110 protein-coding genes and 1 other RNA gene (2 of these 111 only partly in view) are annotated in these 111,043 nt (G+C 70.1%); 60 read left to right on the top strand and 51 right to left on the bottom strand.

The genetic code is table 11. From position 1 onward, the window contains the following. Window positions 1-1,490: the 3' portion of a M14 family metallopeptidase gene (locus tag RTL41_RS06495; protein WP_312162530.1), read on the top strand. 1,270 nt of this gene lie to the left of the window's left edge; the window shows 1,490 of its 2,760 coding nt (coding positions 1,271-2,760); its start codon lies beyond the left edge, outside the window; its stop codon occupies window positions 1,488-1,490. A gap of 186 nt (window positions 1,491-1,676) precedes the next feature. On the opposite strand, the gene RTL41_RS06490 is transcribed toward RTL41_RS06495, so the two are convergent. Further along, a complete protein-coding gene (locus RTL41_RS06490) occupies window positions 1,677-4,640 on the bottom strand; it encodes a TonB-dependent receptor domain-containing protein (protein ID WP_312162527.1) in 2,964 nt (987 codons plus the stop codon). 271 nt (window positions 4,641-4,911) lie between these two features. Between RTL41_RS06490 and RTL41_RS06485 the strand changes: the two genes are divergently transcribed. Continuing rightward, complete coding sequence (locus tag RTL41_RS06485; RefSeq protein ID WP_312162524.1) at window positions 4,912-6,552, top strand: putative 2OG-Fe(II) oxygenase; 1,641 nt, start codon at window positions 4,912-4,914, stop codon at window positions 6,550-6,552. Between the two features lie 131 nt (window positions 6,553-6,683). Beyond that, window positions 6,684-7,961: a dicarboxylate/amino acid:cation symporter gene (locus RTL41_RS06480; protein WP_312162522.1), complete on the top strand. Its 1,278-nt coding sequence runs from the start codon at window positions 6,684-6,686 to the stop codon at window positions 7,959-7,961. A gap of 231 nt (window positions 7,962-8,192) precedes the next feature. Here RTL41_RS06480 and RTL41_RS06475 read toward each other — a convergent pair whose 3' ends face one another. The 3 genes from RTL41_RS06475 to RTL41_RS06465 form a co-directional block, all read right to left on the bottom strand. After that, entirely contained in the window at window positions 8,193-9,233 is a 1,041-nt protein-coding gene (locus RTL41_RS06475) for an alpha/beta hydrolase (protein ID WP_312162521.1), read from the bottom strand. A 68-nt stretch (window positions 9,234-9,301) separates the two neighbouring features. Beyond that, complete coding sequence (locus tag RTL41_RS06470; protein ID WP_312162519.1) at window positions 9,302-10,279, bottom strand: CorA family divalent cation transporter; 978 nt, start codon at window positions 10,277-10,279, stop codon at window positions 9,302-9,304. A gap of 68 nt (window positions 10,280-10,347) precedes the next feature. Further along, window positions 10,348-10,497, bottom strand: a complete 150-nt coding sequence (locus RTL41_RS06465; RefSeq protein ID WP_312162517.1) for a hypothetical protein — start codon at window positions 10,495-10,497, stop codon at window positions 10,348-10,350. Window positions 10,498-10,815: 318 nt separating this feature from the next. Between RTL41_RS06465 and RTL41_RS06460 the strand changes: the two genes are divergently transcribed. Continuing rightward, a complete protein-coding gene (locus tag RTL41_RS06460; RefSeq protein ID WP_312162515.1) occupies window positions 10,816-11,217 on the top strand; it encodes a GFA family protein in 402 nt (133 codons plus the stop codon). On the opposite strand, the gene RTL41_RS06455 is transcribed toward RTL41_RS06460, so the two are convergent. Both RTL41_RS06455 and RTL41_RS06450 read right to left on the bottom strand, forming a co-directional pair. Continuing rightward, window positions 11,214-12,299, bottom strand: coding sequence for a Ca2+-dependent phosphoinositide-specific phospholipase C (locus tag RTL41_RS06455; protein ID WP_312162513.1), 1,086 nt, complete (start codon window positions 12,297-12,299; stop codon window positions 11,214-11,216). The genes RTL41_RS06460 and RTL41_RS06455 overlap by 4 nt on opposite strands. A 44-nt stretch (window positions 12,300-12,343) precedes the next feature. After that, window positions 12,344-12,841 carry an NUDIX domain-containing protein gene (locus RTL41_RS06450; protein ID WP_312162511.1) on the bottom strand — a complete coding sequence of 166 codons (498 nt, stop codon included), beginning with the start codon at window positions 12,839-12,841 and terminating at the stop codon, window positions 12,344-12,346. A gap of 128 nt (window positions 12,842-12,969) precedes the next feature. Here RTL41_RS06450 and RTL41_RS06445 point away from each other — a divergent pair, with 128 nt between their 5' ends. Next, complete coding sequence (locus tag RTL41_RS06445) at window positions 12,970-14,595, top strand: EAL domain-containing protein (RefSeq protein WP_312162510.1); 1,626 nt, start codon at window positions 12,970-12,972, stop codon at window positions 14,593-14,595. A 97-nt stretch (window positions 14,596-14,692) separates the two neighbouring features. Continuing rightward, on the top strand, window positions 14,693-14,896 hold the full coding sequence (locus tag RTL41_RS06440; protein WP_312162902.1) for a GNAT family protein: 204 nt from the start codon (window positions 14,693-14,695) through the stop codon (window positions 14,894-14,896). A 3-nt stretch (window positions 14,897-14,899) separates the two neighbouring features. On the opposite strand, the gene RTL41_RS06435 is transcribed toward RTL41_RS06440, so the two are convergent. After that, window positions 14,900-16,744 carry a DUF885 family protein gene (locus RTL41_RS06435; RefSeq protein ID WP_312162508.1) on the bottom strand — a complete coding sequence of 615 codons (1,845 nt, stop codon included), beginning with the start codon at window positions 16,742-16,744 and terminating at the stop codon, window positions 14,900-14,902. 184 nt (window positions 16,745-16,928) lie between these two features. Between RTL41_RS06435 and RTL41_RS06430 the strand changes: the two genes are divergently transcribed. Both RTL41_RS06430 and RTL41_RS06425 read left to right on the top strand, forming a co-directional pair. Further along, complete coding sequence (locus RTL41_RS06430) at window positions 16,929-17,942, top strand: fatty acid desaturase (protein ID WP_312162507.1); 1,014 nt, start codon at window positions 16,929-16,931, stop codon at window positions 17,940-17,942. A gap of 86 nt (window positions 17,943-18,028) precedes the next feature. Beyond that, complete coding sequence (locus tag RTL41_RS06425) at window positions 18,029-19,660, top strand: acyl-CoA synthetase (RefSeq protein WP_312162506.1); 1,632 nt, start codon at window positions 18,029-18,031, stop codon at window positions 19,658-19,660. Between the two features lie 18 nt (window positions 19,661-19,678). Here RTL41_RS06425 and RTL41_RS06420 read toward each other — a convergent pair whose 3' ends face one another. From RTL41_RS06420 to RTL41_RS06410, 3 genes are all read right to left on the bottom strand, one after another. Next, a complete protein-coding gene (locus RTL41_RS06420) occupies window positions 19,679-20,704 on the bottom strand; it encodes an NADP-dependent oxidoreductase (RefSeq protein WP_312162503.1) in 1,026 nt (341 codons plus the stop codon). A 58-nt stretch (window positions 20,705-20,762) separates the two neighbouring features. Then, window positions 20,763-21,452 carry a VTT domain-containing protein gene (locus RTL41_RS06415; RefSeq protein ID WP_312162502.1) on the bottom strand — a complete coding sequence of 230 codons (690 nt, stop codon included), beginning with the start codon at window positions 21,450-21,452 and terminating at the stop codon, window positions 20,763-20,765. 150 nt (window positions 21,453-21,602) lie between these two features. After that, entirely contained in the window at window positions 21,603-23,516 is a 1,914-nt protein-coding gene (locus tag RTL41_RS06410; RefSeq protein ID WP_312162501.1) for a DEAD/DEAH box helicase, read from the bottom strand. A gap of 161 nt (window positions 23,517-23,677) precedes the next feature. On the opposite strand from RTL41_RS06410, the gene RTL41_RS06405 reads away from it, so the two are divergent. After that, window positions 23,678-24,061 carry a hypothetical protein gene (locus tag RTL41_RS06405; RefSeq protein ID WP_312162499.1) on the top strand — a complete coding sequence of 128 codons (384 nt, stop codon included), beginning with the start codon at window positions 23,678-23,680 and terminating at the stop codon, window positions 24,059-24,061. A gap of 39 nt (window positions 24,062-24,100) precedes the next feature. Next, the gene (locus tag RTL41_RS06400; RefSeq protein ID WP_312162498.1) at window positions 24,101-25,312 is read left to right on the top strand and encodes a TIGR03862 family flavoprotein; all 1,212 of its coding nucleotides are present in this window, start codon (window positions 24,101-24,103) and stop codon (window positions 25,310-25,312) included. Here the strand turns inward: RTL41_RS06400 and RTL41_RS06395 are convergent. The 10 genes from RTL41_RS06395 to flgB all read right to left on the bottom strand — a co-directional run bounded on the left by RTL41_RS06395 (window position 25,302) and on the right by flgB (window position 34,168). Then, a complete protein-coding gene (locus RTL41_RS06395; RefSeq protein WP_312162496.1) occupies window positions 25,302-26,225 on the bottom strand; it encodes a mechanosensitive ion channel in 924 nt (307 codons plus the stop codon). The genes RTL41_RS06400 and RTL41_RS06395 overlap by 11 nt on opposite strands. Before the next feature lie 50 nt (window positions 26,226-26,275). Then, window positions 26,276-28,345 (bottom strand): cell cycle histidine kinase CckA, encoded by a 2,070-nt coding sequence (gene cckA, locus RTL41_RS06390; protein ID WP_312162900.1) that lies wholly within the window; start codon window positions 28,343-28,345, stop codon window positions 26,276-26,278. 75 nt (window positions 28,346-28,420) lie between these two features. Next, on the bottom strand, window positions 28,421-29,509 hold the full coding sequence (flhB, locus tag RTL41_RS06385; RefSeq protein ID WP_312162494.1) for a flagellar biosynthesis protein FlhB: 1,089 nt from the start codon (window positions 29,507-29,509) through the stop codon (window positions 28,421-28,423). 3 nt (window positions 29,510-29,512) lie between these two features. Beyond that, window positions 29,513-30,268 carry a flagellar biosynthetic protein FliR gene (fliR, locus tag RTL41_RS06380; protein ID WP_312162492.1) on the bottom strand — a complete coding sequence of 252 codons (756 nt, stop codon included), beginning with the start codon at window positions 30,266-30,268 and terminating at the stop codon, window positions 29,513-29,515. Window positions 30,269-30,287: 19 nt separating this feature from the next. Next, window positions 30,288-30,551 carry a flagellar biosynthesis protein FliQ gene (fliQ, locus tag RTL41_RS06375; protein ID WP_312162490.1) on the bottom strand — a complete coding sequence of 88 codons (264 nt, stop codon included), beginning with the start codon at window positions 30,549-30,551 and terminating at the stop codon, window positions 30,288-30,290. 76 nt (window positions 30,552-30,627) lie between these two features. Continuing rightward, window positions 30,628-32,172 (bottom strand): glycine betaine ABC transporter substrate-binding protein, encoded by a 1,545-nt coding sequence (locus tag RTL41_RS06370; RefSeq protein WP_312162488.1) that lies wholly within the window; start codon window positions 32,170-32,172, stop codon window positions 30,628-30,630. Beyond that, on the bottom strand, window positions 32,169-32,936 hold the full coding sequence (locus RTL41_RS06365; protein ID WP_312162485.1) for an ABC transporter ATP-binding protein: 768 nt from the start codon (window positions 32,934-32,936) through the stop codon (window positions 32,169-32,171). Before RTL41_RS06365 ends, RTL41_RS06370 begins: the two co-directional genes overlap by 4 nt. A gap of 49 nt (window positions 32,937-32,985) precedes the next feature. Beyond that, window positions 32,986-33,294: a flagellar hook-basal body complex protein FliE gene (fliE, locus tag RTL41_RS06360; protein WP_312162483.1), complete on the bottom strand. Its 309-nt coding sequence runs from the start codon at window positions 33,292-33,294 to the stop codon at window positions 32,986-32,988. 14 nt (window positions 33,295-33,308) lie between these two features. Then, window positions 33,309-33,728: a flagellar basal body rod protein FlgC gene (gene flgC / locus RTL41_RS06355; protein ID WP_312162480.1), complete on the bottom strand. Its 420-nt coding sequence runs from the start codon at window positions 33,726-33,728 to the stop codon at window positions 33,309-33,311. Between the two features lie 11 nt (window positions 33,729-33,739). Beyond that, complete coding sequence (gene flgB, locus RTL41_RS06350) at window positions 33,740-34,168, bottom strand: flagellar basal body rod protein FlgB (protein WP_312162477.1); 429 nt, start codon at window positions 34,166-34,168, stop codon at window positions 33,740-33,742. A gap of 105 nt (window positions 34,169-34,273) precedes the next feature. On the opposite strand from flgB, the gene RTL41_RS06345 reads away from it, so the two are divergent. Then, window positions 34,274-34,567 carry a flagellar biosynthetic protein FliO gene (locus tag RTL41_RS06345; protein WP_312162474.1) on the top strand — a complete coding sequence of 98 codons (294 nt, stop codon included), beginning with the start codon at window positions 34,274-34,276 and terminating at the stop codon, window positions 34,565-34,567. Continuing rightward, window positions 34,560-35,357, top strand: coding sequence for a flagellar type III secretion system pore protein FliP (gene fliP, locus RTL41_RS06340; RefSeq protein WP_312162472.1), 798 nt, complete (start codon window positions 34,560-34,562; stop codon window positions 35,355-35,357). Before RTL41_RS06345 ends, fliP begins: the two co-directional genes overlap by 8 nt. Window positions 35,358-35,372: 15 nt before the next feature. On the opposite strand, the gene RTL41_RS06335 is transcribed toward fliP, so the two are convergent. The 5 genes from RTL41_RS06335 to RTL41_RS06315 are packed head-to-tail and all read right to left on the bottom strand — an operon-like array spanning window position 35,373 to window position 41,300. Next, window positions 35,373-38,282 carry an endoglucanase gene (locus RTL41_RS06335; RefSeq protein WP_312162471.1) on the bottom strand — a complete coding sequence of 970 codons (2,910 nt, stop codon included), beginning with the start codon at window positions 38,280-38,282 and terminating at the stop codon, window positions 35,373-35,375. A gap of 3 nt (window positions 38,283-38,285) precedes the next feature. Further along, a complete protein-coding gene (locus tag RTL41_RS06330) occupies window positions 38,286-39,071 on the bottom strand; it encodes a MotE family protein (protein ID WP_312162470.1) in 786 nt (261 codons plus the stop codon). Next, window positions 39,068-39,604: a DUF6468 domain-containing protein gene (locus RTL41_RS06325; RefSeq protein ID WP_312162468.1), complete on the bottom strand. Its 537-nt coding sequence runs from the start codon at window positions 39,602-39,604 to the stop codon at window positions 39,068-39,070. The genes RTL41_RS06330 and RTL41_RS06325 overlap by 4 nt, the downstream gene beginning before the upstream one ends. After that, entirely contained in the window at window positions 39,601-40,692 is a 1,092-nt protein-coding gene (gene fliM, locus RTL41_RS06320; protein WP_409418312.1) for a flagellar motor switch protein FliM, read from the bottom strand. Before fliM ends, RTL41_RS06325 begins: the two co-directional genes overlap by 4 nt. Window positions 40,693-40,718: 26 nt before the next feature. Next, entirely contained in the window at window positions 40,719-41,300 is a 582-nt protein-coding gene (locus RTL41_RS06315; RefSeq protein ID WP_312162465.1) for a flagellar basal body-associated FliL family protein, read from the bottom strand. Window positions 41,301-41,517: 217 nt separating this feature from the next. Between RTL41_RS06315 and flgF the strand changes: the two genes are divergently transcribed. Genes flgF through RTL41_RS06290 form a run of 5 tightly spaced genes read left to right on the top strand, consistent with a single transcriptional unit; the run spans window position 41,518 to window position 45,095 of the window. After that, the gene (gene flgF / locus RTL41_RS06310) at window positions 41,518-42,255 is read left to right on the top strand and encodes a flagellar basal-body rod protein FlgF (RefSeq protein ID WP_312162464.1); all 738 of its coding nucleotides are present in this window, start codon (window positions 41,518-41,520) and stop codon (window positions 42,253-42,255) included. A gap of 14 nt (window positions 42,256-42,269) precedes the next feature. After that, entirely contained in the window at window positions 42,270-43,058 is a 789-nt protein-coding gene (flgG, locus tag RTL41_RS06305; protein ID WP_312162461.1) for a flagellar basal-body rod protein FlgG, read from the top strand. A gap of 2 nt (window positions 43,059-43,060) precedes the next feature. Beyond that, entirely contained in the window at window positions 43,061-43,810 is a 750-nt protein-coding gene (gene flgA, locus RTL41_RS06300; protein ID WP_312162459.1) for a flagellar basal body P-ring formation chaperone FlgA, read from the top strand. A gap of 11 nt (window positions 43,811-43,821) precedes the next feature. Continuing rightward, window positions 43,822-44,553: a flagellar basal body L-ring protein FlgH gene (gene flgH / locus RTL41_RS06295; RefSeq protein WP_312162456.1), complete on the top strand. Its 732-nt coding sequence runs from the start codon at window positions 43,822-43,824 to the stop codon at window positions 44,551-44,553. 38 nt (window positions 44,554-44,591) lie between these two features. Beyond that, entirely contained in the window at window positions 44,592-45,095 is a 504-nt protein-coding gene (locus RTL41_RS06290) for a hypothetical protein (RefSeq protein ID WP_312162454.1), read from the top strand. 4 nt (window positions 45,096-45,099) lie between these two features. On the opposite strand, the gene dxs is transcribed toward RTL41_RS06290, so the two are convergent. The 5 genes from dxs to RTL41_RS06265 all read right to left on the bottom strand — a co-directional run bounded on the left by dxs (window position 45,100) and on the right by RTL41_RS06265 (window position 49,808). Continuing rightward, window positions 45,100-47,019, bottom strand: coding sequence for a 1-deoxy-D-xylulose-5-phosphate synthase (dxs, locus tag RTL41_RS06285; RefSeq protein ID WP_312162453.1), 1,920 nt, complete (start codon window positions 47,017-47,019; stop codon window positions 45,100-45,102). 18 nt (window positions 47,020-47,037) lie between these two features. Continuing rightward, window positions 47,038-47,916, bottom strand: a complete 879-nt coding sequence (locus tag RTL41_RS06280) for a farnesyl diphosphate synthase (RefSeq protein ID WP_312162451.1) — start codon at window positions 47,914-47,916, stop codon at window positions 47,038-47,040. Between the two features lies 1 nt (window position 47,917). Continuing rightward, entirely contained in the window at window positions 47,918-48,160 is a 243-nt protein-coding gene (locus RTL41_RS06275) for an exodeoxyribonuclease VII small subunit (protein ID WP_312162449.1), read from the bottom strand. Between the two features lie 65 nt (window positions 48,161-48,225). Beyond that, the gene (locus RTL41_RS06270) at window positions 48,226-48,843 is read right to left on the bottom strand and encodes a histidine phosphatase family protein (protein ID WP_312162448.1); all 618 of its coding nucleotides are present in this window, start codon (window positions 48,841-48,843) and stop codon (window positions 48,226-48,228) included. A gap of 41 nt (window positions 48,844-48,884) precedes the next feature. After that, window positions 48,885-49,808, bottom strand: a complete 924-nt coding sequence (locus RTL41_RS06265; RefSeq protein ID WP_312162446.1) for a histone deacetylase family protein — start codon at window positions 49,806-49,808, stop codon at window positions 48,885-48,887. Between the two features lie 37 nt (window positions 49,809-49,845). Between RTL41_RS06265 and RTL41_RS06260 the strand changes: the two genes are divergently transcribed. The 12 genes from RTL41_RS06260 to RTL41_RS06205 all read left to right on the top strand — a co-directional run bounded on the left by RTL41_RS06260 (window position 49,846) and on the right by RTL41_RS06205 (window position 61,716). Beyond that, window positions 49,846-50,379 (top strand): GNAT family N-acetyltransferase, encoded by a 534-nt coding sequence (locus tag RTL41_RS06260; protein WP_312162444.1) that lies wholly within the window; start codon window positions 49,846-49,848, stop codon window positions 50,377-50,379. A 154-nt stretch (window positions 50,380-50,533) separates the two neighbouring features. After that, complete coding sequence (locus RTL41_RS06255; protein WP_409418311.1) at window positions 50,534-51,025, top strand: recombinase family protein; 492 nt, start codon at window positions 50,534-50,536, stop codon at window positions 51,023-51,025. Window positions 51,026-51,122: 97 nt separating this feature from the next. After that, window positions 51,123-51,491, top strand: a complete 369-nt coding sequence (locus RTL41_RS06250) for a MerC domain-containing protein (protein ID WP_312162440.1) — start codon at window positions 51,123-51,125, stop codon at window positions 51,489-51,491. Between the two features lie 146 nt (window positions 51,492-51,637). After that, window positions 51,638-52,813 (top strand): VWA domain-containing protein, encoded by a 1,176-nt coding sequence (locus RTL41_RS06245; protein ID WP_312162438.1) that lies wholly within the window; start codon window positions 51,638-51,640, stop codon window positions 52,811-52,813. Window positions 52,814-52,858: 45 nt separating this feature from the next. After that, the gene (locus RTL41_RS06240) at window positions 52,859-53,527 is read left to right on the top strand and encodes a TetR/AcrR family transcriptional regulator (protein ID WP_312162435.1); all 669 of its coding nucleotides are present in this window, start codon (window positions 52,859-52,861) and stop codon (window positions 53,525-53,527) included. 49 nt (window positions 53,528-53,576) lie between these two features. Next, complete coding sequence (locus tag RTL41_RS06235; RefSeq protein ID WP_312162433.1) at window positions 53,577-54,311, top strand: hypothetical protein; 735 nt, start codon at window positions 53,577-53,579, stop codon at window positions 54,309-54,311. A gap of 84 nt (window positions 54,312-54,395) precedes the next feature. Then, window positions 54,396-54,866 (top strand): 2Fe-2S iron-sulfur cluster-binding protein, encoded by a 471-nt coding sequence (locus RTL41_RS06230; RefSeq protein WP_312162431.1) that lies wholly within the window; start codon window positions 54,396-54,398, stop codon window positions 54,864-54,866. Beyond that, window positions 54,863-57,118 (top strand): molybdopterin cofactor-binding domain-containing protein, encoded by a 2,256-nt coding sequence (locus RTL41_RS06225; protein WP_312162429.1) that lies wholly within the window; start codon window positions 54,863-54,865, stop codon window positions 57,116-57,118. Before RTL41_RS06230 ends, RTL41_RS06225 begins: the two co-directional genes overlap by 4 nt. Window positions 57,119-57,189: 71 nt before the next feature. Then, entirely contained in the window at window positions 57,190-59,457 is a 2,268-nt protein-coding gene (locus RTL41_RS06220; protein ID WP_312162427.1) for a TonB-dependent receptor domain-containing protein, read from the top strand. Window positions 59,458-59,588: 131 nt separating this feature from the next. Continuing rightward, a complete protein-coding gene (locus tag RTL41_RS06215) occupies window positions 59,589-60,929 on the top strand; it encodes an MFS transporter (protein ID WP_312162426.1) in 1,341 nt (446 codons plus the stop codon). A gap of 21 nt (window positions 60,930-60,950) precedes the next feature. Continuing rightward, on the top strand, window positions 60,951-61,166 hold the full coding sequence (locus tag RTL41_RS06210; RefSeq protein ID WP_312162425.1) for a hypothetical protein: 216 nt from the start codon (window positions 60,951-60,953) through the stop codon (window positions 61,164-61,166). A gap of 85 nt (window positions 61,167-61,251) precedes the next feature. Further along, the gene (locus RTL41_RS06205; RefSeq protein WP_312162422.1) at window positions 61,252-61,716 is read left to right on the top strand and encodes a carboxymuconolactone decarboxylase family protein; all 465 of its coding nucleotides are present in this window, start codon (window positions 61,252-61,254) and stop codon (window positions 61,714-61,716) included. Window positions 61,717-61,727: 11 nt separating this feature from the next. Here RTL41_RS06205 and RTL41_RS06200 read toward each other — a convergent pair whose 3' ends face one another. The 7 genes from RTL41_RS06200 to pcaF form a co-directional block, all read right to left on the bottom strand. After that, window positions 61,728-62,804 carry a Glu/Leu/Phe/Val dehydrogenase dimerization domain-containing protein gene (locus RTL41_RS06200; RefSeq protein ID WP_312162420.1) on the bottom strand — a complete coding sequence of 359 codons (1,077 nt, stop codon included), beginning with the start codon at window positions 62,802-62,804 and terminating at the stop codon, window positions 61,728-61,730. A gap of 63 nt (window positions 62,805-62,867) precedes the next feature. Further along, window positions 62,868-63,905 carry an alpha/beta hydrolase gene (locus RTL41_RS06195; protein ID WP_312162419.1) on the bottom strand — a complete coding sequence of 346 codons (1,038 nt, stop codon included), beginning with the start codon at window positions 63,903-63,905 and terminating at the stop codon, window positions 62,868-62,870. Further along, a complete protein-coding gene (locus RTL41_RS06190) occupies window positions 63,902-64,486 on the bottom strand; it encodes a uracil-DNA glycosylase family protein (protein ID WP_312162418.1) in 585 nt (194 codons plus the stop codon). Before RTL41_RS06190 ends, RTL41_RS06195 begins: the two co-directional genes overlap by 4 nt. A gap of 24 nt (window positions 64,487-64,510) precedes the next feature. Further along, window positions 64,511-64,792 carry a DUF3253 domain-containing protein gene (locus RTL41_RS06185; RefSeq protein WP_312162416.1) on the bottom strand — a complete coding sequence of 94 codons (282 nt, stop codon included), beginning with the start codon at window positions 64,790-64,792 and terminating at the stop codon, window positions 64,511-64,513. A gap of 2 nt (window positions 64,793-64,794) precedes the next feature. Continuing rightward, window positions 64,795-65,943: an acyl-CoA dehydrogenase family protein gene (locus RTL41_RS06180; protein WP_312162414.1), complete on the bottom strand. Its 1,149-nt coding sequence runs from the start codon at window positions 65,941-65,943 to the stop codon at window positions 64,795-64,797. Window positions 65,944-65,956: 13 nt separating this feature from the next. Next, a complete protein-coding gene (locus RTL41_RS06175; RefSeq protein WP_312162412.1) occupies window positions 65,957-66,484 on the bottom strand; it encodes a hypothetical protein in 528 nt (175 codons plus the stop codon). A 1-nt stretch (window position 66,485) separates the two neighbouring features. Further along, complete coding sequence (pcaF, locus tag RTL41_RS06170) at window positions 66,486-67,694, bottom strand: 3-oxoadipyl-CoA thiolase (protein ID WP_312162410.1); 1,209 nt, start codon at window positions 67,692-67,694, stop codon at window positions 66,486-66,488. A gap of 96 nt (window positions 67,695-67,790) precedes the next feature. Between pcaF and RTL41_RS06165 the strand changes: the two genes are divergently transcribed. Together RTL41_RS06165 and RTL41_RS06160 are read left to right on the top strand one after the other, a co-directional pair. Beyond that, the gene (locus RTL41_RS06165; protein ID WP_312162408.1) at window positions 67,791-68,252 is read left to right on the top strand and encodes a PaaI family thioesterase; all 462 of its coding nucleotides are present in this window, start codon (window positions 67,791-67,793) and stop codon (window positions 68,250-68,252) included. Between the two features lie 2 nt (window positions 68,253-68,254). Further along, entirely contained in the window at window positions 68,255-68,500 is a 246-nt protein-coding gene (locus tag RTL41_RS06160) for a hypothetical protein (protein WP_312162406.1), read from the top strand. A 13-nt stretch (window positions 68,501-68,513) separates the two neighbouring features. Here the strand turns inward: RTL41_RS06160 and RTL41_RS06155 are convergent, their stop codons facing one another. From RTL41_RS06155 to RTL41_RS06145, 3 genes are read right to left on the bottom strand one after another with little or no spacing between them, the layout of a single operon-like run. Next, window positions 68,514-68,975 carry a hypothetical protein gene (locus RTL41_RS06155; RefSeq protein WP_312162404.1) on the bottom strand — a complete coding sequence of 154 codons (462 nt, stop codon included), beginning with the start codon at window positions 68,973-68,975 and terminating at the stop codon, window positions 68,514-68,516. Continuing rightward, complete coding sequence (locus tag RTL41_RS06150) at window positions 68,972-69,589, bottom strand: glutathione S-transferase (protein WP_312162403.1); 618 nt, start codon at window positions 69,587-69,589, stop codon at window positions 68,972-68,974. Before RTL41_RS06150 ends, RTL41_RS06155 begins: the two co-directional genes overlap by 4 nt. Window positions 69,590-69,622: 33 nt before the next feature. Beyond that, entirely contained in the window at window positions 69,623-70,900 is a 1,278-nt protein-coding gene (locus tag RTL41_RS06145) for a nucleoside transporter C-terminal domain-containing protein (RefSeq protein ID WP_312162401.1), read from the bottom strand. A gap of 180 nt (window positions 70,901-71,080) precedes the next feature. Between RTL41_RS06145 and RTL41_RS06140 the strand changes: the two genes are divergently transcribed. Beyond that, window positions 71,081-71,500: an organic hydroperoxide resistance protein gene (locus RTL41_RS06140; RefSeq protein WP_183773369.1), complete on the top strand. Its 420-nt coding sequence runs from the start codon at window positions 71,081-71,083 to the stop codon at window positions 71,498-71,500. Next, window positions 71,497-71,979 carry a MarR family transcriptional regulator gene (locus RTL41_RS06135; protein ID WP_312162398.1) on the top strand — a complete coding sequence of 161 codons (483 nt, stop codon included), beginning with the start codon at window positions 71,497-71,499 and terminating at the stop codon, window positions 71,977-71,979. Before RTL41_RS06140 ends, RTL41_RS06135 begins: the two co-directional genes overlap by 4 nt. A gap of 84 nt (window positions 71,980-72,063) precedes the next feature. Here RTL41_RS06135 and RTL41_RS06130 read toward each other — a convergent pair whose 3' ends face one another. Continuing rightward, entirely contained in the window at window positions 72,064-72,378 is a 315-nt protein-coding gene (locus RTL41_RS06130) for a DUF6665 family protein (protein ID WP_312162396.1), read from the bottom strand. Between the two features lie 90 nt (window positions 72,379-72,468). Next, the gene (locus RTL41_RS06125) at window positions 72,469-74,541 is read right to left on the bottom strand and encodes a S46 family peptidase (RefSeq protein WP_312162395.1); all 2,073 of its coding nucleotides are present in this window, start codon (window positions 74,539-74,541) and stop codon (window positions 72,469-72,471) included. 158 nt (window positions 74,542-74,699) lie between these two features. On the opposite strand from RTL41_RS06125, the gene RTL41_RS06120 reads away from it, so the two are divergent. The 4 genes from RTL41_RS06120 (at window position 74,700) to RTL41_RS06105 (ending at window position 78,769) form a co-directional block, all read left to right on the top strand. Further along, window positions 74,700-75,842 (top strand): ABC transporter permease, encoded by a 1,143-nt coding sequence (locus RTL41_RS06120; protein WP_312162394.1) that lies wholly within the window; start codon window positions 74,700-74,702, stop codon window positions 75,840-75,842. After that, window positions 75,839-76,594 carry an ABC transporter ATP-binding protein gene (locus tag RTL41_RS06115; RefSeq protein WP_312162393.1) on the top strand — a complete coding sequence of 252 codons (756 nt, stop codon included), beginning with the start codon at window positions 75,839-75,841 and terminating at the stop codon, window positions 76,592-76,594. Before RTL41_RS06120 ends, RTL41_RS06115 begins: the two co-directional genes overlap by 4 nt. 7 nt (window positions 76,595-76,601) lie before the next feature. Continuing rightward, window positions 76,602-77,567, top strand: a complete 966-nt coding sequence (locus RTL41_RS06110) for an HlyD family efflux transporter periplasmic adaptor subunit (RefSeq protein WP_312162392.1) — start codon at window positions 76,602-76,604, stop codon at window positions 77,565-77,567. Between the two features lie 296 nt (window positions 77,568-77,863). After that, window positions 77,864-78,769 (top strand): SDR family NAD(P)-dependent oxidoreductase, encoded by a 906-nt coding sequence (locus RTL41_RS06105; protein ID WP_312162391.1) that lies wholly within the window; start codon window positions 77,864-77,866, stop codon window positions 78,767-78,769. Between the two features lie 68 nt (window positions 78,770-78,837). Here RTL41_RS06105 and RTL41_RS06100 read toward each other — a convergent pair whose 3' ends face one another. Further along, complete coding sequence (locus RTL41_RS06100; RefSeq protein ID WP_312162389.1) at window positions 78,838-79,725, bottom strand: SDR family oxidoreductase; 888 nt, start codon at window positions 79,723-79,725, stop codon at window positions 78,838-78,840. 100 nt (window positions 79,726-79,825) lie between these two features. On the opposite strand from RTL41_RS06100, the gene RTL41_RS06095 reads away from it, so the two are divergent. From RTL41_RS06095 to RTL41_RS06085, 3 genes are all read left to right on the top strand, one after another. Beyond that, the gene (locus RTL41_RS06095; RefSeq protein WP_312162388.1) at window positions 79,826-80,662 is read left to right on the top strand and encodes a helix-turn-helix transcriptional regulator; all 837 of its coding nucleotides are present in this window, start codon (window positions 79,826-79,828) and stop codon (window positions 80,660-80,662) included. A gap of 165 nt (window positions 80,663-80,827) precedes the next feature. Beyond that, complete coding sequence (locus RTL41_RS06090; RefSeq protein ID WP_312162387.1) at window positions 80,828-82,288, top strand: MFS transporter; 1,461 nt, start codon at window positions 80,828-80,830, stop codon at window positions 82,286-82,288. 90 nt (window positions 82,289-82,378) lie between these two features. Next, window positions 82,379-83,791, top strand: a complete 1,413-nt coding sequence (locus RTL41_RS06085; protein ID WP_312162385.1) for an MFS transporter — start codon at window positions 82,379-82,381, stop codon at window positions 83,789-83,791. 42 nt (window positions 83,792-83,833) lie between these two features. Here the strand turns inward: RTL41_RS06085 and RTL41_RS06080 are convergent, their stop codons facing one another. Further along, the gene (locus RTL41_RS06080; RefSeq protein WP_312162383.1) at window positions 83,834-84,943 is read right to left on the bottom strand and encodes an Mrp/NBP35 family ATP-binding protein; all 1,110 of its coding nucleotides are present in this window, start codon (window positions 84,941-84,943) and stop codon (window positions 83,834-83,836) included. Window positions 84,944-85,065: 122 nt separating this feature from the next. On the opposite strand from RTL41_RS06080, the gene hflK reads away from it, so the two are divergent. From hflK to RTL41_RS06065, 3 genes are all read left to right on the top strand, one after another. Continuing rightward, window positions 85,066-86,244 carry an FtsH protease activity modulator HflK gene (gene hflK / locus RTL41_RS06075; RefSeq protein ID WP_312162381.1) on the top strand — a complete coding sequence of 393 codons (1,179 nt, stop codon included), beginning with the start codon at window positions 85,066-85,068 and terminating at the stop codon, window positions 86,242-86,244. Continuing rightward, the gene (locus RTL41_RS06070; RefSeq protein ID WP_312162379.1) at window positions 86,241-87,131 is read left to right on the top strand and encodes a protease modulator HflC; all 891 of its coding nucleotides are present in this window, start codon (window positions 86,241-86,243) and stop codon (window positions 87,129-87,131) included. The genes hflK and RTL41_RS06070 overlap by 4 nt, the downstream gene beginning before the upstream one ends. 318 nt (window positions 87,132-87,449) lie before the next feature. Then, entirely contained in the window at window positions 87,450-88,232 is a 783-nt protein-coding gene (locus RTL41_RS06065; protein ID WP_312162378.1) for a trypsin-like peptidase domain-containing protein, read from the top strand. Between the two features lie 215 nt (window positions 88,233-88,447). Here RTL41_RS06065 and RTL41_RS06060 read toward each other — a convergent pair whose 3' ends face one another. Both RTL41_RS06060 and serB read right to left on the bottom strand, forming a co-directional pair. Then, entirely contained in the window at window positions 88,448-89,122 is a 675-nt protein-coding gene (locus RTL41_RS06060) for an HAD family phosphatase (protein ID WP_312162376.1), read from the bottom strand. A gap of 49 nt (window positions 89,123-89,171) precedes the next feature. Continuing rightward, window positions 89,172-90,065: a phosphoserine phosphatase SerB gene (gene serB, locus RTL41_RS06055; RefSeq protein WP_312162374.1), complete on the bottom strand. Its 894-nt coding sequence runs from the start codon at window positions 90,063-90,065 to the stop codon at window positions 89,172-89,174. Between serB and miaA the strand changes: the two genes are divergently transcribed. Together miaA and RTL41_RS06045 are read left to right on the top strand one after the other, a co-directional pair. Further along, complete coding sequence (gene miaA, locus RTL41_RS06050; protein ID WP_312162372.1) at window positions 90,064-90,993, top strand: tRNA (adenosine(37)-N6)-dimethylallyltransferase MiaA; 930 nt, start codon at window positions 90,064-90,066, stop codon at window positions 90,991-90,993. The genes serB and miaA overlap by 2 nt on opposite strands. Window positions 90,994-91,163: 170 nt before the next feature. Further along, a complete protein-coding gene (locus RTL41_RS06045) occupies window positions 91,164-92,960 on the top strand; it encodes an acetolactate synthase 3 large subunit (RefSeq protein ID WP_312162370.1) in 1,797 nt (598 codons plus the stop codon). 47 nt (window positions 92,961-93,007) lie between these two features. Here RTL41_RS06045 and RTL41_RS06040 read toward each other — a convergent pair whose 3' ends face one another. Further along, window positions 93,008-93,364 (bottom strand): nuclear transport factor 2 family protein, encoded by a 357-nt coding sequence (locus RTL41_RS06040; RefSeq protein ID WP_312162367.1) that lies wholly within the window; start codon window positions 93,362-93,364, stop codon window positions 93,008-93,010. A 185-nt stretch (window positions 93,365-93,549) separates the two neighbouring features. On the opposite strand from RTL41_RS06040, the gene ilvN reads away from it, so the two are divergent. Further along, entirely contained in the window at window positions 93,550-94,098 is a 549-nt protein-coding gene (gene ilvN / locus RTL41_RS06035; protein ID WP_312162364.1) for an acetolactate synthase small subunit, read from the top strand. An 11-nt stretch (window positions 94,099-94,109) separates the two neighbouring features. Then, complete coding sequence (locus RTL41_RS06030; protein WP_312162362.1) at window positions 94,110-95,000, top strand: hypothetical protein; 891 nt, start codon at window positions 94,110-94,112, stop codon at window positions 94,998-95,000. On the opposite strand, the gene RTL41_RS06025 is transcribed toward RTL41_RS06030, so the two are convergent. Further along, on the bottom strand, window positions 94,984-95,637 hold the full coding sequence (locus RTL41_RS06025; protein WP_312162360.1) for an aquaporin: 654 nt from the start codon (window positions 95,635-95,637) through the stop codon (window positions 94,984-94,986). The two genes, RTL41_RS06030 and RTL41_RS06025, sit on opposite strands and share 17 nt — an antisense overlap. Before the next feature lie 269 nt (window positions 95,638-95,906). Between RTL41_RS06025 and RTL41_RS06020 the strand changes: the two genes are divergently transcribed. Beyond that, complete coding sequence (locus RTL41_RS06020; protein WP_312162357.1) at window positions 95,907-96,347, top strand: universal stress protein; 441 nt, start codon at window positions 95,907-95,909, stop codon at window positions 96,345-96,347. Here RTL41_RS06020 and RTL41_RS06015 read toward each other — a convergent pair. Continuing rightward, window positions 96,344-96,907, bottom strand: coding sequence for a septation protein IspZ (locus tag RTL41_RS06015; protein ID WP_312162356.1), 564 nt, complete (start codon window positions 96,905-96,907; stop codon window positions 96,344-96,346). The genes RTL41_RS06020 and RTL41_RS06015 overlap by 4 nt on opposite strands. Before the next feature lie 152 nt (window positions 96,908-97,059). Between RTL41_RS06015 and ssrA the strand changes: the two genes are divergently transcribed. From ssrA to flhA, 11 genes are all read left to right on the top strand, one after another. After that, window positions 97,060-97,423, top strand: a transfer-messenger RNA (tmRNA) gene (gene ssrA / locus RTL41_RS06010). 107 nt (window positions 97,424-97,530) lie between these two features. Continuing rightward, a complete protein-coding gene (locus RTL41_RS06005; protein ID WP_312162353.1) occupies window positions 97,531-98,013 on the top strand; it encodes a ClpXP protease specificity-enhancing factor SspB in 483 nt (160 codons plus the stop codon). 10 nt (window positions 98,014-98,023) lie between these two features. Further along, entirely contained in the window at window positions 98,024-98,491 is a 468-nt protein-coding gene (locus RTL41_RS06000) for a PaaI family thioesterase (RefSeq protein ID WP_312162352.1), read from the top strand. 1 nt (window position 98,492) lies between these two features. After that, window positions 98,493-99,275, top strand: a complete 783-nt coding sequence (locus RTL41_RS05995) for a C13 family peptidase (RefSeq protein ID WP_312162351.1) — start codon at window positions 98,493-98,495, stop codon at window positions 99,273-99,275. 109 nt (window positions 99,276-99,384) lie between these two features. Continuing rightward, window positions 99,385-101,574 (top strand): serine hydrolase, encoded by a 2,190-nt coding sequence (locus tag RTL41_RS05990; RefSeq protein ID WP_312162350.1) that lies wholly within the window; start codon window positions 99,385-99,387, stop codon window positions 101,572-101,574. Window positions 101,575-101,725: 151 nt separating this feature from the next. Then, window positions 101,726-103,378 carry a flagellar basal-body MS-ring/collar protein FliF gene (fliF, locus tag RTL41_RS05985; protein WP_312162349.1) on the top strand — a complete coding sequence of 551 codons (1,653 nt, stop codon included), beginning with the start codon at window positions 101,726-101,728 and terminating at the stop codon, window positions 103,376-103,378. Then, a complete protein-coding gene (gene fliG, locus RTL41_RS05980; protein ID WP_312162348.1) occupies window positions 103,375-104,400 on the top strand; it encodes a flagellar motor switch protein FliG in 1,026 nt (341 codons plus the stop codon). The genes fliF and fliG overlap by 4 nt, the downstream gene beginning before the upstream one ends. Beyond that, window positions 104,400-105,050 carry a flagellar assembly protein FliH gene (locus RTL41_RS05975; protein WP_312162347.1) on the top strand — a complete coding sequence of 217 codons (651 nt, stop codon included), beginning with the start codon at window positions 104,400-104,402 and terminating at the stop codon, window positions 105,048-105,050. Before fliG ends, RTL41_RS05975 begins: the two co-directional genes overlap by 1 nt. Window positions 105,051-105,055: 5 nt before the next feature. Further along, complete coding sequence (fliN, locus tag RTL41_RS05970) at window positions 105,056-105,394, top strand: flagellar motor switch protein FliN (protein WP_312162346.1); 339 nt, start codon at window positions 105,056-105,058, stop codon at window positions 105,392-105,394. 30 nt (window positions 105,395-105,424) lie between these two features. Further along, the gene (locus tag RTL41_RS05965) at window positions 105,425-106,792 is read left to right on the top strand and encodes a sigma-54 dependent transcriptional regulator (RefSeq protein ID WP_312162345.1); all 1,368 of its coding nucleotides are present in this window, start codon (window positions 105,425-105,427) and stop codon (window positions 106,790-106,792) included. Between the two features lie 20 nt (window positions 106,793-106,812). Beyond that, window positions 106,813-108,912 (top strand): flagellar biosynthesis protein FlhA, encoded by a 2,100-nt coding sequence (gene flhA, locus RTL41_RS05960; protein ID WP_312162344.1) that lies wholly within the window; start codon window positions 106,813-106,815, stop codon window positions 108,910-108,912. Between the two features lie 5 nt (window positions 108,913-108,917). Here flhA and RTL41_RS05955 read toward each other — a convergent pair whose 3' ends face one another. Then, entirely contained in the window at window positions 108,918-109,424 is a 507-nt protein-coding gene (locus tag RTL41_RS05955) for a GNAT family N-acetyltransferase (RefSeq protein WP_312162341.1), read from the bottom strand. A 194-nt stretch (window positions 109,425-109,618) separates the two neighbouring features. On the opposite strand from RTL41_RS05955, the gene RTL41_RS05950 reads away from it, so the two are divergent. Then, entirely contained in the window at window positions 109,619-110,020 is a 402-nt protein-coding gene (locus tag RTL41_RS05950) for a DUF4282 domain-containing protein (RefSeq protein ID WP_312162338.1), read from the top strand. On the opposite strand, the gene RTL41_RS05945 is transcribed toward RTL41_RS05950, so the two are convergent. Beyond that, window positions 110,017-111,043, bottom strand: partial view of an endo-1,4-beta-xylanase gene (locus tag RTL41_RS05945; RefSeq protein WP_312162336.1) — the 3' portion only. It continues 29 nt past the right edge of the window; only the last 1,027 of its 1,056 coding nucleotides appear in the window; its start codon lies off the right edge, out of view; the stop codon is at window positions 110,017-110,019. The two genes, RTL41_RS05950 and RTL41_RS05945, sit on opposite strands and share 4 nt — an antisense overlap.

Genomic DNA, 111,043 nt, shown 5'->3' with positions numbered 1-111,043 from the left:
GCCGGGCCGGCGCCGTCGATCCGAGCCTCTACAGCGTCCTGCGGACCCCGGAATCGCGCGATCCGCGCGGCTTCATCATCCCGTCGGACCAGGCGGACATGCCGACCGTGACGGCGTTCGTGAACGCGCTGATCAAGACCGGCGTCGACGTCGAGCGCGCCACCAAGCCGTTCAAGGTCGGGGCCAAGACCTACCCGGCCGGCTCGTATGTGGTGAAGGCCGCCCAGGCCTATCGCCCGCATGTCCTCGACATGTTCGAGCCGCAGGACCACCCGCACGACACCGAGTATCCGGGCGGCCCGCCCAAGGCGCCCTACGACGTCACCGGCTACACCCTGGCCTACCAGATGGGGATCAAGTTCGACCGCATCCTGGACGGCTTCGAAGCCCCGACCGAGCGCGTGCCCGACCTGGTCTCGGTGCAGCCGGGTTCGGTGAAGGGTTCGGGCAAGGCCGGCTGGCTGATCAGCCACGAGACCAACAAGAGCTTCACCCTGACCAACCGCCTGCTGAAGGCCGGCCAGCCGGTGTTCTGGCTCAAGGACGGCGCCAAGGCCGGCAAGGAGAGCTTCGGCCCCGGAGCGATCTGGGTGCCGGCCTCGGCCGAGGCCCAGTCGGTCATCGCCCAGGGCGTGAAGGATCTGGGCATCGACGCCTACGCCGTCGGCGCCAAGCCGGCCGGCGAGGCCACCGCCCTGAAGCCGATCCGGGTCGGCCTGGTCGACGTCTATGGCGGCTCGATGCCCTCGGGCTGGAACCGCTGGCTGTTCGAGCAGTTCGAGGCCCCCTTCGAGGTGGTCTACCCGCAGCGTCTCGACGCCGGCGACCTGGGCAAGGACTACGACGTCCTGGTCTTCGCCGACGGCGTGATCCCGGCCCCGCAGGGCGGTCCCTTCCGGGCCGGCCGCAGCTTCCCGCAGCCGAAGGTCGACGACATCCCGGCCGAGTTCCGGCCGTGGCTGGGCGCCATCACCGACGACAAGACGCTGCCGCAGGTGGCCGACTTCGCCAAGAACGGCGGCACGGTGATCACCATCGGCTCCTCCTCGCGCCTGGCGACGGTCATCGGGGCTCCGGTGGACGTGGCGGTCGCCAAAAAGGACGGCGACAAGCTGGTGGGGCTCTCGACCAAGGAATTCTACATTCCGGGGTCCGTGCTGCGCGCCAAGGTCGATAACCGCCAGCCGCTGGCCTATGGCCTGCCGCAGGACATCGACGTGTTCTTCGACCGCAGCCCGACCTTCAACCTGAAGGCCTCGGCCACCGGCGTGGCCAAGGTGTCCTGGTTCGACACCGACGCTCCGCTGCGCAGCGGCTGGGCGGTCGGCCAGGAGAAGCTGAAGGGCTCGACGGGCGTCCTCGACATCGATGTCGGCAAGGGCAAGCTGTTCGTGATGGGCCCGGAAGTGACCCAGCGCGCCCAGTCCTACGGGACCTTCAAGTTCCTGTTCAACGGCATGCTCTACGGCCCGGCGGTCGCCAAGCCGTAGATCCGCGGCATAGACGCCAGGGAGCGCCGGGCCTTCGGGTCCGGCGCTCTTTTTTTGCCCGGGCGCCTGGCCGACCGCGCAAACAAGAAGGGCGCCGGTCTTTCGACCGACGCCCTCCACCGCCAAGGACGCAGCGGCTTGTGGCGACAGGGGCGGTGGGGCCGCCCCTGCCTCCGGTATCCAGTCCTAGAAGCGCTTGCGGACGCCCACGTAGTAGGCGCGGCCCATGACGTCGTAGTTCTGTTGGTCGTAGTTGTACTCGGTGTCGCCAGCCTGCGGCGGGTTCTGGTTGAGCAGGTTGTTGACGCCAAAGCGCAGGTCGGTTTCCCACGGCAGCTTCACGCGGCCGTTCAGGTCGAAGATGTTGTAGGCCTTCACACCGCGCGCGGTGCTGGTGGGGGTGACCACCGTGGCCGAGTTCTTCATCTCGCTGATATAGCGCCAACGCAGGCCGACGCTGGCCGGGCCGCGGGTGTAGGTCGCCGAGGTGACCGACTTCCACTCCGGGTGAGCCAGACCGGCGCTGGTCTCGACAGCCTGGTTCCAGGTGCCGGCGTAGTCGTAGGTCGCCGCGTTCGGCAGGTTCTGGATCTTGAACTGGTCCAGCCAGCCGATCGAAACGTTGATCGCCAGCGAGCCGGCGTCGTCGCCCAGGCCGACATCCATCAGGTCGATGTTCCAGTCGAACTGGAAGTCGATGCCGGTGGTTTCGAACTGACCGAGGTTCTGCAGCGGCTGAACGGGGTTCAGCGGCACGCCGGACGCCGTGTTACGGGCGATCAGTTGGCAGTAGTAGTTGTTCGGATCGTAGGTCGGGTTCGAACCGCCGGCATTGTAGCAGAACTGGAACGAGTTCTTGATCGGCAGGCTGCCGACGGCGTCCTTCACCTTGATCGAGTACCAGTCGATCGACGCCGACATGCGGCTCAGCAGCGGGTGTTCGAACGGCGACTGGATGACCGCGCCGAACGAGAAGGTGTCGGCCGTCTCTTCCTGCAGGTCCGGGTTGCCGCCGGTGAGGGCGAACACCTGGGCCGTGCCGAGCTGGTAGCTGTCGATGATCGCGGTCGGAACGCCCTGGGTCAGGCAGAGCGCGCGGACCTGAGCGCCGTTCGCGCCCTGGCGGAACGACGAGCGGACGTCGCAGGGGTCGCCGTCGGTGTTGGTCGGGCCGGCGGTGCCGATCGCGACCGAGCCCGTCGAGACCGGCGCGTAGAGTTCGCCGACGCTCGGGGCGCGGATGGCGCGGTTGTAGCCGCCGCGGAAGCGCAGGCTGTCGATCACCGACCAGTCGAAGTCGACCTTGTAGGTGCTGATCGCGCCGACCGACGAGTAGTCCGAGAACCGGTAGCCGAGGTTGGTGTTCAGCTCCTTGACGAACGGCAGGTCCTTCAGGATCGGGACCAGCAGTTCGCCGAAGGCTTCGTAGGTGTCGACCGAGCCGGAAGCGTCACGCAGCACGCTGTAGCCCAGCACGTCCGAGGTGCCGTCGGGCTGGTTCAGTTGGGTGTCCGGGGTGAAGGTGTACTCGTTCGAGCGGTAGTCGACGCCGGCCGCGAAGCGGATTTCACCGGCCGGCAGTTCGAACAGGCCGCCCTGGACGCTGGCTTCCACGATGCGCTGTTCCAGCTCGTTCTGGTTCAGCGTGCGGCGGCTGATGTAGCGGATGCAGTCGGCCGACGGGGTCAGGTTGCCGAAGGGGTTCCAGCCGCCGGCGCAGTATTCAGTGCCGCCGGTGGGGCTGTTCAGCAGGCGAGCCACCGCGCCGGCGCTGGCGCCGCCGGTCTGCTCGTTGTCGAACTTGGCCTTCGAGAACGACGCGTAGGCGTCCCAGGTCCAGTCCTTGATGCCGACGTCGCCCGAGAGGCCGCTGGTGAGCTGGTAGACGGTGTACTCGTAGCGCTGGATCCGCGGCCCCAGGATGTTCAGCGCCTTGTAGAAGGTGAAGTCGGCGCCGGGGGTCGGCCGGGAGGCCAGGATCGTCCGGAATTCGGCCGGGATGAACGGGTTCGAGACCGGAACGGTCAGGCCGTAGACGTTCGAGGCCAGGGTCGGGTTCGAGATGCCGACCGACTCGTAGTCGGTGAAGGTGAACTGCGTGAAGAAGCGGAGGTTGTCGGTCAGGTCGTAGTCGATCTTGCCGAACACCGAGTAGCGGTCGAGGTCCGACTGCATCGAGGCGCCGTCATAGCCGAAGTTGACCTGCTGCTGGGTGCCGGACGCGTTCGAATTGACGATGTAGGCGTCGTTGGTTTCCGGGTCGCGGAAGTTCTGCACCCTCACGCCGGCGGTCGAGAAGATCGTCTGGTCGGTGTTGAAGCCGATCTGGCCGGTGTAGCGGCCCGCGGCGTTGCCCGGCAGGGCGGCCGTGCCGTACTGGCCGACGAACACGCCGTTGACCGCCGCCAGGGTCGGCAGGTTGGCGCCGAACAGCACCGTACCTTGCGGAATGGTCGACAGGCCCGGGGTCGAGAGGCGGAAGATGAACCAGTCGCGGGCGCTCTGCAGGGCGATGTCGCGGTTGGTGTAGTCGACCGACAGCACGGCGCGGCCGCGGCCCTCGTCGAACGCCCGGCCGGCGGTCAGCGAGACCTTGAAGGACTCGCCGTCCCCATGTTCCGAGATGCCGTACTGGCTGTCGACCGTGATGCCTTCGAAGTTGCGCTTCAGGCGGAAGTTCACCACGCCGGCGGTGGCGTCCGAGCCGTAGGCCGTCGAGGCGCCGCCGGTGATGACTTCGACGTTCTCGATCAGGGCTTCAGGAATGGTGTTGAGGTCGACCGAGCCGTCCGGGTTCGACGGCTGCAGGCGGCGGCCGTCCATCAGGATCAGCGTGCGCTTGGCGCCGAGGCCGCGCAGCGAGGCGTAGGACTGGCCGCCGTTCAGGCCGGTCGAGGTCGAGCCGGTGTTGCCCTGGCCGAACGAGCCGCTGAACTGGGGCATCTGCGACAGCGACTTTTCAACCGTCACCTGGCCGGTGTTTTCGATGGCCGCCTGGCCGACCGACACGATCGGGCTGTTGGCGACATAGTCGGGACGGGCGATACGCGAACCGGTGACGACGACTTCCTCGACCGCGACGGTCCCCCCCTCCTGCGCCTGGGCCGCGCCGCCGGCGAGCAGAGCGCCATACGCAACGCCGCCCGCCATCAACCACTTCAAAGTACTCGAATTCATCCGTCCGCCCTTGTTATGAGACGACGCACCCCTCGCGCGTCCGCACCCCAAGACGCAGGCCTGCCGAGGACCCACATGTCGGTTTTGTAATTTTCCGGATCGGGGTTCCGACGATCTGGGGAGTGCGGCTTTTGCGTCGCTTTCGGACAATCGGCGCCCACTGGACAGGCTTGGGCGGCGGTTCGCACAATGCGCGCGCATGCCCGTGCGCAGAGCGCCGCGGGCCCAGTGAACGGAACGACGCTTGCCGCCCCAGCCCGCCCAGCCGCCGCACCTCTCGCCTGCCAACGCCCAGGCGCTGCAGCAGGCCCAGGCGTTGGGCCGGGCCGGCCGCCTGGCCGAGGCCGAGCGGCTCTATCGCGCCGTACTCCAGGCCGAGCCCGGCTGCGTCCAGGCGGCCGCCGCCCTGGCCAGGCTGCTGACCGCCGCCGGGCGCGCGGCCGAGGCCGAGGCGCTCGTGCGCCCGTTCGTGCAGGGAAAGGCGATCTGGCCCGAGGCGCTGTCGGCCCGCGCAGCGGCCCTGAAGGCCCTGGACCGCAAGCCGGAGTCCCTGGCCGACTACATGCTGGCCGCGCAGCTCAACCCGGCCAGCGGCGTGGCCGCCCACAACGTCGCCTCCGGCCTCGGCGACGCCGGCCGTGATCGCGAGGCGGTGGCCGAAGCCGAGCGCGCCTTCGCGCTCGGCCTGCAGGCGCCGGAGACCTGGCTGGTCTATGGCCGCGCCCTGCAGGGGCTGCGGCGGTTCGCCGAGGCCGAAGACGCCCTGCGCCAGGCGATCGCCCGGCGACCGGCCTATGTCGAGGCGCTGCGCGACCTCTGCCAGTTGATCTGGATGCAGTCGGGCGACGCCCAGGCGGCGCTGGCGCCGATCGATGCGGCGCTGGCCGCCGTGCAGCCGGCGTCGGCCGCGGCGCTGGCGGGGGTGAAGATCCGCCTGCTTCACCATCTGTCGGGCGAGGCGCCGGCCCTGGCCTTCGCCCAGGAGGCGCTGGCGAAGTCGCCGGGCGATCCGCGCCTGGCCCTGGAAACCGCGGCCCTGTCCCTACGCGGCGCGCCCGAGCGTAGCCGCGAGCTCTGCGCCGCGGTGCTGGCCCGCAATCCGCGCGATCCGACCGCCCGCCGCGCGATGGCCCACGCCCACCTGGCGCTGGGCGAGGCCGCCGCCGCCGCGGAGGTCGCCGAGGGCTTGCTGGCCGACAACCCGATCGACCAGGAGGCCGCCGCCGCCCTGGCCACTGCCCGGCGCCTGGCCGGGGACGAGCGCTATCGCGACCTCTGGGACTACGACGCCCTGGTCCGCGCCCAGACCATCGACACGCCCGCCGGCTGGGCCAGCCTCGAGGCCTATCTGGGCGACCTGCGCGGGGCGCTGGCCGAGTTGCACGCCCTGCAGGCGCATCCGATCGAGCAGTCGGTCCGCGGCGGCGCCCAGACCTCGCAGAACCTGCTGGCGGCCGAGCATCCGGCGATCCGCGCCTTCTTCGAAGCGGTCCAGGGGCCGATCCGCGCCTATCGCGCCGCGGTCGGCCCGGGCGCGGACCTGTTCCGGGCCCGCAACCGCGGCGGCCACCGGGTCCTGGGCGCCTGGTCGGTGCGCCTGAAGCCCGGCGGCTTCCACGTCGACCACATCCACCCGCAGGGCTGGATCTCCTCGGCCTGCTACATCGACGTCCCGCAGGCCCTGGGCGCGGGCGAGGATCGCGCCGGCTGGCTGCGGTTCGGCGCGCCGCCGATTCCCACGCGCCCGACCTTGGAGGCCGAGCATTTCGTGCGGCCTCAGCCGGGCCTGCTGGCGCTGTTCCCGTCCTACATTTGGCACGGCACCGTGCCGTTCGGCGGCGACCAGGTGCGCACGACGATCGCCTTCGACGTGGTTCCGGACTGAGCCCGGCGCCCCAAAGCCTGCAGCCGGGCGACGATTTGGCATGAGGCGCCGCAGCCCGCGTGCGTCTTGTTGAAAAGTCGGAGTTTCGCGGCCCGCCGCGCCGACCGCCTTCCACGAGCCGTGAGCCGCCCATGAACCGTCGTTTCGCCCTGCTGATCGTGCTTTCCATGGTGCTGGGGGTCGGCGTCGGGTGGGCCTGCAACCAGTTCATGAGCGTGGACCAGGCCAAGCAGGCCGCCGACGGGCTGTCGCTGGTCACCGACGTCTTCCTGCGGCTGATCAAGATGATCATCGCGCCGTTGGTATTCACCACCCTGGTGGCGGGCATCGCCCACATGGAGGACGCCGCGGCCGTGGGCCGGATCGGCGCCAAGACCATGGGCTGGTTCATCTGCGCGTCGATCGTCTCGCTGCTGGTCGGGCTGATGATGGTGCACCTGCTGCAGCCGGGCGCGGGCCTGCACATGCAGACGGCGGCCGCGGCCGCCGCGCCGACCTCGGCCAGCACCGACGCCTTTACGCTCAAGGGCTTCGTCACCCACCTGGTGCCGACCTCGATCGTCGACGCCATGGCCAAGAACGAGATCCTGCAGATCGTCGTCTTCTCGCTGTTCGTCGGCACGGCGGTCGCCGCCCTGGACGACCGCGCCCCGGCCGTCGCGGTCCTGGTCGAACAGGGCGCCCAGATCATGCTGAAGGTCACCGAGTTCGTGATGAAGCTGGCCCCGCTGGCCATCTTCGCGGCCCTGGCCTCGACCATCGCCACCCAGGGCCTGTCGATGCTGGCGGTCTACGGCAAGTTCGTCCTCGGCTTCTATGCGACCATGGGCGTGCTGTGGGTGCTGCTGTTCATCGCCGGCTTCATGGTGATCGGAAAGCGCGTGGTCCCGCTGTTCGGGGTGATCCGCACCCCGGCCCTGCTGGCCTTCTCCACCGCCAGCTCCGAGGCCGCCTATCCGCGCATCCTCGACGCCCTGCCCAAGGTCGGGGTGCGCCGCCGCATCGTCTCGTTCGTGCTGCCGCTGGGGTACTCGTTCAACCTCGACGGCTCGATGCTCTACTGCACCTTCGCGACCATCTTCATCACCCAGGCGCATGGGGTGCAGCTTACGGTCCAGCAGCAGATCTTCATGCTGCTGCTGCTGATGGTGACGTCCAAGGGGATCGCCGGCGTGCCGCGCGCCTCGCTGGTGGTGATCATGGCGACCCTCACCTATTTCGGCCTGCCGGAGGCCTGGATCGCGCTGGTGCTCGGCGTCGACCACCTGCTCGACATGGGCCGCTCGGCGACCAACGTGGTCGGCAACTCGGTCGCCGCGGCGGTGGTGGCCAAGTGGGAAGGCGAACTGGAAGACATCGAAGACCAGGATCCCGACGCGCCGGGCGAGCCGGCGAAGGTCGGGGCCTAGGCGCGGACGGCCCCCTCGCGGAGCGGGCGGCCGCGAAGTCCATAGGCTTACCCAAGGGGGTATCGCCTATGAATTTCCCCCTCTGGTTCGTCATGGCCGGGCCGCCCCGGCCATCCATAGACGCCGATCCCAGGCGCGTATGGATCCCCGGCACGCCTACGCGGCCGGGGATGACGATCGGAGAAAGCGGGGGTAAGGCGACCGCGCCGGCCCCAGAGGGAGGAACCGCTCCTACTTCCAGGCGCAGACGCCGAGGCTCGCGCCGGCCTTCAGGAGCTTGTCGGCCTCGGCCTTGGGGAGCGCCCGCGAGCGGCCGGCGGCGCAGACGGCGGTGAGGTTCGAGTGTCCCGCGACGTCGAGCAGCAGTTGGTCCCAATGCCGGTACTGCACGTCATGCCCCTCGCCCGGATAGATCCGCATCTCCGCCACGTTCGGCAGTTGCGCCTTCCAGCGCTCGGCGGTGTCGGCGGTGACCAGGGTGTCGGCGGTTCCCTGATAGACGAAGGCCGGGGCCTTCACCGCCGAGAGGTCGGGAGCCGGCCCGCAATAGCGCATGATCTCGGCGACCTCGGGCGCCGGGTCGCCCATCTGGCCGCGGATGTAGAAGGCGCGGGCTCCTTCGTCATAGGCGCGGTCGGCGAAGCCGGGAATCTGGTGCGTCGGGCTGTCCTTGGGGAATCCCCACCAGGTCTTGGGGTTCTGCACCTGGGACTTCATCACGCCGGTCAGTTGCTCGGCGGTGAGCTTGCAGACGCTGTCGCCGGGCGGGCGCTGGGTGGCGGCGGCCAGCAGGTGCAGCGAGATCAGCCGCTGCGGCATGGCGGCGGCGACCTGGGCCATGTAGGGCCCGCCGCCCGAGATTGCGACGCCCGAGAAGCGCTGGACCTGCAGGTGGTCGAGCACGGCGCCGACCTCGGCCACGTAGTCGCCATAGCCCCAGCCGGCGACGATCGGGCTGTCGCCGAATCCGTTCCGCTCGACCGTGATGAACCGCAGCTTCAACTGCTTGCGCATCGACTTCAGGAATTCGGTCATCTCGAAGGCGCGGGCGCTGGTGCCTGTGCCGCCGATGAACAGCACGGGCCGGAAGCCCGCCTCGCCGGTGTCGGTGAAATGGACGGTGCGGCCGTCGGCGGTCTTCAGGCTCTGGACCGCCGCGCCGAGATCGTCGAAGGCGGTCGGAAGGTCGCCGACCCTGGCCACGCTGGGCGCCTCGGCATGGGCCGCGGTCGCCAGCAGGCAGGCCGCGAGGGTCAGGCTCAGAATCTTCAACGGCGTCTCTCCCCGATCGTTGAGGCCAGTAGGCGCCGTTCGGGACGGTTTTCCAGGGCGCCGTGGCGTCAGGACATGATCCGCAGGCGGCGCAGCAGCCAGTAGGCGCCGCCCACCACCGCCAGACAGAGCCCGCAGGCGACCGCGAAGCCGGCGGGGGAGGTCGCGAAGGGCATGCCCTCCAGGTTCATGCCAAAGGCGCCGACGATCACCGTGGGCGGGATCATCAGGCTCGACATCACGGTCAGCGCCTTCATGCTGCGGTTGGTGGCGCTGGTGATCTGGGTGTCGATCTCCTCGTGCAGCAGGCGCGCGCGCTCCTGCAGGCTGGCCGCCTCCCGGTCCAGGTCCTCGGCCTCCTGGGCCAGGCGCGGCAACTGGCCCGAGAGCTGCTCCACGCCGTGGGCCGCGCGCGGCGCGCAGGCCCGGTGCAGGGCGCTGCGCAGGCCAAGATATTCGCGATGGTCCCGCGAGAGGCCGCGCCGGGTCGGACCGAGCCTCAGCCCCTCCTCGCCGCCGTCGCCGCGCAGCATGTGATCCTCGACGCGGTCGAGCGCCTCGGCCGCGGCGTGCAGGCGCATCTCGGAAACGTCGACATAGCGTTCGATCAGCCGGATGACGGCGTCGGCCGGCGTCGCGATCGGATCGCCGCGCTCGGCCTCGCGGCGCATTTCGTCGACCACGCGCAACGCCTGGCGGCGGGCGGTGATCAGCCGACCCTCGCAGAGCGCGAACAGCAGCCGCCCTGGGGCGTTGGCGCGGCCGTCGAGGTCGCGTTCGAAGTCGGGAAGGACGCCGTAGGCCCAGGCGCCGTTGAACTGGATCTGCACCCGCTGCTCGGTGCGCAGGATCATGTCGCGCGCCGCGGCGGGCATCTCGTCCATGCCCTCCAGATGCAGCCGCGCCCGCTGGTCGCTCAAGGGGAAATGGGTCCAGACCCAGCCTTCCGGCCTGGTCAGTTCGGCCTCCAGCGTCACGTCGCTGAGCGCATGCGCGAGGCCGCCTTCGAAGGCGTAGGCCCAGAGAAAGGCGCTGGCTTGCCCCATGGATCGACGATCTCCCGAGCCTGGCTCAGGTGGTCATGCGACGCCGACGTGACAGGCCGATGACAGTCCTAGCCGGCGAGGCCGCGCAGGAAGGAAATGGTCTCGGCGGCCGCCAGCACGATCGCCCCGATGACCACCATGTCGAACGCGCGGCGCGCCCAGATCTTCACGGGATTGCGGCGCGGCGCGGGCGCCTCTTCGGCGAATGTGAACCGCATTGTGTCCTCCATCGGGACGTTCAGCCCAGTTGGAGGAGGTCGCCCGCAAATCGCAGGCCAGTATGGCGGAGAGCTATTGGGCCAGCATCGCCCAGCTCCAGAGGCCGAAGCAGGCGAACAGCAGGGTCCAGATGAAGACCCGAACGATCACCCACCCGTTCGGAGGCGGCTTCCGCGGGGACGGTTCCTCATATTGGATCGAGAAACGGGTCATGCGCTCGCAGATAACGCCGTTCCGTCAAGGTCCTGTAAACGGTTTTGGTTAGTTTCGGCGGCCTTAACCTTACCGCTCGCGTCAAGGTTTCAGCGGAGTCACCAATGCACGTCGGATCCTGCCTTTGCCGCGCCGTCCGCTTCGAGGTCGAGGGCGATCTGCCGCCGATCCAGATCTGCCACTGCGGCGACTGCCGCAAGGCGCAGGGCGGTCCGTTCGGCGCCAACATCCCGCTGGAAACGAAGAACTTCCGGCTGCTGAGCGGCGAGGCCGAGTTGCAGGCCTACGAGTCCTCGCCGGGCAAGGAGCGGGTGTTCTGCCGCCGCTGCGGCGGGCCGCTGTTCAGCCGGCTGGCCAGCACGCCGGGCGCGATGCGGCTGCGGGCCGGGACGCTGGACGCGCCGACTGGGGCGCGCCTGGACTTCCACTTCTACGTCGACTCCAAGGCCGACTGGTGGCCGATCACCGACGACCTGCCGCAGTATCCCGACGCGCGGCCGCTCTAGCGCACGGGATTGCGCCGCGCCGTCCCGCCGCCCGGCAGCTCGGCCCGGTAGGCGCCCAGGCGCGGGTCGGGGGTCATGTAGTCGGTGGAGACGTACTGGGCGCCGGCGGCGAAGGCGGCCTGCTGGCGGCTGAGGTCGCCGGTCCGGGCCTCGACCGTGTCGGCGTCGGCGCGGCTGCGGACGATGAGGCCCGCCTGGACCGCGGCGCGGATGCGCGCGGCCTGCTCCTGGGGCTCGTTGAGGGTGATGTAGCCGGCGGCGGGCGAGGCCTCGTCGATGTTCACGAACATCACCCGCCCCTCCAGCGCGCGCCGCTGGCCGCGATAGATCGCGACCTGCTCGGGCGGGGCGTCGAGGGCGAACATCACCTTGCCGCGGGCCGCCTTCAGCGTCGGCCAGGCCCCGGCCAAGGCGGCCGCACGCAGGCTGGCGCGGCGGCCCTGGACGCTGTCGGGGGTGATCAGGTCGCCGGCGGCGAAGACCGAGCGGATCTCGGCGTCGACCGCGTCCATGGCCTTGGCGTCGAAGGCCAGCGCCTCGACCGCGCCCGGAACCTCCAGGCCGCCCTCCTTCAGATTGAGCAGGATCAGGATCGGCACATGGTCGCGATGGGCCTGCGACCAGGCCGCGATCTCCTTCAGGCAGTCGGTGAAGCGCGGGCAGTTGGAGCGATAGTCGATGTCCTGGACGTGCATGACCTTCATCCCCGGCCCCTTGAGCGGCTCGAGGTCATAGGGAAGGTCGGGCGCCATCTTCATGGCCAGCGGCGCGGCGTAGCGGCCGCCGTCGGGATCGTTCAGCAGGTCCAGCTCCAGTTGCCGCGCGCCGGCGTCGAGTTGGGCCGTGAGCGGCGGATGGGCGTAGTCCAGCCCGTCGGCCTGCTTGGGATCGACCGCCCGCAGCAGGGCCATCTGCTTGGGGGCGATCGCCTGCTTGTAGGAATTGTGCGTGCCGACGGCCTGGAGGTCGTTGATCTTCAAGGCGTCCACGGCGGCGCGCGTGCAGCCGGGCTCACCCGAAGGCGCCTCCAGGTCGCAGCCGGACGCGATGGCCGCCGCAGCGGCGAGAATGGTGATGATCATGCCCCTCCCCTAGTGCGCCGACGCGGCGCCCTGATGACAGCCGCTCAGCCCGTGACCTGGGCGACGCTGATCTCCAGCGGCTCGCCGCGATGGTCGCCCCGCGCCGCCGCGCCGATCAGCTCGCAGAAGCGCTCGGGCCAGATCCGCTCGGTGGTGGCGGCGATCTCCTCCAGGCTCCACCAGCGGATGTCGTCGATGAAGTCGTGCTCGTAGACTTCCCAGCCCTCGCGCGAAGGCTCGCCGCCGTGGCAGCGCGCGACGATGTAGCTTTCCTTCAGGAGCACGGTCTCGCCGCCGACCAGCACGCTCACCGCCTCCCGGGTCCAGACCACGGGCCCCAGTTCGACGCCGTCGGTGAAGCCGGTCTCCTCGGCGATCTCGCGCAGCGCCGCCTCGAACAGGCCCTCGCCCGGCTCGACGCCGCCGCCGACGGTGAACCAGGACGAGGTGTGCGCGGGCCGATTGGGCAACCGCCCCTTGAGCAGCAGAATCCGGCCGCCGCCATCGAACAGCAGCACCCTGGCGGTAAGGCGTTCGCGCATAGGTCCTCCGAGCATCGAGCCGTGAAAGCCTAGCGGTTTGGCGCGCATATGGCGAACACCGCTCTCAACCCGAAATTAATCGGGCCGACGGAGGCTGTTGCTCCCCATGCGGGATGGAGACCTTCTCTTTGTCGTTAGCTCCCCAGCGCCTGCTCGGCTTCGCCTTCGCGAGCGCGGACCTCCTGCTGGAGCTTGCTCCGGATGGCCAGATCAGCCTCGCCATCGGGGCCAGCGAGGCCCTGTCCGGGGCGCCGGAGACGGATCTGGTCGGCCGGGCCTGGCGCGACTTCATCGACCCGCGCGACCGCATGATGGTCGAGGCGCTGCTCAGCGGCCTCAAGGACGGACGCCGCGGCGGGCCGGTCGTGGTCGGCCTGACCGGCGGTGGCTCCGCCGACGAGCGCGCGGCCACGATGAGCGCCTTCAAGATGCCCGCCAATGGCGGCGCGGTGTCCTGCGCCTTCAGCCGCGCGGCCGCCAAGAGCGCCCATGACCTGCACGACAAGGCCGCCTTCGAGACCGCGACCAGCGCCCTGATCGAGGCGGCCCGCGCCACCGGCCAGGAACTGGAGATGGCCTTCCTGGAGTTCGGCGGCCTGGCCGCGCTGCGCGAGCGCCTGGGCGCCGAGGCGTTCCTGGCGCTGGAACAACGGCTGATCGGCGGCCTGCGCTCGCAGTCGCACGGCGGCTCGGCCGCGGCCAGCCTGGGCGCCGATCGTTTCGCCCTGGTACGCCAGAAGGGCGAGGGCGTCGACGCCCTGGTCCAGCGGCTGATCGCCCTGGTGAACGCCGATCGCGATCCGGCGCTGCAGGCCCATGCGCGGCTGATGTCGCTGCAATCGACGGCCTCGCCCGCCCAACTGGCGCGGGCGATCCGCTACGCGCTGGACAACTTCATCAGCGAGGGCGTCGAGGACGGCGGCCCCCTCGACCTCAACGACATGGTCGACCGCTCGATCAAGAAGACCCTGGCCGACGTCGGGGTCCTGGGGGCGGCGGTCAACGACAAGCGCTTCCGCCTGGTCTACCAGCCGGTGGTGGACCTGAAGGCCGGCTCGGCGCTGCATCACTACGAGGTCCTGGTCCGCTTCGGCGACAGCGCCAGCCCCTATCCGATGATCCGCATGGCCGAGGAGCTCGACATGATCGAGCCGCTCGACATCGCCGTGGTCGAGGAGACGGTCGCGCGGCTGGCGGCGGAGCCCGACCTGAAGCTGGCGGCCAACGTCTCGGGCCGCACGATCGTCAGCCCCGCCTTCATCACCGCGATCCGGCAGATGCTGGCCAAGGCCCCCAGCGTCGCCGGGCGGCTGCTGCTGGAGATCACCGAGAGCGCCGCGATCGACGACCTCGCCCTCGCCGACCGCCACCTCTCCACCCTGCGCCAGGAAGGCTGCATGATCTGCCTGGACGACTTCGGCGCCGGCGCCGCGTCCCTGGCCTATCTGCAGCAACTGACCCTGGACATCGTCAAGATCGACGGCCGCTACATCCGCGAACTGCAGCATGGCGGGCGCGAGAGCACGTTCATCCGCCACCTGGTGCGCATGTGCGCCGAGCTGAAGGTCCGCACCATCGCCGAAATGGTCGAGAACGCTCAGGCCGAGGACGCGGTGCGCCGCGCCGGCGTCGACTTCGCCCAGGGCTGGCTCTACGGCGCGCCCAGCGACAAGCCGGACTTCCGCCCGCCGCCCGCCGCCGTGATCGCCAAACCCGCCGCCCGCCGCATGGGGGCGGTGGACGGCTGGGGCTGATGACGCGCTTCGAGACCGCCCGCCTGCACCTGCGGCCAAGGCGGATGAGCGACCTGGACGCCAGCATCGCCATCAACAGCGATCCGCAGGTGATACGATAGCTGGGGGCGATCTGGCCGGCCGATCGCCAGCGCGCCTCGTCGACCACGCCTTCAAGACCCTGCGCCTGCCGGCGCTGGCCGCCTGCGTGCATCCCGCGAACGCCGGCTCGCAGCGGGTGCTGGAGAAGCTTGGCCTCGTAGACGTCGGAACCTACGACGCCGGCGGCAAGGCCGAACGCCTCTACCGCCGGCTCGCCTGAGCATCAGCCGCGGGCCGACGCCACGTACTGGTCCACTACCGCCTCCAGCACGGTCAGCGGCATCGCCCCCGACAGCAGCCCGGCGTCATGGAACTGGCGGATGTCGAAGCGCTCGCCCAGGGCCGCCTTGGCCTTGGCCCGCAGGCGCAGCCATTCCAGCTTGCCGACCATGTAGCTGCACGCCTGGCCCGGCCACACGACATAGCGTTCGATCTCGGTGGTCGAGGCGGTGGTCGGCGTGCCGCTGATCTCGTTCATCGTCTCGATCGCCTTCTCGCGGCTCCAGCGCTTGGCGTGCATGCCGGTGTCGACCACCAGCCGCGCGGCGCGGAACAGCGAGGACTGGATGTAGCCGATCTCCCCGCGCGGATCGCCGTCATAGACCCCCATCTCCCGGGCCAGTTCTTCGGAATAGAGCGCCCAGCCCTCGCCATAGGCCGACAGGAAGGTGGCGCGGCGGATCATCGGCAGGTCGGCTTCCTGCTGCAGCGACAGTTGCAGGTGATGGCCGGGCACGCCCTCATGATAGGTGATCGTCGGCAGCGCCCACTTGGGATACTCGGCCGTGTCGCGCAGGTTGATCCAGTAGATTCCCGGGCGCGAGCCATCCAGGCTCGGCTGGTTGTAGTAGCCGCCCGGCGCCGCGGCCTCGATCTCCTTGGGCACGCGCTTGATCTGCAACGGCGCCTTGGGCAGCGTCCCGAAATAGTCCGGCAGGCGCTTGGTGGTCGCGGCCACCATCTCCATCAGGTCGGCGATCAGCTTTTCCTTGCCCGGATCGGTGTTCGGGTAGTGGTAGCGCCTGTCCTTGTAGAGCGCCTGGATCCGCTCGCCGACGCCACCCTTGGTCAGGCCCTGGCCGCGCAGCAGCACGTCGGCCCGCGATTGCAGGGCCTTGGCCTGATCGAGCCCGATGTCGTGGATCTCGTCGGCGGTGAGCCGGGTCGTGGTCGAGCCGTGCAGCGCGTGCTCGTAATAGGCTTCGCCGTCGGGCTGGCGCCAGACGCCGGCGTCGTGCCAGGCCCTGCCCTGGGTCTCCTTGAACAAGGCGATCTGCCGTTCCAGGGCCGGCGCGACCTTCTCGGCATAGATCCTGGCGGCCTGGCCGGCATAGTCGCCGGGGATGCCCTTCTCCTTGGCGCGCCGGGCGACCGAGGTCACCAGGCCCGAGGCTTGCGGCTGGACCAGCATGTTCTGCATCTGCGGCAGGGCGCGGGCGATGATGAAGTCCGGCGGGACGACGCCGGCGGCGATGTCCTTGCGGGCGCGCTCGACCTCCTGGTCGATGACCGCGCCGAAGTCGGCCAGGCGCGACAGATAGGCGTCGGCGTCTTCCTTGGTCTCGATGCGGTGCTGGTTGTCCAGCCAGTCCGGCGTCGACTGGTAGGCGCCGGTGAGCTGGGAGATCATGTAGGGCTGGCCGGCGCCCAGATAGCCGTAGTCGAACCGCTGGTCGGCGGCCTCTGCGGTCTCCAGGTTGAACAGCACGCTGTCGTAGTTCACGCCCGCCATGCCCGAGAGCTGCGAGCGATCGATGGCCTTCAGTTCGGCGAGCTGCGCGGTGTTCAGCGCCTTGGCCCTGGCCTTCTCGGCCAGGGAGGCGTCATCCAGCTTGAACTTGGCCTGGGCGCGGTCGCCCTTGTCGAGGCCAAGGCCGGTGACCAGTTGCGGCGAATCGTCCAGCGCCTGCTCGAAGATCTTCTCGAGGAAGGCGTTCAGTTGCGCGCTGGCGTCCGGGGCCGGCGGCGGCGCGGGCGGAGCCGGTGCAGGCGCAGCAGCCCTGGTGGCGCAACCGCCGAGGGCGAGCATCGCGCCCGCGGAAAGAAGTAGCTGTCGGCGACTGTGCATGTCCGCCCCCCAAAATGTCACAAAGTGACGCGACCCTACGGGCGCCGCCGAGCCTCCGACAAGTTATGGGCATGGCGCGCCCTGTTAATTCGCCGTAATGCGAAACCGGACTTTCAAAGCGCTGTCGCAGAACCACCGCATTCTGACGTCAGGAACACACCGCCCGTGACGGAACCTGGACCACGTGACCGACCCCAAGCCCGCCGACTGGAGCCGCAAGCTCACCGAATACAAGCGCCCGAGCTTGTCGCGCAGCCTCTTTGAGCTGGTGCTGACCGCCTCGGCCCTGGCCGCGCTTTGGGGGCTGGGCTGGGCGGCGTTCCACTTCGGCCTCTGGTGGCTGGCCCTGCTGCTCAGCGTCCCGGCCGCGATGTTCCTGGTGCGGCTGTTCATGATCCAGCACGACTGCGGTCACGGCTCGTTCTTCGAGGACAAGGCCGCCAACGACTGGGTCGGCCGCGCCATCGGCCTGCTCACCCTGACGCCCTATGACTACTGGCGGCGAACCCACGCCATGCACCACGCCACCTCCGGCAACCTCGATCGCCGGGGCCTGGGGGTGATCGAGATGCTGACCGTGGAGGAATACCTGGCCCTCTCGCCGCTGAAGCGGCTCGGCTACCGGCTCTATCGCAACCCGGCGGTGATGTTCGGCCTGGGCCCCACCTTCGTCTTCTTCCTGCAGCAGCGCGTGCCGATCGGCCTGATGAAGGAGGGCTGGCGGCCCTGGGTCTCGACGCTCGGCAACACCGCCCTGGTCGCCGCCGGCGTCGCCCTGATGATGTGGCTGCTGGGCGTGACGCCGGTGATCCTGGTCAACTTCACCACCATGGTCATCGCCGCCACCATCGGGGTCTGGCTGTTCTTCGTGCAGCACCAGTACGAGGGCGTCGCCTGGGCCCGGAACAAGGACTGGAAGCGCGACGAAGCCGCCCTGCACGGCAGTTCGCACTATGACCTGCCCCAGCCGCTGCGCTGGCTGACCGCCAACATCGGCATCCACCACGTGCACCACCTGTCCAGCCGCATCCCCTTCTACCGCCTGCCGCAGGTGCTGAAGGACCATCCGGAACTGAAGGACGTCAGCCGCATCGACCTGTGGGGCAGCTTCAAGAACGCGCGCCTGGCGCTGTGGGACGAAGCGGCCCAGCGCCTGGTCTCGTTCCGCGAAGTCCGGGGCCTGGCGCGGGCCGCCTAGCCCCTGCCCTGGGGTCAATGTTGACACCCGGCGGCGCGTGACCCCCAACTTCCTCCCAAAATACAAAGAGCGTGGGAGGAGACGTGGTGAGCGCGTGGACATTCGCTGCCGTCTGGGAGGCGATCGCCGCCAAACAGCCTGACCATCCGGCCCTGGTGCAGGGCGAGCGCGTGGTCACCTGGGGCCAGTTCGACGCCCGCGCCGACGCCCTCGCCGCGCACCTGGTCGCCAGCGGGCTTTCGGCCGACGCGAAGGTCGCCGCCTATCTCTACAACGGCCCTGAGTACCTCGAGACCTACTACGCCGCCTTCAAGGCCGGCATGGCGCCGCTCAACACCAACTATCGCTACGGCGGCGACGAACTGACCTACCTGTTCGACAACGCCGACGCCGAGGCCGTGGTCTTCCACGCCGGGTTCGCCGACACCCTGGAGCCGCTGCGCGCCAGGCTGCCGAGCGTGAAGCGCTGGATCGCCGTCGCCGAGCCCGGCCGCCCGGTCCCCGCCTGGGCCGACGACTACGAGACGGTCGTCGCCGCGCCGCCGCCCCAGCGCCCGTTCCAGGCCCCCTGGGGCCGTTCGCCCGACAATCTGGTGCTGCTCTACACCGGCGGCACCACCGGCATGCCCAAGGGCGTCATGTGGCGCCAGGACGACCTGTTCAACGTGATCGGCGCGGGGGGCCACGCCCTGATGGGCCTGCCGCCGCTGGAACGGCCCGAGGACGTCAACGGCCGGATCGGCGCCTATCCGCCGCCCATGACCCTGGTCTGCTGCCCGCTGATGCACGGCACCGGCCAGTTCTCGGCCTTCATCACCCTCAACATCGGCGGCACGGTCGCCAGCCTGCCCTCGCGCAACTTCAACGCCATGGAGCTGTGGGACGAGGCCGTTCGGCTGAAGGCCGACAACATCGTCATCGTCGGCCTCGCCTTCTCGACCCCGATGCTGGAGGCGCTGGAGGCCAATCCCGGCCGCTGGGACCTGTCGAACGTCAAGGCCATGAGCTCGTCCGGCTCGATGTGGAGCCAGGAGAACAAGCGCGGCCTGCTGAGCCACGCGCGCAACGCGATGATCATGGACTCGTTCGGGTCGTCCGAGGCCGTGGGCCTGGGCGCCTCGGCCTCGGCGCCGGGCGCGGAGGCGGCGACCGCGGCCTTCATGCTGGGCCCCAACTGCGCGGTGTTCACCGAGGACGGCCGCCGGGCCGAGCCAGGGTCGGGCGAGCGCGGCCTGGTCGCCGTCTCGGGCTTCCTGCCGGTCGGCTACTACAAGGACCCGGAAAAGAGCGCCAAGACCTTCAGGATCATGGAGGGCCAGCGCTGGAGCGTTCCGGGCGACTGGGCCGAGGTCAACGCCGACGGCACGCTGAAGCTGCTGGGACGCGGCAGCCAGTGCATCAACACCGGCGGCGAGAAGGTCTTCCCCGAAGAGGTCGAGGAGGCCCTGAAGACCCATCCCGCGGTGCGCGACGCCGTGGTCGTGGGCGTGCCCGACGCACGGTTCGGCGAGCGCATCTGCGCGGTGGTCGAGCCCGAGCCGGACGCCGGCCCGCCGACCCTCGACGACCTGGCCGCGCACGTTCGCTCCCGGCTGGCGGCCTACAAGGCCCCGCGGGAGCTGGTGGTGGTCGCCAGCATCGGCCGCGCGCCCAACGGCAAGGTCGACTACAAGGCCAGCCGCGAGCGGGCGCTGGCGGCGCTGGGGGTCGTGGCCTAGCGTCCGCCCCCGCCGCAGTCAGGCGTTCCGGGGCTCAGACGAGACCTGGACCAGCAGCTTGCCGTCGTGATCGCCGGTGAACAGCCGGCCCAGCGCCGCGCGGGCGTTCTCCAGCCCCTCGACCACGTGGACCTTCCACTTGAGCTGGTGGCTGGCGACCAGGGGCTCCAGCTCGGACAAGGCCTCGGACGCGCGGGGCAGATAGTCGATGACGATGAAGCCCTTGATCAGGATCCGGCGCATCAGCACCCGCCCGAAGTCCGTCGGCCCCGGGATCGGCCCCTCGCCGTTGTAGGTCGAGATCATCCCGCACAGCGGCATGCGGCTGTAGTTGTTCATGTGGCCGATGACGGCGTTCATCACCTCGCCGCCGACGTTCTCGAAATTGATGTCGACGCCGTTGGGGGCCAGGCGCGAGAGCGCCGCGCTCACGTCCTCGGCCTTGTAGTCGATCGCCCCGTCGAACCCGAGTTCCTGCGTCAGCCAGCGGCACTTCTCCGGGCCGCCGGCGATGCCGATCACCCGGCAGCCCTGGAGCTTGGCGAGCTGGCCGACGATCGAGCCGACCGCGCCGGCCGCCGCCGACACCACCACGGTCTCGCCCGGCTGGGGCTTGCCGATGTCGTTGAGCCCGAAATAGGCGGTCAGGCCGGTGGCCCCCAGCACGCTCATGTGGGCGGTCAGGGGCATCCCGCTGAGGTGCGGCACCCGCCGGGCCACGCCCTCGTGGACCACCGAGTAGTCCTGCCAGCCGCTGAGGCCGGCGTTGACGATGGTCCCTTCCGGCAGCCCCGCGTCGCGCGACTGCTCCACCACGCCGATCGTCCCGCCGCGCATGACGTCGCCGATCCGCACCGGCGGCAGGTACTGCTCCTGGTCGCTCATCCAGATGCGATGGGTCGGATCGAGGGAGAGGTAGATGTTGCGGACCAGAGCCTCGCCGTCCTTCAGCTCCGGCGTCACGGTTTCGACCAGCTCCAGGTCGTCAGGGCCGATCTCTCCGGCCGGGCGGTTGCGCAGGATCCACTGACGATTGGTCGGCATGAGGCTTCCTTCCCTGAGGCGAGGGATCATGAGCCCGCGCGCGGCGAGGAGTCGAGCGCTAGACCGCTGCGCGGCGGCGTTTCAGCCGGCTGGTCAGCCAGCTCAAGGCCCCCAGCGCCAGCAGCGGCAGGGCGACCTGCGGCCGCAGCAGCACGGAGGCGTCGGGGGTCGGGTCGCCGAGAAAGGCCTGGCCGAGCCCCGCACCCAGATAGCTGTAGATCAGCGAATAGGGGACCGCCCCGACCGCGGTGGCCGCGACATAGGCCCGGAACGGCGTGCGCGCGCAGCCGGCCGCCAGGTTGACCAGACCGAAGGGGCTGAGCGGCACCAGGCGCAGGGTCAGCAGGTATGTGAAGGGCGCGCGCTCAAACCCGACGATCAGCTTGCGAAACCGCCCCTTAGTCAGGAACCGGCGCACGCGGTCGCCGGCCGCGTACCGGGCCGCCAGATAGGTCATGATCGCGCCGAGCGTCGAGCCGACGATCGTCGCCGCCGTGCCGACCAGCGGCCCGAACAGGAACCCGCCCGCCAGCATCAGCACCAGGCCCACGGGCACGAAGGCCCCGGTGGCCACGGCGTAGAGCCCGATGAAGACCAGGAGCGCCGCGACCGGCGCGGCGGCCACCTCGCCGCGCAGCCGGATCTCGTTGGCCTGGATGTTGTCGAAGGAGATGTTGGCGGCCAGGCCGCTGGCGTAGAGCGCGACGGCGGCGCCGATCAGCAGCGCGGCCGGAATCCAGCGCGCCACGATCCGCAGCGTCCGTCGGCGTCCCTCATGCTCAGGCTCGCTCGTCCGCATCGCCTTCACCCTGGACCCGTCCCCTGCCCCGCCGCGGGCGGGGACGAGGGAACTACGCCATCAGAGCCTAGGACTGATTTTGTGACCAGACCAAGACGCCTAGTTGCGCTGGTCGTTGCCCTTCTTCTTCCACGGCGGCTTGCCGGCCTTGGGACCGGGCGAGCCGGGCGGCCCCTTGAAGGCGGGCTTGCCGCCTTCGCGCGGGGGGCCTTTGCGGAACGGCGGACGGTCCTCGCCGGCCGCGCCCTTGCGGAACGGCGGCTTGCCCTCGCCGGGCGGTCCCTTGCGGAAGGGCCGGTCTGCGCTCGGCGGTCCCTTGCGATGCGGCCCGCCGCGCGGCGGAGAGGTCGGGCCGCCGGGCGGGCCCGACGCCTCGATCTTGATCTCGTCGTCGACCGTCGCCTTCACGGCGGCGGCGAACTTGGCCTCGGCCTCCTTGGCGATCTCGAACTTCGTCTCGCGGTCGAAGATGCGGATCGAGCCGATGTCCTTCTTGGTGATGTGGCCCAGGCGGCAGATCATCGGGATCAGCCACTTGGGATCGGCGTTCTTGGCGCGGCCCACGGTGATGCGGAACCAGGTGACGTCCTCGGGCGCCAGCCGCGGCGGGCGGCCGACCGGGCCGTCGTCGCGATCGGACGGCTCCCAGCGATCGCCGCGCTGGGGGCGCTCGCGGTCGCGGGCCTGGGCGTCGCGCATCCGCGCGTCGTCATAGAGCTCTTCCGGCGCGGGCAGGCGCTGGCGGTAGAGCCGCATCAGCGCCGCGGCGACCTGCTCGGCGCTGCGGGTTTCCAGCACCAGGCGGGCCAGGGCCAGGTCCTCTTCGGCCGGCGCCTCGGTGAGGATCGGGTCCTCCAGCATCCGGGCCTGGTCCTTGGCGCGGATCTCGTCGGCGGTCGGCGGCCCCTGCCAGTGGACGTCGACCCCGGCCGAGGCCAGCAGTTGCTCGGCCTTGCGACGGCGGGTGTAGGGCACCAGCAGGACCGAGGTCCCCTTGCGGCCGGCGCGGCCGGTGCGGCCCGAGCGGTGCAGCAGGGCCGGCTTGTTGATCGGCAGGTCGGCGTGGATCACCAGGCCAAGGTCGGGCAGGTCCAGGCCGCGGGCGGCGACGTCGGTGGCCACGCAGACGCGGGCATGGCCGTCGCGCAGGGCCTGGAGGGCCTCGGAGCGCTCGCGCTGGCCCAGCTCGCCCGACAGGCCGACCACGGCGAAGCCGCGCTCGCGCAGGGCCGCGTGCATGTGGCGCACGCCTTCGCGGGTGTTGCAGAACACCAGCGCCCCCTGCGCCTCGAAGAAGCGCAGGACGTTGACCACCGCCAGCTCGACCTCGTTGGGGGCGACGCGGATGGCGCGATACTCGATGTCGCCGTGCGGCTCGTCGCGGCGCACGGTGTCGATGCGCAGGGCGTTGCGCTGATAGCGCTTGGCCAGGGCGGCGATGTCCTTGGCGATGGTGGCCGAGAACAGCAGGGTGCGCCGGTCGACCGGCGAGGAGTCGAGGATCTCCTCGAGGTCTTCGCGGAAGCCCATGTCGAGCATCTCGTCGGCTTCGTCGAGCACCAGGACGCGCAGGGCGCCGAGGTCGAGATTGCCGCGCTCCAGGTGATCCTTCAGGCGGCCGGGCGTGCCGACCAGAATGTGGCAGCCGGCGGCCAGCGCCCGCTGCTCGCGGCGCGGGTCCATGCCGCCGACGCAGGTTTCGACCTTCGCGCCGGACTGGCCGTAGAGCCAGCCCAGCTCCCGGCTGACCTGGATGGCCAGTTCGCGGGTGGGCGCGATGACCAGGGCCAGCGGCGGCCCCGCCTGGCCGAACCATTGCTCGGCGCCCAGCAGGGTCGGGCCGGCCGCGAGGCCGAACGCCACCGTCTTGCCGGACCCGGTCTGGGCCGAGACCAGCAGGTCGCGACCCTCGGCCTCCTCGGTCAGCACGGCGGCCTGTACGGGGGTGGGGTCTTCGTATCCCTGGCTCGCGAGCGCGCGCGCCAAGGCGGGATGAATGTCGGGGAAGGCCATGGTCGTCCTTGAAGGTTCGCGCCACACACAAAAAAGAGCGCGGGCGCGCCTTAGAGGCCAAGCAAGCGTCTACGGCAAGCCTTACAACGCGGAAATCGTGCTCCAGGGCGCAAGCGCCGCAGAAATAAACGTGCCAAGCTGCCTCTGCAAAGGGAGATGTGATGCCTGACTACGAAACCGAGATCGCCGCCGCCCTGGCGGTCACCGACGCCTTCATGACCGCGTTCAACGCCCGCGACCTGGCCGCCTTCGAGAAGACCTTCAACTTCCCCAGCGTGCGGCTCGCCTCCAACACCCTGACCGTGATCGAGCCCGGCTATCACCAGCCGCAGATGTTCGAGAAAGGCCCGCTGTCGGATTGGGACCATTCGGCCTGGGAGCGGCGCGAGGTGATCCATGCGGGGCCCGACAAGGTGCATCTGGACACCCGCTTCACCCGCTACCGCAAGGACGGCAGCGTGATCGGCGGGTTTGACTCGATCTATGTGATCACCTGCGAGAACGGCCACTGGGGCGTCAAGGCCCGGTCCAGCTTCGCGCCCTGAGGCTGGACATTTGCGGCGGAAGGGCCTCTGACCTCGCCGATGTCCACCTCGTCCAAGACCATCGCCGTGATCGGCGGCGGCCCGGCCGGCCTGATCGCCGCCGAGACCCTGAGCGCCGCCGGCGCGCGCGTGACCGTCTACGACCGCATGCCGACCCTGGGGCGCAAGTTCCTGATGGCCGGCCGCGGCGGGCTCAACCTCACCCATTCCGAAGACCTGCCGGCCTTCGTCGGCCGCTACGGCGAGGCCGCCGGGTGGCTGGCCCCGATGATCGAGGCGTTCGGCCCGTCAGACCTGATCGCGTGGGCCGAGGGCCTGGGCCAGGAGACCTTCGTCGGCTCCAGCGGCCGGGTGTTTCCCAAGGCGCTCAAGGCCTCGCCCCTGCTGCGGGCCTGGCTCGCGCGGCTGGCCGACCAGGGGGTGGACCTGCGGCTGCGGCGTGAATGGCAGGGCTGGAACGAGGCCGGCGAGCTGGTGTTCGCGGCCCAGGACGGCGCCATCGAAACCGCCGCGCCCGACGCGACGATCCTTGGCCTGGGCGGGGCGAGCTGGCCACGGCTCGGCTCGACCGGCGCCTGGGCCGCGATGCTGGCCGGCAAGGGCGTGGCCATGGCCCCGTTCCGCAGCGCCAACAGCGGGTTCGACGTCGCCTGGAGCCAGATGTTCGCCGAGCGCTTCGCCGGCGCGCCGCTGAAGAACATCGCGCTCAGCTTCAAAGGCCGCACCGTCCGCGGCGAGGCGATGGTGGCCGCGTACGGGATCGAGGGCGGGGCGGTCTACGCCCTGTCGGCCGACCTGCGCGAGGCCCTGGCCGACCAGGGCGCCGCGACGCTGGAGATCGACCTGACCCCGGACCTCAGCCGCGCCAAGCTGACCGACCGGCTGCACCGCGCGCCTGGCGGCCAGTCGACGACGAACCTGCTGCGCAAGGCCGCCGGCCTCTCGCCGCTGGAGATCAACCTGCTGCGCGAGGCCCACGGGGTCGAGCTGCCGCGCGAGCCGGGCGCGCTGGCCCGCGCGATCAAGGCCGCGCCCCTGCGGCTCGGCGCCATGCGGCCGCTGGACCGGGCGATCTCCTCCGCCGGCGGCGTCGAGCAGGCCGCGGTGGACGAGAACCTGATGCTGCGCGCGGTTCCGGGCGTCCATGTCGCCGGCGAGATGCTGGACTGGGAGGCCCCGACCGGCGGCTACCTGCTGCAGGCGTGCTTCGCCACCGGCGTCCACGCCGCGCGGGCGATCCTCAGGGCTTGACGCGCAGGCGCTCGCTGAGCCGCGGCGCGCGCTTCTTCTTCGGCGCGGCCGCCGGTTTGGCGCGCGGCGCCGGCAAGGCCGGCAACTGCTCGGCGCCGTCGGCCAGCAGGCGGCCGGCCAGCATCATGTCGGCCCGCACCGCCGCGAAATCCTGCGCCTCGACCCAACTGCGCACCGTCAGCTCCACGAAGGCTTCCGACATCGCCGTCAGCTCGACCTGGGGGGCCGGGTCCTTCAGCACCAGCGGATTGGCGTCGGCCCGTTCCTTCAGCGCGGCCATCAGCCCGGCGACGTCGCGCTTGAGGTCGATCTTGATCACGGAGTCGACGCGGCGGCGACTGTGATAGCTGGTGTTGACGATCACATCGCCGAACACCTTGCCGTTGGGCAGGACGACCTTGAGGTTGTCGGGCGTGGTCAGTTCGGTGACGAACAGGTCGAGGGCCCGGACCGTGCCGGTGCGTCCCGCCACCTCGATCACGTCGCCGACGCGGTAGGGCCGGAACAGCAGCAGCATGACGCCGGCCGCGACGTTGCTGAGCGTGCCCTGCAGCGCCAGGCCCACGGCCAGCGACGCGGCGCCCAGCACCGCCAGGATCGAGGTGGTCTGCACGCCCAACTGCTGCAGCACCGCGATGACGCCGACGACCATCACCAGGTAGCGCGCCGCCGATCCGGCGAAGCCCTGCAAGGTCACGTCCGGCGGCCCGCCGCCGTGCACGCGCGCGATCAGCCGGCGGACGAGGCGCGAAGCCCATCCCGCCGCCCACCAGGTGACGGTGAGGATCAGGACCGCGACGACGAGGTTCACGGCCAGGTCCCCCGCCGCGTCGATGAACTTGTGAAAGACGTTCTCGTCGGCCCGGAGCGTCTGGTTCAGACGGTCGGTGATCTCGCGCTCAATTCCCTGCATGGCCACCGCTTAGCACTGACGCCCCCTTCAAGGCCAATCCGCGCAGAACGTCACGCCGCCTTCTGGAGTTCCTGCTTCACGCGCTCTGCCAGGGTCTTGATGTCGATCGGCTTGGGCAGGAACGAGATGTTCTCCTCGCCCTCCAGCAGGTTGGAGAACTCGGCCTCGGCATAGCCGGAGATGAACATCACCGGCGCGCCGGCCAGGTAGACGCGGGCGTGCTTGAGCAGGTCGGGGCCCTGCATGCCCGGCATGACCACGTCGGAGATCATCAGGTCGATCTCGCCCGCATGCAACTCGGCGAGCTCCAGCGCTTCCTCGCCCGAGCCGGCCTCGATCACCTCGTAGCCGCGGGCGCGCAGCAGCTTGGCCGCCACGGTGCGCACGGCGTCCTCGTCCTCGACGAAGAGGATGCGGCCGGCGCCGGACAGGTCGCGCGCCTTGGGCGGCGCCCGGTTGGCGGCCGGCGTCGGGGCCGGGGCGGCGGCGGTCGGGATGTGGACCGGCAGGAAGATCCGGAAGGCCGCGCCCTCGCCCGGCCTGGAGGCGACGCTGATCCAGCCGTCGGACTGCTTGACGATGCCGTAGACGGTGGCCAGGCCCAGGCCCGTGCCCTCGCCCACCGGCTTGGTGGTGAAGAACGGGTCGAAGATCTTGTCCATGACCTCGGGCGGGATGCCGGGACCGTCGTCGGACACCTCGATCAGCGCCTGGTCGCCCTTGGCGGCCGGATAGCCCTGGGCCTGGGCCTCGTCCTGGCTCAGGCGGGCCAGGCGGATGCGGACCACGCCCCCGCCATGGGCGCGCACGGCGTCGCGGGCGTTGACGGCCAGGTTCATCACCGCCGTCTCGATCTGGCTGCGGTCGGCGCGCACGTGCGGCAGGTTGCGCCCGTACTCGGTCTCCAGCTTCACGTCCTCGTAGAGCACGCGGCGCAGCAGCACCTCGGACTCGCTGATCAGTTCGCCCAGGTCGAGGGTCTCGCGCTGGACGGTCTGCTTGCGCGAGAAGGCCAGCAGCTTGCGGACCAGGTCGGCGGCGCGGGTCGAGGTCGAGCGGATCTCGTTCAGCCCCTCGTAGGAGGGATCGCCGACCGGGTGGCGCTGGGCCAGCACGTCGAGCTGGAAGAAGATCGCGGTCAGCAGGTTGTTGAAGTCGTGCGCCACCCCGCCGGCCAGTTGGCCGATGGCCTGCATCTTCTGGCTCTGCGAGAGCTGCAGCTCGATCTGCTTCTGCTCGGAGACGTCGACCAGATAGGCGACCCAGCGCCCTTCCCCGCGCGAGAGATAGAGGTGGGCGATCTTGGCCGGATCGTGGGCCAGGCGCACTTCCAGCGCCCCGACATGCCCCTCGGCCAGCTTCTGCGCCGCATCGGCCCGCGAGGCGGCGTCGACCAGATCGCCGAAGCGCGCGCCGCTGGCCCCGCCGCCGGCCAGGCCGGCCAGGGCGGGATTGGCCTCGATGATCGTCGCCTCGAACGGGTCCTCGCCGTCCAGCAGGGCCGCGCCGAAGGGCGAGGCGGCGGCGAACGCGTCCAGCACCTTGGGCGGCGGCGGCTTGGCGCTGTTGAACGCCTGCAGGACTTCGGCGGCGGCGGGCGGCAGGGCCAGGGGCGGGGTCTCGGCCAGGCGCACCAGGAAGCGGCGCTCGCCCAGCGGGGCGACCGTGGCCGAGTGCTCGGAGCCGTTGTTGCGGATCGAGGCCTGGGCCGTCTCGCCGCGCCGCGCCGCGGTCAGGGCCGAGAACAGGCTGGCGGCCGAGGAGCCGCCTTTGGGCAGGCGCGCGGCCGCGCCCAGCAGCGAGCGCCAGGCGGCGTTGGCGGCGTGGATGCGCCCGTCGGCGGCCGCGATCGCCGCCGGCTCGGTCAGGGCGTCGACCACGGTGTCGGCCCCCGGCTCGCCCGCCACGGCCGGCTCGGCCGAGTTGCGCAGCGCGAAGAGGCCCAGGCAGGCCACGCCGAACAGGCCGATCAGCAGCATCACCCCGGCCCGCGTCGCCGGCCCGGCGTCGAACGCCGGCACCGCCGCAAAGCCCACGGCGGCGAGAAAGCACAGCACGGCCATCGCCGTTATCGGGTCGAAGCGGCGCGCCGCGCGGTCCTGCGTCTTGGGCTTGGCCATGGGACGGTCCCGGTTGATTTCGAACGGGGAGGCCTGCGCCTCCGGCGAATCAGTCACGCGATGTTCTCATATTTATCAGGGCCGCCGGGCCTTTGCGGTCACGCGGGCGCTGCTCTGCATGATGAAGCCGATCAGCTTGGCCACGGCCTCGTAGTGGGCGGGCGGAATGAAGTCGTCCAGTTCGACCGCGGCGTAGAGCGCGCGGGCCAGGGGCGGGTCCTCGATCACCGGCACGCCATGCTCCTCGGCCAGGGCGCGGATCTTCAGGGCGACGGCGTCCATGCCCTTGGCCACGCACTGAGGCGCGGCGGCCTCGCCGGCCTCGTAGTGCAGCGCCACGGCGTAGTGGGTCGGGTTCATGACCACCATGGTGGCGTTCGGCACCGCGGCCATCATCCGGCGGCGCGACCGCTGGATGGCGATCTGGCGGCGCTTGGCCTTGAAGTGCGGATCGCCTTCGGTGTTCTTGAACTCTTCCTTCTGCTCTTCCTTGGTCATCCGCATGCGCTTGAGGAAGCGCTGGCGCTGCCAGAACCAGTCGAAGCCGGCGATCACCAGCATCAGGGCGGCGGTGGCGAACACCAGCTTGCGCAGGATCTCGACCATCAGCGGCAACATGGCGGCCGGGTCGAGGGCGGCGAGCTCCTTCAGCGGGTGGATGTAGGGCTTCATCACCACCCAGCCGACCCAGCCGACCATGGCGATCTTCACCAGCGACTTGAAGAAGTGCATCAGGCCGTCCGGCCCGAGGATCCGCTTGAGGCCGCCCATGGGCGAGACCTTCTTCCAGTCCGGCTTGATCTTCGCCGGCGTGAACATCAGCCCGGTCTGGACGAGGTTGCCGGCCGCGCCCATCAGCGCCGCCACGATCATGACGCTCAGCAGGAACGGCGCGGCGGCCCGGACCGCCAGGCGGGCCACCTCGATCGCGCCGTGCCCCTCCAGGTTCATGTTGTCGGGGTGGGCGATGAACGGCAGCAGCTCGGACGCCAGGTTGCGCGACATCCAGCCGCCGGCGATGGCGATCACCGCAGCGGCGCCGGCGAACGAGGCCAGGGTGGCCAGGTCCGGGGTCTTGGCGACATCCCCCTTCTCCCGCGCCTTCTGGAGCTTCTGGGGTGTCGCCTCTTCTGTCTTGGAGGCTGCGTCCTGTTCGTCGGCCATGACCTAGCCCAGGAACAGCGAGACCAGCTCGCGATAGCGGTTGAGCCAGACCATGCCGATGACGCCCAGGCTGAGCGCGAAGATCGACAGGCCCAGCAGCACGATCAGCGGGGTGACGACGAAGAAGACCTGGAACTGCGGCATCACCCGCCCGACCAGGCCGGCGGCGACGTTGAAGATCACCGAGAACACCACCACCGGCGCGGCCAGTTGCAGGCCCAGGCGGAACGAGCCGGCCACCGTCTGCACGGCCAGTTGCCCGCTGTCGGCGATGGCCAGGTCGCGGCTGAACGGGAACAGCGCATACGAGCGCACGATGGCGGCCAGGAACATGTGATGCAGGTCGGTGGCCATGATCAGGGTCACCCCGATCAGCCCGAGGAAGGTGCCCAGCGTCGTCGAGGGCTGCGCCTGGCCCGGCGCGGCGGTCTGGGCGAAGGCCAGGGTGGTCTGGATCGAGATGATCTCGCCCGCCGTCGACAGCGAGGAGAGGAACAGCTTGAGGATCGTGCCGATCATCAGGCCGATCAGCACTTCCTTGATGACGCCGCTGGCCACGCCCGACACCGCGCCCGGCACCGGCATGCCCTTGGCGATCACCGGCATCAGCATCAGCGACATCAGGAAGGCGAAGGAGAGGCGGATGCGCGGCGGCACGCTGTTGTCGCCGAGCCCGGGCAGCAGCATGACGATCGCCGCCACCCGGGCGAAGATCAGCCCAGCGGCGTAGACTTGATTGGCGGCGGCGAAGCTTTCCATGGGAGCGGCCGGGCGGCCGCTACATCGCCGCGATGCGGGCGGCGATCTGGCGCATGAAGCCGCTCATCAGCGCCCCCATGAGCGGCAGGAACAGCAGCAGCGACAGGAAGATCGCCACGATCTTCGGCGCATAGACCAGGGTGGCTTCCTGGATCTGGGTCAGGGCCTGCATCAGGCCGATGCCCACCCCCACGACCAGGCCGACGATCAGGATCGGCGCGCAGAGCTGGATGGTGAGCCAAATGGCGTCGCGACCGACGTCCAGAACTTCGGCGCCGCTCATCGGTAGGCCTCATGGGTACGCGTGAAACGCTGGAAACCAGCTAGGTCGAAATTGCCTACTTATGGTTAACGAAGGGCTACCTCTTCGGTTCAAGCCCCCTCGCCGCCTCCGCCGGCGTCAGCTTGCCGCGGTCGCGATCGACGCTGTAATTGGCCGCGCGCATGGCCTCGACCGAGATCGAACCGACCAGCGGGCGCAGCGCCGACAGCAGCCGCTCGTCCCCGGCCCGCTTGGGCGAAACGAGAATCACCGCGTCATAGGGCGGCAGCGCGCCCTTCGGATCGCTCAGCACCACCAGCCCGTCGGCGGCGATGCGCCCGTCCGAGGAGAAGGCCGAGATCACGTCCGCCTCGCCCCCCGACAGGGCCCGGTACATGAAGGTCGGCTGGAACGAGCGCGCGGTCTTGAAACGGAAGCCATAGGCGGCGTCGACCGCCTTCCATTCCGGGCGCGACAGGAACTCCAGGTCCGACCCCAGGGTCAGGCGCGGCGCCTGGCGGGCCAGGTCGGCCAGGCTGGCGATCCCCAGCGCCTTGGCCCGGTCGGCCCGCATCGCAAAGGCGTAAGCGTTCTCGAAACCCAGCGATCCCAGCACCACGACGCCGTCGCGCGCCTTGAGCGCGGCGGTCAGTTCGGCGAGCACCGCCTCCCGGCCGGGATTGTCCTCGCGCTTGAGGACATTGGTCCAGAGCGTGCCCGAATAGTCGACATAGACGTCCAGCTCCCCCGCCGCGAGGGCGCGGTAGGCGACGGCCGAGCCCAGGTCCTCCTTGCGCGAGACGCGGGCGCCGGTCGCCTCCAGCCGCTCGGCCATCAGCTCGGCCAGGATGTACTGTTCGGAGAAGTTCTTGGCGCCGACCACGTAGCTGGCCGGCTTGCCGATCGCCGCCAGCGGGCTCATCGCCGCCAGCGCCCCGAGCGCCAGCAGCGCCGCGCCGGCGACCACCAGGCCGCGCCTGCGCCTGGCCGCGCCGGTCTCGATCAGGCCCAGCAACTGGTCGACGGTCATGGCCAGCGCCGCGGAGGCCGCGCAGCCGAACAGCACGAACACCCAGTTCTCGGTCTGCAGCCCGGCGAAGATGTAGTTGCCCAGGCTGGTCTGGCCGACCGGGGTCGAGAGCGTCGCCGCGCCGATGGTCCAGACCGCGGCGGTGCGCACCCCGGCCATGATCACCGGCATGGCCAGCGGCAGCTCCACCTGGAACAGGCGCTGGCGCGGGGTCATGCCGACGCCGTCGGCGGCCTCGCGCACCGCCGGGTCGACGCCCAGGATGCCGGTGGTGGCGGTGCGCAGGATCGGCAGCATCGAATAGAGCGTCAGGGCCAGCAGCGAGGGCAGGAAGCCCAGCGCCGAGAATCCCTTGCCAAGCACCGCCTGGCTGGCGGCCGAGAGGCCCAGCAGCAGCGGATAGAACAGCGCCAGCAGCGCCAGGCTGGGAATGGTCTGGATCAGGCCGGCGAAGGCCAGGACCGGCCAGCGCAGCCGCGGGCTGCGGCTGGCGGCGACCGCCAGCGGCAGGCTGATGACCACGCCCAGCACCAGGGCGCTGGCGCTCAGCAGCACGTGCCAGGCCAGATAGTCCGGCAGCAGGGAGAAGGCCTGGGCGATCCGCGCGTTCACGAGCCGGCCCCCAGCCGCTCGCGCAGCCGCTCGGCCTGGCGGCGAGGCGCGTCGAGCAGGGCGCGGACCTCAGGGTCGACGTCCGACCGCAACAGGGCGGCGGGCGCGCCGTCGGCGACGATCCGGCCGCCGCTCAGCACCACGATGCGGTCGGCCAGCAGCACCGCCTCGGTCATGTCGTGGGTGACCATCACCGTGGTCAGGTCCAGCTTGTCGTGCAGGGCGCGGTAGTCGCCGCCCAGCGCGTCGCGGGTCAGCGGATCGAGGGCGCCGAAGGGCTCGTCCATCAGCATGATCTTCGGCTCGGCGGCCAGGGCGCGTGCCACGCCGACGCGCTGGCGCTGGCCGCCCGAGAGCGCCGAGGGCATGCGGACGGCGACCTCCTGCGGCAGGGCCACGAGGTCGAGCAACTGCGCCGTCCGCGCGGCGATCCGCGGGCGCTCCCAGCCCAGCAGGCGCGGCGTGACGGCGATGTTCTCGGCCACCGTCAGGTGCGGGAACAGCCCGACCTCCTGGAACACGTAGCCGATGCGGCGGCGCAGGACATGGGCCGGCACGGCGCCGGCGTCCTCGCCCGCGATCCGCACCGCCCCGGCGTCCGGCCTCGCCAGGCCGTTGATGGTCTTCAGCAGCGTGGTCTTGCCAGAGCCCGACGGGCCGACCAGGGCGACGAATTCGCCCGGCCCGATCGCCAGATCGACGCCGGCCAGGGCGGAATGGGCCCCGAAACGCTTCTCGATGTTCGAAAGCTCGATCGCCGGCATGGCCTAGGCGTAACACGCCCAGGTCGAAGGGAAACCCCCGCGCGCCCGGTCAGATCGGCATGCGCATGATTTCCTGGTAGGCGTTGATCACCTGGTCGCGCACCGCCATCACCGTCTCCAGGCTGGCTTCGGCGGCCGAAATCGCGGTGACGACGTCGATCAGCTCGGCCTTGCCGGCGACCTGGGCGGCGATCTGGCCCTCGGCCTTGCGGGTGGTGTGCACGACGTCGTTCATCGCCGACTTGACCATGGAGCCGAAGTCGAGGCCCTGGTCCTCCTGGCCGGCGGACGGCGGCTTGATCACCGCGGTGTTCTGGGTCGCGGCGTAGGCCTTGGCGGCGGCGAGCGCGGTCATCATGGCTTAGGGCCGCCCTACTTCTTCAGGATGTCGAGGGTGCGCTGCTCCATGGCGCGCGCCGTCTCGATGACGTTGAGGTTGGCTTCGTAGGCCCGCTGGGCCTCCTTCATGTCCAGCGCCTCGACCAGTTGATCGACGTTGGGCAGCTTCACATAGCCTTTGTCGTCGGCCGACGGATGGCTGGGGTCGTAGACGCTGCGGAAGTCCTTGCGGTCCGGCTCGACGCGGGCGACGCGCACCCCCTGGCCGGCGTCGGTCTTGTAGGGCGTGAACACCGGCACCTGGCGGCGGTAGGGATCGCCGCCCGGCTGGCGCGACACCGACTGGGCGTTGGCCATGTTCTCGGCGATCACCCGCATGCGCGCCTGCTGGGCCCGCAGGGCGGTGGCCGCGATCATCTGGGTCGCGCCGGTCATGGGTTTGATGTCGGCCATCTAGCTGGTCCTCAACCGCGGCTCGGCGTGCGGCTGGCGAGCCGCAGCATGCCCAGGGACTTCTGGTAGAAACCGATGGCCGCGTCGTAGTTCATCCGCGCCTCGGCCATCTTCAGCATCTCCTCCTCGAGCACGACGGAGTTGCCGTCGAGCGTGGTCTCGGAATCCTTGGCCTTGATCGGCTTGTAGGGGCTGCGGTGCTGCGAGGCCGGGGTCATGTGCCCCGGCTGGGTCACCGCCGGGCCGGCCGCGGCCGAGACGCCGGACACGCCCTGCGCGGCCTTCACCTGGGCCTGGAAGCTGTAGGCCTTGAGATCGTTGGGCGTGTAGCCCGGCGTGTCGGAATTGGCGACGTTCTGCGAGATCAGGCGCTGGCGCTCGTTGAGGTGCGAGAAGCGCCCCTTGAGCATCGCGAACAGCGGAATCTCGTTCAGGTTCATGGCTGAAGATGGTGAACAAACAGGGTTAACCGGGCCTTAAGACCCTGCGGCGCACACGGGGAGGGACAGCGCACGAGTCGCGCCCCGCCCCTTTCGAACATCCCGATGGACCTGGCTGATTTCCTCCGCGCCGTCTTCGCCCTGGCGCTGACCCTGGGGCTCGTCGGCCTGGCGGCCGTGGCCCTGAGGCGCTTCGGGCCCGACGCCGTCGCGCGGCTGGCCAAGGCCAAGGCCGACCGCCGCCTGAAGGTGGTCGAAACCCTGGTGCTGGACCCCGCGCGGCGCCTGGTCGTGGTCTCGTTCGACGGCGAGGAGAGGCTCCTGCTGCTCGGCGAGGGCCAGGTCCTGCCCGCCGCCGCCAAGCCCGCCCGCAAGCCAAAGATCACCGCCGATGCGTAAGGTTTTCGCCGCCCTCTTCCATCTACGCGCCGATGACTGGCGGCGCGCGGCCGGGCTGTCGGCGCTGGCGACGCTCGCGGCCATGATCTTCCCCGCCGCGGCGGCGGCCCAGGCGATCAACATCGACCTCGGCAGCGGCGCCGGACTGTCGGAGCGGGTCGTGCAGATGGTCGGCCTGCTGACCGTCCTGTCGCTGGCCCCCTCGATCGTGATCATGACCACGTCGTTCGTGCGGATCGTCGTGGTGCTGGGCCTGCTGCGCACGGCGCTGGGCCTGCAGCAGAGCCCGCCCAACGCGGTGATCATCAGCCTGGCCCTGTTCCTGACCGCCATCGTCATGGGCCCGACCTTCCAGAAGTCCTACGACGAGGGCATCAAGCCGCTGATGGATCAGCAGATGGAGCTGCCGGCCGCCTTCGACGCCAGCGCCGCGCCGGTGAAGACTTTCATGCTCAGCCAGGTCGACCAGGACGACCTGGCCCTGTTCCTCCGCCTCTCGAAGACCCCGCGCCCGGCCACTGCGCTCGAGACGCCGCTGAGCGTGGTCACTCCGGCGTTCATGATCTCCGAACTCAAGCGGGCGTTCGAGATCGGCTTCCTGCTGTTCATCCCCTTCCTGGTCATCGACCTGGTGGTGGCCAGCGTGCTGATGAGCATGGGTATGATGATGCTGCCGCCGGTGGTGGTGTCCCTGCCCTTCAAGCTGATCTTCTTCGTGCTGGTCGACGGCTGGCGGCTGGTCGCCGGCAGCCTGGTCGAGAGCTTCCAGCGCGGCGCGGGCGGCGGCTAGGCCCGCCCTGCGTGTTCAGCCCTGCGAGGCGGTAGCCGCGGCGGCCTGCTTGGCCGGGGTCGGCGGCCCGAGCGGGGCGGGCTTCTCGCGGAACTTCACCTTCATCTTGGCCACCCAGCCGGCGAAGGCCTCGTTGTCGGCGGTGGCGCGGCCGAAGTCGCTGACGCGGAGCTGGCCGGTCTGCACGCCGGTCAGGGCCACGCGCAGCGCCTCGGGATTGCGGGCCTGATCGTAGAAGCCGTCGTAGCGCTGCTGGAGGCGCGCCAGCGAGGCGTCGTCGCCGGCCAGGCTGTAGGCCACGCCTGCGCGCAGCAGCTTGCCCTCTTCCTCGGCGCCGAGCGGGCCGGGCTGCTTCCAGCGCTCGCCCAGGCTCTTTTCGAAGATCGAGGCGGCGGCCGCCCAGTTCTTCTGCTTCCAGTAGATCTCGCCGCGCGCGTCCTGGGCGTCGCGGCTGGTGTCGCGCTCCAGCAGCTCCAGCCCATGCTCGTAGCGGCCCAGCCCCATCAGGGCGCGCGCCTCGACCAGGCGGCGCTCGGCGTTCAGCGCGGTCGGCAGGACGGTGGTGCGCGAGGCGTTGATCGCCTGCAAGGCCTGCTCGGGCCGGCGGTCCATCAGATAGATCAGCGCCAGGTCGGTGGAGACCTGGGCCCGCGGCACGCCGTCCAGGCGGTTCTCGGCCTGGTACTTCAGCAGCTCGGCGGCCTGGTCCAGCAGGTCGACGTCGACCAGGCGGCGGACCAGCCGGCGCACCATCAGGTCGCCGTCGGCGCCCAGCGGGGTCAGTTCGCGGAAGTCGTAGAACATCGCCAGGGCCTGGACCGGCTCCAGGCCGTCGGCCGCGCCGTCCAGGAACAGGGCGCGGAACGCCGCGGCCAGGTCGGCCTGCAGTTGCAGCGCCTCGGGCAGGTTGGGCAGGCGCGAGCCGGCGCCGCGCAGCGCCTCCAGCGCCTCGCGATAGCGGCCCTGGCCGAGATAGAGGTGGCCGAGCGCACGGATGGTCTCGAGTTCGGTGGCGTCGCCGCGCCAGCGATAGCGCAGCCCCGCATAGACGTTGGCCGCCTGGACGGGCGTGATCTTGCCGGTCTCCAGCCGGATCTGGGTGGCGTGCAGGGTCGCCGGCGCGGCCAGGGCCTCGGACGGCGCCCCGGCCACGGCGGCGTAGATGCGCAGCGCCCGGTCCTTGTATCCCAAGGCCTCGACCACCCGGGCCTGGACCAGGCGGGTGGCCAGCTCCTCCATGGGGTCGGTCTTGTCCATCAGCGCCAGCTTGATGCGCGCGTCGGCCCCGTTCACGTCGCCGAGCGCCAGGGCGGCCAGCGCGTCCGAGCGGGCGAAGCGCGCCTTCCAGACCGGCGAGAACTGGTTGAAGGCCTCGGCCCCGGCCCCGAACTGGCTGCGCGCCTCCGGCCATTGGGCCAGTTGCGCGCCGACATAGGCGCGCCAGAGCGAAATCGAGGGATCGTCGGCCAGGATCGGCGCCGAGAAGTCGGCCTGCGCCTCCTTGTAGCGGCGGGCCATCACCCGGGCGATCCCGCGCAGGCCGCGGAACTCCGGATCCTCCATCACCGACGGATTGCGGCGGGCGGCGTCGTTGAGCACGCCGATGGCTTCGAAGGAGAGCTCCGAGCCGACCAGGAACCGGGCCAGGGCCATGCGGGCGGCGACGGGAGCGTCGCGGCCAATCGCGGCCTCCTCGTTGGCGGCCGAGAGCAGCGCGTTGTAGCGCGAGAGGAACCCGCCCGACCCGGTCTTGGGCCAGTTCTCGTAGTCGATCAGCCCCGGCAGGCTGGCCGGCTGCGGCGCGCCCAAAGTCGCTTCGGCCCGGGCCACGGCGGTCGAGGCGGCCGACAGCGTCAGCCCGGCGGGCCGGCCGATCTGGACCAGGTCGCCTTCGTGGCTCATCGCCAGGTCGTCGATATAGGATTCCGCCGCCAGCCCCTGGGCCGAGGGCAGCAGCGCCATCTGCACGAACTCGCGGCGCGACGGCAGGCCCTTGGCCGGGCCGAGCGCGGTCACCACCGACAGCGTGTCGCCGACCACCGGGTCCGCCACCCGCACGACCCTGGTGGCGCCGGAGACCGCGGCCTTCAGGCCCGCGGGACCACGCGCCTGATCGCGGACGACCCGGATCTGGGCCGGCGGCTCGACCTGGGCGCCGGGGCCGAGGATCACCGTCCAGGTCGCGCCCTGGGCCGAGGCGAAGAACGGCGTGCTGGACGGCGAGTCGATGCGCACGGCGGCATAATCCGCGCCGCGATAGGCGGTGACCCCGGCCATCTGGCGCAGCCCGCGCGGGGCGGCCGCGACGTCCAGCGTCGCCGGGGCGTCGAACACCACCCAGACCGCGCCGCCGCGGCGGAAGACCGACGCGCCGGCCGGGTTGGCCCAGGGAAAGCTCAGTTGCACCTGGCCGGCGCCGACCTTGGTCGCCATGCGCACCACGCCGCCGGCCGGGACCGGGTTGGCGCGCGGCGGGGCGGGCGGCGGCGCGGCCTCGGCGGTCGCGGCGGCCGGGGCCGGCGGCGCGGGCGGCTTCTCGAACAGGTTGACGTAGGTGGCCCCGTCGGCCGAGCCGACCCGCGCGTCGGCGTTGTCGGCCAGGGTCAGGACCAGGGCGGCGCCGCCAGGCCCCTGGCGCAGTTCGGCGGCCTTCAGCCAGCGCGGCGGCGAGACCCGCAGGCGGCTGATGTCGGGATTGGCGCCGCGCGCCAGTTGCAGGGTCAGGGTCTGGCCGTCGCGGCGGGCGACGGCGCGGCCGCCCAGCTCGATGCGCGAGAAGTCCTTGGCCTGCGCGACCCGGACCTGGGCGCCGGCGCGCTGGGCGCTCTGCCCCCCTGTGGTCTGGGCGGCCAGACCTGTAGGCGCGGCGATGCTGGCGATGGTGATCGCCGCAACGCTCGACCGCAGGGCCTGGCGAAGGTCCATGGGCTATCCGGCCTTGGCGGGCGGCGCGGCGGTCGCTGGCGCGGCAGCCGGGGCGGCGGGCAGCGGGCCGGCGGCGGCCTGGGCCGCGGCGGCGACCTTGCGGACCTCGGCGAAGCGCCCGGCCAGGGCCTCGGTCAGCTTCTTGGCCTCGGCCGGCGGCATGTTGGCGATGATCGGCGAGAGCGCCCGCTCCTTCATCTTCGCCGCGACCGGCAGGCGCACGTCGTCGGCGAGCAGCACCATGCGCGGGGCCGCGTCCTTGGGCTTCATCAGCTCGAACACCTTCACCAGGCGGTCGATCTCGGCCTGCTCCTTGGCGTCGGCGTCGACCATCAGCTTGGCGATGTCGCCCTTCATGCCGTTCAGCGCCTGGATCTTGGCGTCGAGCTTGGCTTCGGCGGCGGCCATCAGGGCGAGCTGGACGTCGAGGTCCTGCTCGCGCTTGTCGAGCTGGCCGCGCCGCGCGCCCAGGCTCTGCAGCACCTGGAGTTCGGCCGGGGAGAGCCCGGCCTCCTTGGCCAGTTCGGCGGCGGTCGGGGCGCAGACGGCTGCGGGCTTGGCCGGCGCCGGCAGGTTCGGGACCGTGGCGGCGGCGTCCTTGGCCTCGCCGGCGGCGGCCTTGGCCTGGCCCTTGGCCGCGGGCGCGGCGCCCTTGACGGCTTCCTCGGCGAAGGCGCGGGCGCCGGACACCAGGTCGGGCAGGGTCTGCGCGCCGGACAGGGCGTTGACGCCCAGGACGCCGACCATGGCGACGCCGATCAGCGGCAGGATGCGGGGCATGTTCTTCATCGGCGGGCTCCCAGGCGCGCGCCCAGCGTCGGGCGACGCTCGGCGGGCTGGTCGAAGAGGTCGTCGTCGAGGGCCGGCCGGCCGGCCGGGGCCGCCCCGCGCCGGGCCGGTTCGGGCTCCCGCCCGGCCAGGTCGCGTTCGGGGCGGCGATCGCGCGAGGCCGAGAGCAGCGCGCCCAGCCGATGGGTGACCCGCTCCACGTCGGTCTCGGACACCGGCTCGGCGCGGCGCGGCGCGGGCGTCGCCGATTGCGGCGCGTTCTGGAGCTGGCGATCGAGCTTGACGGTCAGGGCGCGGGCCTTCTCGATGCGGTCGGCCAGGGCGTCGTGCGCCTCGTCGGTGGCCGCGCGCAGGTCGGCCAGGCCCTGCTCGGCGCGGGCGGCGGCGGCGTCCAGTTCGGCGACCGCCCGGGCGAAGCCTTCGTGGCTGTCGCGCAGGGCCTTCAGCCGCGCGTTCAGGCGGTAGCCCATCATCAGCGCCGCGGCCAGCAGGCCCGCGAGCATCAGGTTCAGACCGATGGCGACAGCGCTCATTTGAACCTCGAAATGGCTTTCTTGGCGTGCGGCGACAGCGGGCTGTCGACGCGCACGGCGATGTGGTGGTTGCGCCGGCCCATGCGCCCGCGGGTCAGCGGGATCGCCCCGGCGCGCAGTTCGACCTGGCTGTCGGGGGTGGCGTTCAGCATCAGGGTGTCGCCGACCTTCAGGTCGAGGACGTCGCGCAGCGGCAACTGCTGCTCGTCCAGCACCGCGCGGACGTCGAGCTGGGTGGTCCAGAGCTCGGTCGCCAGGTGGCTTTCCCATATGTTGTCGCGGCCGAACTTCTCGCCCATGAACTGCTGCAGCAGCATCTTGCGGATCGGTTCCAGCGTCGCATAGGGCAGCAGCAGCTCGATGCGGCCGCCGCGGTCTTCCATGTCGATGCGCAGCTTGACCAGGATGGCGGCGTTGGCCGGCCGGGCGATGGCGGCGAAGCGCGGATTGGTCTCCAGCCGGTCGAGGGTGAAGGTCACCGGGGTCAGCGGCTCGAACGCGGCGCGGGCGTCGGCCAGCACCACCTCGACCATCCGCTGGACCAACACCCGCTCGATGGTGGTGTAGGGGCGGCCCTCGATGCGCATGGCCGCGGTGCCGCGGCGCCCGCCCAGCAGCACGTCGACGATCGAGTAGATCAGGTTGGAATCGACCGTCAGCAGGCCGTAGTTCTCCAGCTCCTCGGCCTTGAACACCGAGAGGATGGCCGGCAGCGGGATCGAGTTCAGGTAGTCGCCGAAGCGGATCGACGAGATGTTGTCGAGGCTGACCTCGACGTTGTCCGAGGTGAAGTTCCGCAGGGAGGTGGTCATCAACCGCACCAGGCGGTCGAAGACGATCTCCAGCATCGGCAGGCGTTCGTAGGAGACCAGCGCCGAGTTGATGATCGCGCGGATGCCCGAGCGCTCGGCCGCCTCCTCGTCGGAGAGGTCGAAGCCCAGCAAGCTGTCGATCTCGTCCTGGTTGAGGATGCGCTCGGCGCCCAGCAGCCCCTCGACCTTCTCGTCGGGGTTCTGCCAGGTGGCCGGGTCGTCGGGGTTTATCCCGCCCTGCATCCCGCCGATGATCTGGGGTTCTTCGTCTTCCATGGGTCGCGCGCCAACCAGGGAGGGCCCTAGTTGATCAGCATCTCCTCGATCAGGACCGCGTTCACCTTGGAGGGGGCGATGACCAGGTTGACCCGCCGCTGGATCTCCATGCGCAACTGGTAGGATCCCTGGCTGCCCTGCAGGTCCTCGGGGCGCAGTTCGCGCAGGAAGGTCTGGAACATGTCCTGGAGCCTGGGCATGTTCGGCTCAAGCTGGGCGACCGTCGCCTGGTCGGGGACCTCCAGGGTCAGTTTCAGCTTCAGGAAGGTCGAACGGCCCTCGGCGGTCTGCATGTTCACGACCACGCTGGGCATCGTGTAGAACAGGATGCCGTCCGGCCCGGTGCGGACCTGGCCGACCGGCTTGTCGCCCTCGCCCTTCTTGTCGCCCTTCTTTTCCTTCTTCTCGACCTTGCCGGCCGCGGCGGCGTCGGGCTTGGGCTTGAGCAGGAAGAAGGCGCCGGTCCCGCCGCCGCCGAGCACGAGCACGGCCGCGACCCCGGCGATGATCATCATCTTCGGGGTGAACTTCTTCTTGGCGGGAGCCCCCCCGCCGTCTTCGCCTTCGGCGTCGCCTGCGGGGGCCTCTTTCACCTTGTCCTTGGCCACGCGCGCGCGCTCCTTAGAATCTTACCCCGTCTCATGGCCCAGGCATGGTTAAGGACAAGTTTTTAACGTGTGTTAACGGGCGCGATTTTCGTGCCGGGCAATTTCCGCCGACCGGTCGCCGTTAACTTTATTTCCTGCTGTTTTCATTGGGTTTTTGGACTGGCCCGATCCTTGCAGCCAGACCAGCGACGAAAACGCCGCAGGTTAAGCCTTCGCCATGGACAACGCCCTCTACGTCGGACTCTCGCGCCAGATGACCCTGCGCCGCGAGCTGGACATCGTAGCCAACAACATCGCGAACATGGACACGACCGGCTTCAAGGTCGAAAGCCTCATGGTCGAGACCGAGCCGATGGCCCCGGCCCACACCGCCGGCGCGCCGCGCCCGGTGAAGTTCGTGATCGACCGCAGCGTCGGGCGCGACTTCGGCCAGGGGGTGCTGCGCGCCACCGGCGCGACCTTCGACCTCGGCATCCAGGGCGAGGGGTTCTTCCGGGTCCGCACCGGCGAGGGCGAGCAGTACACCCGCGACGGGCGCTTCCACATGGACGAAGCCGGCCGCCTGGTCACCGAGGACGGCGCGGCCCTGCTGGACGAAGGCGGCGGCGACATCGCCATCGACCCGAAGCTGGGCCCCGTGACCATCGCCAAGGACGGCACGGTCAGCCAGGGCGATGAGCGCCTGGGCAAGATCGGCCTGGCCCGGTTCGAGGAGCTGTCGGTGCTCGAGAAGGTCGGCGAGAACCGCTACCGCAACAGCTCCAACGCCCAGCCGCAGGCGGCGACGGAATCGGTGATCCAGCAGGGGATGCTGGAAGGCTCCAACGTCAAGCCGATCGCCGAGATCACCCGGATGATCGAGGTCACCCGCGCCTATGAGTCCATGGCCAAGATGATGGACGCCAACGCCGAACTCTCCCGCCGCTCGATCGAGCGGATGGGCAAGCTGAACTAAGGAAAGTCTAGTCGATGCAAGCGCTCCGCACCGCCGCGACCGGCATGGCCGCCCAGCAGCTGAACGTCGAGGTCATCTCGAACAACATCGCCAACATGAACACCGTCGGCTTCAAGAAGCAGCGGGCGGAGTTCCAGGACCTGCTCTACCAGACCATCGAGCGGGCCGGCGCGCAGTCGTCCGACCAGGGCACGGTGGTGCCGACCGGCGTGCAGGTCGGCGGCGGGGTGAAGACCGGCTCGGTCTACCGCATCACCCAGCAGGGCAACATGACCGCCACCGGCGGCAAGTTCGACATGGCCATCTCCGGCCGCGGCTACTTCCAGGTGATGATGCCCAGCGGCGAGATCGCCTACACCCGCGCCGGCAACTTCTCGCCCAACGACCAGGGCCAGCTCGTCACCGAGGACGGCTATCTGATCGAGCCGGCGATCACCATTCCCCAGGACGCCACCGACATCTCGATCTCCAAGAGCGGCCAGGTGCAGGCGATCCGCGCCGGCCAGACCGCCCAGGACGTGATCGGCAACCTGGAGCTGGCGACCTTCGTCAACGAGGCCGGCCTCGACGCCATCGGCGACAACCTGCTGAAGGAGAGCGCCGCCTCGGGACCGCCGACGGTGGGCATTCCCGGCGTCGACGGCATCGGGGTGATCAACCAGGGCTACACCGAGGCCTCGAACGTCGACGCCGTCACCGAGATCACCGCCCTCATCGTCGCCCAGCGGGCGTATGAGATGAACTCGAAGGTCATCACCTCGGCCGACGAAATGCTGCGCACCGCCAGCAACATCCGGTCCTGATCATGAAGCGCCTGCTGATCGCCGCCGCCGCAGTCCTCCTCGCCGCCCCGGCCCTGGCCGGGCAGCCGGTGATGCTGAAGGCCGACCCTGTCGACACCGACGGGATCATCACCCTCTCGGACCTGTTCGAAGGCGCCGGCGCGGCCGGCAAGGTCGCCGTCGCGGCCAAGCCGGGAGCCTCTGCGGTGCTCGACGCCGCGGCCGTGCAGGGCATCGCCCGCCGGGCCGGCCTGGACTGGGCCAACGCCGAGGGCTTCCGCCGGATCGTCGTGCGCGGCGGGGCGAGCGGGCCGGGCATGGCCACGACCGCCGTCGCCGCCCGCGGCAATGTCGAGGTGCTGACCTACGCGCGCAGCCTGTCGGCCGGCGAGGTCGTGCAGCCGCAGGACCTGGTCTGGGGCCAGGCCGCCGCGGCCCCCTCCGACGCGCCCAACGACGCCGAGGCGATCATCGGCCTGGCCGCCAGGCGTCCCTTGCGCGCCGGCGCGGCGGTGTCGGCCCGCGACGTCTCGGCCCCGCAGGTCATCAAGGCCGGCGACCTGATCACCGTGACCTACGAGGACGGCGGCATCTCCCTGGTCCTGCAGGGCAAGGCGATGTCGGCCGCCGGCCTGGGCGACACCCTGGCCGTCCAGAACATCACCTCCAAGAAGATCATCCAGGCCGTCGCCAGCGGTCCTGGCCAGGCCGTGGTCGGGCCCGCCGCCGACCAGCTCAAGGCCCTTCCCCGCACCCAGTACGCGCTCCGCTAAGGATCACGCCCATGCGCCTCTCCGTCCTCGCCGTCCTCGCCCTGGCCCCGCTGGCCGCCTGCTCGACCGTCACCGAGGCGGTGCGCGGCCCCGAACTGGCCCCGATCGGCTATCCGGCCTCGCTGGTCGCCCGCGACCAGCCGACCTTCGTCTCGGCCCGCGAGCCTGCGCCCCAGGCGGCCTCGGCCAACTCGCTGTGGCGGACCGGCGCGCGCGCCTTCTTCATCGACCAGCGCGCCAACCGCGTCGGCGACATCCTGACGGTGCAGATCGACATCGACGACAGCGCCCAGACCCGCAACGCCTCGACCAGCAGCCGCAAGGCCGGCATGCAGGCCGGCGTCGACAACTTCTTCGGGCTGGAGTCGAGCCTCGGCAAGATTTTCCCGGGCGGCTACGACCCGTCCAACATGATCAACACCAACTCGGCCTCGAGCAACGCCGGGTCGGGCGCGGTGACGCGCTCGGAGAAGATCTCGCTGACCATCGCCGCGGTGGTCACCAACATCCTGCCCAACGGCAACATGGTGATCCAGGGCACCCAGGAGGTGCGCACCAACGCCGAACTGCGCCAACTGACCGTCGCCGGCATCGTGCGGCCGGAGGACATCTCCTCGGCCAACACCATCAGGCACACCCAGATCGCCGAGGCGCGGATCAGCTACGGCGGCCGCGGCGACATCAGCCGCGTGCAGAAGACGCCGGCCGGACAGTCGCTGGTCGAACGCTTCCAGCCGTTCTGACGGTGGAGACGCGCGCGGGCCGATGCTAGCTTGAGCAGATGAAGTCCGCCGCCGTCCTCGCGTTCGCCCTCTTCGCCGCCACCGCCAGCGCCGCCGGCGCGCAGGCCCCGACCTGGACCGTCGAGACGCCGAAGGACGCCGAGGCCGCGCTGCGCTATGGCCGGCCCGACACCGACGACCAGCCGATCGCCTTCACCTGCGCACGCGGCTCGGGCCAGGTGAAGGTCAGCGCCGACATCTCCAGGCGCCTGGGCGTCGAGCGCGTGGGCCAGACCTGGGTCGACCAGGCCGGCGTGCGCGCACCCTGGCCGATGAGCGTGTCCGTGGCTTCCGAGGGCGCCTCGCTGACCCTGCGCGGGCAGGGCCACCCCAACGACATCACCGACGGCACGCTGGTGCTGACCGAGTTCTCGACCCGCGCGCCGCTGGCCGCCGCCTTCCGCAAGACCGGGGTCATCAGCCTGACCGCCGCGGGCGAGACCGTGCAGCCGCCGCCAGCGCCGAAGGGCGCGGTGCGCAAGTTCCTCAGCGTCTGCAAGTAGGGCTTTAGGCCCGGCGTCCCGCCGCCGAGACGTTGTCCACGCCCAGGGCCGACAGCGCGCCGGCGACGACGCCCTCGGCGTCCAGCCCGGCCTGGGCGTACATCGCCTCGGGCTTGTCCTGGTCCTGGAAGATGTCCGGCAGGGTCAGGGTCCGCACCTTCAGGCCGCGGTCGAGCGCGCCGTGCCGGGCCAGGGCCTGCAGCACGAAGGCCCCGAAGCCGCCCATGGCGCCCTCCTCGACCGTGACCAGCGCCTCGTGGTTGCGGGCCAGGTTCAGGATCAGGTCGATGTCCAGCGGCTTGGCGAACCGCGCGTCGGCGACGGTGGCCGACAGCCCCCGCGCGGCCAGCAGGTCGGCCGCCTTCAGGCTTTCGGCGAGGCGCGTGCCGAACGACAGGATGGCCACGGCCGAGCCTTCGCGCACGATCCGGCCCTTGCCGATCTCCAGCGGCTCGGCGAGGTCGGGGATGGCGACGCCGACGCCCTCGCCGCGCGGATAGCGGAAGGCCGAGGGGCGGTCGTCGATGGCCGTGGCGGTGGCGACCATGGCGGCCAGCTCGGCCTCGTCGGCGGCGGCCATCAGCACCATGCCGGGCAGCGCGCCCATGAAGCCGATGTCGAACGAGCCGGCGTGGGTGGCCCCGTCGGCGCCGACCAGCCCCGCCCGGTCCATGGCGAAGCGCACCGGCAGCCCCTGGATCGCCACGTCGTGGACGACCTGGTCGTAGCCGCGTTGCAGGAAGGTCGAATAGATCGCGCAGAACGGCTTCATGCCGTCCGCCGCCAGGCCGGCGGCGAAGGTCACCGCATGCTGCTCGGCGATGCCGACGTCGAACATGCGGTCCGGGAAGCGCTTGGCGAACAGGTCCAGGCCCGTGCCGGAATCCATGGCCGCGGTGATGGCGACGATCTTCGGGTCCAGCTCGGCCCGCTTGATCAGCTCCTGGGCGAAGACCTTGGTGTAGGTCGGCGCGGCCGGCTGGCTCTTGGCCTGCTGGCCGGTGATGACGTCGAACTTGGCCACCGCGTGCAGCTTGTCGGCGGCGCTCTCGGCCGGGGCGTAGCCCTTGCCCTTCTGGGTGACGACGTGGACCAGGACCGGCTTGTCCTTGATCTCGCGGACGTTCTTCAGCACCGGGACCAGCGCGTCCAGGTCGTGGCCGTCGATCGGCCCGACATAGTAGAAGCCCAGCTCCTCGAAGAGGGTGCCGCCGGTGACCATGCCGCGGGCGTACTCCTCGGCCTTGCGGGCCGCCTCCTGCAGCGGCTTGGGCAGCACCTTGGCGACCGACTTGCCGAGGTTGCGCAGCGACTGGTAGCCGCCGCCGGAGACCACGCGGGCCAGGTAGGCGCTCATCCCGCCGACCGGCGGGGCGATGGACATGTCGTTGTCGTTGAGGATGACGGTCAGTTGGCCGGTGGTGGTGTGGCAGGCGCTGTTCATCGCCTCGTAGGCCATGCCCGCGCTCATCGAGCCGTCGCCGATCACCGCCACCACGCTGTTGTCCTTGCCGGCCGCGTCGCGCGCCGCGGCGAAGCCGAGGGCGGCCGAGATCGAGGTGGCCGCGTGGGCGGCGCCGAACGGGTCGTATTCGCTCTCGCTGCGCTTGGTGAAACCCGACAGCCCGCCGCCCTGGCGCAGGGTGCGGATGCGGTCGCGGCGGCCGGTCAGGATCTTGTGCGGATAGGTCTGGTGGCCGACGTCCCAGATCAGGATGTCGTCCGGCGTCTCATAGACGTGATGCAGCGCGACCGTGAGTTCGACGACGCCCAGGCCCGCGCCGAAGTGGCCGCCGGTCTGCGAAACCACGTCGATCATCTCCGCCCGGAGCTCGTCGGCCAGTTGGCGCAGTTCAGGCGCACTGAAACCGCGCATGTCGCGGGGATACGAAACCTTGTCGAGCAGGGGCGTGACTGGCGGCATATTGTTGTCGTTCTCGATCTAGTTCCGGCGATCTAGCACGAAATCGACGCTGGCCCGCAGGAAATCGGCCTGCGGACCGAACGGGTCCAGGTGCGATTTGGTCTGTTCGGCCAGCAGGGCCAGGCGTTCGCGCGCCGCCGCGGCGCCCAGCAGGGTGACGTAGTTGGCCTTGCCCTTCTCGGCGTCCTTGCCGGCCTTCTTGCCGAGGACGGCGCTGTCGCCCTCGACGTCCAGCAGATCGTCGACGATCTGATAGGCTAGGCCGATGTCCTGGGCGAAGGCCATCAGGGCGTGGCGCTCGGCCTCGCCGGCATGGGCCATGACCAGCGGCAGTTCGAAGGAGACCGCGATCAGCGCGCCGGTCTTCAGCCGCTGCATGCGGGCCACGGCCCCCAGGTCGTCGCGCACGCCCAGCATGTCGATCATCTGGCCGCCGCACATGCCGCGCGCCCCCGCGGCCTGGGCCAGTTTCAGCACCATCTCGGCCCGCACCGCGCCGTCGTGGTGGGTGTCGGGGTCGGCGAGGATCTCGAAGGCGATGGTCTGCAGGGCGTCGCCCGCCAGCACGGCGGTCGCCTCGTCATAGGCCCTGTGCACGGTGGGGCGGCCGCGGCGCACGTCGTCGTCGTCCATGCACGGCAGGTCGTCGTGGATCAGGCTGTAGGCCTGGATGCATTCCAGCGCGCAGGCGGCGCGCAGCACCGGCCGTTCGTCCAGGTCGAACATCCGGCCGGTCTCGATGGCGAAGAACGGCCGCAGCCGCTTGCCCGGCCCCAGCGCCGCATAGCGCATGGCCTCGGTCAGCCGCTGCTCGGGCCCCTCGCCGCGGGGCAGCAGCTCGTCGAGCGCCACCGTCACCAGGTCGGCGGCCTCGGCCACACGCTTGGCCAGGGCCATGTCAGTTGAACTCGGCAGGTTCGACGCCGGCCTGGCCGTTCTGCCCGACCACGATCTTCTCGACGCGCAGGCGCGCAGCCTCCAGCCGCTTTTCGCAGTGAGCCTTCAGCAGCGCCCCGCGCTCGTAGAGCTCGATGGACTGCTCCAGGGGCGCCTGGCCCGACTCCAACTGGCCGACGATGCGTTCCAGCTCGGCCAGGGCCTGCTCGAAGGAGAGCGCGTCGATGTCAGCGGCGTCGGCCATTCGAAATTCCTTGAGTAGCTTGCAGGTTAGTGACCGGGACCCCGGCTCGCAACGTCCGAGAGGCGTCAGGACCGCTCGTAGCGCCGGGTGGACCAGTACTTCCAGCCCTGATTGGCCGTCAGGCGCCATCCGCGCCGGCGCAGGGCGCGCCCGACCATGAAGTTGAAGAAGCCATGGGCCAGGACCACCACGTCATCGCCGCCGGCGGCCAGGTCGATGATCAGGTCGGCGGCCTGGTCGGCGCGGGCCTCGGCCTGGCGCCGGGTCTCCTGCCCCTCGTGGTGATTGAAGAACCACCACCAGAACCGCGCGGTGAAGCCCCAGATCTTCGGCGACATCCGCACGAAGCCCGGAAAGTTCGGCGGCGGCAGCGGCGCCTCGACGAACAGCGGCGTGCGCGAGAACTCGCGGCCGGCGGCCAGGGCCAGGGCGCTTTCGATCGAGCGGTTGCGCACCGACGAGATGATCGTCCCGGCCCGGGCGGTCTGCTCGACCAGGTCGACCGGCGGCGTCTGCCCCGGCCGGATGCCCAGTTGTTCGTAGCGGCTCCAGTAGTCGCGATAGCCGTGCGCGCTCAGCATCACCTTGCGGTGAATGTCGGGCTCGCCGTGGCGCGCGAGGACGATCGCTCCGGGGCGCGCCGCGGCGGATTTCGGTAGGTCGGCGGTCAAAGCGTCGGCCATGTCATCCAAAGGCCCGGATTCGCGCAACCCAGCCTTCGCCCTCACCCCTGCGAAAGTGCCTGAACGTGCGCGAGCGCAGATCGGCCTAGAGCCTCCAGGTCGTACCCGCCCTCGAGCGAGGAAACAACCCGCCCGCGACTATGCGCCCGGGCCACGCTCATGACCGCGCTGGTCGCCCAGGCGAAGTCCGCCTCCTCCAGGCTCTGGCCGGAATCGCCGATCGGATCGCGGACGTGGGCGTCGAACCCGGCGGAAATCAGGATCAGGTCGGGAGCGAAGGCGTCGACGTGGTCGAGCAGCCCCTCGAACTCCTTGCGCCAGGCCTCGCGCGAGGCGCCGGGCGGGACCACCGCGTTGCGGATGTTGCCGGGGACGACCTCCGAGGGATGGCCGCTGCCGGGCCACATCGGCCACTGCTGCACCGAGGCGAAGAACAGGTCCTCCCGCCCCCCCACGGCGGCCTGGGTGCCGTTGCCGTGGTGGACGTCGAAGTCCACGACCGCCACCCGCCGCAGGCCCGCCAACTGGGCCGCGCGCGCGGCCAGCGCCACGTTGGAGAAGATGCAGAACCCCATCGGCAGCGCCGGCTCGGCATGGTGCCCGGGCGGGCGCACGGCGCAGAAGGCGCGCTCGCTGCGCCCCGCGGCCACGTCCCGCACCGCCTGCACCACCCCGCCCGCGGCCCGCAGCGCCGCGGTCAGGCTGCCGGCCGACATGTAGGTGTCGTCGTCGAGCCGCAGCAGGCCCTGGGCGGGCGCATGGTCCATGATCGCCTGGACGTAGGCCCCGCGGTGGGCGAGCTCCAGGTCGGCGCGTGCGATCAGCGGCGCCTCGCGGCGATCGAGCGAAAGATCGCTGTCGCCCAGCGCCCCCAGCACGGCGCCCAGCCGCTCCGGCCGCTCCGGGTGCCACTCACCCGGATTGTGGCCGAGCATCTCACGATGGGTGTAGAGGGCGATATCCATGCGAATCGCAGCCTAACCCGCCAGGCGTCGAAGCCGAATGCAACAACCCTTGATACGCCGCGCAGAGCCGTCCGACGCTCAGGTCTTGTCCGAGATCGGAGCGCGGACTTTCACCGAGACGTTCGCCCACCTCTATCCGCCCGAGGACCTGGCGGCGTTCCTGGCCGAAGCCTACGGCCTGGAGCGCACCCGGGCCGACCTCGCCCATCCGGCCAAGGCCCAATGGCTGGTCGAGTCGGGCGGCCAGGCGATCGGCTACGCCCTGGCCGGCCCCTGCGACCTGCCCCATCCCGACGTCACCCCCGCGAGCGGCGAGCTCAAGCGCTTCTACCTGCTGAAGGACTGGCAGGGCGGCGGCGTGGGCGGGCGGCTGTTCGCCGCGGTCATGGACTGGCTGGAGCGGGACGGCCCGCGCGACCTCTGGATCGGGGTGTGGTCGGAGAACTTCGGCGCCCAGAGATTCTATGGGCGCCACGGCTTCGAACGGGTCGGCGAGTACGGCTTCAAGGTCGGCCGCACGGTGGACCACGAGTTCATTCTGCGGCGTGCCGCACAAGGCTTCTCCACCTAGAGGCGAATTTCCGGCGAAGCTTTGCCAGCTTCGCTGAATCCTCGTGTGCGTTTAGAGAAATATTGCACCAAATTAACGTCGCAGACTTTGACGGTGACGCTCGCATTTGCGACCTTCCTCCCAATCATCGACGTAGCTGCACGCGACGGGTGGGATGCTCAAAATTGGATATGTCAGGCTGCGCGACGCGCGGTCCGCTGACGATACGGCCACGCTGAAATCTATCGGTTGCCATGTCGTGCGCGCTGAGGAACCGGTCGGGCCGGGTGCGGACGGTTCGTCCGTGCTGCTGTCGATTCTCGACTTCATCTCCGAGGGCGACCAACTGGTCGTCACCCGCCTGAATCACCTCGCCACCTGCACCCGCGAAGTGCTCGACGTGATCGAGCGGCTCGACGCGCGCGGCGCCAGCCTGTTCATAGCCGAGTCCGACGTCGGCAGCCTGGGCGAAGGCGGCCGCGCCCTGCGCGCGGCGCTGGAGGCGGTGGCCTCGGTCGAACCGCCGTGGGCCCGGCGTCGCCGCGGCGCCCCGGCCGCGGACATCCGCGCCCTGCAGGCGGCCGGCGTCGGCCCGGTGGAGATCGCCCGGCGGCTGGGCGTCTCGCGCATGACCGTCTGGCGCAAGCTCAAGGAAGCCACGGCCTGATCCGTGCGCCCGGCCCGCCACACCGGGCTTGAAAGCGAAACGTTATAATATTACATCGTCTCTGCCGTGACGGTTGCGGCCGATTGCGGAGGGATTCTTGAAAGCTGCCCCGAGTTCCCTCCTGGACGCGTCGGCCATCAGCCTGTCGGGTCTCTGCCTGGCCCACTGCCTGGCCCTCCCCCTCGTCGCCGCCTTCTCCCCAGTTGTGGCGACCTGGGCGGAGGCCGAGTGGGTCCACGCCCTCGCCATCGGCCTGGCCGCGCCGATGTCGGCCCTGGCGCTCTGGCGCAAGGGCCAGGCGCTGGGCGTGATCGCGATGTCGCTGGCCGGCCTGGCGCTGATGGCGCTGGGCGTCGCCCACTGGCCCTCGCACGACGCCGAGACGCCGATCACCGTGGCGGGCAGCCTGCTGCTGGCCGGCGCGCACGTCTTCAACTGGCGCCGCCGACACGCCTGCCGGACCTAGGCTCAAAGCCCCGGCCGGCCGCGTCAAATGCGACCGCGGAGCATTCCGGCCCATACCGGACGCAAGGGCATGCTGGACAACGGCGGTCGGCGGCTCCATCTTTTCGGAGTCAAACGTCTGTTCGTCTCCCAGCGGGAAGCCTGCCCATGTTCATGCGCTTTTTCACCGAGTTGCGCGAAGCCAAGGTGCCGGTGACCCTGAAAGAGTACCTCATGCTCATGGAGGCGCTCGACAAGGTGGTCATCGAGCGCTCGGTCGACGACTTCTACTACCTGTCGCGCTCGGCCCTGGTGAAGGACGAGAAGAACCTCGACAAGTTCGACCAGGTCTTCTCCCACGTGTTCAAGGGCCTGGAGAAGGTCGAGGGCGCCGGCACGGCCGACATCCCGGCCGAATGGCTGCGCAAGATCTCCGAGAAGTTCCTCACCGAAGAGGAAAAGGCCCAGATCGAGGCCATGGGCGGCTTCGACAAGCTGATGGAGGCGCTGGCCGAGCGGCTGAAGGAACAGAAGGAACGCCACGAGGGCGGCAACAAGATGATCGGCACCGGCGGCACCTCGCCCTTCGGCGCCAACGGCTATCATCCCGAGGGCGTGCGCATCGGCCAGGACAAGGGCCGCCACGGCAAGGCCGTGAAGGTCTGGGACAAGCGCGAGTACAAGAACCTCGACGACGCGGTCGAGCTCGGCACCCGCAACATCAAGGTCGCCCTGCGCCGCTTGCGCAAATGGGTCCGCGACGGCGCCGCCGACGAACTGGATCTGCCCGGCACCATCAAGGGCACCGCCGAGAAGGGCTACCTGGACATCCAGATGCGCCCCGAGCGCCGCAACAAGATCAGCGTGCTGATCTTCTTCGACATCGGCGGCTCGATGGACAGCCACATCAAGGTCTGCGAGGAGCTGTTCTCGGCCGCGCGGTCGGAATTCAAGAACATGGAGTTCTACTACTTCCACAACTGCCTCTATGAGAGCGTGTGGAAGGACAACCGGCGCCGTCACACCGAGAAGCTGAACACCTGGGACATCCTCCACAAGTATTCCAGCGACTACAAGGTGATCTTCGTCGGCGACGCCACCATGAGCCCCTACGAGATCACCTATCCGGGCGGCTCGGTGGAGCACTGGAACGAGGAGGCCGGGGCCATCTGGATGGACCGCGTGGCCCAGATCTACGAGCACATGGTCTGGCTGAACCCGACCGCCGAGCGTCACTGGGACTACACCCCGTCGATCGAGGTCATGAAGCAACTGGTCAACGACCGCATGTTCCCGCTGACCATCGAGGGCCTCGACAAGGCGATGCGGGAACTCGCGCGCTAGCGCCGCATCGCGGTTTGCAAGCTACCTGCTAAGGTGGTGCGCCGTATGAGAGATTCGCCCGTGGACCCGGCTCAGGCCAACGACACCGAAGAAACCAACGAGGCCGCGACCAAGGCCGCCGTGTTCTGCGCCGCCGAGCGGCTGTTCGCGTTGCACGGCTTCCAGAACGTCTCGGTGCGCGACATCACCGCCGACGCCGGCGTGAACCTCGCCTCGGTGAACTACCACTTCGGCTCCAAGGACGCCCTGCTGTTCGAGATCTTCCGTCGCCGCACGGCGGAGCTGAACCGCGAGCGCGCGCGGATGCTGCACGAGGCCAACGACCGCCACCAGGGCAACCCGCCGGTCCGGGACATCCTGGAGGCCCTGTTCGCCCCGCCGCTGCGCTGGGGCGCGCCGGAAAACGACCGCCGCATCTCGATCCAGTTCATCATCCGCTCGCGCAGTGAGGGGAACGAGGAGATGCGCGAGGCCCTGGCCAAGGACGTCAGCCACCTCGCCCGCTTCGCCGACGCGCTGATCAAGGCCCGCCCGGAACTGCCGCGCGACACCGTCTACTGGCGCCTGCACTTCTGCCTGGGCATGGTCCACAACAACCGCTTCGCCGAGTTCGACCGCCTGCACGTGCTCTCGGACGGCGCGACGCGCGAGGGCGACACCGCCGCCCTGCTCACCCGCATGCTCGACTTCGCCGAGGCCGGCTTCCTGGCCTGATCGGCGCGCCCGGTTGCGCGCCGAGGCGCGCGGCGCCTAGCCTCGCGCCATGGACCTCATCGACCCCTTCGCCCAGGCCACTCCGCGCCTCGCCACCCGCCTGAAGACCGGCGAGCCGCATCAGGTGTTCTCCGGCTTCCTCTTCCACGTCGAGGCCGACCGCTACATCATCCTGACCGCCCTGCACTGCCTGCTGCGCCCCAACACCTTCTATTTCAGGAACCGCGGGACCGAGGCGACCTGGGCCGACACCTATGGCCACGACCTCGACTGCGAGGCGCTGGGAATCAGCGTGCCGCTCTATGACGGCCAGGCCCCGCGTTTCCGCTGGCACCAGGACCCGCACGACGCCTCCATCGACGTCGCCGGCGTGCCGGTGCGCCTGCCGGGCAGTCCGCAGGCGATCAACTGGGTCGGGCGGTTCGGCGACTATGACGTGCTGGCCCAGGGCCTGCCGTTGACCACCGGGTCGGCGGGCATGATCTACGGCTTTCCCGGCGGCGCGGCGATCCTGGGCGGCGCGCCGATCGCCCGCGGCTTCACCCTCGCCTCCGACTACAGGCTCAACCCTTACGCCTTCCATGTCGACGGCGTCGGCGGCGCCGGCTGTTCCGGCGGGCCCGTGGCCCTGCGCGCCGAGCGCGGCGACCGCACCCTGATGCAGTGGATCGGCCTCTATGTCGCCACCTACGAGGCCGAGCGCCTCGGCCGCTGCATCCCCCTGGAGCGGGTGATGGAACTGGTCGATGCGATGACCGCCGAGCCGCAATTGTGGGACCGCTGAGCACGCCAGAAAAGGGTTGCGCGTCGGCCGAGCTTGGCGTCCCGTAACGCTGTTGTCGGGGGACGCATGGAGGCTTGGGGCTGCATGGCGACGACGTTCAAGCTCAATGGCCGCGAGGTCACGGTCACAGGTCCCGACGATTCCCCGTTGCTCTGGGCGATCCGCGACGAGCTCGGCCTCACCGGAACCAAGTTCGGCTGCGGCATCGGCGGCTGCGGCGCCTGCACGGTGCACCTGGACGGCGAGCCGGTGCGTTCCTGCGTGACCCCGGTCGGCTCCATCGCCGGCCATGCGGTCACCACCATCGAAGGGCTGGACCCCAGGGGCGCCCATCCGCTGCAGACCGCCTGGATCGAGGCCCAGGCCCCTCAGTGCGGCTACTGCCAGTCGGGCCAGATCATGTCGGCCGCGGCGCTGCTGAAATCGACGCCCAACCCGACCGACGCGCAGATCGACGATGCGATGAACGGCAACCTCTGTCGCTGCATGTCCTATGTGCGGATCCGGAAGGCGATCAAGCTGGCCAGTTCCAAGACGCAGGGAGCCGAGGCATGAACGCCATCGCCCCCCTCTCGCGCCGCGGCTTCCTGGCCTCCATCGCCGCGGCCGGCGCCGCCATGACTTTCGCGGTCGGCCCGGACGAGGCCGCCGCCGCGGCCGGCGATTTCGAGCCGACCATCTGGTACGCGATCGGCCGCGACGGGATCGTCACCGTCAACGTCATCCGCGCCGAGATGGGCCAGCACGTCGGCACCGCCGTCGCCCGCATCGTCGCCGACGAGCTGGAGGCCGACTGGTCGAAGGTCCGCATCAACCACGTCGATTCCGCCGCCAAGTGGGGGCTGATGGTCACCGGCGGAAGCTGGTCGGTCTGGCAGAGCTATCCCTTGATGAGCCAGGCCGGCGCGGCCGGCCGCATGGTGCTGATCGAGGAAGGCGCCAGGCTGCTCGGGGTCGATCCGAAGACCTGCACGGCGGCCAACAGCGTCGTCAGCGGCGGCGGCAAGTCGATCGGCTATGGCGACATCGTCGCGCGCGGGGACCTGAAACGGAGCTTCACCGCCGACGAACTGGCCAAGCTGCCGATCAAGACGGCCGCCGACCGCCGCCTGATCGGCAAGCCCTCGCCCCAGCTCGACATCGCCGAGAAGGTCGACGGCTCGGGCCGGTTCGGCATCGACGCCAAGGTCGAGGGCATGGTCTACGCTCGGCCCAAGATCCCGCCGACCCGCAACGAATCCAAGGTGGTCTCGGTCGACGACAGCGCCGCCAAGGCGGCGCCCGGCTACATACGCAGCATCATCCTGGACGACCCGTCGAACACCGTCCCCGGCTGGGTGATGGTCATCGCCGAGAGCTTCGTCGCCGCCGACGCCGCCTGCGAACTGGTCAAGGTCGAATGGAGCTCGGGCGACACCGCCAGGACCTCCGAGGCCGACATCCAGGCGCGCGCCGCCGCCCTCATCGCCGATCCGAAGGCCGGCGCCCTGGTGGTCGAGGACCCCGGCGTCGACGCCGCCTTCGCCGCGGCCAAGACCAGGCTGGAGCGGACCTACACCACCGCCAGCGCCCTGCACTTCCAGCTCGAGCCGGTGAACGCCCTGGCCCTGGCCAACAAGGACGGGACCTACGAGATCCACACCGGCAACCAGTGGCAGTCGCTGGTCCTGCCGTGGCTGTCCAAGGCGCTCGGCGTGTCCGAGGACAAGATCGTCCTGAAGACCTACCTGCTGGGCGGCGGCTTCGGCCGGCGGCTGAACGGCGACTATGCGGTGCCCGCGGCCCTGGCGGCCAAGGCGCTGGGGCGGCCGGTGAAGATGGTCTGCACCCGCGCCGACGACAGCCGGTTCGACTCCTTCCGCTCACCCTCGGTCCAGGTCGTGAAGATGGCCTTCGGTGAGGGCGGCCGGGTGACGGCCATGGATCACGCCGCCTGCGCCGGCTGGCCGACCCAGATCATGGCCCCCTTCTTCATGCCCAAGGGGACGAACGACGTCGCCTACGACCCGTTCGCGATCAGCGGCGCCAACCATTGGTACAGCGTCGGCGCCCAGCGGGTGCGGGCGGTCCCCAACGACCTGGCCAACCGCGCCTTCCGCCCGGGCTGGCTGCGCTCGGTCGGCCCCGGCTGGACCAACTGGGCGGTCGAGTGCTTCATGGACGAGGCCGCCCAGGCCGCGGGCAAGGACCCGCTGGCCTTCCGCCTGGCCCTGCTGGACGGTGCCGGCCGCAACGCCGGAACCGCGCCGAACTCGGTGGGCGGCGCCCGGCGCCAGGCCGCCGTGCTCTCGCGCCTGGCCAGTAAGGCCGGCTGGGGCCAGCCGCTGCCCAAGGGAACGGGCCTGGGCATCGCCACCACCTTCGGCCAGGAACGCGACATGCCGACCTGGGTCGCCTGCGCGGCGCGGGTCACGGTCGACGCCTCCAGCGGCGCGGTGAAGGTCGAGAAGCTCACCCTGGTCGCCGACGCCGGGACCATCGTCTCGCCGGAGGGCGCGCTGGCCCAGATGGAGGGCGCGGCGCTATGGGGCATGAGCCTGGCCCTCTTCGAAGGCACCGAGTTCGAGAACGGCGCGCCGCGCGACACCAACCTCGACGGCTATACCCCGCTGCGCATGGCCGACATCCCCGACCTGGACATCGAGTTCGTCGAAAGCGCCGAGGTTCCGGTGGGCCTGGGCGAGCCGGCCACCACCGTCGTCGGGCCGGCGATCGGCAACGCGATCTTCAACGCCTGCGGCGCGCGGTTGCGGCATCTGCCCATCCAGCCGCAAGCCGTGCTTAACGCCTTGAAGACCAAGTCTTAACCCGCGGGGGGCTATTTCCAGGCCGCGTCGCGTCCCCCTGCGGCGTGTAGCCAGTTCCGGAAAGCCCCTCGATGTATCGCCTCGTTCTCGCCGGCAGCGCGGCCGCCGCCGCGCTCCTGTCCTCCAGCGCCGCCCTCGCCGCCGACGCCGCGCCGCAGATCGAGGAACTGGTCGTCACCGGCGAGAAGGCCGACCGCAGCCTGCAGGACACGCTCGCCAGCGTCGCGCTGTTCACCCAGCGGCGCATGGACCAGGCGAACGTCCAGGACCTCGGCGACCTGGTGAACCAGGCCGCCAACGTGGCCGAGACCTATCAGGGCTTCGGCTTCAGCATCCGCGGCGTCGCCAACAACGGCGTCTCGGGCGGCGGCAGCGGCGGCCTGGCCACCGTGTATCTCGACGGCGCGGCCCTGCCCGACCGCACCCTGGCCGCCGGCCCGCTGGACATGTGGGACATCGCCCAGGCCGAGATCCTGCGCGGCCCGCAATCGACCCTCCAAGGCCGCAACACCCTGGCCGGCGCCATCGTCCTGCGCAGCAACGACCCGACCTGGACCTGGAGCGGCGCGGCCCGCGCCGACGTGGCCGACGACGAGTCGCGCATCCTGGCCTTCGCCGCCGGCGGCCCGATCGTCGCCGACCAGCTCGCCTTGCGCCTGTCGTTCGAGGACCGCGACGCCGAGGGCCTGATCTACAACGCGACGCGCAACACCCAGGAAGACCCGCTGAAGTCCACGACGGTCCGCGGCAAGCTGCTCTTCACGCCCTCGGCGCTGCCCGACCTGACGGTGCGCGCCGCCGTGACCCACAACCGCCACAAGGGCGGCTACATCTACGCCTATTCGCGCTCCGACATTCCGGACGCCGCCGACGCCCGCATCGCCACCAGCGACTATCCGGGCCAGACGCGCAGCACCACCGACATCGTCACGGTCAACGCCGACTATGCGATCTCCGACCAGCTCAAGCTGACCTCGGTGACGGCCTGGAGCAAGGCCCGGAGCGCCAGCCTGTTCGACATGGACGGCGGCCCGGCCTCGATCGCCTACGGCCAGGAAAACGACCTCGACCGCTCGCTCTCGCAGGAGCTGCGCCTGCATTACGAAGGCGAGCGCCTGTCGGGCCTCGCCGGCCTCTACTTCGCCGACCGCGACCGCGACTTCGCCATCGCCACCCGCAACGCCCTGGCGACCCCGCACGCGACCCTGATCGGCGTGCTGATGAGCCCGCCGTTCAGCCTGCCGGCGGCCAACGCCAACGCCGCCGCCAACGCCTATGTCGCGGCCCTGCCCTCGGTGTCGGTCGACTTCCAGGGCCGCGCCCCCGAAGAAATCCAGACGCTCGCCCTGTTCGCCGACGGCCGCTTGCGGCTGACCCCGCAGCTCTCGCTGCTGGCCGGCTTCCGTTACGACCGCGAAGAGAACACCCTGTCGGTGGCCCAGGCCACGCGCTTCGCCGGGACCTACCCGAACCCGGCCGCCTTCGGCGCGCTCGCCCCGGTGATCGCGGGCCTGAACCAGGTCGTCGGCGTCTATGTGGCCCAGGCCACCGCCGTCCAGCCGGACACCTCGCGCACCTTTGACGCCTTCCTGCCCAAGCTCGGCCTGAAGTACGACCTGACCGAGGACGCCTCGCTCAGCTTCATCGCCCAGCGCGGCTACCGCTCGGGCGGCGCCAACATCAACGTCATCCGCTCGGCCGTCGTGCCCTACGACCCCGAATACACCTGGAACTACGAGCTGGCCGCGCGCACCAGTTGGCTCAACGACACCCTGACCGTGAACGCCAACGCCTACTATGTCGACTGGACCGACCAGCAGGTGGTCGTGAACCTCAGCGCCACGCCCTACGACTATCAGACCGAGAACGCCGGGGCCTCGCACCTCTACGGCGCCGAGATCGAGACGGCCTGGCGCCCGTCCGCCGCCTGGGACCTCTATGGATCGGTCGGCTACAGCCGCACCGAGTTCGACGACTTCACCATCCGGGCCGGCACGACCACCATCGACCTGTCGGGCAGCGAGTTCGCCTTCGCGCCCCGCTGGACCTGGAATGTCGGCGGCAACTACCGCTGGGACAACGGCCTGTTCGCCAACCTCAACGCCGGCTACCGCAGCGAATCCTACGGCGTCTCCGGCCCGGCCCAGGGCGCCAACAAGCTCGACGCCCGCACCCTGGTCGGCGGCAAGTTCGGCTACCAGGCCGAGCGCTGGACCCTGGCGGCCTACGCCACGAACCTGCTGGACGAGGACTACGTCCAGTTCCGCCAGCCCTCGCTCAACCGCGCCATGTACGGCGCCCCGCGTGTCGTCGGCGCCATCCTCGAGGCCCGTTGGTGACCTAAGGTCACGGGCGCCCCTTCCCCCGCCGTGTCGGACTCTGATACGACGGTCGGCATAAAATTTAGCCGTAATGATTAGGGAGTCGCCCGCGCGACCCATTTTGCGATCCGCGCGCGGGCGGGACGCTGTTGGATACAAGAATTAGGGAGGAGGACGCCGGCGTCGCCGCGTCCGAACACGCGCTCATCGAACCGACGCTGGCGGAAAAAGAAGCCGCCTACGAAAAGTTCGTCTGGGACAATCTGAAGCGCAACTACATCGGCAACTACCTGCACGGCATGCTCGGCATGACCGGCTTTCGGCTGATCAACGCGCCGACCTTCCTGCCCGCCTACCTGCACATGATCTCGGGCTCGAACACCATCGTCGGCCTGGGCCTGGCCCTGCAGCAGGTCGGCAGCGTGATCTCGCCGATCTTCGGCGCCACCCAGATCGAGCACCGCAGCAAGGTCATGCCCGCCGCCGTCTGGATGGGCGGCCTGGCCCGCGTCCAGATCGTCGGCATGGCCCTGGCCGGCTGGTTCCTGAAGGGCCAGTCGCTCATCGTCACCATGATGGTGCTGATGTTCCTGTTCGGGCTGTTCATGGGCACCCAGCGGGTGGTCTTCGGCCTGCTGATGGCCAAGGTGATCCCGCTCAGCCGCCGCGGCCGCCTCCAGGCCTGGCGCAACGCCACCGGCGGGCTCATAGCCGCGGCCCTCGCCTGGGCGGCGGGCAAGTACCTGATCCAGGGCAACGTGCTCGGCAACGGCTACGCCACCACCTTCGCCCTCGCCGCCTTCCTGACCAGCCTGGGCCTATGGGCGCTGCAGATCCTGCTGAGGGAGCCCGAGCCCCCGAACCTGCCGGCCCAGGCCAGGTTCCGCGACCGGGTGAAGGACTTCCCGGCGCTGATCATGTCCGACAAGGGCTACGCTTGGTTCCTGGTCGTGCAGATGGTCGCCACCGCCAGCCGGATCGCCACGCCGTTCTACATCATCTTCGTCTCGTCCACGATGAAGCTGGACGGCATGACGCTGGGCCTGCTCAGCCTCGCCTTCCTCGGCGCCGACACCCTGTCGAACCTCGTCTGGGGCTATCTGGGCGACAAGACCGGCTTCAAGCTGGTGCTGGTGTTCTCGCTGTTCGGCTGGGCCGCGGCCACCGCCCTGCTGATGCTCAACCACGCGCCCTGGGCGGTGTTCCTGGCCTTCTTCGGCCTGGGCGCGGCGCAGTCGGGCTACATGATGGCCGCCCAGACGATGATCCTGGAGTTCGGCTCGCGGGCCGAGATGCCGATGCGCATCGCCATCTCCTCGACCGCCGAGGGCATCATGGCCTCGCTGGGCCCGCTGGCCGGCGGCTTCATCGCCGACCACTACGGCTTCAACATCGTGTTCGGCGCCTCGATCGGCTTCCTGATCGTCGGCCTGATCATCCTGATGACGGTCGTGAAGGAACCGCGCACGGCGCGGCTGGCCTCGTTCTGAAGCCGTGCTAGACGAAAGGCCATGAAGCCCGAGAAGGAACCCGAGGTCGTCGACCTCGCCGAGCGCCGCAAGGCCATCCAGGCGCGTGAGGCGGCCGCCAGGGCCGCCCGCAAGAAGGCCGCCCGCCAGGCCAGGTCGGGCGGCTCGGTGCTGGGCGGGCGCCGCCATGCCGGGCTGATCCTGGCGGCGATCGTCCTGGCCCTGCTGGCGCTGTTCGTCCTGCCGCGCTTCCTCTAGGCGAAAATCCGGGCCGCCGTGTCACACGGCGGGCGGCTGGCGCGTCCTGTGTTCGAACCCCCAACACAGGAAGAGGACCTCCCCCATGTCCGCCCGCCTCAACCCCTACGCCGCCGCCCCCGAGATGATCGCGGCGATGACCGCCCTCGAAGAGGCGGTGGTCTCCTCGGGCCTGGAGCACAGCCTGATCGAGCTGGTGAAGACCCGCGCCTCGCAGATCAACGGCTGCGCCTTCTGCATCCACATGCACACCCGCGACGCCCGCGCCCAAGGCGAGAGCGAGGAGCGCCTCTATCTGCTGGCCGCCTGGTGGGAGAGCTCGCTGTTCACCCCGCGCGAGAAGGCGGCCCTGACCTGGACCGACTCCCTGACCCTGATCGCCCAGACCCGCGCGCCGGACGCCGACTACGCGACCCTGCGCGAGCATTTCGACGAGGCCGAAGCGGTGAAGCTGACCATGCTGATCGGCGCGATCAACGTCTGGAACCGGCTGGCCGTCGGCTTCCGCAGCCAGCACCCGCGCAAGTGGGTCGCCGAGAAGGCGGCCTGACGCCGCGCGCCTTAGGCCGCCAGCTTCGCGGCGGCGGCCTGGGCGATGCGGGCCTTGGCCATTTCGTTGGCCACCTCGTGCGAGGGGCGCCCTTCGGAGGCGGCGCGGTCGAGCACTTCCTCCAGCGTCAGGGTCAGGCGGTCGAGCTTGGCCTCCACCCAGGCCTGGTCGAAGGCCTCGCCGCGCTCCAGGGCGCGGATCTCGCCGGCCACATTGATGATGCCGCCGCCGTTGATCACGTAGTCGGGGGCGTAGAGCAGGCCCCGCGCGAACACCTCGCGGCCGATCTCCGGGCTGGCCAACTGGTTGTTGGCGCCGCCGGCGATGATCCGGGCGCGCAGCCGCGGCAGGGTCTGCTCGTTGATCGCCCCGCCCAGGGCGCAGGGTGCGAAGACGTCGGCCTCGGCGTCGAAGATCGCCGCGGGGGCCACCACCTGGGCGCCGGTGCGCGCCGCCACCTGCGACAGCGCCTCTTCGTTGACGTCGGTCAGGATCAGTTTGGCGCCCGCTGCATGCAGCTTGTCGGCCAGGTAGGCGCCGACGTGGCCGACGCCCTGGATCGCCACGGTGACGCCGTCCAGTTCGCGTTCGAGGCCGCGGCGAACCGCCAGCCGCACGCCGCGGAACACGCCCTCGGCGGTCACCGGGCTCGGATCGCCCGAGGCGGCCGGATGGCCCTCCAGCCCGGCCACGTAGCGGGTCCGCCGGCGCGAATAGCCGAGGTCGACCGGCGAGACGCCGACGTCCTCGGCCGTCCAGTAGGTTCCGTTCAGCGCCTCGACCGCGCGGCCGAAGGCTTCGAACAGGGCCGGGGTCTTCATGGTGCGGCTGTCGCCGATGATCACCGACTTGCCGCCGCCCAGGTCCAGGTCGGCCATGGCGTTCTTGTAGGACATGGCGCGCGAGAGCCGCAGCGCGTCCTCCAGCGCCGCCTCGGCGCTGGCATAGGGCCACATCCGGCAGCCGCCGGCGGCCGGACCGCGGGCGGTGGAGTGGACCGCGATGATCGTCTTCAGGCCGGTTCTTTCATCAAAGAACGAATGGACGCCTTCGTGTCCCTCGAACGAGGGAGAATCGAACAAGGTCATGCCGCAATCAAAGCCTCGGACTGGAACAGCTTGCCTCAAGCCTCTACGCCCCTGCCCGTCGGTTCACAAGCCTGCTCTGGCCCCTCCCGCCGCCTCGGCGTTGATCGGCGCGTTGGGCTGGGTCGGCGCGCCGGGAATGGTCGGCGCGCCCGAGGGCAGCGGCGCCTCGGGCGTCTTGATGAACGACAGCAGGTCGGCCCACACCACCGGCCCCTGGTGGTCGCGGGTCATCAGGTGCCAGCCCCTGGCGTAGTAGGCCGAGCGGTCGGTCGGCTTCAGTCGCCTGGCCGCCTGGAACGACGGCGTTTCGGGGATGATCTCGTCGTTGGCGCCGTAGATATAGAGCGTGGGGACCTTGATCTGGCCGGTCGAGCCCCAGGCCCGCTCCATCATCGCCACCAGGCCATAGAGGGTGTCCGATCGCGCGCCCCAGACCATCAGCGGGTCGCGGCCCATGGCGATCAGCTCCTCGCGGTTGTCGGTCGGCTTGACGCGGCTGGTCAGCCAGCGGGGCGGCTCATAGACCTTGGCGGCGGTGAAGCGCGAGGCCAGCCACAGCATGGTCTTGTAGGGCAAGGGCTGGTTCGACCAGCCCCAGACCGCCGGCGCCATCAGGATCAGGCGGTCGCCCTCCGGCGGGCGGTCGGAGGCGAAGGCCTCGATGGCCACCGCCCCGCCCATGCTCTCCCCGGCCACCACCAGCGGCACGCCGGGATGGCGCATGCGCACCACAGCGGCGAACGTGCGCAGGTCTTCGATCATCAGCGCGTCGCCGCCCCAGATGCCGCGGTTGGGCGAACGGCCGAAACCGCGCTGGTCGAAGGCGTAGGTGGTCACGCCGTTCTGCGCCCAATGGGGCGCGGCCAGGTGGAAGGCGTTGGCGTAGTCGTTCATGCCGTGCAGGGCCACGACCACCGCCTGCGGCTCGCCCTCCGCTTCCCAGCGGGTGAGGCCCAGCCGCGCCCCGTCGAACGAGACGAAGGCGTCGCTTTCCAGGTGCGGCCCCTGGAACCCCATCGGCGGCGCGCCGGCCTGCTGCACCATCAAGGGGGTGCAGGCGCTGAGCATCACGGCGGCGAGTATGGCGGCGAGGCGTCTCACGAGTTCAAGATCTCCAGAACCCTTTGGCGAAGATAGGGCGCCGTCTCGGCCTCGAACCAGGGGTTCCGCTTGAGCCAGCCGGTATTGCGCCAGGATGGATGCGGCATGGGCAGGAACCGCGGGGCGTATTCGCGCCAGGCCCGCACCGTCTCGGTCATGTTGGCCTTGGCCCGCGGCCCCAGCGCCCACTGCTGGGCGTAGCCGCCGACCAGCAGGGTCAGCTTCGCCTGCGGCAGGCTGGCCAGCAGCCGCGGCCGCCAAAGCTGCGCGCAGCGCGGCGGCGGCGGATAGTCGCCGCCCTTCGGATCGGCGCCGGGAAAGCAGAACGCCATCGCCGCCACGCCGATCTCCGGCCGGCCGTAGAAGGTCTCGTAGTCGACGCCCATCCAGGTCCGCAGCCGATCGCCGGACGGGTCGGTGAACGGCAGGCCGCTCTCGTGCACCCGCCGGCCCGGGGCCTGGCCGCAGATCAGCAGCCGCGTCTGCGGGCTGACGCGCACCACCGGCCGCGGCTCGTGCGGCAACTCGCCGGCGCAGGCCCGGCAGGCTGCGATGTCCTCAAGAACGGCCGAAAGGCTCATCGGCCCGATATGGGCGCTAGGGCGCTACTCGTCCACGTCCGCCGCCGGCGCGTCGACCTCGCCCTCCAGCGGCAGGCGCAGGCGATAGACGCCCTTGAACTTCTCGGGATCGGCCGGCTTGCCGTGGCGGGTGATGACGATCTTGCCCTGCCGCGCCAGGCCGCGCGCGGTGTTGCGCACGTGGCCGGTCAGCCGCCGCCAGTTCTCGTTGTCGGCGGCGCGCGCCACCTCTTCCGACGAGGCCGACTTGCCGGGCGCCAGCTTGCCCAGCACGTCGAAGATCACCGCTTCCATGTCGACGCTCATGATCAGCCGCCGCGCTTGATGGTTTCGCGGGCGATGACCACCTGCTGGATCTGGCTGGTGCCCTCGTAGATCCGGAAGATCCGCACGTCGCGATAGAACCGCTCGATGCCGTGGTCGGCGACATAGCCGGCGCCGCCGAAGATCTGCACCGCGCGGTCGGCCACCCGGCCGACCATCTCCGAGGCGAAGTACTTGGCCGCCGCCGCTTCCATGGTCACGCTCTGGCCGGCGTCGCGCTTGCGGGCGGTCTCCATGGTCATGGCCTTGGCGACCAGCGCCTCGGTCTTTGAGTCGGCGATCATCCCCTGGACGAGCTGGAAGTTCGAGATCGCCTGGCCGAACTGCTTGCGCTCGGTCGCATAGGCTACGCAGTCGGCCAGCAGCCGCTCGGCCACCCCGATGCAGACGGCCGAGATGTGCAGGCGGCCGCGATCCAGCACCTGCATGGCGACCTTGAAGCCCTCGCCCTCGGCGCCCAGGCGGTTCTCCACCGGCACCCGGACATTGTCGAAGATCACGTCGCAGATGTGCGCGCCCTGCTGGCCCATCTTCTTCTCGGGCTTGCCGACCGACAGGCCCGGCAGGTTGCGCTCGACCAGGAAGGCGCTGACCCCGCCGCCGCCCGGCTTGCTGGGATCGGTGCGGGCCATGACCGTGAACAGGTCGGCCTTGTTGGCGTTGGTGATGAACCGCTTGGAGCCGTTCAGAACGTAGAAATCGCCGTCGCGAACCGCCCGCGTCTGGACGTTGGCGCTGTCGGAGCCGGCTTCCGGCTCGGTCAGGGCGAACGAGGTGATGATCTCGCCCGAAGCTATGCCGGGCAGGTACTTGGCCTTCTGGGCGTCGGTGCCGAACATCACCAGCCCCTGGCTGCCGATGCCGACATTGGTGCCGAAGGCCGAGCGGAAGGCCGGGCTGGTGCGGCCCAGCTCGACCCCGACCAGGCACTCGTCCTCCATCGACAGGTCCAGCCCGCCGAACGCCTCGGGGATCGACAGGCCGAACAGGCCCAGGCCCTTCATCTCCTCGATCACCTCCTGCGGGATGGCGTCGTCCTCGGAGACCTTGGCCTCCAGCGGCCGCAGCCGTTCGGTGACGAACCGGCGGACCGTGTCGATGAGCTGTTCGCGGGTTTCGAGGTCGAGGGCCATGGAGAAGTCTCGGCTATTGGCAGACGTGCTGGTCCGCCGGGGTCTCGGCGAACTTGGACAGGGTGACGCTGATAACCGGATCGGGCCAGACCTCATAGCCCACCGCGCCGGCCGGCACAGTGCAGATCGTGCTCATCCGCTTCATCAGCTTGCCGCCGCGCAGGGCGGTGATCTCGGCCTCATAGGCCAGCGGCCGGGTCAGGCCGTTCCAGACCTTGAGGATCGACTGGCGGTTCTCGACCGAGGCGTCGAGCGCGAAAGCCAGCTTGCCGACCCCTGCGCCCTTGTAGGTCTCCTTGCCATCGGGCGTGGCCATGCCGACCCGCCCGGCCTCGACGCCGTCCAGCGCCGGCTGGCCGGCGTCGTCGAGGTGGATCACCGCCCGCTGGCCGGTCAGCACCTGCACCGCCGGCCCCTCGACCTTGGTTTCGGGATCGAGGCCCGCCGCCCTCAGCGCCTCGACCGGGATGGTCGGAACCTGCGCCTGGGCGCTCGTCCCGGCGAGGACCGCGGCCGACGCCGCGACAGCCAGAGCCCGCATGTCAGGCGCGGGCCAACGCCAGGGCCGAACCCTGCCCGACCCCGACGCACATGGTCGCCAACGCCCGCTGGCCGCCGTTCTGATGCAGGGTGCGCGCCGCGGTCAGGGCGAGACGCGCGCCCGAGGCGCCCAGCGGGTGGCCGATGGCGATGGCGCCGCCGTGGGCGTTCACATGCGCCGCGTCGTCGGCCAGGCCCCAGGCGCGGGTGCAGGCCAGGGCCTGGGCCGCGAAGGCCTCGTTCAGTTCGATGACGTCGAAGTCGCGGACATTGATCCCCAGGCGCGCGGTCAGCTTTTCGACCGCCGGCACCGGCCCCACGCCCATGATCCGCGGCGCGACGCCGCCGGCGGCCCCCGCCTCGATGCGGGCCAGGGGCTCCAGGCCCAGCTTCTCGACCATCTCGGCCGAGGCCAGCAGCAGCGCCGCCGCGCCGTCGTTGACGCCCGAGGCGTTGCCCGCCGTCACCGTGCCGCCCTCGCGGACGATGGGCTTCAGGGCGCTCAGCGCCTCCAGGCTGGTGTCGGGGCGCGGGTGCTCGTCCTGGGCCACGACGGTCTCGCCCTTGCGGTCCTTGATGACGACCGGCGCGATCTCGCCCTCGAAGAAGCCCTTGGCGCGGGCCGCGCCGACCCGGGCCTGGCTGCGCTGGGCGAAGGCGTCCTGGTCCTCGCGGTTGATCTGATAGTCGGTGGCGACGTTCTCGGCGGTCTCGGGCATGGCGTCGACGCCATAGGCCTTCTTCAGCGCCGGGTTCACGAACCGCCAGCCGATGGTGGTGTCGTAGATCTCCGGGGTGCGCGAGAACGCGGTGTCCGGCTTGGCCATGACGAAGGGCGAGCGGCTCATGCTCTCCACCCCGCCGGCGACGATCAGGTCGGCGTCGCCCGAGGCGATGGCCCGTGCGCCGGCGATCACCGCGTCCAGGCCCGAGGCGCAGAGCCGGTTGACCGTCATGCCGGGCACGCTCTGCGGCATCCCCGCCAGCAGCAGCGCCATGCGCGCGACGTTGCGGTTGTCCTCGCCGGCCTGGTTGACGCAGCCATAGATGACCTCGTCGACCCGCGCCCAGTCGAGCTTCGGATAGGCGGCCATCAGGGCTTTCAGCGGATGGGCGGCCAGGTCGTCGGCCCGCACCTTCGACAGAGCGCCGGCATAGCGGCCGATCGGCGAGCGCAGCCCGCCACAGAGATAGACAGTCCGGCCTTGCATCGTATGTCCCCGCCGCCTAGTTCGCTTTGTGATGAGCGCCGCAAACTAGTGTTTGAGATCGCGGCGGGCAAACCCTTCTAGGGGTCAGGGGACGGAATGGACGGCGGCGAGGAACTCGAGATCGGCGGCTGGAAGCACCAGGTCGTCAAGGACGGCGAATGGGCCGGCTGGGTGCTCTACGGCAACGACCCCTTCGAAGACCACGCCGGGCCGTTCTATTACCGGGTCGACGAGAACGGCCAGCGCGTCTGCGCCATGCGGGCCGAGAAGCATCACATGAACGGCGGCGGCTTCATGCACGGCGGCGCCATCATGACCTTCGCCGACTATTGCCTGTTCGTGATCGCCCGCGACGACCTGCAGGACAGCCGCAGCGTGACCGCCCAGTTCAACGGCGACTTCGTCGGCGCCGTCCCCGAGGGCTCGCTGGTCGAGTGCCGCGGCGAGGTGGTCAAGGCCGCCCGCAGCATGGTGTTCGTCCGCGGCCTGATCACCACCGGCGGCGAGCCGGTGATGAACTTCTCGGCGATCATCAAGAAGACGCGGCCCAGGACCTGAAGATGAAGAAGCTCGACGCCGCCATCACCAAGCGCATCGCCCCTTCGGCGCTCATGGTGCTGATCGCCGGCCCCATCTTCCTGTTCATGGCCATGGACCTGATCCTGTTCGCGGCCATGAGCGGCTCGCGCGGCGCCACCTCGCCCAACCAGGTGGTGGACCTCTCCATGGAGATCGTCCTCTGCATCCTGACCGGCGTCCTGACCGCCTTCGGCGCCCGCAGCATCTGGCGGGTCCTGAAGGACTAGGGTCGGCGAGCCCCTACGGAACGATGGTCGCCTCGATCCGCGTCACCCCATAGACGCTGCGCCAGGCCTTCCTGTCGCCGCCTGAGACCAGCCGCCAGGGCGCGGCCTTGTCGTCCAACGCCGCGCCGTCGACCCGGTCGGCCAGGATGATCACGTCGGAATGGAAGTCGCGGTCCAGCTCGGCCAGCGAATAGACCGCCTTGAAGCCGTCCTTGCCGGTCACCACCACATAGGCCCGCAGCGGATCGCCGTGCAGCCTGGCCCCGACCGGCATGCCGCCGGCTCGCAGCACATAGGCCAGCACCGGCCCCTCATAGATCTTGCCGCCGAGGGCCACGCGCTCGCGCGGCAGCCCCGCCAGGTCGGCGTCGGTCAGCACCTTGGCCGCCCCGCCAGGCGCCGCCACCGTCAGTTCGGCCGCCGCCGCGCCGATCGGCGCCAGGGCCAGCGCCAGGGCGAAACCCAGGCCCCTCACATCGCCGCCTTCGCCGCGGGGCGGGCGCGCATGACCTCGGCCCAACGGCGCACATTGGCCAGGTCCTCGGGGATCGGCAGCTTGATCATCCGGGTGAAGTCGATGCCGATGAAGGCGATGATGTCGGCGATGGTCAGCCGCTCTCCGGCCAGCCAGGCGCTCTCGCCCAGGCGGCGGTCCAGCACCGCCAGCCCCTTCAGCCCGACCTCCTTGTTGTACTCGCCGACCGCAGGATTGGGCGCCTCCAGCGCCGCCAGCGCCGGATGGGTGTGGCGCACGCCCATCATGAACGGGTTGGCGACCAGCATCTCGGCCCGACGGGTCCACATCTCGATCACCGCGGCCTCCTCCGGCGTCGCGCCGAACAGGTTCGGCTCGGGATAGCGGCTCTCCAGGTAGCGGCAGATCGCCAGCGACTCGGTGATCGTCACCCCGTCGTCCAGCTCCAGCGCCGGCACGTTCGGCAATCCGGCCTTGGCCAGGTAGTCCGCCTGCTTGTGCTGCCCCTGGATCAGGTTGAGCTGCACGATCTCGACGTCGTCGATCCCCTTCTCGGCCATGAACCAGCGCACGCGGCGCGGGTTAGGAGCCATCGCGGTGTCGTAGAGCTTCATCCCTGGGTCCTCCGGCGGCTCTGACGGCCGCTGCTATTGTCCGAACAGTTCCCGCGGCATCGCCCCGACCAGCGCGCCGGTCATGCAGGTGGCCAGGAAGCCGGCGATCAGGGCCTTCCAGACCATGCCGATGATCTCGTTGCGCCGCTCGGGCATCAGCACGCCCATGCCGGTCACCGTTATCCCGACTGACCCGACGTTAGCGAAGCCGCACAGCGCATAGGTCATGATCATCCGCGTGCGCTCGGTCATCTCCCCGGACGGGATCGCGCCCAGTTGGATGAAGGCGATGAACTCGGTCAGCATCAGCTTCACGCCCAGCAGGTAGCCCGCCCTCAGCGCCTCGTCCCAGTGCACGCCCATGGCCCAGGCCAACGGCGCGAAGACGACGCCCAGGATGCGCTCGACGGTCACCGCCTCGCCGCCGATCATCGGCAGCACCGAGAGCAGGCCGTTGCCGATGGCCACGAAGGCCACGAACACGATCAGGATCGCCGAGATGTTCAGCACCACGGTCAGCCCGTCCATCGTGCCCTTGCTGATGGCGTCGATCGAGCTGTCGTACTTCAGCAGCGAGGAATAGTCGGCATAGAGCCCGCCCTGCCCCGGCTTCTCGGGGATCATGATCTTGGCCAGCAGGATGCCGGCCGGGGCCGAGATGATCGAGGCCACCAGCACGTGGGCCGCGGCGTTGGGCAGCACCGCCTTCAGGATGGTGGCGTAGGCGACCATGGTCGAGCCGGCCACTGTCGCCAGGCCGACCACCATCATCAGGAACAGCTCCGAGCGGGTCAGCTTGTCCAGATAGGCGCGGATGACGATCGGGCTTTCGATCATGCCCAGGAAGATGTTCACCGCCACCGCCAGGGCCGAGGCGCCGCCCAGCCCCATGGTCTTCTGGAACAGCAGGCCGAACCCGCGGGTGATCCACTTCAGCACGCCCCAGTGCCAGAGCAGGGCCGACAGCGCCGAGATCACCAGGATCAGCGGCAGCACCTGGAAGGCGAACACGAACAACGCCCCCGAATTGGTCACCTGGTAGGGCTGGTCGCCGCCGCCCATGTAGCCGAACACGAACTGGGTGCCGGTGGCGGTGGCCGCGGCCAGGCCGTCGACCCCGCGATTGATCGTCTCGATCACCGCCTGCGCGCCCGGCAGGCCGAACAGCAGCAGGATCAGCCCGATCTGCACGGCGATCGACCCCAGCGCCAGCCGCCAGGGGAAGACCTTCTTGTTCTCCGAAAGCACCCAGCAGACGGCGATGACGAAGCCCAGGCCGGCCAGGCTCTGGGCGTTCTCAGGACGAAACATTCATGGCCCCCGGGCCCGTCGCCAGCGACAGCCCACATCTCTCACGGTCCGCGCGGACTCGCGCGGCGGAGCTATTGACTACGCCGGGACGGGGTCAGGCAAGCGCGCGCATCGCCGCCTCTTGACAGCGCCCAATGGCGTCATATTTAATTGTGTACAATTCAATTGGAGACTACTCAAATGACCGCTCTCTACGCCACCCAGGCCCGCGCCGTCGGCGGCCGCGCCGGCCACGTCGAATCCCAGGACGGCCTGCTCAGCCTCGACCTGGCCCTCCCCCGCGAGATGGGCGGCAAGGGCGGCGGCACCAATCCGGAACAACTGTTCGCGGCCGGCTACGCCGCCTGCTTCGAGAACGCCGTCCGCTACATCGCCGGCCAGCAGAAGATCCCGCTGAAGGGCGCGGCGGTCACCGCCACCGTCGAACTGCACCCGCGCGCCGAAGGCGGCTTCAAGCTCGGCGTCGCCCTCGACGCCGAGACCCAGGGGCTCGACCAGGCCGCGGCCGAGGCCCTGGTCGCCGCCGCCCACCAGGTCTGCCCCTATTCGAACGCCATTCGCGGCAACGTCGATGTTGCGATATCTGTGCGAGCTGAATGACCGGTAAGATCAGACCTTCGCCGAAGACGCCGGCCGCACCCGCGGCCGGCGATCTGCTGCGCCTCGACAACCAGCTCTGCTTCGCGCTCTACGCGGCCAGCAGCCTGGTGACGCGCGCCTACCGCCCGCTGCTGGAGCCGCTGGGCCTCACCTATCCGCAATACCTGGTGATGCTGGCCCTGTGGGAAGACGCCCCGCGCACGGTCAAGGCCCTGGGCCAGGCCCTGGACCTCGATTCCGGCACCCTCACCCCGCTGCTCAAGCGGTTGGAGAGCGCCGGCTTCGTCACCCGCCGCCGTGACGCCCAGGACGAGCGCAAGGTGCAGATCGACCTCACCCCCGCCGGCCAGGCGCTGCGCGCGAAGGCGGCCGAGGTCCCCGCCGCCCTCGCCTGCCAGCTTCACCTGCCGCTGGACGAGATCGTCGGCCTGCGCACGACGCTGCAGGACCTGGCCCGGCGGATGAAGGCGGCGGAATAGTCACGCGCTCGTCGGTGTCATTCCGGAAGACGCGAAGCGGCTGTCCGGGAATCATGAACACCTGATCCGCAAGGTTGGCGCGGCCTAGCCGGCGCCTAGCCGCATCAGCACTTCGCGCGGAATGCCGTAGTGCTCGATCGCCGGCTTCTGGTTGCGGATGCCGCACGCCTCGCGCTGGATGAAATAGTACCAGACCGCGGTGGCCGCCTCCTTCAGCAGCCCGGCGCGATCCTCCTGCGGCCCGTCGAACGCCTTCAGCGCCGCGAGCGCCTGCTCGACCCGCTGCCCGGCGCGCCCGAGCGCATAGCCGCGCTCCTCCTGGATCTCGTAGTCGAGGATGCTGACGCCGGTCTGGAAGCGCGGCGTCGTCGATCCCTGCGGCATGCGGAGACTGGACATAGGCGAATTATGCCGCGGCCGCCGTAACGAGCAAGCAGGGCTTCCGCACACTTTTTCCTCCCCCATGAATGGGGGAGGAAAAGAGGCGACCTACTTCCCGGTCAGCTCCTTCACCAGCGCCGTGCGGCCATAGACCTTGGCCAGCGCTTCCGTCGCCGCCGAGGTCGCGACCACCACCGTGCGGTTGATCGCGCCGTCATAGCCGAAGGCGCCGCCCAGCGAGTGGATGTTGCCGTCGAAGGCCGCGCCCAGCACCTCGCCCTTGGCGTTCACCACCGGCGAGCCGGAATTGCCGCCGATGATGTCGTTGGTGGTGACGAAGTTGTAGACCGTGGTCGGGTTGACCTTGCCCTGCGCGGCGATCCAGCTCGGCGCCAGTTCGTAGGGCTCGGCCCCGGTCGCCCGCTCGTAGAGCCCCGAGAAGCTGGTCGTCGCCGGGATGGTCGTCCCGCGATAGGTCCAGCCGGCGACCTTGCCGTACGACAGGCGCAGGCTGAAGGTCGCGTCCGGATAGACCGCCTCGCCATAGGCGGCGAACTTGGCGCGCGCCACGCGTTCGGCGGCCGCGTCGGTCGGGCCCTGGACCTCGGTCTCCCAGGCCTTGCGCACGGCGCGGGCGGCCGGGTCGTTGCGCAGCACCAGTTGGATCATCGGGTCGCCTGAGGCCTCGATCGCCGCCAGGCCCCCGTCCCACAGCGCCTTGCGCGCCGCCGGATCGGCCAGCCCGGAGCCGGCGACCGCACGCTGGGCCAGGCCCTCGGGGCTCTCCTTGCCCAGCAGGGTCTTCACCGCCGCATCGTCGGTGGTCAGGTACTCGCGGGTCTTCGACAGCCAGAAGCCGAGATAGACCTCCTCCAGGGCCGCATCGACCGGCTTGGCGTCGAGCAGCTTCTTCTCCACCAGAGGCAGGCGGGTGTCGGCGTATTCGGGCAGGCGCTCGGCGTTCGGCCTGGCCCGCTCCTGCGCCGCCCGCACCAGGGTCACGGCGTAGTCGTAGAGATGCGAATAGGTCGCCCCGCCCTCGATCTGGCGATAGCGCAGGTAGTGGTTGGCGTAGGCGTCCTGGGCCCTGGCGATGTCGCCCCACGGATCGCCGATCTCGGCGGCCAGCTTCGGGTCGGCCGCGACCTTGGCCTTCAGCTCGGCCTCCTGGGCGCGCTTGGCCTCCATGAACGCCTTGTCGTTCAGGGCGAACTGCTGGCCGTAGAAGACCTTGAAGCTGTTCTCGATCCCGAACAGCGGGTCGGTGGCGATGCGCCTGTGCTCGGCGCTCCCCTGCGAGAACTGCGCCAGCCGGCCGCGGATCTCCGAGCGCTGAAGCTGCCCGACCGGGATCGTCAGGTCGCGCAGCGTCTCAAGCTGGGCGACGGTCATCAGCCGGTTGGTCGAGCCGGGATTGCCCGAGACGAAGGTCGCCTCGCCCTCCTGCGGCGCGCGGGCGGTCCAGGTCAGGTGCTGGGGCGTGACGGCCGGCTTGCCGTTCTCGTAGAGGCGGATGAAGCCGACATCGAGGTTGAAGCGTGGGAAATTGAAATTGTCCGGGTCGCCGCCGAAGAACGCCGTGGCGAACTCGGGCGCGAACACCAGGCGCACGTCGGCGTACTTGCGGTACTTGTAGAGCTTGAACTGGCCGCCGCGGTACAGGCTGATCACCTGGCAGCGCAGGGTCGGGTCATCGCCGCAGCCGGCCTTCTCCGCGGCCGCCATCGCCGCGTCGCGCGCCCGCACGAAGTCCTGGCCGGTCTTGCCCGCGCCGGCCGCCTGGATGTCCGAGGTCACGTCGGTGATCGACGTCAGGATCTCGGCCTGCATGCCCGGGCACTTCCTTTCCTCCTCGCGCGTGGCGGTGAGGAAGCCGTCCTTCACATAGTCCTTGTCGCCCGAGGACAGGTCCTGCACGCACTCGACCACGCAATGGTGGTTGGTGAAGACCAGGCCCGAGCCCGAGACCAGCGAGGCCGAGCAGCCGGTCGTCAGGCGCACCGAGGCGCCCTGCATCCGGTCCAGCCACTTCTGGTCCAGCTTCAGCCCGTAGGCTGCGTTGACCTTGGCGAGCGGGAAGTTGTCGTAGGTCCACATGCCTTCGTCGGCCAGCGCCGGCGCGGCGGAAATCGAAAACGCGGCGGCCAGGCCAAGACCCGCGCTGAACTTCACTGGATTCATGATCACCAACTTGATGGGCGCGGGCGCCCCGGGCCCGCGAGATGTAACTCCGTAACACCCGCAATTCCGCGGGACCAGCCGCGCCGGCGGCGCCTTACCTCGATTTAACTAGGTTCCGGGGCGGGTCCGCCGCACATGCTGGCCGCGAGGAGGGCCCCATGTCATTGGCTCTAGCGACCCTGGTCTATGAATGGCGCCGCTACCTGGCCGCGGTGATCGCCCTGGCCTTTTCGGGCCTGCTGATCCTGGCCCAGGTCGGGATGTTCACGGGGATGATCCAGGCGGCCACCGCCACCATCAACCGCTCGCGCGCCGACCTGATGATCATGCCGGCCAAGTCGGAAAGCCTGATCAATTCAGGCCCCTCCAGCCTGCCGCGCCGCATCGGCCCGCAGCTCTACCTCAACCCCAACGTCGCCGAGGTCGCCAGTTTCGACGGCGGCGGCGGCCGCTGGACCAACCAGCCCAAGGACGGCCAGAAGCAGATCACCACCTTCGTGCAGGTGAACATGGTCGACACCGAGCCGGGCGCCCTGACCCTGCCCGTCGACTATCCCGAAAGCGTGCGCCTGGCGCTGATGGAGCCCAACGCCATCGCCATCGACCGCTCGGCCCTGGGGCGTCTGGGCGTAAAGCTCGGCGATACGGCCACCGTCAACGGCAAGACCGTCCGCGTCCGCGCCCTGCTCGACAACTACCCGGACATCAACCAGCCCTCGATCGTGGTCTCCCGCGACACCCTTCGCCGGCTGGGCATGATGGAGCGGGGCGAGAAGACCGGCCCGCTGATGGTCCGCGTCAACGACCCGGCCCAGGCGCTCGCCGTCCGCGACCAGCTCAACGCCAGCGCCAAGGGCGCCTATCGCGCCTGGACCCGTGCCGAACTGGCCCAGGCCAACGAGGGCGCGCTGATGAAAGAACAGATCATCGGCATCTTCCTCGGCTTCTCGGTGTTCCTCGGCTTCCTGATCGGGGTCGGGATCACCTCCCAGACCCTGCGCGGGGCGATCTTGGCCAACATCAAGGAGTTCGCCTCCCTGCGCGCGCTCGGCGTCTCGATGGGCTCGCTGCGCCTGATCGTGCTGGAGCTGTCGTTCTGGGTCGGGGTCGTGGGCCTGGGCGCCACCGCCCTCTTCACCTTCCTCGTCTCGCTGCTGGCCCGTAGCGGCGGCCTGCCGATGGGCTTTCCGCCGACCTGGGTCGCCGCCGTCGCCGTGCTGCTGATGGCGATCTCGCTGGCCTCGGGGCTGATGGCCCTGGGCATCCTGAAAAAGAGCCAACCGGCGGACCTGCTGCGATGAACGCCCCTGCCCCCGACGCCGTCGCCCTGCAGGGACGCGGCCTCACCAAGCGCTTCAAGACCGGCCGCACCCACATCGAGGTGCTCAAGTCGGTCGACTTCGACTGCCGCCATGGCGAGATGACCATGGTCATGGGACCGTCCGGCTCGGGCAAGTCGACCCTGATCGCCTGCCTCTCGGGCCTGCTGCGGCCCGACGCCGGGACCGTCGCGGCCCTGGGCGAAGACCTGTGGGGCCAGCGCCCCGGCAGGATCGACAAGTTCCGCCTCGACCACTGCGGCTTCATCTTCCAGGGCTTCAACCTGTTCGGCGCGCTGACCGCCCTGCAGCAGGTGACGACGATCCTGAAATACAAGGGCTACTCGCCCGCCGAGGCCAAAGACCGCGCCGCGCTCGCCCTGACCGAGGTCGGCCTCGGCCACCGCCTCGACCAGCGCCCCTCCGAACTGTCCGGCGGCGAAAAGCAGCGCGTGGCCATCGCCCGCGCCCTGGCCAAGGATCCGCGCCTGCTGTTCGCCGACGAGCCGACCAGCGCCCTCGACGGCGAGAACGGGCAGATCGTCATCAAGCTCCTGCAGCGCGCGGCCAAGGAGCACGGCGCGGCGGTGATCTGCGTCACCCACGACCCGCGGCTCGAGGCCTATGCCGACCGCATCATCCACATCGAGGACGGCCGCATCCTGGACGATCGCCGCACCGGCGAGGTCCGCCCCCACGCCGCCGTCAGCCACACCGAGCTCGTCGGAGCCTGAAGAGACCATGTTCGATTTCGTGAGAAACAACCGCATCAAGATCGCGCTCGTCGCCGCCCTGGCGGTGCTGGGCGGGGGCGGCGTCGTGATGTCGGGCCAGGCCAAGGCCAAGAAGGAGCAGCAAGCCAAGGCGGCCGCCGCCGCCGCGCCCAAGAGCCCCTTCGTCGCCGTCGCCAACGGCAAGGCCGACGTCGAGGGCGGCATGATCCAGGTCGCCGCCCGCCGCGCCGGCATCGTGCGCGAGGTCTATGTCCAGGAAGGCGACAAGGTCGTGAAGGGCCAGATCCTCGCCCGCCAGGAGGACGACGAGCCCAGGCTCTCGGCCGCCCGCGCCGCCGCCGCCGTCGAACAGGCCAAGGCCCAGATGACCCAATACCAGGTCCAGCTCTCCACCGCCGAGCGCGAGCACACGCGCCTGCAGGGGCTGGTCTCGACCAACTTCGTCGCCGCCCAGAAGGTCGACCAGGCCGCCGACAGGATCCGCGAGGCGCAGGCGAACATCCAGGCCCAGCGCGCCGCCATCGCCACCGCCCAGGCCGCGCTCGAAGAGGCCCGCTACAACCTCGAACTGACCATCATCCGCGCCCCGACCGACGGCCGCATCGCCCGCCGCTACGCCAATCCGGGCGCCGGCGCCTCGACCCTCAACGTCTCCAACATGTTCGACCTGGAGCCGGAGGCCCCGCGCATCGTCCGCGCCGAGATCGCCGAGAGCGCCCTGCCCCACGTCGCCATCGGCCAGACCGTCCAGATCGCGCCGGAGTCCGAGCCGACCAAGATCTACAACGGCAAGGTCCTGCGCCGCGCCGCCGTCTTCGGCGCCCGCAAGCTGCAGTCGGACGACCCCAGCGAACGCACCGACGACCGCGTGGTCGAGGTCGTGGTCAGCGCCGACGCCGCCCCCTTCCTGATCGGCCAGCGGGTGCTGGTGAAGTTCATGCGCGCCGGCGCCGCCACCCTGGCCGCGCGATAAGCCTTCCCTCCCCTTCGCGGCAGGCGATAGCTTCCTTTTCCCCCATGGTTCGTCATGGCCGGGCCGCCAGGTCCCGGCCATCCATAGACGCTGAGGTCCGCCGGCGATCCCAGGCGGGTATGGATCCCCGGCACGCCTACGCGGCCGGGGATGACGATCGCAGGAGCCGACAGCGCCATATGCGATCGCCCTCCCCACCTGGGGGAGTGAGGGAAAGAGCAGCGCTTGACGTCCCCTCTCCCGCACCGCACAAACCGCAGCGAAATTTCAAACCCCTGTTTGGATGGGAGACTTCCATGGCGGACATCCGCTTCGACGGCAAAGTCGCGATCGTCACCGGCGCGGGCGGCGGCCTGGGCCGTCAGCACGCCCTTGAGCTGGCCCGTCGCGGCGCCAAGGTCGTGGTCAACGATCTGGGCGGTTCGGTCGACGGTTCGGGCGGCTCCTCGGCCGCGGCCGACGCCGTGGTCGCCGAGATCAAGGCCTTCGGCGGCGAAGCCATCTCCAACGGCTCGTCGGTCACCGACGACGCCGGCGTCGCCCTGATGGTCAAGCAGGCCATGGACACCTGGGGCCGCATCGACATCCTGATCGCCAACGCCGGCATCCTGCGCGACAAGTCCTTCTCCAAGATGGAGCTGTCCGACTTCGAGCTGGTCGTGAACGTCCACCTCATGGGCACCGTGAAGCCCGTGAAGGCGGTCTGGGAAATCATGCGCGAGCAGAACTACGGCCGCATCGTCGTGACGACCTCGTCGTCGGGCATGTACGGCAACTTCGGCCAGTCGAACTACGGCGCGGCCAAGCTCGGCATCATCGGCTTCATGAACACCATCAAGCTCGAAGGCCAGAAGAACAACATCCACATCAACGCCATCAGCCCGGTCGCCGCCACCCGCATGACCGAGAACCTGATGCCGGCCGAGGTGCTCGAGCGCCTGAAGCCGGAATACGTCACCCCGGGCGTCGTCTACCTGGCCTCGGAAGAAGCCCCCACCGGCGCGATCCTGACCGCCGGCGCCGGCGCCTTCGCCCTCTCACGCATCTACGAGACCGAGGGCGTCTACCTCGGCGAAGGCGGCCTGTCGGTCGAGGAAGTCCGCGACAACTGGGCCAAGATCGCCGATCCGGCTGGTCAGCAGGCCTATGTCACCGGCGGCGAGCAGAGCGGCAAGTTCTTCCGCAAGCTGCAAGGCGGCTAAGCCTCCGCGTCTGACGGATGCGAATGCGCGGGCGGCCGATCCTCGGGGAGCGGCCGCCCGTTTTCGTTTCAGGCGCCCGTCGCCTCGATGTCGGCGATTAGGCCCGGCCCGGTGGGATTCCAGCCCAGCCGCCCGCGGGTCAGGGCGCTGGAGGCCGGCACGTCGTTGGTCGCGAACATGGCCATCCATCCGAAGTGCCCGGCCGCCGCCTCGGGCGCGATCGACCTGGCCGGAACCCCGACCCGCCGCCCGACCGCCTCGGCGATGGCCCGCATCGGCACGGCCTCTTCGGCGATGGCGTGATAGCGCGCGCCGCGCTCGGCCCGCTCCAGGGCCAGCCGGTAGAGCCGCGCGGTGTCGCTGACATGGGCCGCCGTCCAGCGGTTCGCGCCCTCGCCCACATAGGCCGAGACGCCCTTCGCCCGCGCCAGCTCGATGGCGTAGGTGATCAGCCCGTGCTTCTGCCTGTCGTGCACCTGCGGCAGCCGCACCACTGAAGCGTTGACGCCTTGCGCCGCCGCCGTTTGCGCCGCCTCTTCCGAAGCCGCCCGCGGCGCGAGCGCCGAACTGGCCGGCGGGTCCTCTTCGCTCGCCATCCGGCCGGGCCCCGCCGTGCTCATCCCCGTACCCGACGTCACCAACAGCGGCCGGTCGGACCCGGCCAGGGCGGAGGCCAGCGCCGTCACCACGCGGCGGTCGTCCTCGCAATTGGTCAGGTAGGTCGAAAAGTCGTGGTTGAAGGCCAGGTGGATCACCCCGTCCGCCTCGGCGGCGCCGGCCTCCAGGCTGGACAGATCGGCCAGCGATCCGGGGTGCGCCTGCGCCCCCAGCGCCGCCAGCGCCTCGGCCCCGGCCTTCGAGCGGGTCAGCCCCAGCACCTGATGGCCGGCGCCGATCAACTCGGCCGTCACCGCCGTCCCGACGAACCCCGTCGCCCCTGTCACGAATACGCGCATCGCCTGATCTCCATGCTGGCGGATGTCTCGGCCAGCAGGGTGCGCGCCCGCGCTTATCCTGGTAAAGTAGTGTCGTTATCAAGGTATAATGGTTACCACGATGAGCCTCACCGACGGCGCCCGGCTCGGAACCTATCTGAAGGACCGCCGCACGCGGCTCGATCCGGCCGCCCTGGGCTTTGCGACCGGGCGGCGGCGCACGCCGGGCCTGCGCCGCGAGGAGGTCGCCCAGCGCGCCAACATCAGCCCCACCTGGTACACCTGGCTCGAACAAGGCCGGGGCGGCGCGCCGTCGGCCGACGTGCTGGACCGCATCTCACGCGCGCTGATGCTGACCGAGGCCGAACGCGAGCACCTGTTCCTGCTCGGCCTCGGCCGCCCGCCCGAAGCCCGCTATCGCCGCAGCGAAGGCGCCTCGCCGCGCCTGCAGCGGGTGCTCGACGCGCTGCTGCCCTGCCCCGCCCTGATCCGCACCGCGACCTGGGACGTCGTGGCCTGGAACCGCGCCGCCGCCGTGCTGCTGACCGACTACGAGGCCGCCCCGCCCGAGGAGCGCAACGCCCTGCGCCTGATGTTCCTCGACCCGCAGGCCCGCGCCCGTCACTACGACTGGGACGCTATCGCCCGCTTCGTGGTCAGCGCCTTCCGCGTCGACGCCGCCCGGGCCGGCGCAGCGGCCGAAGTGGCCCCGCTGGTCGAGGAGCTCTGCCGCCGCAGCCCGGAGTTCGCCGCGATGTGGCGCGAGAACGAGGTCCTGCCCCACGTCGAAGCGGTCAAGCGCATGCGTCACCCGCAGCTAGGGACCATCGCCTTCGAGCATTCGGTTTTCGCTGTCGACGGGCGGCTGGACCTCAGCATGCTGGTCTACAATCCGGTCAGCGCCGTGGACGCCGGGAAGATCGCCGCGCTGCTGAACAAGAACGCGAGCACCGACTGAGCCACACGCTCCGCATGCAGGCGCGGGAGAGGCCGGCGGGACGCGCCGCCGCGCGCTCCTGCGCATTGCGACGAATTCACTTCCGCGACCCAGGTTATCGCGCGTAACCTAGCGTCGAGACCGAGCCCCGTAGAGGCCGCGGCTCGCATAGGGAGAAACCAGACCTTGACCCAGGCCTCGCCGGCTCCGCGCGCCAGCACGCTGCCGCTGTCCACCATCTTCGCTTTCGCCGCCACCAGCCTGCCGATCCAGGCGGTGATCATCGCGGTGGCGGTCTACCTGCCCCGTCACTACGCCAGCCACCTGGGGGTCAGCCTGGCCGCCGTCGGCGGGGCGTTCTTCATCGTCCGCATGATCGACATTCCGGTCGACGGCCTGCTCGGCTGGGTGATGGACAAGACCCGCACCCGCTTCGGCCGCTACCGGCTCTGGACCGTGGTCGGCGCGCCGTTCCTGATGGCTTCGATGTACTGGCTGTTCATGCCGGGCGAGGGCGTCGGCATCGGCTACCTGATCTTCTGGCTGCTGGTCATGTACCTCGGCACCTCGATCCTCAGCCTCTCGCACGCCGCCTGGGCCGCGACCCTGGCCCCCACCTACCATGACCGCTCGCGGGTGTTCGGCATCATGACCGCGGTCGGCGTGCTGGGCGCCGCCGCCATCCTGGCCATCCCGATCCTCGCCGAGGCCCGCGGCCTGCCGGACGCCGGCAACGTCACCACCATGGGCTGGTTCATCCTGCTCCTGACCCCGGTCGCGGTCGGCCTGGTGGTCTGGCGCACGCCCGAGCGCATCGCCCCCGACGTTCCCGGCCACCAGTTCAGGCTGCGCGACTACTGGTCGCTGGTCTCGCGTCCCAGCATGGCGCGCATCCTCGCCGCCGACCTCTGCCTGGCGCTCGGCCCCGGCTGGATGAGCGCGCTCTACCTGTTCTTCTTCACCGACAGCCGCGGCTTCACCACCGGCCAGGCCTCGATCCTGCTGGCCATCTACATCCTGGCGGGCTTCGCCGGCGCGCCGATGATGGGCCGCCTGGCCATGATGATCAGCAAGCACCGCGCGGTGATGGTCGCCACCACCGGCTACTCGCTGATCCTGATCTCGCTGATGGCGATCCCCAAGGGGAACATGCTCATCGCCATCGTCCCGATGTTCATGGCCGGCTTCCTGGCCGCGGGCTTCAACGTCCTGACCCGCGCCATGACCGCCGACATCGCCGACGAGGTGCGCCTGGAACAGGGCCGCGAGCGCTCGGGCCTGCTCTACGCCATCACCACCATGACCTCGAAGATCGCCGGCGCCTTCTCCATCGGCCTGACCTTCCTGGTGCTGGAGGCGGTCGGCTACCAGGCCAAGGAAGGGGTGGTGAACACGCCCCAGGCGATCCACAACCTCGAGCTCGCCTACCTGATCGGCCCGGTGGTCTTCGTCATGCTCGGCGGCGCCTGCATGATCGGCTACGGCCTCGACGCCAAGCGCCACGGGGAGATCCGCCGCCAGCTCGACGAGCGCGACGCGCTCTACACCGAGACCGTCACCGTCGAGACGGTCTCCACCGAAAACCTCACCCTGGAGACGGTGACCGTCGAAAGGACCATTGCCGTCCCGCCGCAAGCGGGCCGATAGTCGATTCCGGACTGCAGGCCCGGCTTCGTCCGGGCCTGATTTTTCAAACCGCCCCGTTCATTTTTCAGGGGCCAGACATTTGAGGCGTTCATGGCGAATTCCGCCGCCGGCAGCTCGCGCCTGCCCCTGCCCGTCGTCCTGGCGTTTTCGTCGACGGCCCTGCCCATCGCGGCCATCGGCCTGGTGATGGCGGTCTACCTGCCGAGGTTCTTCGCCGGCCAGCTCGGGCTGTCGCTGGCCGCGGTCGGCCTGGCCTTCACCATCGTGCGGCTGATCGACCTGGCCATCGACCCGCTGCTGGGCATGGCCATGGACCGCACGCGCAGCCGGCTGGGGCGCTACCGGCCCTGGCTGCTGGCCGGCGGCCCGATCGTCATGCTCGCCGCCTACATGCTGTTCATGGCCCACCCCGGGATCACCGAGGTCTATCTGATCGGCTGGCTGCTGACGCTCTATCTGGGCGTCTCGATCCTGACCCTGGCCCAGGCCGCCTGGGGCGCGTCCCTGGCCACCGACTATCATGACCGCTCGCGCGTCTACGGCGTCATCCAGGCGGTCGGCGTCATCGGCGCGGTGCTGATCCTGCTGCTGCCGCTGGCGCTCGGAAAGCACGGCGAAGGCGCGAACGGCGTCCACGCCATGGGCTGGTTCTGCATCCTGATGATCCCGGTCACGCTCGCCCTCTGCACCCTGATCACCCCCGAGCGCGTCGCCCCCGACGTCAGCAAGGAGCGCGTCACCCTGCGCGACTACTGGGACCTGGTCCGCCGGCCGGAGATGGCGCGGCTGATCTTCGCCGACCTGTTCATGGCGCTCGGCCCGGGCACCACCGCGGCGCTCTACCTGTTCTTCTTCCACGACGCCCGCGGCTATTCGACCCCGCAGACCGGCGTCCTGCTGGTGTTCTTCATCGGCGCGGGCCTGGTCGGCGCCGTGTTCTGGGGCTGGCTGGCCCAGAAGATCGGCAAGCACCGCGCCCTGATCGTCTCGGCCGTCGCCTACGCCGTCACCCAGTCGGCGCTGATGATCATCCCGCCGGCCACCATGAGCCTGGCGATCCCCGGCATGTTCTCGGTCGGTTTCGTCTCCTCGGCCTTCGTGCTGATCGTCCGCGCCATGGTCGCCGACGTCGCCGACGAGGTCCGCCTGGAAACCGGCAAGGAGCGCGTGGGCCTGCTCTACGCCCTGGTCACCACCACCCAGAAAATCGGCACCGCCATCACCGTCGGCATCAGCTTCACGGTCCTCGACCTGGTCGGCTACAACGCCGCCGAAGGCGCGACCAACACCCCGCAGGCGATCCGCGGCCTGGAGCTCTGCTACGTCTTCGCCCCGATCATCCTGGTGTTCTTCGGCGGCGCGGCCTTCATCGGCTGGAAGCTCGACGCCAAGCGCCACGCCGAGGTCCGCCGCCAGCTCGACGAACGCGACGCCCTGGCCGCCGAGGCCGGCCTGCTCGACACCGTCAGCGGCGTCGGCCTGGCCACCGACGCGCCGCGGTAGGCGCGCGCAGGCCGGCCTCGGCGGGGGAGCATCCTTTCTCGCCTAGGCCAGCATCCTCGCCGCCGCCACGAAGGCCATGGCGGCGGCGCTGCCCGGGTCGGTGGCCACCAGCGGCCGGCCCGCGTCGCAGGCCTCGCGCAGCGACACCTCCAGCGGGATCTCGGCCAGCACCGGCACGCCCATCTTCGCGGCCTCGGCCTTGGCCCCGCCCGAGCCGAAGATCGGGATCGGCGCCCCGGTCGTCGGGTCGGTGAAGAAGGCCATGTTCTCGATCACGCCCAGGATCGGCGTCGCGGTCTTCTGGAACATCGAGGCCGCCCGCCGCGCGTCGATCAGCGCGATCTCCTGCGGCGTCGAGACGATCACCACCCCGTCGATCTTCATCTTCTGGATCAGGGTGAGCTGGATGTCGCCCGTCCCCGGCGGCAGGTCGACCACCAGCACGTCCAGCGGCTCGGCCTCCGAGCCCCAGGCCACGTCGTTCATCATCTGCCGCACCGCCGATGAGGCCATCGGCCCGCGCCAGATCATCGGCGCGCCCTCGTCGACCATGAAGCCGATCGACATCACCTTCAGGCCCCAGGCCTGCAGCGGCTGCAGCTTGCCGTCCACGAAGGCCGGCTCCTCGTCGATCCCCAGCATCCGCGGCGCCGAGGGGCCGTAGACGTCGGCGTCCAGCAGCCCCACGCGCAGGCCCTGGGCCGCGAACGCCGCCGCCAGGTTGACCGAGACGGTGGACTTGCCCACCCCGCCCTTGCCGCTGGCCACCGCGATCACGCGGCGCACATGGGCCGGACGCGCGGCGTCGGCGGGCGGGGCCGGGGCGGCCTGCGGGTCCTGGGCGACCCGCGCGCCCTTGCGCACGCGGGTGACGCCCTCGGCGGGCGGCGCGGCGGCGTGCTCGGCGGTCAGCACCACCTGCGCCTTGGCCACGCCCGGCAGGCCAGCCAGCACCGCCTGGGCGGCGTCGCGCACCGGCGCGTACAGCGCCGTCTCGCCGGCCGGGACCTCCAGCATGAAACCGGCCCGTCCTTTGCCGATCGTCAGTCCACGGACCAGGCCGGCGCTCGCCAATCCCTTGCCGGACTTCGGATCAAGGACGCGATCCAGCGCTGTCAGGACGCTCTCGCGGTCGGGGATTGTCGGATCCATACGGCCCTTTGTCTTGCTTTAACTCGCGTTGAGCCACATATCCGGCTCACAGCGCCGGTTTACAAGCCCATGCCCGGGCTGACGACGCGGCCGCGCCGAAACGAAAGCAAGACGACGCGACCATGCCTTGGAATGATAATGCAAACGGTCCCTGGGGCGCTCCGCCGCCCAACGATGGGAACGGTGACAAAAGACCTGGCCCGCGCCGCCCCCTGGGCGGCGGCGGCGGCGGCGGCGGACCTCGCGGCCCGCGCCGTCCTGACGGCCCCGAGCTGAACGCCGCGTTCGAGCGGCTGCAGCGCCAGGTGCGCGACTTCTTCGGCGGTCCCGGCGGCGAGGGCGTGCGTCCCGCGGCGATCGCCGCGGTGGCCGGCGTCGGCGTCGGCCTGTGGGCGCTGTCGGGCGTCTACATCGTCCAGCCCAACGAACAGGCCGTGGTCACCACCTTCGGCGCCTATTCGCGTTCCGAGGCTCCGGGCATCCGCTACCACCTCCCCGCCCCCATCGAGCGGGTCGAGAAGGTGCCGGTCACCAGCCTCAACCGCATCGACATCGGCGGCATCGGCGACGCCAAGGTCCCCGAGGAAAGCCTGATGCTGACCGGCGACGAGAACATCGTCGACCTGAACTTCAGCGTCACCTGGCGGGTGGCCGACGCCAGCCGCTACGTCTTCACCCTGCGCGACCCCGACGCCTCGGTGAAGGCCGCCGCCGAAAGCGCCATGCGTGAAGTGGTCGGCAAGTCCGACCTGCAGCCGATCCTGACCACCGGCCGCGGCGAGGTCCAGGCCAAGACCGCCGAACTGATGCAGAAGACCCTCGATTCCTGGGGCGCGGGCATCAGCGTCGTCGAAGTCCAGATCCGCTCGGCCAACCCGCCGCAGGAAGTGGCCGCCGCGTTCCGCGACGTGAACAGCGCCGTGCAGGACCAGGAATCGGCCCGCAACGAGGCCAACACCTACCGCAACCGCGTGGTCAACGAAGCCAAGGGCGATGCCGCCAAGCTGGTCCAGTCCGCCGAGGGCTACCGCGAACAGTCCGTGCGCGAGGCGACCGGCGACGTGGCCCGCTTCAACCAGATCTACGACGAGTACCGCCGCGCGCCGGGCGTGACCAAGGAACGCCTCTACATCGAGACCATGGAACGCGTGCTGGCCAAGTCCAACAAGGTCGTCATCGACGGCAAGGGGGCCAGCGCGCCGATCATCCTGCCGCCGGACGTCTTCCGTCCGCGCACCCATCCCGCACCGGTCGAGGCCGCCCAGGCCCCGTCCGCTCCGACCGCGGGAGCCGCCCGATGAACCGCAACCTCACCATCCTGGGGATCATCGCCGCCGGCGCCCTGATCGTCCTGTCGCAGACCTTCTTCATCGTCGACCAGCGCAAGCAGGCCGTGATCGTGCGGCTGGGCGAGCCGGTCCGCGTCATCAACGCCCCCGGCGATCCCGACCCGGGCCTGAAGCTCAAGGTCCCGTTCGTCGAGAACGTGGTGATGTTCGACAAGCGCAATCTCGCCATCGAGGCGGCGCAGGAGGAAATCACCGCCGCCGACCAGCAGCGCCTGGTGGTCGACGCCTTCGTCCGCTACCGCATCTCCAACCCGCTGCTCTACTACCGCACCCTGCGCGACGAGCAGACCGCGAGCGACCGCATCGAGCGGCTGGTCAACTCCTCGCTGCGCCAGGTGCTCGGCACCGCGACCTCCAGCGAGATCATCTCCGGCCGCCGCGAAGCGCTGCTGACCCAGACCAAGAAGGACGTCATCGCCCGCGCCGAATCCTCGCGGCTGGGCATCCAGATCATCGACATCCGCATCAAGCGCGCCGACTACCCGGCCCAGATCCAGGAGTCGGTGTTCCGCCGGATGCAGACCAGCCGCCAGCAGGCCGCCGCCGAGCTGCGCGCCCAGGGCGAACAGGAAAAGCGCGAGATCATCGCCGGCGCCGACAAGGAAGTGGCCATCACCCTGGCCACCGCCCGCGAGCAGGCCGAGACCACCCGAGGCGAGGGCGACGCCGTGCGCACGCGTCTCTTCGGCCAGGCCTATGGCAAGGACGCCGCCTTCGCGGCCTTCTACCGCTCGATGCAGGCCTATGAGGCCTCGCTCGGCCAGGGCGACACGACGATGGTGCTCTCCCCCGACAGCGCCTTCTTCAAGTACTTCGAGCGCGGCCCCAACGCCCGCTAGGGCGCCGCCCATGCCCGCCCTCGTCCGGCCAGACCTCGCGCACATGCCGTCCTTCCTGGCGGCGCTGCGCGAGGGCTACGCCCGCGACACCCGCTATTGGGTCAGGCGGCCCTGAAGCGCCAGACCGGTCTCGAGCGCCGGTCATCCCGGCGAAGGCTGGGATGACCGGATGAGGGGAACCGGGCCTGGCTCCACGCCGTCGCCGCCCGAAACCCAGCCCCGACGCCCAAACTGCGGCCATCCGAAGCAGCCCCGCGAAGGGAACCAAGCTGCGCCTTGGCCGCTTTCCGGCGGGAGTCCCCCATCCGGAGCCCGCCTTTGCGCACCCAACAGCTTCTCTACGCCGCGGCCGGCGTCGTCGTCTTCATCATGCTGCTGCTGGTCGGCTGGGGCCTCAGCCACCGCGGCGAGCGGCCCGCTCCCGCCCGCGGCGGCTTCGTCAGCGCGGTCGAGCGCGCCCAGGCCGCGACCGTCATGCTCACCGTGTCCGGTTCGGGTGGGAACAATGACGGCGCGCCGATGCAGATGGGTTCGGGCTTCGTGGTCTCGGCCGACGGGCTGGTGGTCACCGCCGCCCACGTCACCGGCGCCATTCCGGTCGTCAACCTGGTGTTCGCCGACGGCACGGTCGCGCGGGCCGAGCTGGTCGGCGCCGACGAGAGCGTCGACGTCGCCGTGTTCCGCGCCACCCCCGGCCGCCAGCTCACCGCCCTGTCCTTCGCCGACAGCAACCAGGTGAAGGCCGGCCAGCCGGTCGTGCTGATGGGCGCGCCCTACGGCCTGGTCGGCACCGCGACCTCGGGCATCGTCTCGGCGGTCAACCGCCAGATCGGCGCGCCGATGGACGAGGACGATCCCTTCGCCGGCGCGGCGCTGCGCGGGCCGGTGAAGGCCTATCTGCAGACCGACGCGGCCCTGACCGCCGGCGGCTCCGGCGGCCCGCTGCTCAACGCCGCGGGCCAGGTGATCGGCATGGCCAGCGCCCGGGAATCCCGCGGCGAGCCCGGCGCCGGCCTGGCCTTCGCCATTCCGTCCAATGTGGTTCGCGACGTGATCGAGCGGGTCAAGGCCGCGCCGCAGCCACAGCCGACCCCGCGCTAGGCTCTACGTTCGACTACCACTGAGGTGTCATCCCGGTTTGCGGAGCAAGACCGGGACCTATTCGCGCCGAGATGCAAAGTGGGGTGAGGCGGCGTCGACTTGCGATGGATCGGGTGTTCATCGGTCCCGGTCTTCGGCTGCGCCGAAACCGGGATGACACCGAAGCACGTGCGATAGCCTTCCCCATGAAGGGGAGGAAACTCAACGTCCCCGCCCTAGGCCAGCGCCCGCACCGCCCGCATCAGCTCGCGCACCTCCAGCAGGTCGCCGGCCACACGCACGCACAGGTCGTGCATCTCCTCGGTGGCCTCCAGCAGGTCCGGGACCATGACCGTCATCATGCCCGCCGACGACGCGGCCCGCACGCCGTTGTGGCTGTCCTCCAGCGCCAGGCAAAGCTGCGGCGCCACGCCCAGCCGCGAGGCCGCGGCCAGGAACGGATCGGGATTGGGCTTGCCGCGCGCATAGTCGCCGCGCGCCAGGATCGCGTCGAAGCGCGGGATGATCCCGCTGGCCCCCAGGTGCGACTGCACGGCCCGGTGGCTCGACGAGGTGGCGATGGCCCGCGGCAGGCCCAGCTCGTCCAGGTGATCGAGCATCTCGACCACCCCGGCCTTCAGCGCGATCCCCGCCTCGCAGGCGGCGTCGACATGCTCCATCACCCGCGTGCGGAAGAGCTCGAGCGGGAACTCCGCGCCGAAGTGGTCGACCACCTTCTGGTCGCTGGCCGGCCCGGGCAGGCCGATCATGCTCTGGAACAGCGACAGCGACATCTCATAGCCATGCTCGGCGCAGGTCGCGGTCATGGCGTCGCGATAGACGACCTCGGTGTCGCAGAGCAGGCCGTCCATGTCGAACACGACGGCCACGGGAAGGCGGGGCAGGCTCATGGCCCGGCTTCTACGCCGCCTGGGCCGGAAGCGAAATTCAAACCAGGCTTCAGTCCGTTACGAACTCGTCGGCCCGGTAGCCCTGGAAGTAGAGCAGCGCGGTCAGGTCGGCATGGTCGACCTTGGCGTCGGCCTGCGAGGCCACGATCGGCTTGGCGCGATAGGCGACGCCCAGGCCCGCGGCCCCGATCATCGCCAGGTCGTTGGCGCCGTCACCCACCGCCAGGGTCTCTGCCAGGTCGATCCCCATGCCGGCCGCCTCTTCCTTCAGCGCCGCCAGCTTGGCCTCGCGGCCCAGGATCGGCTCGCCGACCGTCCCGGCCAGGGCCTGGCCGTCCTCGTTCAGCGTGTTGGCCCGGTTGGCGGCGAAGCCCGCCGCCTGCGCCACCCGCGAGGTGAAGAAGGTGAAGCCGCCCGAGACCAGCACCGCGCGGCCACCGTTCGCCGACATGGTCCGCACCAGGGTCCGCGCCCCGGCGTTCAGCCGCACGCGCTCGTCATAGGCCCGCTGCAGGTCGCCCAGCGGCAGGCCCTTCAGCATCGCCACCCGCTCGCGCAAGGCGCCCTCGAAGTCGAGCTCGCCGCGCATGGCCCGCTCGGTGATCTCCGAGACCTTGTCCTTCACCCCGGCGAAGTCGGCCAGTTCGTCGATGCACTCGACGTTGATGATGGTCGAATCCATGTCGGCCAGCAGCAGCCGCTTGCGCCGCCCCGCCCACGGCTGGGCGCAGAGGTCGACGCCTGTCCCGGCCAGGGCCGCCTCGGCCGCGGCGCGGACGGCCGCCACCTCGGCGCCCTCCACCAGCAGGTCGAGCGCGCCGGGGCCGAGGGTGCGCGGCTCCTTGACGCGGGCGCGCACGCCTGCGAGCGCTGGGGCCAGTGTGGCGACGGCCTTGGACGCCGCGTCTGAATCGGGACCGACAAGGGTAAGGGCGATCTGCATGGAGCCCCGCATCTGGCTGATCGCCGGGCCGACCGCAAGCGGCAAGTCCGCCCTGGCCCTGCGCCTGGCCCGGGAAATCGGGGGCGAGATCGTCAACGCCGACGCCCTGCAGCTCTATGCGGACCTGCGCCTGCTGACCGCCCGCCCGTCGGCCGAGGAGGAAGCCGCCGCCCCACACCACCTGTTCGGAACCGTCGACGCCGCCGAGGGCTGGTCCGTCGGCCGCTGGCTGCGCGCCGCCACGGCCCTGACCGGCGAGATCGCCGCCCGCGGGCGCCCCACCGTGATCGTCGGCGGCACCGGCCTCTATTTCCGCGCCCTCACCCATGGCCTGGCCGAGGTGCCGGACACCCCGCCGCAGGTCCGCGCCCAGGCGAGCGCCGAGTTCGAGGCGATGGGCGAGGCCGCCTTCCGCCAACGGCTGGCGCAGGCCGACCCTGCCGCCGAGGCCCGCATCTCGCCCGCCGACCGCCAGCGCCTGACCAGGGCCTGGGAGGTGTTCGCCGCGACCGGGACCTCGCTCAGCGACTGGCAGGCCCGCACCGACCCGGCCCTCGCGCCCGGCTCATGGACCGCGCTGGCCCTCGACCCGCCGCGCGAGGCGCTGTTCGACCGCTGCGACGCGCGCCTGGAGATCATGGTGCGCGAGGGCGCCCTGGACGAGGTCGCCGCCCTCGCCGCCCGCAGCCTGGACCCCAACCTGCCGGCCATGAAGGCGGTCGGCTATCGCGAGCTGGCCGCCGTCCTGACCGGCGAGGTCGGCCTTTCGGCAGGTTTGCAGAACGCCCAGCGCGAAACCCGCCGATACGCCAAACGCCAGGCCACCTGGCTGCGCGGTCAGATGGCCGACTGGCCGCGCCTCGACGCCGTGGCCCATGAAGACCAATGGAGGCAGTTTCTTGCGCTTCACCCCGCCTTGACGGGGTGAACGGGGCATGTCATGACCTCGGCGACTTCATTTGGAGAACGCTCGTGCGTGAGCTTCTTGTACTCCCTGTGCGACCTCTCGCGGACTGACTACGTGTCGGACCGCTGAAGGTCGCTCGCCCAGGCCCCTTGAGGGCCTTTTTTATTGCCGAAAATCAAGGCCTTGCTGAAATGACAGCCCACCAGACGATAGCTGCCGAAACGACGATTGAGACCCTGACCGGCGCCGAGATCGTGGTCCGCGCCCTCATCGACCAGGGCGTCGAGGTGCTGTTCGGCTATCCGGGCGGCGCGGTCCTGCCGATCTACGACGCGCTCTTCGAGGAGAAGCGCCTGCAGCACGTCCTGGTCCGTCACGAGCAGGGCGCGACCCATATGGCCGAGGGCTACGCCCGCTCGACCGGCAAGCCGGGCGTGGTCCTGGTCACCTCCGGCCCCGGCGCGACCAACGCCATCACCGGCATCGTCGATGCGCTGATGGACTCGATCCCGATGGTCGTCTTCACCGGCCAGGTCGCCACCCACCTGATCGGCACCGACGCCTTCCAGGAGTGCGACACGATCGGCATCACCCGCCCGATCACCAAGCATAACTACCTGGTCAAGGACGTCGCCGACCTGCCGCGGATCATCCACGAGGCGTTCCACATCGCCACCTCCGGCCGCCCCGGCCCGGTGGTCATCGACATCCCCAAGGACGTCCAGTTCTCCAAGGGCGTCTACCAGGGGCCGAGCGAGGTCACCCACGCGCACAACTACAACCCGCGCACCAAGGGCGAGCCGAACAAGATCGCCGAGGCCGTGGCGATGATCGCCGCCGCCCGCCGCCCGATCCTCTACACCGGCGGCGGCGTCATCAACGCCGGCCCCAAGGCCGCCGAGCTGCTGCGCGAGTTCGCCAGCCTGACCGGCGCCCCGGTCACCTCGACCCTGATGGGCCTGGGCGCCTTCCCGGCCTCCGACCCGGCCTGGCTGGGCATGGTCGGCATGCACGGCAGCTTCGAGAGCAACAACGCCATGCACGACTGCGACGTCATGGTCGCGATCGGCGCGCGCTTCGACGACCGGGTCACCGGCCGCCTGGACGCCTTCGCCCCGGGCTCGAAGAAGATCCACATCGACATCGACGCCTCCTCGATCAGCAAGAACGTCCGCGCCGACATCGGCATCGTCGGCGACGCCGCCAGCGTGCTGGAGGACATGATCGCCGCCTGGAAGTCGCGCAACCTCTCGACCGACAAGGCGGCGATGGACGACTGGTGGCGCCAGATCGAGGCCTGGCGCGCCCGCCAGTCGTTCCGCTACCGGCCCGACGCCAAGCTGATCAAGCCGCAGTACGCCATCGAGCGGCTCTACGAGCTGACCAAGGACCGCGAGACCTACATCACCACCGAGGTCGGCCAGCACCAGATGTGGGCGGCCCAGTACTATCACTTCGACCATCCGAACCGCTGGATGACCTCCGGCGGCCTCGGCACCATGGGCTATGGCCTGCCGGCCGCCGTCGGCGTGCAGATGGCCCACCCGGACGCCCTGGTCATCGACATCGCCGGCGACGCCTCGGTGCAGATGACCATGCAGGAGATCTCGACGGCCATTCAGTACGACCTGCCGATCAAGGTCTTCATCCTCAACAACGAATGGATGGGCATGGTCCGCCAGTGGCAGCAGCTCCTGCACGGCGAGCGCTACAGCCATTCCTATTCGTCCAGCCTGCCCGACTTCGTGAAGATGGCCGAGGCCTTCGGCGGCGTCGGCATCCGCGCCGAGCACCCGGACGAACTGGACGACAAGATCCGCGAGATGATCGCCAGCCCCAAGCCGGTGCTGTTCGACTGCCGGGTCACCAAGGAAGAGAACTGCTTCCCGATGATCCCGTCCGGCAAGGCCCACAACGAGATGATCATGGCCGAGGAAGCCCGCGACCTCGGCTCGATCATCGACGACGCCGGCAAGCGGCTGGTCTGACGAAAGGCGTCGGCGCCGAGTGATCGCTCGGCGCCGGCCCCGTCGCTTCAGCCGTAGAAGAACCGCTCCTCGGCGATCTTGCCGTCCTTGATCGTGTAGACGCCGACCTCGTCCATCTGGATCCGCTGGCCGGTCTCCTTCTGGGTCAGGTCCATCTTGAACCGCACCACGAACTGGTCGCCGTTCACATAGGGGCCCTCGACCTCGGAGGAATGCACCTCGTGGGCGTTCGTCCACCATTCGCCCTTGCCGCGTAGGGCTTCCTTGCCGCGCATCTGCGCCATATCGCCGGGCTCGGCCTCGACGCTCAGCACGTCGTCGGCCCAGTACTTCTCTCCCGCCTCGTCGAACTTGCCGGCCTTGCAGAGGGCGACCAGGTCGTTGGCGATGTCTTGCGTGCTCATGACTGTCAGCTCCAGGGGGTTTCGGGACAGCCCGGGCGCAGGGCCCGGCGCGGCATCCCCTCACCAAACGGCGTTCTGCGCAAGTGAATTGTTTATGATTTGTTCCCACCCAGCCGCCAGTCGCGGCTTGCCCCGGTCGCCTGCTTGTGACACCTCCTCAGCGACCGACGTTTAGAGAGCTACGCATGTCCGACGCCCAGCCCGCCTCCGTCTACGACCTCAGCCACGCCGAGGAGGCCGAGAACCTGGCCACCTTCGCGATCCTGGTCGAGAACGAGCCCGGCGTGCTGCACCGGCTGGTCGGGCTGTTCGCCGCCCGCGGCTACAACATCGAGAGCCTGACCGTCGCCGAGACCGACCGCAACGCCCACACCAGCCGCGTGACCATCGTCACCCGCGGCGCGCCGCACGTGCTGGAGCAGATCGAGGCCCAGCTCGAGAAGATGGTCGCCACCCGCCACGTCCAGGACGTGACCCGCGACCCCAACGGCCTGGAGCGCGAACTGGCCCTGGTGAAGGTCAAGGGAACCGGCCCCGACCGCGTCGAGGCCCTGCGCATCGCCGACATCTTCCGGGCCAAGGTGCTGGACACCACCATCGACAGCTTCATCTTCGAGCTGACCGGGGTGTCGTCCAAGATCGACAAGTTCGTCGAGCTGATGCGCCCGCTCGGCCTGGTGGAACTCTCGCGGACCGGCGTGCTTTCCATCACCAGGGGCGCCGACGCCATGTGAGGAGGGATCGTTTGGTCCGCCTGGCTGCGACCATTTTCTGCCTCGCACTGATCCCCTTCCCGGCCTTCGCCCAGGCGCCGTCGCCATCGACGCCGCAGCCGCCCGGGCTCGACTGGCCCTGGCCCGCGCCCGATCCCAGGTCCTGGTGGGACGACAAGCGCCCCACGCCGGACGAGGCCGCCGACCCGCTGGGCGGGCGCCGGCCCGGCCGCAACGCCCCGCCCCTGGCGGTGTCGAACGGCTACGATCCCCTGCTCTACCGGCTCTGGGGGCTGCAGCCGCTGCAGAACCAGGTGCTCCGCGCCGGCGAGCTGATCATCGAGGTCGCCGTCCGGCCGGCCACCTCGGCCCGCCAGACCCTGATCCGCGCCACCGTGCGGCGCGACGGCAAGGCCTTCGTCCAGGCCCGCGCCGGCCTCGGCTGCTGCGAGCCGGGCATCGCCCGCCGGGTCGGCTTCGACGCCGAGGCGCCGGAGGGCGCCGCCGCGCGGCTCTCGGCCCTGGCCCAGGACCCGCTGTGGAGCGCCCCGCGCGAGGTGCGGGTCGACGACGGCTCGGGCGCGGCCGACGCGCTTTGCGTCGACGGCACCTCATACGACCTGACCCTGGCCCTGCCCGGCCAGGTCCGCTCGGTCCGGCGCGCCTGCGACACCGCCGAGATCGGCCAGGCCGCCGATGTCCTGGAAACCGTGCTCGGCCTGGCCCTCGGCCACGAGCCGCGCATCGACGTCATCTATCCGACCGGCGCCGACTATTCGGCCGCGCGCTCGGCCTATCGCGCCCTCGTCGCCGAGGGCGGGCGGCTGAAGGCCGCGCCCTATGCGCGCGCCCAGCCACCCGTCTTTTCGGAGCCGCCGCCCGAGGAGGAAGCGGCTCCGCCCTCGCCTAGCGCAGAACGTTGAGGCGGTAGAGCGCCCCGCCGATGATCGCCCCGACGGCGGGGGCGACGAAGAACAGCCACAGTTGCGAAAGCGCCTGGCCGCCGACCAGCACCGCCGGCCCGAAGCTGCGCGCCGGGTTCACCGACACGCCCGTCACCTGGATGCCGACGATGTGGATGACCGCCAGGGTGATGCCGATCGCCAGGCCCGCGAAGCCCGCCGGGGCGGCCGTCGAGGTCGAGCCGAGGATGACGATGACGAACAGGGCGGTCATCACCACTTCGAAGATCAGCGCCGCCTGCATGGAGAACTCGCCGTTGTAGCCCGGGCCCCAGCCGTTCTGGCCCAGCCCCCCGGCCGTTCCGGCGATGGCCGCCAGGATGCCGGCCCCGACCAGGGCGCCGAGGAACTGGGCGATCCAGTACAGCACCATGTCGCGGGCGCTCATGCGTCCGGCGATGAAGGCGCCCAGGCTGACGGCCGGATTGACGTGGCAGCCGGAGATCGCGCCGATCCCGTAGGCCATGGCGACGATGGCGAAGCCGAAGGCGAGCGCGATGCCGAGCTGGCCGACATGCTCTCCCCCGAGAACCGCCGCGCCGCAGCCGAAGAGTACAAGCGTAAGCGTACCGATGAATTCAGCGACAAACTTTTGCATGAGCACCTCCCATTTGCCTGGAGGCTAACCCAAGGTTGAAGCTTGAGATAGCGCCGGTATCAAACCCTCTTGACGATCACCCAGAGTTGAGATCGGCGGCGCCCGGCCACGAGCCGATTGTTGACCGCAGGCATGGGCGCCCTGTTAGGCTGCCGCCGCCCGCGACCTATGTAGTTCCTCTTAATTGGAACCGGGGGTTTCCGGAGCGACTACTTCGTTGCGCCTCGACTGACGACGCCGCCGATCCTGGCTCTGTTCATGGAGACAACATGTATAAGCACGTGCTCATCTCGACCGACGGTTCCGAAGTCGCCCAGAAGGGCGTCGACCAAGGCCTCGCCCTCGCCAAGACCCTGGGCGCGCGGGTCACCCTGATCACCGTGACCGAACCCTTCCCCATGTACGCCAGCGCCGCCGGCGGCTGGATTCCGGCCGAGATGGGAACCTATGACGAGACCCAGAAGGAATACGCCGACCGCGTGCTCGGCGCGGTCAGGCAGGCGGCGCAGACGGCGGGCGTGAGCGTCGAGACCCTGCACGTCCCCAACGCCCAGCCGGCCGAGACCATTATCGAGACGGCCAAGTCGCGCGGCTGCGACCTGATCGTCATGGCCTCGCACGGACGCCGCGGGCTGGGCCGGCTGCTGCTCGGCAGCCAGACCTCCGAAGTGCTCTCGCACAGCTCGGTGCCGGTGCTGGTCGTCCGTTAGGCCGCCACGGTCGGCGCGCTCCGGCGCGCCACCGAACGGAACAGCAGGTACTGCGCGGCGAACAGCGCCGCCTTCGAGGCCGGCGCCCAGATCGACATGACCGCGGCGGTCGTCTTGGCCTGCGCCGTCATGGTCAGGCCAAGGTTCAGCAGCGCGCTGGCGAACATCAGCCCCGCCCAGACATAGCCCGCGCCGATCACATAGCCTTGCGGGATGCGGCCCTGGGCGATCGGCGGCATGTAGCGGCCCATCCAGCCGCGCTCGAGCATGGCCGCGCCGATGGCGACGTAGACGATGGTCGCCTTGAACAGCACGAAGCGCGCATCGTGGGTCAGCAGGGTCGCCCCGCCCATGATCACCACCAGCGCCAGGGCCGTCCACTGCATGGCCGCGATCCTGCGCCGACGCAGCTTCATCACCGCGACCTGGGCCAGGCCCAGCACAATGCCGACGCCGGTGGCGACGGCGACGTCGCCGGTGGTCGCCAGCACGCCGTAGAAGACCAGGGTCGCGGCCATGTCGATCAGGATCGGGCGCGCGGCGTAGACGAGGGGGCTCATGGGCAAGGCTCCAGGCGGATTGAACGTGCGCAGAGCCTAGCGGCGCGCGCTGGCGCGCACCCAATCCGCTCGCGCAGGCGGCGCGGCGGCTGGCGAAATCACCCTGTCCGTTGGCGCTTCGCGAACGGTCGTCCACCGTTCCGACGTCGGAAGACCTTCAAAAGCCGGCGCGGCGCCCCTATATTGGACGTGTCGGGGCTCGCCCCGACTATGGAGATAAACGCGCACGTAATAAGCGGACTGGACCCGGGTGCGATTCCCGGCGGCTCCACCAATCTTCCCCGGTCGTTATCGCCGGAAAGCATGGGGCCGATCAGCATCGACAGACGTCTAAAGGTGTTGCTTTCTCTCGGCTTGGCCCACCGTTTCGGGCTTTAAACTAAATGCGAACGATAACTTCGCTGAAGAAGTCCGTCTGGCTGCGTAAGCGGTCCGATAGATTTCGACCTAAACTCCTAACGTCTTAGCAGCGTTAGGCGGGGCCGGGAGGGGGCCTTGCAACAGAACCCCTCCACCTTCACCTGACATAACTGCGATTAGACGCCGCCTGCGACGAGAGCCGCCTTGCGCGCGCACGCCGAAACGCTACCCTCCGCCGGACGTTCAGTACCCCCGGAGTTTCGATGGCCCAAGACCCGCCGGCCCCAGACCAGATGCACTACGAAGCCATGGCCCAGGAGGCCCTGCGCGGCGTGGTGAAGGCCGCGTTGAAACGCGCCGCGGCGCCGGAAGGCCTGCCGGGCGCGCACCACTTCTACATCACCTTCAAGACCGAGGCGCCCGGCGTCTCCGGTCCCAACGACCTGCTGTCGAAGTACCCCGACGAGATGACCATCGTCCTCCAGCACCAGTACTGGGACCTGGCGCCGGGCGAGACCTTCTTCTCGGTCACTCTGAAGTTCGGCGGCCAGCCCAAGCGGCTGTCGGTGCCCTATGCGGCGGTGACCCGTTTCTACGACCCCAGCGTCCAGTTCCTGCTGCAGTTCGAGGCCCCGGCGCTCGCCGCGACCCTGCCGGCCGCTGCGGCCGAACCGCCGCCCCCGGCCGAGCCCGCCGACCCGAACGCGCCCAACGTGGTCTCGCTCGACACCTTCCGGAAGAAGTGACCGCGCCCTGATGACAGACGTCGCCGCCGAGCCAGAGGTCCTCACGGACGAAGCCATCCTCGCGCGCTTCCAGCGTTCGAAGAACCAGCCGACCGGATCCCAGACCCTGGGCTTCCGCATCGTCGCGGTCAGCCAGGCCGACAAGTCGGTCGAGGTCGAGTTCGACGCCAAGGCCGAACTGCTGCTGAACCCGATGAAGCAGATCCAGGGCGGCTATCTCTGCGCCATGCTGGACGAGTGCATGTCGGTGGCCTGCATGGTCGCCTCGGGCATGACCCATGTCGCGCCGACCGCCGAGATGAAGACCACCTTCTTCCGGCCAGGCGCCCCCGGCAAGCTGCGGGGGATAGGCAGGGTGGCCAAGTGGGGCCGCACCATCGCCTTCACCGAGGGCGAGCTCTACGACGCGGACGGGCGCCTCCTGGCCAAGGCCACCGGAACGGCGGTGCCCACGCCCTTCCAGCGCTACAAGAGCTGACATGTCGAAACGCGCTGGCATCGTCGGCGCGTTTTTCATCTGGGCCTTCGCCATGGCCACATCGGCCCTGGCGGCGGACGACTCCAGGCCGTTCGGGGACTGGGCCGCGGTCGTCATCGCCGGCGACTTCCACGGCAGCAACGGCGGCCCGACCGAGGCGTTCGACAACGCCCGGCGCGACGTCACCAAGGAGCTGCAGCGGCTGGGCTTCTCGCCCGACAACATCCGCCAGTTCTCGGTGCGGCCCGACCGCTACAAGGACCGTCCGCTGAAGTCCGACCCGCTGGCGATCTACCGCTCGCTCGACGAGCTTTCGGCCAAGGCCAGGTCCGGCTGCCTGGTCTATTTCACCTCGCACGGCGCGCCCCAGGGCGTGGTGGTCGACCGGCATATCCTGACGCCGGCCCTGCTCGGCAGGATCCTGGACGCCACCTGCCAAAGCCGGCCGACCGTGGTGATCCTGTCGGCCTGCTTCTCGGGCGTCTTCGTGCGCCCCCTGGCCCAGCCGAACCGCATGATCCTGACCGCCGCCCGGCCCGACCGCACCTCGTTCGGCTGCGGCGAGGACAACGTCTATCCCTTCTTCGACGACTGCGTGCTCAAGTCGAGCCCGGCCGTCCGCGACTTCGCCGCCCTGGCCGGCGCGGTGAAGAGCTGCGTCGCCCAGCGCGAAACCGCAGAGGGGATGGCGCCGCCCTCCGAACCCCAGATCTGGATCGGCGGCGAGCTGCGCCCGATCCTGCCGCTGTACGCCTTTCCCACCGGTCCGCCGGGGGGCGATTGAGCTTCTCCCCAAGCCGCTTCGTCGCAGGCTTCAACGGCTCTAGCGCCCCGCGCTCGCGGCGCCCTACAAGAGGAATCGTGGGGCAACAGGGGCCAGCGGGTAATCGTCCATGCGTTTGATCTTCAAGGCCGTCTTCGCCGCCGCGTTCGCCTGCGCGGCCACCGCAGCGACGGCCCAGGACGCCGACGCGCCGACGCCTGCGGCGCCCGCCCCGGCCGCATCGCCGGCATCGCCCGCCGCGGTCAATCCGCGCGGCCCGATCCCCTACACCAGCCTGCAACGCCCCCAGCAGCCGCGCCCCGCCGCCCGTCCGGCGAGCGCCGCTGCGAGCGCCCCCGCGGCCCCGACGCCCGCCGCCGCCCCGCTGACCTCGGCGGCCGCCCTGCCCGTCGCGCCCTCCGGCGCGCGCCTGGCCCCGGGCGAAGCGATCCCGCCCGCTGAGCTGGAGGCCTATGTCGACGGCGTGGTGCGCAGCGCCATGGACCGCGACCACATCGCCGGCGTCACCGTCTCGGTCGTGCAGAACGGCCAGGTGGTGCTGAAGAAGGGCTATGGCCTGGCCAGCCTGTCGCCGGCCCGCAAGGTCGATCCCGACCAGACGCTGTTCCGCGTCGGCTCGATCTCCAAGACCTTCACCTGGATCGCCCTGATGAAGGAGATTGAGGCCGGCCGCATCCGCCAGGACGCCCCGGTCAATCTCTACCTGCCCGAACGCCTGCAGGTCCGCGACCAGGGCTTCCGCACCCCGGTGCGGGTCATCAACCTGATGGACCATTCCCCGGGCTTCGAGGACCGCGCCCTCGGCCACCTGTTCGAGCGCAACTTCAACCGCGTCCGCCCGATGGCCGAGTACCTGCGCCAGGAGCGTCCGCATCGCGTGCGCGCGCCCGGCTCGTCCTCGGCCTATTCCAACTATGGCGCGGCCCTGGCCGGCCAGGCGGTCTCCTACGTCTCCGGCAAGCCGTTCGAGCGGCTGATCGAGGAGAGCATCTTCCTGCCGGCCGGCATGAACAGCACCAGCTTCCGCGAGCCGCACCCGCCCAAGACCGGCATCCCCGCCCCGATCCCCGAGCGCCTCGCCGCCAACATCTCCGAAGGCTACCGCTGGACGCCGTCCGGCTATGTCGCCCGTCCGTTCGAATATATCGGCCAGGTGGCCCCGGCCGGGTCGGCCTCGTCCACCGCCGCCGACATGGCGCGCTACATGCAGTTGCTGCTGAACGGAGGAACCCTGGACGGCGCGGTCATCTACGGTCCCGGCGCGGCCCAGGCCTTCCGCACCCCGATCCGCAAGACCGCCCCGGGGATCAACGGCTGGCGCCACGGCTTCATCGAATACGCGCTGCCCGGCGACCGCTCCGGCTTCGGCCACGCCGGCGGCACGCTGTCGTTCCTGTCGAACCTGGTGGTGGTCCCCGACCTCAACCTCGGCGTCTTCATCAGCACCAACACCGAGACCGGCGGCGAGCTGGCCAGGAGCCTGGTCGGCGACGTGGTCCAGCAGTTCTATGTCGCCCCGCAGGACTTCCCGCGTCCGGGCTCGCGCGAGCTGGCCGAGCGCGGCCGCGAGTTCGCCGGCCACTATGTCGGCACGCGCCGCGCCTATCGCGGGCTGGAAAGCATGGTCGGGCTGATGATCGGCGGCGCCTCGGTCGCGGTCACGCCGGACGGCTACCTGGTCGTCTCCGGCGGCGGCCAGAGCCACGTCTTCGTTCCGCAGGGCGACCTCTCCGAGGGCCGCTTCATCTCGGCGACCGGCGCCGACCACCTGGCCTTCGCCGTCGACGGCGGCCGCGCCCGCAGCTTCCAGAGCGGCATGGGCGAACAGACCTTCGAGCGGGTCGGCTTCTGGAAGCGTCCGCTCGTCCTCGCGGTGATGGCGGGCCTGACGGGCCTGGCGGCGATCGCCACCATCGGCGGCCTCTTCCTGCGCAATCGCCGCGAGTTCCGCGAGACCTCGATCCAGCGCCAGGCCAGCCTGCTGCAGACCACCCAGGCCATTCTCTGGCTCACCGCCCTGGTCCTCTTCGGCGCCTGGGCGAGCGGCGCGTCGGACCTCGCCAACGTGATGTACGGCTGGCCGGGCGCGACGCTGGTCATCGCCTCGGCCTGCGTGCTGGTGGCCGCGGCCCTCACCCTGGGGGGGCTGATCCTGATGCCGGCGATCTGGCGCGGCGGGCGGCGGGTTGATTCGTGGACGGCGCTGCGCAAGGCGGCCTTCTCGTTTACCGCCCTGCTCTATGGCGCCTTCGCCGTCGTCCTCGGGGTCTGGGGCGCGCTTACCCCTTGGAGTGGTTGATTTTTCTCAACCATAGAGAACGAGATTCTTCCACGAATTGAGGCGGTAAGGCGGCAAATGTAAACGCGTCGTTTACCAAGCACTGGGTAAATCCTGCCTAGCGGCGGGCGAGTGAGCGTCCGTCCCGCGTACCCCGGGAAGGACGCCCGCGTTGAATGACTTCGTCGCCGCCCTGCAGAGGTTCGGAATCGGACGCCTGGCGGCCATCCTCGGCATCGGGATCGGCGTCGCCGCGGCCCTGATCGCGCTCACCCTGAACCTGGGCGAACCCAAGGCCCTGCTCTATTCGAACCTCGACCTGAAGGAAGCCGGCTCCATCACCAGCGCCCTGGATCAAGCCGGGGTGAGGTACGAGGTCAAGGGCGACGGCTCGACCATCATGGTGGGCCGCGACAAGGTCGCCTCGACCCGCCTGATGCTGTCCAGCAAGGGCCTGCCGACCTCCGCCTCGGTCGGCTACGAGATCTTCGACGAAGGCAACGCCCTCGGCCAGACCGACTTCGTCCAGCAGCTCAACCGCCAGCGCGCCCTGGAGGGCGAGCTGGCCCGCACCATCCAGAGCCTGGACGGCGTCACCTCGGCCCGCGTCCACCTGGTCCTGCCCAAGCGCCAGCTCTTCGAGGAAGAGGCCGAGCAGCCCTCGGCCGCGGTGACCATCGGCGTCGGCGGCCGCGCCCCCTCGTCCGACCAGGTCCAGGCCATCCAGAACCTGGTCTCCAGCGCCGTTCCGAACCTGAAGCCCGGCCGCGTCACCGTCGTCGACCAGCACGCCAAGATGTTGTCCACGGGCGAAGACGGCTTCGGGGCCCAGGCCGCCGACGGCCGCCGCAGCGAGGTCGAGCAGCGCATCGCCAAGACCGTCACCAAGCTGGTCGAGGGCGTCGTCGGCCCCGGCAAGGCGCGCGTCAACGTCACCGCCGACCTGAACCTGGCCCGGGTCACCGTCCAGCAGGAGACCTTCGATCCCGACGGCCAGGTCGTCCGCTCGGAGACCACCAACGAGGAAACCTCCCGCGAGAACCAGCCCGACGCCAACGGCGCGGTCTCGGCCAGCGCCAACATCCCGGGCGGCGTCGGCGCCAACGGCGAGGCGATGAACCAGTCGGCCAGCGGCCGCACGGAATCGACCACCAACTACGAGATCTCCAAGACCGTCCGCACCGAGGTCCAGGAGCCCGGCGACATGAAGCGGCTGTCGGTGGCCGTCGCCGTCGACGGCGCGACCGCCCCCGGCGTCGACGGCAAGCCCGGCGCCTACACGCCCCGCTCGGCCGAGGAGATGCAGCGCATCGAACAACTGGTCCGCACCGCCGTCGGCTTCAACGCCGACCGCGGCGACCAGGTCACCGTCGTCAATGTCCGCTTCCCGAGCGCCGACGTCGACGGCGGGGTCGAGACCGCCAACCCGCTGATGGGCTTCGACAAGAACGACATCATGCGCGCGGTGGAGCTGGGCATCCTCGGCCTGGTCGCCATCCTGATGATCATCTTCGTCGTGCGCCCGCTGCTGAAGCCCTCGGGCGGCGGCGGCCGGCTGCCGGCCCTGACCACCGCCGGCGGCCCGGCGGTGACGCGCCTGGTGACCACCGCCGACGGCCAGCCGATGCAGATTCCGGTCGATCCGGCCACCGGCCAGCCGCTGGCCCTGCCCGGCCCCGGCAACGAGCTGGAACAGCGCATCGACATCGCCCGCATCGAGGGCCAGGTGAAGGCCTCGTCCGTCAAGCGGGTGTCGGAGTTCGTCGAGACGCACCCGGAGGAGTCGGTCTCGCTCCTGCGTAGCTGGCTGCACGAAACCACATGAACGGGCGCCTCAAGACCATCAACGACCCCACCAAGCTGAGCGGCCCCGAACGGGCCGCGGTGGTGCTGCTCGCGCTCGGAGAAGAGCACAAGACCATCTGGGAGCACCTGGACGACGAGGAGATCAAGGAGATCTCCCAGGCGATGGCCGGCCTGGGCACCGTGTCCTCCGGCGCGGTCGAGCAGTTGCTGGTCGACTTCATCTCCGGCATGTCCGGGGCCGGCGCGATCATGGGCTCGTTCGAACAGACCCAGCGCCTGCTCCAGGCCTTCCTGCCGCCCGACAAGGTCGACTCCCTCATGGAGGAGATCCGCGGCCCGGCCGGCCGGACCATGTGGGACAAGCTGGGCAACGTGAACGAGGCGGTGCTCGCCAACTACCTGAAGAACGAATACCCGCAGACCGTCGCCGTCGTGCTGTCCAAGGTGAAGTCGGACCACGCCGCCCGGGTGCTGGCCGCCCTGCCGGAGGACTTCGCGCTGGAGTGCGTCACCCGCATGCTGCGCATGGAGCCGGTGCAGCGCGAGATCCTCGACAAGATCGAGCAGACCCTGCGGACCGAATTCATGTCGAACCTGGCGCGCACCTCCAAGCGCGACAGCCACGAGATGATGGCCGACATCTTCAACGCCTTCGACCGCCAGACCGAGGCGCGCTTCATCGCGGCGCTGGAAGAACGCAACCGCGAGAGCGCCGAGCGCATCCGCGCCCTGATGTTCGTGTTCGAGGACCTCTCGAAGCTCGATCCCGGCGGGGTCCAGACCCTGCTGCGCAACGTCGAGAAGGACCAGCTCGCCCTGGCGCTCAAGGGCGCCTCCGACAGCCTGCGCGAGATGTTCTTCTCCAACATGTCCGAGCGCGCCGCCAAGATCATGCGCGAGGACATGGAGAGCATGGGCCCCGTGCGCCTGCGCGACGTCGACCAGGCCCAGATGGCCATGGTCCAGGTCGCCAAGGACCTGGCCGCCAAGGGCGAGATCATGCTGGCCGGCGCCGGCGGCGATGACGAGCTGATCTACTGATGACCAGCACGCCGCACCAGAAATTCAGCTTCGACACGGTGTTCGACAACGCCGGCGACGTCGCCTACGCCGCCCAGCGGCCCAAGCGGCTGTTCCCGGCCGACGAGGTCGAAGTCCTGCGCGCCCAGGCCTTCGCCGAGGGCGAGCGCCAGGCCCTCGGCTCGATGGCCGCCCTGCAGGCCCAGGCCCTGTCGCAGATCGCCGCCCATGTCGGCCAGGCCCTGCCCAAGCTGGCCGGGGTCGCCCACGAGCATCGCGTCGGCTCGGCCGAGTTGGCGCTCGCCTGCGCCCGCGCCATCGCCGACGCCGCCCTCGCCAAGTTCCCGCAGGCGCCGATCCAGGCCGCGATCGAGAACCTCGCCCGCGAGATCGAGGCCTCGCCCCGTCTCGTCGTCAACGTCGGCGCGGACCTGGCCGAAGGCGTCCAGGCCGCGCTCGAGGAAACCGCCCAGGCCATCGGCTATGGCGGCGCCATCCAGGTGCGCGTCGCGCCCGGCGTCGGCCCCGCCGCGTTCACCCTCGACTTCGGCGACGGCGCCGCCGCCTTCGATCCGGCCGCCGCCGCCGCCCGCGTCGCCGCCGCGCTCGAAGCGGCCCTGGCCGCCGAGGGCCTGCACGCCGAACCCCTTATTCCCGGAAGCGAAAGCTGACCGCCATGTCCGACAACGACCTCAAACTCGACGAATTCGGCCCCTCCGACATGCCCATGGCCGAGATGGGCGTGGAGATGGAGGACAAGACCGCCACCGACCTGGCGCCGGTCTTCGACGTGCCGGTCTCGATCTCGGCCGTCCTCGGCCGCGCCACCATGTCGGTGGCCCAGTTGCTCCAGCTCCAGTCGGGCAGCGTGCTCGACCTGGACCGCAAGGTCGGCGAGGCCATCGACATCTACGTGAACAACCGGCTGGTCGCCCGCGGCGAGGTCGTCATCGTCGACGACCGCCTGGGCGTGACCATGACCGAAATCATCAAGGACGGCGACACCCAGGGCTGATCGCCCTGAGCGTCTGTAGGAGATAGTGCTATGCGGCTTTTGGTCGTCGGAAAACTGAACGGACAGCTCTCCAACGCCGTGAAGATGGCGATGACGGCGGGCGCCAAGGTCAGCCACGTGGAGACCATCGAGGCGGCCACCCACGCCCTGCGCGCCGGCCAGGGGGCCGACCTGCTGCTGGTCGACTACGACCTCGACATCGCCGGCCTGATCGAGGCCAACGAGGGCGAGCGCATCCGGGTGCCGGTGGTGGCCTGCGGCGTCGATCCCGACGCGCAGAAGGCCGGCGACGCCATCCGCGCCGGGGCCAAGGAATTCATCCCCCTGCCGCCGGACGCCGAGATGATCGCCGCCGTGCTGGCCGCCGTCTCCGACGACGAAAAGCCGATGATCGTCCGCGATCCGGGCATGCAGGGCGTCATCAGCCTGGCCGACCAGGTCGCGCCTTCCGAGGCCTCGATCCTGATCACCGGGGAGAGCGGCTCGGGTAAAGAAGTCATCGCCCGCTACGTCCACCAGAAGTCGCGCCGCGCCAACCGCCCGTTCATCTCGGTCAACTGCGCCGCGATCCCCGAGAACCTGCTGGAAAGCGAACTGTTCGGCCACGAGAAGGGCGCCTTCACCGGCGCCGTCGCCCGCCGCATCGGCAAGTTCGAGGAAGCCAACGGCGGCACCCTGCTGCTGGACGAAATCTCGGAGATGGACGCCCGCCTGCAGGCCAAGCTGCTGCGCGCCATCCAGGAGCGCGAGATCGACCGGGTCGGGGGCGCCAAGCCGGTCAAGGTCGACATCCGCATCCTCGCCACCTCCAACCGCGATCTGGCCCAGGCGGTGAAGGACGGCACGTTCCGCGAGGACCTGCTCTATCGCCTCAACGTCGTGAACCTGCGCCTGCCGCCGCTGCGCGAGCGGCCCGGCGACGTGGTGGCCCTGGCCGAGTTCTTCATCCGCAAGTACGCCAAGGCCAACGGCATGCTGGAGCGCCCGCTCTCGGCCGAGGCCAAGCGCCGCCTGGCCGCCCACCGCTGGCCGGGCAACGTCCGCGAGCTGGAGAACGCCATGCACCGCGCGGTGCTGCTGGCCACCGGCGCCGAGATCGAGGAAGGCGCCATCCGCCTGCCCGACGGCCAGCCGCTGGCCGCGCCCGACCCGGCCGCCCGCACGGCCCAGACCGCCGCCGACGCCGCCGAGGCGATCACCCGCACCTTCGTCGGCCAGACCGTCGCCGACATGGAGCAGCGGCTGATCATCGACACCCTTTCGCACTGCCTGGGCAACCGGACCCATGCCGCCAACATCCTCGGCATCTCGATCCGCACCCTGCGCAACAAGCTGAAGGAATACACCGAGGCCGGCGTCCCCGTGCCCGCCCCGCAGATGGGCGCCAGCGCGGCCTGAACCAGCAGCTCGAGTAGATCATGACCGACGCCTCGCTTTCATCCTCGGCCCGCCCCTCGCCCCGCGAAATGCTGGGCTGGCTGCTGAAGGGCGAGGTCGCCCTGGCGCTGGGCGTCATCGGCATCGTCGTCCTGCTGATCCTGCCGATCCCGCCGTTCATGCTGGATCTGCTGCTGGCGGTGTCGATCACCTCGTCCGTGCTGATCCTGATGACCTCGCTGCTCATCAAGAAGCCGCTGGAATTCACCGCCTTCCCGACCGTGCTGCTGGTCACCACCCTGTTCCGGCTGGGCCTGAACGTCGCCTCGACCCGCCTGATCCTCGGCCACGGCCACGAGGGCGCCCACGGCGCGGGCAAGATCATCGAAGGCTTCGGCAAGCTGATGATGGGGGGCAACTACGTCATCGGGGTGATCGTCTTCGCGATCCTGGTGCTCGTGAACTTCGTGGTCATCACCAAGGGTTCGGGCCGGATCGCCGAAGTCGCCGCCCGCTTCACCCTCGACTCCATGCCCGGCAAGCAGATGGCCATCGACGCCGACCTCTCGGCCGGCCTGATCGAGGAGAACGAGGCCAAGAAGCGCCGCAAGGAGCTGGAGCAGGAATCGACCTTCTTCGGGGCCATGGACGGCGCCAGCAAGTTCGTGCGCGGCGACGCCGTCGCCGGCCTGATCATCGTCGCCATCAACATCATCGGCGGCATCCTGATCGGCGTGGTCCAGCACAAGGTGCCGCTGGCCCAGGCCGCCTCGTCCTACACAATCATGACCATCGGCGACGGCCTGGTCAGCCAGATCCCGGCCCTGATCATCTCCATCGCCGCCGGTTTCCTGGTGTCGAAGGCCGGCGTCGACGGCTCGGCCGACAAGGCCCTGGTCGCCCAGTTGGCCATGAACCCGATCAGCCTGGGCATGGTCTCGGCCTCGGCCGGGGTCATCGCCCTGATCCCCGGCATGCCGATCATCCCGTTCGCGGCCCTGGCCGCCGGGGCCGGCTTCCTGGCCTGGCGCCGCTCGCAGGACGCCCTGGCCCCGCCGCCCGTCGACATCGTCCCCATGGACGCCGCGGCCGCCGCCCAGGACCAGGAGGAGCCGATCAGCCAGTCCCTGGCCATCGACGAGATCAAGATCGAACTGGGCTATGGCCTGCTGCCGCTGATCAACGACCTCGAAGGCCGGCGCCTGACCGACCAGATCAAGGCCCTGCGCCGCACCCTGGCCCAGGACTTCGGCTTCGTGATGCCGGCCGTGCGCATCCTCGACAACATGCGCCTGCCCTCGCAGGGCTACATGATCCGCATCAAGGAGATGGAGGGCGGCGGCGGCGAGGTCCGGCTCGGCTCGCTGATGGCCATGGACCCGTCCGGCGGCCAGGTCGACCTGCCCGGCGAACACATGCGCGAACCGGCCTTCGGCCTGCCCGCCACCTGGATCGACGACTCCCTGCGCGAGGAAGCGACCTTCCGCGGCTACACCATCGTCGACCCGGCCACCGTTCTGACCACGCACCTGACCGAGATCCTGAAGGAGAACATGCCCGACCTGCTCTCCTACGCCGAGGTCCAGAAGCTGCTGAAGGAGCTGCCGGCCGAGCAGAAGAAGCTGGTCGACGACCTGGTGCCCAGCGTCGTCTCGGCCACCACCCTCCAGCGCGTGCTGCAGGCGCTGCTGCGCGAGCGCGTCTCGATCCGCGACCTGCCGGCGATCCTGGAAGGCATCGGCGAGGCCGCGCCGCACACCTCGTCGATCACCCTGCTGGTCGAGCAGGTCCGCGGCCGCCTGGCCCGCCAGCTCTCCTTCGCCTATCGCGGCGACGACGGCGCCCTGCCGATCATCACCATGTCGGGCGAGTGGGAGAACGCCTTCGCCGAGGCGCTGATCGGCGCCGGCGAGGAAAAGCAGCTCGCCCTGGCGCCCTCGCGCCTGCAGGACTTCATCCGCGCCGTCCGCGACAGCTTCGAGCGCGCGGCCCTGGCCGGCGACAGCGCCGTGCTGCTGACCAGCCCGCAGATCCGCCCCTATGTCCGCTCGATCATCGAGCGCTTCCGCGGCCAGACCCCGGTGCTCAGCCAGAACGAAATCCACCCGAAGGCGCGCCTCAAGACGGTGGGGCAGATCTAAGGGCTTCAGCCCAGCGGCTTGACGAAGATGAGCTGGGGGCCGAGGCCCTCCTCGTGGCGGCGGCCGGTGTCGACGAACCCGATCTTGCGATAGGCCGCGATGGCCGCGGTGTTGCGCGCGTTCACCGCCAGCATCAACTGCGGCTGCACGGGACGCTCACGCACGAACCACGCCTCCAGCAGGCTGATGCAGCGCCGGCCGACGCCCTTGCCCTGGAAGCCGGGCCGCACCCGGAAATTATGCAGGCTGACCGTGCCCGGCGGCGCCCATGGCGGGCGGCGCAGCCCCTCGCGCAGCACGAAGAACCCGACCACCTCGCCGTCGGGCTCGATCACCGCGAAGCCCTGTTCCAATCCCACCGCGGCGGCCTCGTTCAGCCGGCCGAAGACCTCGTCCAGACTGCCCGCGAACACTTCCTGCTCCGGCGGCAGGCCGATGACCTCGACCACCTCGCGGTCGGCGCCCGAGATCGGCTCAAGTCTCCAGTCGGCGGCCTCTGTCGTCGTGCCCATGACGGAAAGCTAACACGCATTCGGCGAATGTCGTCATCCCAGCCGTGGCGAAGGCGGCGGGCGGGCGTTCAAAACCTCGCCGCCCGGGCGGCCGGACGGGGGCTGCGGCTCGACGGGCGTTGCAGGCGCGCGCCCCGGCTGATAGCGATTTGCCCCTGGCGCGGCCGATTGGGCCGCGAAGCGTTGGAAATCGAATGCGGCGACCTGCTTCCCCGACCCGGCGCGGCCCGGGCAGCGCGATCTTCTGGGATCTGCTGACCTTCGAGCGGCTGATGACCAACCAGGTGATTCATCTCATCTATTGGGCCGGCCTGGGGGTCATCGCGCTGATCGCGTTCGGCACCGTCGGCGCGGCCGTCGGCGTCGCCCTGCGCGAGGAAAGCTGGATCGGCGTGATTCTGGCGATCCCGGTGCTGGTCGCCGGCCTGCTGGTCGTCGCCGGCCTAGTGCTGCTGTGGCGCTCGTTCTGCGAGCTCTATGTGGCGCTGTTCCGCCTCAGCGACGATCTCCACGCCCTGCGCCAGGCCGCCGATGCGGCCGAACAGGCGCCGCCGCGCGCCGCGCCGCGTCAGCCGACGCCCGGCCCGCTAAACTAGCGCAGGCCGCCGATCCAGGCGGCGGCCGCCGCCTTCGGACGCCCCCGCCGGTCGAACAGCAGCGGGGCGTCGCCCGGATCCTTGTAGTTCAGCCAGGAGTCGGGATCGCGCAGTCCCCAGTGGGTGAACGCAAAGCGCTGCTGCGCCGGCAGTCGCGAGAACGCCTCGGCCGCTTCGGCATAGACCCGGCCCTGCCCCGCCTCCAGCTTGGCCTTGTCGTGGCCCAGGCCCTTGGCCCGGCGCAGCGACACGTCCATCTCCGAAAGGTGGATCGGCAGCCCGAAGCTCGCCAGGTCGGTGATCGCCGCGCTCAACCTGCCCGCCGGCAGGTCGGCCGCGACATGGGTCTGGGTGCCCAGGCCGCCCAGCGGCGCGCCGGCCTTCAGCAGCGCCTCGACCAGCTTCAGGAAGGCTACGCGCTTCTTCGGCCGGTTCTCCAGATTGTAGTCGTTGAGGAACAGCACCGCCTCGGGATCGGCCTCGCGCGCATGCTGGAACGCCAGGACCATGTGCTCCAGCGGCCCCAGCCGCTGCGACCACAGGCAGTCGCGCCAGCCGTCGCCCTCGTCGTCGATCGCCTCGTTGACCACGTCCCAGCCGACCGCCTGTCCGCGATAGCGGCCGACCACCGCCAGGATGTAGTTGCGATAGGCCGCGTCGAAGGCGATCCGGCCGGTGTCCAGGCGTTTGAAGGCGGGCGGCTCCTGGGCGTACCAGACCAGCGTGTGGCCGAAGAACCGCATACCGTGGGTCCGGGCGAAGGCCGCGATCTGGTCGGGCGCGTCGAAGCGCAGGGAGCCGTCGTCCTGGACGATGTACTCCATCTTCATCTCCCACTCGGCGGTGAGCTGGGAGACCTGGGCCGCGATCAGCGGCGAGAGCGCGCGATCTTCGAGCTGGAAGGCCTGGACGCAGGTTCCGACCGGAAACGGCGCCGCCGATCTCAAAGGCGGCAGTTCCAGGGTCGCGGCCTGCGCCTCGATGGTCCGGTCGCACGCGGCCAGGGCCAGCGTGGAGCCGACC

It is taken from the genome of Phenylobacterium sp., from assembly GCF_031984885.1.
GTDB lineage: Bacteria > Pseudomonadota > Alphaproteobacteria > Caulobacterales > Caulobacteraceae > Phenylobacterium.
This window is presented reverse-complemented; position numbering and strand designations above follow the sequence as displayed.

Excerpts from the sequence above, each read along its gene's own strand:
- RTL41_RS06490 (WP_312162527.1), bottom strand. The coding sequence starts at position 4,640 with ATGGCGGGCGGCGTTGCGTATGGCGCTCTGCTCGCCGGCGGCGCGGCC.
- RTL41_RS06480 (WP_312162522.1), top strand. The coding sequence starts at position 6,684 with ATGAACCGTCGTTTCGCCCTGCTGATCGTGCTTTCCATGGTGCTGGGG.
- RTL41_RS06470 (WP_312162519.1), bottom strand. The coding sequence starts at position 10,279 with ATGGGGCAAGCCAGCGCCTTTCTCTGGGCCTACGCCTTCGAAGGCGGC.
- RTL41_RS06465 (WP_312162517.1), bottom strand. The coding sequence starts at position 10,497 with ATGCGGTTCACATTCGCCGAAGAGGCGCCCGCGCCGCGCCGCAATCCC.
- RTL41_RS06460 (WP_312162515.1), top strand. The coding sequence starts at position 10,816 with ATGCACGTCGGATCCTGCCTTTGCCGCGCCGTCCGCTTCGAGGTCGAG.
- RTL41_RS06455 (WP_312162513.1), bottom strand. The coding sequence starts at position 12,299 with ATGATCATCACCATTCTCGCCGCTGCGGCGGCCATCGCGTCCGGCTGC.
- RTL41_RS06450 (WP_312162511.1), bottom strand. The coding sequence starts at position 12,841 with ATGCGCGAACGCCTTACCGCCAGGGTGCTGCTGTTCGATGGCGGCGGC.
- RTL41_RS06435 (WP_312162508.1), bottom strand. The coding sequence starts at position 16,744 with ATGCACAGTCGCCGACAGCTACTTCTTTCCGCGGGCGCGATGCTCGCC.
- RTL41_RS06420 (WP_312162503.1), bottom strand. The coding sequence starts at position 20,704 with ATGCCGACCAATCGTCAGTGGATCCTGCGCAACCGCCCGGCCGGAGAG.
- RTL41_RS06410 (WP_312162501.1), bottom strand. The coding sequence starts at position 23,516 with ATGGCCTTCCCCGACATTCATCCCGCCTTGGCGCGCGCGCTCGCGAGC.
- RTL41_RS06405 (WP_312162499.1), top strand. The coding sequence starts at position 23,678 with ATGCCTGACTACGAAACCGAGATCGCCGCCGCCCTGGCGGTCACCGAC.
- RTL41_RS06400 (WP_312162498.1), top strand. The coding sequence starts at position 24,101 with ATGTCCACCTCGTCCAAGACCATCGCCGTGATCGGCGGCGGCCCGGCC.
- RTL41_RS06395 (WP_312162496.1), bottom strand. The coding sequence starts at position 26,225 with ATGCAGGGAATTGAGCGCGAGATCACCGACCGTCTGAACCAGACGCTC.
- cckA (WP_312162900.1), bottom strand. The coding sequence starts at position 28,345 with ATGGCCAAGCCCAAGACGCAGGACCGCGCGGCGCGCCGCTTCGACCCG.
- flhB (WP_312162494.1), bottom strand. The coding sequence starts at position 29,509 with ATGGCCGACGAACAGGACGCAGCCTCCAAGACAGAAGAGGCGACACCC.
- fliR (WP_312162492.1), bottom strand. The coding sequence starts at position 30,268 with ATGGAAAGCTTCGCCGCCGCCAATCAAGTCTACGCCGCTGGGCTGATC.
- fliQ (WP_312162490.1), bottom strand. The coding sequence starts at position 30,551 with ATGAGCGGCGCCGAAGTTCTGGACGTCGGTCGCGACGCCATTTGGCTC.
- RTL41_RS06365 (WP_312162485.1), bottom strand. The coding sequence starts at position 32,936 with ATGCCGGCGATCGAGCTTTCGAACATCGAGAAGCGTTTCGGGGCCCAT.
- fliE (WP_312162483.1), bottom strand. The coding sequence starts at position 33,294 with ATGATGACCGCGCTCGCCGCCGCCAAGGCCTACGCCGCGACCCAGAAC.
- flgC (WP_312162480.1), bottom strand. The coding sequence starts at position 33,728 with ATGGCCGACATCAAACCCATGACCGGCGCGACCCAGATGATCGCGGCC.
- flgB (WP_312162477.1), bottom strand. The coding sequence starts at position 34,168 with ATGAACCTGAACGAGATTCCGCTGTTCGCGATGCTCAAGGGGCGCTTC.
- RTL41_RS06345 (WP_312162474.1), top strand. The coding sequence starts at position 34,274 with ATGGACCTGGCTGATTTCCTCCGCGCCGTCTTCGCCCTGGCGCTGACC.
- fliP (WP_312162472.1), top strand. The coding sequence starts at position 34,560 with ATGCGTAAGGTTTTCGCCGCCCTCTTCCATCTACGCGCCGATGACTGG.
- RTL41_RS06335 (WP_312162471.1), bottom strand. The coding sequence starts at position 38,282 with ATGGACCTTCGCCAGGCCCTGCGGTCGAGCGTTGCGGCGATCACCATC.
- RTL41_RS06330 (WP_312162470.1), bottom strand. The coding sequence starts at position 39,071 with ATGAAGAACATGCCCCGCATCCTGCCGCTGATCGGCGTCGCCATGGTC.
- RTL41_RS06325 (WP_312162468.1), bottom strand. The coding sequence starts at position 39,604 with ATGAGCGCTGTCGCCATCGGTCTGAACCTGATGCTCGCGGGCCTGCTG.
- fliM (WP_409418312.1), bottom strand. The coding sequence starts at position 40,692 with ATGGAAGACGAAGAACCCCAGATCATCGGCGGGATGCAGGGCGGGATA.
- flgF (WP_312162464.1), top strand. The coding sequence starts at position 41,518 with ATGGACAACGCCCTCTACGTCGGACTCTCGCGCCAGATGACCCTGCGC.
- flgG (WP_312162461.1), top strand. The coding sequence starts at position 42,270 with ATGCAAGCGCTCCGCACCGCCGCGACCGGCATGGCCGCCCAGCAGCTG.
- flgA (WP_312162459.1), top strand. The coding sequence starts at position 43,061 with ATGAAGCGCCTGCTGATCGCCGCCGCCGCAGTCCTCCTCGCCGCCCCG.
- flgH (WP_312162456.1), top strand. The coding sequence starts at position 43,822 with ATGCGCCTCTCCGTCCTCGCCGTCCTCGCCCTGGCCCCGCTGGCCGCC.
- RTL41_RS06290 (WP_312162454.1), top strand. The coding sequence starts at position 44,592 with ATGAAGTCCGCCGCCGTCCTCGCGTTCGCCCTCTTCGCCGCCACCGCC.
- dxs (WP_312162453.1), bottom strand. The coding sequence starts at position 47,019 with ATGCCGCCAGTCACGCCCCTGCTCGACAAGGTTTCGTATCCCCGCGAC.
- RTL41_RS06280 (WP_312162451.1), bottom strand. The coding sequence starts at position 47,916 with ATGGCCCTGGCCAAGCGTGTGGCCGAGGCCGCCGACCTGGTGACGGTG.
- RTL41_RS06275 (WP_312162449.1), bottom strand. The coding sequence starts at position 48,160 with ATGGCCGACGCCGCTGACATCGACGCGCTCTCCTTCGAGCAGGCCCTG.
- RTL41_RS06270 (WP_312162448.1), bottom strand. The coding sequence starts at position 48,843 with ATGGCCGACGCTTTGACCGCCGACCTACCGAAATCCGCCGCGGCGCGC.
- RTL41_RS06265 (WP_312162446.1), bottom strand. The coding sequence starts at position 49,808 with ATGGATATCGCCCTCTACACCCATCGTGAGATGCTCGGCCACAATCCG.
- RTL41_RS06260 (WP_312162444.1), top strand. The coding sequence starts at position 49,846 with ATGCAACAACCCTTGATACGCCGCGCAGAGCCGTCCGACGCTCAGGTC.
- RTL41_RS06255 (WP_409418311.1), top strand. The coding sequence starts at position 50,534 with ATGCTCAAAATTGGATATGTCAGGCTGCGCGACGCGCGGTCCGCTGAC.
- RTL41_RS06245 (WP_312162438.1), top strand. The coding sequence starts at position 51,638 with ATGTTCATGCGCTTTTTCACCGAGTTGCGCGAAGCCAAGGTGCCGGTG.
- RTL41_RS06240 (WP_312162435.1), top strand. The coding sequence starts at position 52,859 with ATGAGAGATTCGCCCGTGGACCCGGCTCAGGCCAACGACACCGAAGAA.
- RTL41_RS06235 (WP_312162433.1), top strand. The coding sequence starts at position 53,577 with ATGGACCTCATCGACCCCTTCGCCCAGGCCACTCCGCGCCTCGCCACC.
- RTL41_RS06230 (WP_312162431.1), top strand. The coding sequence starts at position 54,396 with ATGGCGACGACGTTCAAGCTCAATGGCCGCGAGGTCACGGTCACAGGT.
- RTL41_RS06225 (WP_312162429.1), top strand. The coding sequence starts at position 54,863 with ATGAACGCCATCGCCCCCCTCTCGCGCCGCGGCTTCCTGGCCTCCATC.
- RTL41_RS06220 (WP_312162427.1), top strand. The coding sequence starts at position 57,190 with ATGTATCGCCTCGTTCTCGCCGGCAGCGCGGCCGCCGCCGCGCTCCTG.
- RTL41_RS06210 (WP_312162425.1), top strand. The coding sequence starts at position 60,951 with ATGAAGCCCGAGAAGGAACCCGAGGTCGTCGACCTCGCCGAGCGCCGC.
- RTL41_RS06205 (WP_312162422.1), top strand. The coding sequence starts at position 61,252 with ATGTCCGCCCGCCTCAACCCCTACGCCGCCGCCCCCGAGATGATCGCG.
- RTL41_RS06200 (WP_312162420.1), bottom strand. The coding sequence starts at position 62,804 with ATGACCTTGTTCGATTCTCCCTCGTTCGAGGGACACGAAGGCGTCCAT.
- RTL41_RS06190 (WP_312162418.1), bottom strand. The coding sequence starts at position 64,486 with ATGAGCCTTTCGGCCGTTCTTGAGGACATCGCAGCCTGCCGGGCCTGC.
- RTL41_RS06185 (WP_312162416.1), bottom strand. The coding sequence starts at position 64,792 with ATGAGCGTCGACATGGAAGCGGTGATCTTCGACGTGCTGGGCAAGCTG.
- RTL41_RS06180 (WP_312162414.1), bottom strand. The coding sequence starts at position 65,943 with ATGGCCCTCGACCTCGAAACCCGCGAACAGCTCATCGACACGGTCCGC.
- RTL41_RS06175 (WP_312162412.1), bottom strand. The coding sequence starts at position 66,484 with ATGCGGGCTCTGGCTGTCGCGGCGTCGGCCGCGGTCCTCGCCGGGACG.
- pcaF (WP_312162410.1), bottom strand. The coding sequence starts at position 67,694 with ATGCAAGGCCGGACTGTCTATCTCTGTGGCGGGCTGCGCTCGCCGATC.
- RTL41_RS06165 (WP_312162408.1), top strand. The coding sequence starts at position 67,791 with ATGGACGGCGGCGAGGAACTCGAGATCGGCGGCTGGAAGCACCAGGTC.
- RTL41_RS06160 (WP_312162406.1), top strand. The coding sequence starts at position 68,255 with ATGAAGAAGCTCGACGCCGCCATCACCAAGCGCATCGCCCCTTCGGCG.
- RTL41_RS06150 (WP_312162403.1), bottom strand. The coding sequence starts at position 69,589 with ATGAAGCTCTACGACACCGCGATGGCTCCTAACCCGCGCCGCGTGCGC.
- RTL41_RS06145 (WP_312162401.1), bottom strand. The coding sequence starts at position 70,900 with ATGTTTCGTCCTGAGAACGCCCAGAGCCTGGCCGGCCTGGGCTTCGTC.
- RTL41_RS06140 (WP_183773369.1), top strand. The coding sequence starts at position 71,081 with ATGACCGCTCTCTACGCCACCCAGGCCCGCGCCGTCGGCGGCCGCGCC.
- RTL41_RS06135 (WP_312162398.1), top strand. The coding sequence starts at position 71,497 with ATGACCGGTAAGATCAGACCTTCGCCGAAGACGCCGGCCGCACCCGCG.
- RTL41_RS06130 (WP_312162396.1), bottom strand. The coding sequence starts at position 72,378 with ATGTCCAGTCTCCGCATGCCGCAGGGATCGACGACGCCGCGCTTCCAG.
- RTL41_RS06125 (WP_312162395.1), bottom strand. The coding sequence starts at position 74,541 with ATGAATCCAGTGAAGTTCAGCGCGGGTCTTGGCCTGGCCGCCGCGTTT.
- RTL41_RS06120 (WP_312162394.1), top strand. The coding sequence starts at position 74,700 with ATGTCATTGGCTCTAGCGACCCTGGTCTATGAATGGCGCCGCTACCTG.
- RTL41_RS06115 (WP_312162393.1), top strand. The coding sequence starts at position 75,839 with ATGAACGCCCCTGCCCCCGACGCCGTCGCCCTGCAGGGACGCGGCCTC.
- RTL41_RS06110 (WP_312162392.1), top strand. The coding sequence starts at position 76,602 with ATGTTCGATTTCGTGAGAAACAACCGCATCAAGATCGCGCTCGTCGCC.
- RTL41_RS06105 (WP_312162391.1), top strand. The coding sequence starts at position 77,864 with ATGGCGGACATCCGCTTCGACGGCAAAGTCGCGATCGTCACCGGCGCG.
- RTL41_RS06100 (WP_312162389.1), bottom strand. The coding sequence starts at position 79,725 with ATGCGCGTATTCGTGACAGGGGCGACGGGGTTCGTCGGGACGGCGGTG.
- RTL41_RS06095 (WP_312162388.1), top strand. The coding sequence starts at position 79,826 with ATGAGCCTCACCGACGGCGCCCGGCTCGGAACCTATCTGAAGGACCGC.
- RTL41_RS06085 (WP_312162385.1), top strand. The coding sequence starts at position 82,379 with ATGGCGAATTCCGCCGCCGGCAGCTCGCGCCTGCCCCTGCCCGTCGTC.
- RTL41_RS06080 (WP_312162383.1), bottom strand. The coding sequence starts at position 84,943 with ATGGATCCGACAATCCCCGACCGCGAGAGCGTCCTGACAGCGCTGGAT.
- hflK (WP_312162381.1), top strand. The coding sequence starts at position 85,066 with ATGCCTTGGAATGATAATGCAAACGGTCCCTGGGGCGCTCCGCCGCCC.
- RTL41_RS06070 (WP_312162379.1), top strand. The coding sequence starts at position 86,241 with ATGAACCGCAACCTCACCATCCTGGGGATCATCGCCGCCGGCGCCCTG.
- RTL41_RS06060 (WP_312162376.1), bottom strand. The coding sequence starts at position 89,122 with ATGAGCCTGCCCCGCCTTCCCGTGGCCGTCGTGTTCGACATGGACGGC.
- miaA (WP_312162372.1), top strand. The coding sequence starts at position 90,064 with ATGGAGCCCCGCATCTGGCTGATCGCCGGGCCGACCGCAAGCGGCAAG.
- serB (WP_312162374.1), bottom strand. The coding sequence starts at position 90,065 with ATGCAGATCGCCCTTACCCTTGTCGGTCCCGATTCAGACGCGGCGTCC.
- RTL41_RS06045 (WP_312162370.1), top strand. The coding sequence starts at position 91,164 with ATGACAGCCCACCAGACGATAGCTGCCGAAACGACGATTGAGACCCTG.
- RTL41_RS06040 (WP_312162367.1), bottom strand. The coding sequence starts at position 93,364 with ATGAGCACGCAAGACATCGCCAACGACCTGGTCGCCCTCTGCAAGGCC.
- ilvN (WP_312162364.1), top strand. The coding sequence starts at position 93,550 with ATGTCCGACGCCCAGCCCGCCTCCGTCTACGACCTCAGCCACGCCGAG.
- RTL41_RS06025 (WP_312162360.1), bottom strand. The coding sequence starts at position 95,637 with ATGCAAAAGTTTGTCGCTGAATTCATCGGTACGCTTACGCTTGTACTC.
- RTL41_RS06020 (WP_312162357.1), top strand. The coding sequence starts at position 95,907 with ATGTATAAGCACGTGCTCATCTCGACCGACGGTTCCGAAGTCGCCCAG.
- RTL41_RS06015 (WP_312162356.1), bottom strand. The coding sequence starts at position 96,907 with ATGAGCCCCCTCGTCTACGCCGCGCGCCCGATCCTGATCGACATGGCC.
- RTL41_RS06005 (WP_312162353.1), top strand. The coding sequence starts at position 97,531 with ATGGCCCAAGACCCGCCGGCCCCAGACCAGATGCACTACGAAGCCATG.
- RTL41_RS06000 (WP_312162352.1), top strand. The coding sequence starts at position 98,024 with ATGACAGACGTCGCCGCCGAGCCAGAGGTCCTCACGGACGAAGCCATC.
- RTL41_RS05995 (WP_312162351.1), top strand. The coding sequence starts at position 98,493 with ATGTCGAAACGCGCTGGCATCGTCGGCGCGTTTTTCATCTGGGCCTTC.
- RTL41_RS05990 (WP_312162350.1), top strand. The coding sequence starts at position 99,385 with ATGCGTTTGATCTTCAAGGCCGTCTTCGCCGCCGCGTTCGCCTGCGCG.
- fliG (WP_312162348.1), top strand. The coding sequence starts at position 103,375 with ATGAACGGGCGCCTCAAGACCATCAACGACCCCACCAAGCTGAGCGGC.
- RTL41_RS05975 (WP_312162347.1), top strand. The coding sequence starts at position 104,400 with ATGACCAGCACGCCGCACCAGAAATTCAGCTTCGACACGGTGTTCGAC.
- fliN (WP_312162346.1), top strand. The coding sequence starts at position 105,056 with ATGTCCGACAACGACCTCAAACTCGACGAATTCGGCCCCTCCGACATG.
- RTL41_RS05965 (WP_312162345.1), top strand. The coding sequence starts at position 105,425 with ATGCGGCTTTTGGTCGTCGGAAAACTGAACGGACAGCTCTCCAACGCC.
- flhA (WP_312162344.1), top strand. The coding sequence starts at position 106,813 with ATGACCGACGCCTCGCTTTCATCCTCGGCCCGCCCCTCGCCCCGCGAA.
- RTL41_RS05955 (WP_312162341.1), bottom strand. The coding sequence starts at position 109,424 with ATGGGCACGACGACAGAGGCCGCCGACTGGAGACTTGAGCCGATCTCG.
- RTL41_RS05950 (WP_312162338.1), top strand. The coding sequence starts at position 109,619 with ATGCGGCGACCTGCTTCCCCGACCCGGCGCGGCCCGGGCAGCGCGATC.